The following is a 115,343-nucleotide window of genomic DNA, read 5'->3' on the forward strand; positions in this document are numbered from 1 at the left end:
ACTTCAACCGAATAACTCACTCTTGTCCTCATAGAAAAAACACCTCCAAGTCTAATTTCGGATAACAATCATCCGTTTTCAAACTTGAAGGTGTTTTTTATTTGTCTCATCTTATGGGGTCAGTCCCGGAGGACCTGCTTCTTTTTGATATTATTGTGCAGCTGCTTGTACGTTGATTAACCCTTTTCCATAGTAGAAAGAGTTTCCAAGGTATGTTGCAGTGCTTTCTAAACGATCCCGGACTTGCGCGTTTGTCCAAGTCGGGTGCTTAGAAAGAATTAACGCTGCTGCTCCGGCAACGTGAGGAGTCGCCATGGACGTTCCGTTGTAAGCGCCGTAAGTGCCTCCAGGAAGTGTGCTTTGGATGGATACGCCAGGAGCCATCACATCAAGCTCAGAACCTGCGCTTGAGAATGAAGCTCTTTGGTTGCTGCTGTTTACCGCACCTACCGCAATGGTAGAAGGATATTTTGCAGGGTAGCCGACTGTGCTTGTGCTTCCGGACGAACCTTCGTTTCCGGCAGCGGCGGCAACAACGATGCCGCTGGAGACGGCTTTGTCAACGACTGTTTTCAGCGCTGTAGAACCAGTAGGTCCGCCAAGGCTCAAGTTGATGACATCCATATTGTTGGAAATGGCCCACTCAATGCCGTTAATAATCCAGCTGTATTGGCCGCTTCCTGATGAATCAAGAACTTTTACCGCATATAACGATGCGTTAGGCGCTACGCCCAGTACACCGATTGTGTTATTAAGTGCGGCAATTGTACCGGCTACATGCGTGCCGTGAGAGCTGCCGTCCTGGTATGGGTTTGTTTCAGAAGGTACGAAGCTTGCTCCGCCTTTAACGTTTAAGTCAGGATGAGAAGAATCAATTCCGCTGTCGATAACAGCTACTTTTACGTTAGAGCCTGTGTAGCCTTGAGAGTGAAGAGCCGGCGCTTTAATTTGAGAAATGCCATAAGGAACAGATTGCGCATATTCATGTGCAATATGATCTTCTTCCACATATGCAACGCTCGGATCTTGTTTTAATTCTTTTACAGCTTTTTCATTCAACGTTGCTGCGGCTGCGTTAACATACTTAAACTGCTTTTGAACCTTTCCGCCTTTCTCAGAAATAACATCCTTTTTCTTAGCGGAACTCATCGCACTCATTGTCTGTTTAAATCCGACAATATACTTCTTGTCTGTACTGCTTTTTCCGGCAGCCTGCGCAGACATGTTGCTGAACGCCATCGTAAAGATTAACGTTAACGCAAACAACAAGCTGATCCACAATTTTTTGCTTCTCACTCTTTACCCTCTCCCTTTTAAAAAACTCAGAGTAGACTTATTTAAAGACTATTCTGTTAATTAATTGTAATAGATGGAATAATATATTAGTAGACCCATTTTTTCGCGATGATTTCATCTCTATTTAGGTATATCATCTCTCGCTATTTCTGTAATAACTCCAAGTCACTAATTTTATACAGAAAAGAACGAAAATAGACATGAGTAAATGTTCATTATGCTGAAAAGTCATGGTTTTTCAGGTCAAATGCTCCTGAGTCCCGGCAAATTCCTGTCGAAAAAAATCCTTCAAATGACCTGCGTTTATTTTGGAGAGAACGATGGATATTATCGTGATATTTTTTCTATGCATGCTGATAAAAGTATTCTGTAAAAGGGACTATAAAAGTTAGAATATAATGACTATAGAGAGGAAGGAAGAAATGAGATGAACATTCGCCAAGCAAAGCTATCAGATGCAACAGCTATTGCGCCGCTGTTTAACCAGTATCGGGAATTTTATAAGCAGGCGTCCGATCTGAAAGGGGCAGAGGCTTTTTTGAAAGCGCGTCTGGAAAATGACGAGTCTATGATTTTGATAGCAGAAGAAAATGGAGAATTCATAGGCTTTACCCAGCTCTATCCCACGTTTTCTTCTGTGTCTATGAAAAGAATTTACATATTAAATGACTTATTCGTCGCTCCTCATGCGCGGACAAAGGGAGCCGGCGGGCAGCTGCTGTCTGCCGCAAAGGATTTTGCTGCGGAAAACGGGGCAAAACCGTTTATTGCTTCAGACGGAACACCACAACCGGACGGCAAGGAGCTTATATGAGCAAAACGGCTATGAAGAGGAAACTGCATTTGTCCATTATCGTCTCAATGTGCCGGCGAAGTAAAATTGAAGCTTGATGATTTGGTTTTTTGAACATTCTTCGGTTACGATAGAAACGAAAAGGAGTGTGACGAATGTCAACGTTATTTCAAGCATTGCTGGCAGAGAAACATGCCGATGATGTTTCAGTCCATGTGAAAACCATGTCAACAGAGGATTTGCCGAAAGACGGTGTCCTGATTAAAATCGCTTATTCCGGCATCAATTATAAAGATGGTCTGGCCGGAAAAGCAGACGGCAATATCGTCAGAGAGTATCCGCTTATTTTGGGTATTGATGCTGCGGGTACGGTTGTCTCTTCGAATGATTCGCGCTTTGCCGAGGGGGATGAGGTAATTGCGACAAGCTATGAGCTTGGTGTCTCCCGCGATGGCGGATTAAGTCAATATGCTTCAGTGCCTGGTGACTGGCTGGTGCCTCTGCCAGCGAATCTTACACTAAAAGAAGCGATGGCGTACGGAACGGCTGGATTTACTGCGGCGTTATCGGTGCATCGTCTTGAACAGAACGGCCTGTCTCCAGAAAAAGGGAGCGTGCTAGTCACAGGAGCAACCGGCGGTGTCGGCGGAATTGCGGTATCGATGCTGAACAAGCGGGGCTATGATGTGATGGCAAGCACCGGAAACCGGGATGCGGCTGATTTTTTGAAGCAGCTCGGTGCAAGCAAAGTGATCAGCAGGGAAGAGGTTTATGACGGATCGCTTAAGGCGCTGTCCAAGCAGCATTGGCAGGGAGCGGTTGATCCTGTCGGCGGAAAACAGCTTGCCTCGCTTTTAAGCAAAATACAATATGGCGGAGCTGTCGCGGTGAGCGGCTTAACGGGCGGGGGAGAAGTTCCTGCAACAGTTTATCCATTTATCCTTCGCGGGGTCAGCCTGCTCGGAATCGATTCAGTGTACTGTCCGATGGATGTCAGAGCCGCTGTTTGGGAGCGCATGTCTTCTGATCTCAAGCCCGATCAGCTGCTGACTATCGTGGACAGGGAAGTACCATTGGCAGAAGCGCCGGCTGCGTTAAACGATATTTTGCAAAATCGCATTCAAGGAAGAGTCATTGTGAAGCTTTAACAGGATCTGCTTGCAGAGAAAGCTATGTTTTTCTGCAAGCTTTTTTGTGTACATGATGTGAAGCTGCTGTACCGCTGTGTCCTGAAACAATTTGCCATTCTAATGTTGAGTAAACTCACCTTCAAATGGGGTGATTTAAGATTCTGATGTGCTGATCCAATACACATAAAGATAATGTCATCAGCCAGGAGTTTATCCAATGATTCCGTGTCACTTGAAAGTATGGCTGTTATGAACCGTTCCCGTATATTGAACATTCTCTTCTCATTTTAATCATAATTAGTGATAATGATTCTCATTCTGTGTTATACTATCTTTTGGACACCTTAATCTTAGAAACTACCTACATACAGGAGAGACTGGAACATATGAAGAAAACACTGATTATTCTTACAGTTTTGCTTCTTTCTGTTTTAACGGCTTGCTCGTCTTCAAGCGGCAATCAAAACAGCAAAGAAAATAAAGTGGCGGTAACACATGATGTAGGGAAGACCAATGTGCCTAAGCATCCTAAGCGGGTTGTTGTTCTTGAGCTTGGTTTTATCGACACACTGCTTGATCTCGGCATTACGCCTGTCGGGGTTGCCGATGATAATAAAGCGAAGCAGCTGATCAACAAGGATGTGCTGAAGAAAATTGACGGCTACACATCTGTCGGCACTCGCTCACAGCCAAGCATGGAAAAAATCGCTTCATTAAAACCCGATTTAATTATTGCTGACACGACCCGTCATAAGAAAGTATACGATCAGCTGAAAAAAATTGCGCCGACGATTGCGCTAAATAATTTAAATGCTGATTATCAGGATACAATTGACGCTTCACTTACGATTGCAAAAGCAGTCGGCAAGGAGAAGGAAATGGAGAAAAAGCTGACGGCACATGAAGAAAAACTTAGCGAGACAAAGCAGAAAATCAGCGCTAACACCCAGTCCGTCCTTCTGATTGGAAATACAAATGATACGATTATGGCAAGAGATGAAAATTTCTTTACATCAAGACTTTTAACACAGGCCGGCTATCGATATGCGATCAGCACGACAGAAAACAGTGAATCAAGCAATGGCGGCGACTCAGTGAACATGAAAATGACACTTGAGCAGCTGCTGAAAACAGATCCGGATGTGATTATCCTGATGACAGGAAAAACAGATGACATCGATGCGGACGGTAAACGCCCAATCGAAAAGAATATACTTTGGAAGAAGCTGAAGGCAGTGAAAAACGGACATGTGTACCACGTGGACCGTACGGTGTGGTCTCTGCGCCGCAGTGTGGACGGAGCGAATGCCATTTTGGATGAGCTTCAGAAAGAGATGCCGGCTAAGAAGAAATAAAAGAAAAGACAGGCGAACGCCTGTCTTCAGCTTGTAGAGAAAACGATGTTTTTCTACAAGCTTTTTTTGTTTTACGCTGTTTTTTTGGATATTCGGCTGATTTCAAAAACAGAAAAAGAGCTCCCACATACCTAGCCCTGCTTGGCTAGGTATGTGGCAATCTTCTTCATGTTCTGGCATGCGGCTGTGAGGAGAACTTGTTCGCTCACATTCCGTTTTCCCCTCAACCTGCAATAGCGAAGCCCATGCAGCTGTTTTGAATCTGCAAAGCTTCGCTCTATTTTTTCTTTTCTTTTTTTATAGAGGGTTTTTCCTGAAACAGATAAGCGATTTTGTCTGACCTTTTCTTTGTGGTCCTCCCATACATGCCGGGTGATGACTTTCTGGCGGTTCTTTGATCTTGTGCATTGCGCAAGCAATGGACATGCGGAACAGGTTTCAGGATTTAATTTATATGACCGGTAGCCTTTTCGGTCAGTTGTTGAGTATGTAAGTACCTGCTGGTTCGGGCAAATGTAACGGTCTTGTTCACTGTCATAATACCATAGAGGTATCCGATAAACATCATTTTGAATAAAATCAGCGGATCAAGTGAGGGGCGTCCTTTGTTTTCACTATAATAAGGTTTAACCTTTTCAATGATGAAAGAGAAGTCTATGTATTTATCAATTTTTCGAAGTAGGTGATCCTATTCGACAAGTTGGTCGAGAAGAACAAATTCGGCTGCGTTTTGAGAAGAATTTCTTGTGTGGAACATAAGAAAGACACCGTCCTTTTGAAGTCTTTCTTTTATTTTATTACAGGAGAATGGATATTTTAAGGGAAAATAAAAGCTGTCGAGATTTTCTCGACAGCCTGAAGACAGGCGAACGCCTGTCTTTTTCTTATTTGATAAAGCTGGATAAGTGGCTGTTGATATTATAGTCTTTAATTCGCCATTTCTCTTCTGCGAATTCTATGTTGCTTAGGCAGGCGTTGACGAGGCGCGTGCTTTGCAGCTCTGGGTCACCCCCGGAAATTTCCGTCAACAGTGCGTGAATCGCTGCGCCGTGAGCGACGATCAGCACCTTTTTGTTTGGATACGCCTGATTCACTTTTACCAAACCGCCCATCAGCCTGTCAGTGAGTTCTTCCAGCGTTTCCATATTCGGATAGTTTTTATCCGGGTAGTGCTTTGTCCGTTCTTCCAGCAGCATGCCCTCCGCATCGCCATAATCGCGTTCCCTGAAATCATCCATCTCGACAATGGGAAGATGCAGGTATTCATTTATGATTTCCGCGGTTCTTTTCGCTCTTTTCAGCGGACTCGTCACAATAATATCCCAAGAGAAATCCTTTACATATTCTCCGGTTTCTCTTGCTTGGCGTTCACCTGTGGCGTTCAGCGGGATATCGGTTTTGCCTTGGCATTTTTGCTGCAGATTCCAATCGGTTTCTCCATGTCTTACTAAGCAAACGGCTGTCATAAAATCCCCTTCCTGACTTTGGTCATATCGCTATTATACTAAATCAACAGCACGCATCCTATGAAAAAGCCTATGCAAGAACTTCAAATAATAAAGCCAGTCCGATTCCGCCGCCGCTTCCGATGGCCGCAACGGCATATTGACAGTCTGTCCGTCTTTGCGCTTCATAAAACAATCTGGTTACCAGAGCTGCACCCGATGCGCCGTACGGATGGCCTAGAGTTAATGCGCCGCCGCGCACATTGATTTTTGAAAAGGGGATGCCAAGTTCTTGCGAGCAGACACAAATTTTGACGGCAAAGGGTTCATTGATCTCAAATAAGCCGATATCATCAGGTGTTACATCATGTGCGGCTAAGACCTTACGGATCGCATCAACCGGTGCCGCGGGCGGATAGTTCGGATGAATCCCGCTGACAGCGCTGCCGATAAACCGGAGCACTGGCTTATAGCCGAGAGATGCCGCTTTTTTCTCTTCTAATACCAGGAGAGCGGCCGCTCCGTCTGATATGCCGCTGCTGTTGGCTGCTGTAACCGTTCCGGAACTGGTGTCGAAAACCGGCTTTGCACGGGAAATAATCGCTTCTATCGGCCGCTTTTTCAAAAATGCTTCGTCCATCACCAATTCTCCGAGGGGAACAATTTCTTCACGGTAAAATCCACTATCATGCGCGTTTCTGCTGCGTTGATAGCTGAGAATCGCGTATTCATCCTGCATGCTTCTGCTGATGGAATAGCGTGCAGCCGTATATTCGGCTGCGATGCCCATGTCGGGATCACCTATCACATCTGGAGAAAAACGGGCGCGTTCTGAAAAAGGCGATCGGCTGCTGCTTTCTGAGCCGCCCGCTATGTACATCGTGCCGGCTCCGGCTTGAATGAGACTGCAGGCATAGCGCACAGCTTCAAGGCCGGAGCCGCACTGTCTGTCAATTGTCATTCCGGGAACCGTTAAAGGCAGTCCGGCTTGCAGAGCTGACAGCCTGGCGAGGTTGCCGCCTCTGCCGGTCGCGTTTCCGAGAATCACCTCATCAATTTGATTCCCTAGCTTTCGGGTGAGACAGCTTATGATGGAAGCCGCCAAATCCTCCGGCAGAAAGGGCTTCAGCAGCCCATTTTGTTTTCCAAAGATCGTTCGCTTTGCATCAACAATAACCGCATTCAAGTTATACTTCACCTTCTTCTAGCCATTTCCTCACACTCGAACGGGCAATTTTTCCGCTGCTCGTTTCTGGCAAGGAGTCAGTAAATACCCATTTTTTCGGGATTTTGTAGGATGCCAGCTTCTGTTTGCACCAGGCTTTCAGCTTTCTGGCATCAGTGTTTCCATGAATGACAGCCACGGCAATTTCTCCCCAATACTCGTTTGGGATTCCGACGACAGCCGCGTTTTCAATCTCTGGACAGGAGAGAAGCACACGTTCAACCTCTTCTGGGAAAATATTTAATCCTCCGTATACGATCATCCCGTTTTCTCTTCCTGATAGGTATAAGAAGCCATCCTCATCGACACAGCCCATATCGTCCACTGTTATCCACCCTGATTCATCTGGTACGCTGCCGTTGACATAGCCGGAAAACCTCATTGGGCTTTTGACAAATATTTTTCCAATTTCCCCAGGCTGACAGCGTTCCCCGGCAGCATTACGGATTTCAATCTGGACGTTGTGAAACGGGCGGCCGGCTGAATGCGGCTTTCGTTTGCTGTCTTCCGGAGTGGAATATGTCACAAAGCTAAGCTCTGACGTGCCGTAAAAATCGTATAGCTTGAGATGAGGCCATATAGCGGCGAGCTTCTGTTTAGATTCTGCCGGCCAGTCTGCACCCGATGAAATGATTTTGACAGGATTGTCGGGAAAGGCTTTTATACGGGTGAGGGCTTCTGTCATCGTAGGTACGGTATAGAGAACGCTGACAGATTGACGGCTCAGCCATTCCTTCGTTTGAACAGGTGAAAACTTCTTCAACAGACAAACGGTTCCTCCGAGAAACAAGGTGCTGACAGCCCCATATAGGAAGTGAGAGGACATTAATGCCCCGGGAATCAGAACCTTATCATCTGATGAAATTGAAAAATCTGTTTTCGTACAGGTAAAGCTCTCCATCCAAGAGCGGTGAGATCGTGTGAAGGCCTTCGGTTTTCCTGTCGAGCCTGACGTAAACCCCATATAAAAAGGGTGCTCCGAATTAATGGTAGGCAAGGGAGCGGCGGATGCTTCAGAAATATCTGACATACAGTGATCCAACAATACAACAGGTGTCCTACTATCTGTCCCCGGTACGTAATTTGCTCCGATTCAGTTTGGATCGCCACACGACCGGGTGATGTTTCGGCGGTAGATGAATAGGTATGAGTAATTGTCATGTAGTGTCAGCCTCCTTTCGTAAACATCGTATCCGAAAGCGACAAGGCTTGGGTGACTTTTATCGCCAGGAACGCAGATACAGCCGCTTTTAATAAATCACCAGGCACATACGCAAGGCTCATGAACGCGGCCTGTGACAAATCAATATGCATCATAAAAGCTTGTACGGGTATACCGAGCAGATAAATTAAGATGATGCCGAATATGATATGAGTGAAAAAGAGACGCAATACAGACACCTTTCGCAGTCTGGAAGCGGCTAAACTGATCATCCATGAGGCGAGGGGATAAGCGATTAAAAAGCCAGCGCTCGGTCCGAAAAAAACGCCAATCCCGCCTCGTCCTCCTGGCAAAAGCGGCGCTCCAAAGGCGACGAGCAGCAAAAAGACAAGCTGGCTTAAGAAAGCAGACTTAGGCCTGAGGATGCTGCCTGCCAGCATGACACCAAGCGTTTGTAATGTAATCGGAACGGGTGTAAAGGATAAGAAGAGAGGGGGCATAAAACCCAACACGGCCATCAGCGCGGTGAAAATGGCAATATGCATCATGTCTATTAATCTCAGCATGTGAAATCCTCCAAACAGTAATAAAATATGGTTATACAATAAATCCAGTCTTTTATTATGTAAACTTATTTTTAATTTGAGTTAACATAATGGCGTGAAAAAACCGGCTGCTTGGCAGACCGGCTTTTAATATTTATTCTTCTGTCAGGATGACAAGTGAATCAACAGATGCGGCCACATGAGAAACAGCGCGGCTGACTTCCTGAAGCCCTCCAAGGAAGGCCTGCAAATCAACGTCGATTTTGCCTGATTGCTCTTTGCTGACTTTCATGCTGTGGACAATTTCATCGAATAAGCGGTTAATTTGCGTCATTTTTTCTTTACTCTCGCTGACTAGCCCATTCACGTCTTTGATATGCTTGGATACGATGTTGATTTGTGTATTCGTATTGTTCACAAGCTCAGACACGGTAGAGACGGTTTTTTTCGTGTCTTCAGAAAGCTTCCGTACTTCATTTGCCACTACGGCGAAGCCCTTTCCGTGTTCGCCGGCGCGGGCAGATTCAATCGAAGCATTGAGCGAGAGAAGGTTTGTTTGTTCAGCAATGCCTGTGACGATGCCGAAGATTTTTTCAATTTGCTGTGCGATTTCATCCAACTTGACCATTTCTTTTTCGATTTGGACAAGGCTTGTGTCAATTTTATTCATCTGTTTTTGCTGATTTTCAAGCTCCTTTTTCCCGCCGATCGACTTTTCTTCAACAGTGCTGGATGTCACTGTGCCAGCTTTGGATGCTTCGGAAATGCCTTCAGATTTGTCCACAAGCTCTTGAACAGATCTGCTCGTTTCTGAAAATAGATTGGCAATCGATCCAGAGGTTTCTTGAATTTTCTGATGAAGAAGGTTTTTCTTTTCCTCTTGTTCATCACGGGTCTGGTTGTACTCGCTTTGAAACGCTTCAAGGACCAGCTGTTGTTCTAGGTTCAAGATTTTAGTTGTCGCTTTGATGGCTTTCAGCAGTTCTTGGTGATTTGTAATAGATGTTTCATAAATATGAATCATTGACAGTAGCAATTCTTGAAACGCGCCCATATACCATTTTGGCAGAAGGCCGATTCTTAAATGAATGGAGGCGATCCTGTTTCGCCTTTCAATGAATTCGTCATCGATAACGCCTGCAAACATTTCCTGAATATGCCGTTTTAACGTTTGTTTTAAGCGGTCAACTGAGCTGTGATCATGAATGATATCCATCAATGAGCTTTCATGGTCAAGGTTTTTATAAAACGCATCGACGATGTATACGATATTTTCTTGGATTAATGGCTGAAGCTGCTCTAAAACGTAAAGCTCGGCATCTCCTAGTCTGACCATTTTGAGCTGTTTTTTGACATCTGCATATTGGTTTGTGAGCTGAATACGGTTTTTTTGTTGTCCGTTTGAATCAGAAAAGTAAGCTGTTTCTTGTTTTCTATCTTTTTTAAATAACAATACAATGATCCCCCTTGGGAAAAATATAATTTTCATTTTTTGGCTTTTTAAGCCTTTTTCTTTTTTATCGGCCAAGAGAAGCATGAATGAAGATGCAGATGAAAAATAATCAAAAAACCGTTCATTAAAATGAACGGTTTAATCGAGGTCTATTTGTTTTAATGGTTTGATGGCCGGTCCCTCCACAACTTCGCCGGTTGGCTTAAACCGTGATCCGTGGCAAGGACAGTCCCACGTATGCTCGCCGTCGTTCCACTCGACCTCACAGCCTAAATGGGTGCACGTCGTATCGACGAGATGGAGACAGCCTTTTTCATCCCGAAAAGCCCCCGCGCGTTTGCCGTTTACGGTGACTGCTTTCCCTTCTCCCGGCGCAATGTCTTCAAACTGAACGTCAGGCTTTTCAAGTTTTCCTTTAATAAAATGTTTGGCGACATCGGCATTGTAAGAAATCACTTTCTGCAGTCCTGGGTTCAGATGGAAACGGGACGGCGTAAATATGCTTTCGTATGGATTATCTTTTCTCTCTACAAGGTCTGATAATAGTGTGGCGGCAACCCCTGATGACGTCATGCCCCATTTTTTGAACCCGGTCGCTACTAGAATATTGTCCTCATTTTCCGACATCGGCCCGATAAATGGGATTTTGTCGATTGTGACGAGATCCTGGGTAGACCAGTAATATGGGATGCTTTCGATGCCGATGGTGCTTTCGGCCAGCTGTCTCAGTGTTTCATAATGTGTAGACATGTCTTCTCCCTGGCCTGTTTTATGGCTTACTCCGCTGAAGAGAATCAGCTTTTCACCGTTTACAACCGTATAGCGGAGCGCCACTGACGGCTGATCGATACTTACATACATGCCCTCGGGATATTCGATCTTCGGCTTGATGGCGAGGACATAAGATCTGTCAGAGTACATTCTCGTAGCATATAATCCGCCTCCGTCGTAAAAAGGGAAGTGGGAGCAGCATATGATAAAGCGGCTCTTAATGGCGTGCCGGCTTTTTGTTACCACTTCTGGCCTTTCTCCTTTTTTGATATCAAGCGCAACGGTCTCTTCATAAATCCGTCCGCCTTTTTGAACAATCTGCTCCAGAAGCGCCTTTAAGTATTGCAGCGGATGAAATTGGGCTTGATTTTTCATGACAAGCGCCAGCTTAGAACCTACGGGAATCGCAAGATCCTTGATAAGGTCTCTTTCAATGCCAAGCTTTGTGTATGCCTCATGTTCAGTGCGGATTTTTTGTACAGCGTTTTCTTTTGCTGTGTATAGATAAGCGTCTTGTTCGATCCATTCACAATCAATTTGATGCTCATCCACAATTCCTTTTATGTAATCAATTGCGTTTTGATTGGCTTCATAATAAAGCCTCGCGTGATTCAAACCAAAATTGCGGATAAATTCATCGTATATCATGTCATGCTGGGCGGTTATTTTAGCTGTTGTATGGGCAGTGGTGCCGTTGAGAACCTGATTTGCTTCAATCAATACGACACGGAAGCCTCTTTTCGTGAGTTCATACGCCGTTGTGATTCCCGTAATCCCGCCTCCGATAATGGTGACGTCACATTCAGTATCCTCTTGAAGCGCCGGAAAAGAAGGCAGGTCAGTTGATGTTTTCCAGTATGTTTCAGGTGCTTCCTTTGCAAAATATGGATTAGCCAAGCCATGATACCTCCAATCAGATTTATTCTTTAATTTTTCCATATTTTTTCTTTTCATACATAGGAGGCAGGGATTGTTCATAACATAATAGGGTTGAAAAGGAGTGATTTCATTGGCGAATCAAAAAAAGAAAACATTGCCGCCTCAGCATCAGAACCAGCAGCCAGGTTTTGAATATCTTATGGATCCCCGTCCGGTTTTTGATAAGCCGAAGATAGCGAAAAAATTAGAGGGCAAAACCGCTATCATTACTGGAGGAGACAGCGGAATCGGACGCGCTGTATCGGTGTTATTCGCAAAAGAAGGGGCTAATGTGGTCATTGTGTATTTGAATGAGCATCAGGACGCTGAGGAGACTAAGCAGTATGTAGAAAAGGAAGGAGTAAAATGCCTGCTGATTGCAGGAGATATCGGAGATGAAGCGTTTTGTAACGATGTGGTCATGCAGGCAAGCCAAGCGTTTCCGTCGATTGATATATTGGTCAACAATGCAGCTGAGCAGCATGTCCAGCCCAGCATTGAAAAAATTACAAGCCACCAGCTGATCAGAACCTTCCAAACGAACATTTTCTCCATGTTTTACTTAACAAAGGCTGTGCTGCCTCATTTAAAAAAGGGAAGCTCTATCATTAATACTGCATCAATTACCGCCTATAAAGGCCATAAAACGCTGATCGATTATTCAGCGACAAAAGGCGCGATCGTTACGTTTACAAGGTCGCTTTCCCAGTCGCTTGTTCAGCAGGGCATACGTGTTAATGCAGTGGCGCCAGGCCCCATTTGGACACCGCTTATCCCGGCCAGCTTTGCGGCAGAGGATGTGGAAGTGTTTGGTTCAGACGTGCCGATGGAACGCCCGGGACAGCCGGTAGAAGTGGCGCCAAGCTATTTATACCTTGCCAGTGACGATTCTACTTATGTCACAGGACAGACGATTCACGTCAATGGCGGAACAATTGTGAATGGGTAATAAAAAGCCAATCCTTGAGGATTGGCTTATTCGCTCTGTTTGAGCGTTGCATATTCTTTAGAGAGCGTAAGAAACGCAGCTTTATCTTTTTCGTCCAAGGCTTTGTTGATTTGGTCCGTCAGCATGGCCAGCCGACGCTTATACAAGGATTCATCGAGCACCATTTGAATGTAGACATCCGTCATTGTGACATCAAATTCTTTTGTTTTTTGCGTGTTGCGGGACTTCATGAGCTCAGTGTAAGATTTTTTCTCTTTCATAAAGAATCCCCCCAATGCCTTTTTTATAGTATATGGATAACGGTCGAAAAAATCAATTAATTTTTATAATTTTTAGACAACTAATGCTTGGCAATCTATCGACATATCCTGCAAAATGCCGTCAACCGGAAGATTATACGAGTGTAAAACCGGGTTATTACTAGTAATTTAGTACCGTTAAATATCATTAAAAGATGATTTTAACTTATTTGTTAAAAAAAACTGTCGTTTTATAAAAACAGATGATAGATTATTAGTATAAATTTTGCAGAAAAAGGATGGAGGCCCTAACATGAGTCAGAAAACAGACGTACCATTAGAATCGTATGAAGTGAACAGCGCAACAATTGCCGTGCTGCCTGAAGAAATCAACGGCAAATTTTGTTCCAAAATTATCGAAAAAGACTGCGAGTTTTACGTCAGCATGAAACCGCTGCAAATTGTCGACAGAAGCTGCCGGTTTTTCGGATCAAGCTATGCGGGAAGAAAAGCTGGAACTTATGAAGTAACAAAAATTTCACACAAACCGCCGATCATGGTGGACCCTTCGAATCAAATCTTTTTATTCCCTACACTTTCTTCGACAAGACCCCAATGCGGCTGGATTTCCCATGTGCATGTGAAAGAATTCAAACCGACTGAATTCGACGATACGGAAGTGACGTTTTCGAATGGGAAAACGATGGAGTTGCCGATCTCCTATAATTCGTTCGAGAACCAGGTATACCGGACAGCATGGCTAAGAACTAAATTCCAAGATAGAATCGAACACCGCGTGCCGAAACGGCAAGAATTTATGCTGTATCCGAAGGAAGAGCGTACGAAGATGATTTATGATTTTATTTTGCGTGAGCTCGGGGAGCGGTATTAGAAAGAGAAAGGAGCTGACCAAACAGGGCAGCTCCTTCTCCTGCTTTAGGCCGTCGGAATTCCGCCGGTGATGCCATATACCTGAGATGTCACATAGCTTGAATTCTCTGAAGCTAAGAATACATAAACATCTGCCAATTCTACTGGCTGCCCAGCGCGGTTTAATGGAGCGGGCGGGGTGCCTTGGCCGAATTTCGGGATGTTTTCCGTCGGCTGTCCACCGGAAATTTGCAGTGGTGTCCAAATTGGCCCAGGTGCAACTGAATTCACTCTGATGCCTTTGGAAGCTAGCTGTTTTCCCAGTCCTACGGTAAAGCCGATAATGGCGTTTTTCGTCGCTGCGTAATCCAACAGCATCGGACTTGGATTATAGCCTTCAACTGAGGTAGTAGTGATGATTGAGGCGCCCTCCGGCAAATACGGAAGTGCCGCTTTTACAACCCAGTAAAGGGAAAAGACGTTCACTTCAAATGTTTTATAGATTTGTTCAGTCGGCAGGTCTTCGATGTTTTCGACCGCTTGCTGTTTACCTGCAACCAGCGCTAACACATCAAGTCCGCCGAGTTCCTGATGCGCCTGTTTGACTAGATCTTGGCAAAAGGATTCGTCGCTCAAGTCTCCGGGGAGCAGCACTGCTTTTCGCCCTTCTGCTTCTATCAGTTCTTTCACCTCTTCAGCATCAGGCTGCTCCTCAGGCAAGTAGTTAATAGCCACGTCGGCGCCTTCCCTGGCGTAAGCAATCGCGGCAGCGCGGCCAATACCGGAATCGCCGCCTGTGACAAGCGCTTTACGGCCGATTAATTTATCTGATCCTTTGTAGCTTTTTTCTCCGCAATCAGGGACAGGCTTCATATTCTTTTGCAGGCCTGGCGGTTCTTGATATTGTTCGGGAAATTCATCATGAAAAAATGCTGTTACAGGATTCGTAAGGTTTGAATCAGACATCATCAACGCTCCTTTTTGGTTTGGTTTACATTCGTATGTGTACCCCTGAGCATATGGAGAAAAACATGTTTTGGCAGATTGAACGATGAAAGAAAGAATAACTAACTCTTCTTCCATATTTATCTTGTAAAATAAGGTTGTATGATTTATGATAATATCCAGCTATAAAACAACTAAATATTGGATATGAGGGGAGTGTAATGTCATGAAAAAAGCGCCTGCGGTTTTGCTGTCACTCGGTCTCGTTTTCGGTTTTTCATACGGAGCTGACCATGTAGCGGAAGCCAAAACAAAGGTGAAGGTCTATAAGAATTGCAAGGAGTTAAACAAAGTATACAAAGGCGGGGTGGCCCGCACGTCGAAGGTCAAAAACAAAGGCGGAAAAACGAAGTATAAGCCTTATGTCTCTAAGGCGCTTTATGATGCCAATAAAAAGAAAGACCGCGACAAAGATTATATCGCCTGCGAACGTTAAATAAGAAAAAGCAATCTGATGTCCAGATTGCTTTTTTATGATTTTATGCCGCCTGAGCCGCAACACTTTTCGCTTTTCTTGTCGCAAAGCTTACAGCTACCATGACCGTAATATTCAAAAGCAGGGCGACTATGCCGACATTTAAGTCTTTTGCGGCTTGAGGCAGCACGGGAAATAAACTGCCGATCGTCGTTTCCGTCAATGTAATATAAGAAACTGCTCCGACACCTGAAATGATGCCTGCGAACGCTCCCTGCTTCGTCACCATATTATGCTTGAACAGGCTGAACAGCAGGGCCGGAAATAATTGTGTGACAAGGCTGTAGCCCATCAATAACAGCGTAACGATGGTATTCCCGCCTTTAAAGGTAAAGTACACCGAAATCAGCGCGATCACCGGCACTAAAAACTTGGCAAGCACAGATACTTGCTGTTCTGTCGTGCGGGGTGCGAACACTTTGTACACATTTTTCGCAAACAGTGTGGAGGCGGACATTAAGATCATAGAACCCGGCACAAGTGCTGTCAGCAGTCCGGCGGCGCCGATAACTCCGACAAACCAAGGGTCAAATGTTTGCAGAGACAGTCTCAAAAGCGATAGGTCTCCGTCTGCGCCTTTCAGACCAGGAACTTGCAGGATAGCCGCAAAGCCGACGAAAAGGACGAAGAGCAGGATCAGCTGGTATAAAGGCATGATAATGGCATTTTTGCGAAAGACTTTTGGGTTTTCGGCTGAATACGAAGCGGAAAACGTATGAGGCCACATGTAAAACCCAAGTGCTGTCAAGAGCACGGTTGAACTGAACCAGGCCGCACTTTGCCCCGATTCAGGAAGCGTAAGAAAGCCCGGCTTTGCCGTTTCAATCTGCTGAAACATGTCTTGAAATCCGCCGTAGTAATGAATTGGCAAATACACACCTAAAAACAGAACGACAACCAAAATCATGATGTCTTTCACAACCGATATCCAGGCAGACCCGTGAATGCCGGATACCATAACGTAAACCGTGATCGAAATGGCGCCGATCCAGATGGCAGCAGTCGGAGAGATTTTGCCGTACGATGTTTCCGATACAATCAGCCCGAGACCTTTCAGCTGCAGTACAAGATACGGAATGAGCGCGGCAATGCCAACCAGTGAAACGAGCACGCCAAGCAGCGGACTGTTATATTTTTTGGTGAAAAAATCAGACTGTGACATCAGCTTATGCTGTTTCGCGTACGTCCAAACCGCCGGCAGGAGCCAATAAGAAAGAATGTAAGCCAAGCATCCGTAGGCGATGATGTAAAAGGCCGGTCCGCCTTTCCCGTAGGCCCAGCCGCTTCCGCCGAGAAACGTAAATGTGGTATAAATTTCGCCTGCCATCAATAAGAACACGAATACGGTTCCGAAGCCGCGGCCTCCGACCGTCCACTGCTCAAGGTTCATGTCTTTTCCTTTTTGGGCGCGTATGCCGAGAAAAATACTCAAAAGCAGGACGCCGAAAATAATGATGAGAGCTGTGTTCATTCTGCTTCCTCCTTTTTATTTTCGTTATCGAGGACATACACAATCGCCATTATCGCAGAGGTCAAAAGAGCCCACATTACGATATAGGCAAGAATAAACGGCATTCCGAACACATAGGGAGTCACTTTATTTGCAAAAGGGGTCCCGAGTAAGATTCCGATAAAGGGCAAAGCGGCGAGAACGTGAATCAGCTTCATAGTATCCTCCTTCTCTTTTATGATTGGGGTGTGCAAGCTTAAGCGAACTGAAAATGATGTCGCAGATATGGTGGCACATGTCACTATTTGGGGTGAAAGGTTGTGGTTCGAATTATAAATAAATTTATTTTGTTTGTATAGTGTGAATTGTCTGAAATTTATTGTTAAAATCGCCCGAAGTGGGAGCGGGCAGTATTGGGAGAGTTCAGAATGATTCAAAAGACTCATGGCCTGTCCGGTGCAAATAAATAGAATGTTAATAATTCGCTGACCTGCTCCCGGATGCGCGGGTTAAAATAGCGGTGCTTTTCTTCATAACCATCAAACACAAATACATAAAGCGTAAAAGCCTCATCGCGTTCCGCCTCGTGGATCGCAATTTTTCTTTTTCTCAGCTCTTTTCTGACCTCCATCAAATCCTTTTGTGCTATTTTTAATGATTCGCTGATAAGCTGTTTATAAGGATGCTTCAATTTTAATGGGCTTTGTTCAATTACGGCAAGATCACGATTGAAAATCGTAATGGCCATGGGCAAAAAGAGAGCCCGTTCAATTAAATCGTATATTTCCTCCTGCAGATTCGGCATGTTGACTCCTTCTTTCTCATAGGAACGTTTGTTCTATGTTTATTCTATATCGGCTGGTGAAATGTTTCAAGACAGAAAAAATCGCCAAAACTTTTTAGTTTTCTGCTGATAATGTGTAGAATAAGGATAGACAAACCCGGTAAGGAGTATAAATGTTGGAGCATTTTTTATCCTATTTTACACAAGAACATGTAACTGAATTCTTTCAAAGCTATAGGGCTTTCGGTCCGCTCATTGCTGTGCTGCTGCCTTTAGTTGAAGCATTTCTGCCGTTTTTGCCGCTGGTCGTATTTGTGGTGGCGAATACCAACTCATTTGGCCTGTGGGAAGGATTTATCTTGTCTTGGGCGGGATCAACTGCTGGATCTATTCTCGTGTTTTTGATTGTCCGTCAATACGGACAGAGAAGATTGCTTGGTTTTATCCGCAGTCACCCTTCGGTCAGAAAGCTGATGTTATGGGTGGAGAGGCACGGCTTTGGTCCTGTGTTTCTTCTGCTTTGTTTTCCGTTTACACCGTCAGCCGCGGTGAATGTTGTTGCCGGTTTGTCGAGGATCGGAACGCGGCCGTTTATTTTGGCGGCTGCCTCGGGGAAGCTTGTCATGATTTTTATGATCAGCTTCATCGGGTATGATCTGCACGCACTGATTACACAGCCGATTCGAACGGTCATTGCTGCATTGGTGATCATTATCCTATGGTATGTCGGCAAAAAGGTAGAGCGGTACCTGCATGTGAGAGCCAGTCAGCGTGAGCATGATGGAGGGAGGCAGTAACATGAAAAAACGGTTTTGGTTTCTTGCCGGTGTAGTGTCCGTCGTTCTCGCCATCCAGGTGAAAAATGCCGTCTTTATTGATTACAAGGTAGAGGGCGTCAGTATGAACCCGACCTTTCAGGAAGGAAACGAACTGCTGGTCAATAAATACTCACATCGATTTAAAACCATCCATCGTTTTGATATTGTCCTTTTTAAAGGCCCTGATCAAAAAGTGCTGATTAAGCGGGTAATCGGATTGCCCGGTGAATCGATCAAATATAAAGATGATCAGCTGTATGTGAACGGAAAGCAGGTTGCTGAACCATTTTTAAAGCATTTGAAATCTGTTTCTGCCGGAAGCCATGTAACGGGTGATTTTAGCTTGAAAGATGTGACGGGAACAAGCAAGGTGCCGAAAGGACAATATTTTGTCGTTGGAGATAATCGCATATACAGCTTCGACAGCCGGCACTTTGGTCCGATTAGAGAAAAAAAGATTGTCGGTGTAATTTCTGATGGTGAATAAAAAGACGTCAATTGAAACGGCGTCTTTTTTGTGCTGTTTGGAAACATGTGTTGAAGAAAATTTGTAAGCGACTATAATCATTATTGTTACACTTGTACAATAAATAGTTTGATTTTTGGTTTATTTGTTTTTCCTTATCCTGGTGTAGCTCAATTCGATTTATTCACCCGTAACAAAACGATATGACAATGAAAAAGGATGGTAAAACCGATAAACACAGACCATACGAAACGCAATCTTTTTGATTGAATGGTATGCGGAGCTTATTCATCAGCAGGAGAAATGGGAGGGACTTATAAAAGCCTTTTTATCTAATGATTGAAGAAGCTGGATGACGAGCACGGGAGTAAATCCCAATTGTATCGCGCATCAGCACAAAATTGCTCAGTGCAGGCTTCTTCATAGGACACAGCTCAGCGATAATAAAAAGGAGGTCTACTTCCGTTTGACGCAGGCCGGGAAAAAACTGCATGGGCTGCACAAATATTATCATCAGAAAGTCGAGCAGCGTTTTCTGTCATTTTATGACCGGTATACTGAAGAGGAAATTCTGTTTGCGGACCGGCTGTTTCGGGATTTGGTGGCAAAATGGTATCCGTCCTAAGAAGAAATGGAAGAGGGGTTTCACAACGTTTTTAAATAAAAAAACGCACTGAGGTTGCGTGTTTTTTTCACGTTTCTTCTTTCTTTTTCAAGATTGCCAGGTAAATCAAATTTCCTCCGGCTAAAATGATAAGCGGCAGTCCGGGGGAGCCGGATGTCACCACATTATAAACCAGCCAGATAGATTTCACAAAGCTTTCCGCATTTAGTTGATTTATGTCCTACACTCCTGCTAACGCTGCATTTTTAATTGTAGATATAGCAGTTGCGTGTGCTCTTGCAATTCCACCTGCACCTATAATACGGATCTTCTTCATACTCTATTTCCTCCTCATGATCCAATTAATTTTTTTAAGGTATTCATAATTCCTTTTGAGTACTCACTATCAGTGATCAGGTGGTGCAAGTTTTTGGCTTCTTCTGTTGCATTTTTTAGTAGAAATCCATTTCCTACTGCCTGTAACATACGAACATCATTTCCGCTATCTCCAAATGCGATAGCTTTTTCGGTATCTAGGTTGTATTTCTCTAGCATAAACTTTACAATTTCATTCTTTCCTGTTCCCATGGGTATAAAATCTACATCATAGCTGTCTTCTGGATCACCTGCTAAGGGATTGCAACGATTTATATTAACTGAAACTCCGTATTCCTCGCAGATCTTTTCGATTGCTAATAAATTTTTCTTGTCGTTTATTTCATCTTGTTCCTGATAATAAAAATTATGCTTATACCGTGACTTTCCTAATTGAGTTTGGGGATTCAAAAGAATGTTATGATTTTCATGTAACTGTTTCACAAGTATCTCAATCTTTTCTTTACTAAACTCTTCATTTATACGACTGTTCCACTCATTATCTTGCTGCCCGAAGTTATGCTCTGAAAAGTACGTAATTTCAGTTCCAAGATCACTAGCTATAAAATGCGGGAAATATCTAAATTTTCCTCGTCCCATTTTATCGAGAATAGATTCTATACTACTCCCAGTAACCCATCCGATTAGTAGTTTCCCATCTTTACTTTTTTGCTCTAGATAGTATTCGAGTTCATATATGTCTTGTTGTTTTTGTTCATCGATTGTATGCGGAAAATACGTTTCATCAAAATCACAAAAAACAATATATTTAGGATGTTCAACCTTGGGTAACGTTTTATACTCTGACTTCTTGCTTAATAACATGAAACAGTCCCTCCATTACTCTGTCTTGTTCTTCTAAAGTAAATGACGGATATAAAGGCAAATGCAGTACCTGGCTATGAGCCTTTTCTGTATGAACCATTACACCAAAATTCTGATGGATTAAAACTTAATGTAGTGATGTCTGCATGATTTCCTAAGTCTGTCAGTCCAATTCCTTGGCAAGCATTCTCAATGACTTTCAATTTGAAACGATTTGCTATTTGACGGATATGCTTCATATCTGAATGTTTTCCGTATAAATGCACAGGTAGAATAAACTTTGTATCAGGAGTTATTGCTTCCTCAATGTTGTTAGAATCGATGCAGAATGTTTGTGGGTTAATATCTACATAGATAGGTAGGATAGGAACGCCTCCCGAAGCTAACACAGCATTTTCAGTAGCTGAAAAGCTATTAGCTGGCATGATTACTTCATCCCCTCGGTTTGACTCTAAAGCCAATAATCTTATCATCATAGCATCCGTTCCATGATTGCAATAACATACCTTTTATGTAAATATGTAGATAAAACCTTTTCAAATTGCTTTAAATATCCTTAAATTTTCCATCCAGTTGGCAAAACTGTAGTTAATGTATGTAAGATATCATCCACTTCATCATTGGTTATTAATCTGTCTACAGGCATAAAAGGGACTTTACTGATTTCACAATGAAAAGGTCGTTTTCAATATCTGTATTTTCTTTTAATACTTGTCTCCATCGCTCGTTTACAATACTGTCTTCAATAACAAGTTCTTTTCCTTGTACGTCACCTTTTAAGTGTTTGAGGAGTAACATGTTTTCTTTACTTTTACCTGAAACCTTAACTTGTTTTTGCATGAACAGTACCTCCAATGATTTTATAATCTGGAAAATTTGATACAAATTTATCCTAATTTCTGAAACCGATAACATGTCAATCACTTTTTTTGAGGAAGGGAAAATATGCCTACAATTGATGAAATAGCAAAATTGTGCAATGTGTCTAAAACCACAGTCTCAAGAGTATTAAATAATCATCCTTATGTGTCGAAAGAAAAAAGAGATATGATCTTAGAGGCTATTAACGAACTTGACTACACTCCCAATTATTTAGCTCGGAATTTTAGGAGAAATAAGACACAAACGATCGCTTTATCGGTTCCGAGTATCGACCATCCGTTTTTTGCTCAATTAATAAAAGGGGTCTCTCATGAAGCGCTGTTTAAGAATTACAAGGTCATTGTATGTCAAACCTTTTATGACCAACAGACAGAGCTGGAACTATTAGAGTTATTGAAACACAAAGAAGTTGATGGCATTATTCTTGGAACTTTAGAAAATGAATGGGATAAGATATCCCCTTTCTTAAAGTATGGTCCTATCTTATTATGTAATGAATATCATCACTCGGCGGACATTACGATAATTGGGTATGATGAATTTGAAGCCGCATACATGGGGGTCGTACATTTAATTGAAAGAGGGCATAAAAAAATTGGATTTTGTTTTGATACTCCATATAGCGAAGCTCAATGTCAGAGGAAAGAGGGTTACTTGAAAGCTTTACAAGATTACAATTTACATCATAGAAACGAATGGATATTTGGAGAATTGTTTAATATCGAGGATGGCTTTCGTGTTTTTCATAAGATAAAGGATCTAAAGGACAGACCTTCAGCAATATTTACAGGAAATGATCAAGTCGCCGCAGGGATTATTAAACAGGCGATAAAAAATGGCTTTAAAGTTCCAGAAGACTTGGCTGTAATTGGTTTTGACAACCAATCGATTTGCCAAGTCGTTACTCCGACTATAACAACAATTGATACTCCCATAATAGAATTAGGTCAACAGGCTGTGTTGAAAATAATCGAGTCTATTTTGGATAACACTTCTTTAAATAGAAGAATTATTAAACTGCCAACAAAGCTTATTATAAGAGAATCAACGTAATTAAGATTTTCCCTGTAGTATTTTATATCTTTATATAAGAAAAAGAGGTTATTATATTTAACCTCTTTTTCAATCAGGAAGCTTGATTTTCTCATAAATGCTCCTATACCATAAACGTTAATTATTTCTTCTTCCTACTTAAATCTACCAGATTCTTCAATGCTCGTTGCCTAATGCTGTATCCGTTTTTACTTGTAATTCATTTGTGTCAGTAATCTCAATCAACACATCTCATACTTTCGAATAATCTTTTGTTGATCCAGTACTGTCTCGATTAACAACAAAAATTTTCTTTTGTGATTTAAAAGTTCTTGAACCCTTTTATTTATCTTGCCTGCCCCATTTTGAACTCTTCCATACTCTACAGAATAGTTTCATTCCTTCCCTTTTCTGCTTAAGTCCACAATGTGGGGTTGTTTGTTTTTCCAACTAGCCATTGCTGCCGCTTATCGAACTCTCTTTGCCTTTTTTTTCACCATGGAGATGGTGAAGTAAACGATAAAACGGCGGCAATAAGGCAATGACAAGGATGACGCGAATAACCTGAACCGCAACGACAAAGGTGGAGTCGGCATGCAAGGTAACGGACGTCGTCGCCATTTCTGCAATGCCGCCGGGCGCAAATGCCAGAACAGAAGTGATGAGCGAGATTCCTGTCAGCTTGGAAACGATCACGGCGCTCAAGAACATAGCCGCGATTAAACCGACGGACGAGACAAACCCGACAATGATAATGCGGCTGACGCCGGAAAACATGCTTTTGTACATCTTAGAGCCGATCGTGGCCCCGAGAAATACTTGCGATACATGGTTAGCCTGTGACGGCCACCAAGCCGTCATGTCGTGTCCCGTCACCGCAGCTCCGCCAACATGCACAAGTGCCACACCGAGCATACTGCCGAGCAGCCATGGAGCCGGAAATCTTAAATATTTTGCAGCTTTGCAAGCTCCCCAGGCAGCAAGAATAAGGACGGCGGTCCACAGAACGGGAGCGAGCCTAAAATCCGCCGTTGCTGAGGAAAGTGTTTCTGCTTCGGCACTAACAGAACGATCTTGTTTTGTATAGATCAGAATGACTAAAAACGGAATGGAAAGCACCACGAGCAGCACCCGCATCATTTGAACAAGGCTGACAATGGCAGTATTGGCGCCGACCTCCTGCGCGATGCTCGGCATAGCGGACAGCCCGCCGGGAGCCGTGCCGACAAAGCTTGTCATCATATCCGTTTTGCTGAAACGCCAGAGCACATATCCTGACAGCATGGCCAGCAGTATAGACAATATCAGCATAACGCCGACTGAAAACCAATGGTCTTTGAGGACAGAAAGAACGGATAAGTTCAGCTTTTGGCCCAATTCGATGCCGAGGATCATCTGCCCGAGGGCGAGCCAACGGCGGTTAATCCCTTTTTGGTCTGGCGCCATCATCAGCCATGCCGGCCGTATCATAGCGAGACAGCAGGCGGCAATCAGCGTTCCGATCATCCATCCAATCGATATTCCGGTTAATGAAAGAATAAACCCCCCGGCTGCACTGATTGTGATAAACCATAGATCTTTGAGGAGATTTTCGTCTTTCTTCAATACAAACCCTTCTTCCTTTTCAAGTAACGCTCCAATTGTTCACGTAGTGAATGTATGATTACTATAGTATATTTTCGTTGATAAAGAAATGATGAATTATTTTCTGTTAGCCATTCACTTTTCTTATGACTTTGTGTTCGAGCTTCTCTATTGTGTAAGTCAGGCATACACCTGCTGCCAGCAAACACACGGCAAGGACGTAAAAAATCACTTCCCCGCCAAACGATGTCAGGATTAGCCCTCCCGCCAGTGGTCCGATTGAGCGGGATATATCCCAATGCAGGCCGTATACCGCATAAAAACGGCCGAGCAAGTGAGGCGGTGCCAATTTCGAAATGAAAGTCTGGATGTGAGTTAGTCCGATGCTTTCACCAACTGTCATCACCGCTGCCGTCACTAAAAGCATTGTCAGGGAGGTTGAGCATGCAAAGCCTGCAGCCGCAAGTGAGTAGCAGATATAAGTAATGAAAAGGATTGTTTTCATTGAAAGCTTTTCGGTCCCTTTTACCAGAGGAACTTGGAGAACAAAGCTGAATAAAGCTTTTGCGGCCGAGTAGATGGTCAGCATGGATAGATAATCAGAAAACATGTTTTTGCTGAACAGCCTGTATGTTGTTTCTGTTTGCGCGTATAACATGCTGATGGGGAGAGAAAGCAGCAATAGAAGCAGTACAGGCCTGTATATCGTAAAGCTCTCGGACATTTCCGATGTTACAGCTGTCTTTAGCGGCTTTGTTTCTGGCAGTTTCAGTGCAGCGATCAGAAAGTAGATGAACAATGCCGCAGCATCTAAAGCAAATATCCACACGGGGTTGTGATTGTACAGCAGCATCCCCGCTAGCGGCCCTGCCGTCAGGCCCGCCGAATAGATCGCATTGATAACCGCAAACACTTCCGAACGTCTGCTTTCCGGCGTGCTTTCAGCGATCTGGGCGCGGGAAGCAGGTATGTACAACGATCTCCCGATGCCATTCATGACGTAGAGAATGGCAAAAACATACGCATGATTGGCAAATACAAATCCCGTCATAGCCGCTGATTGCAATAGCAATGCGATCAGAATCGCTGTGCGCCGCCCGAGCTGGTCCGTTACCCGTCCTGCAACGAGTGTCAGGCAAATATCAGCAAATGGCTGAAGGCTGATAATAAGCATCGGAATCATGACACTGCCGTTTAATTGTTCATGCAGGTACAGCACCATAAAAGGACCCATCATTGCACCTGTCAGGCTTGTCAGCATTTCGCCGATAAAGCGGAGCCAAACTGGAGCGGTATATCTCGATTTTATAGCTTGAAAAATGGCCAACATGTGATCGCCGCCTTTCGGTGTTTGATATAGTAGTAGTGTATAGAAGGGGCGGCGGCCCAAAAAGTGAAGACAATAAGAGAAAAAGATTCCCCTTTTGTTGGGAGGTGCGTAAATTGAAGCTGATTGAGCACTACGTGGCACTAGTAAAAACAGGACGTTTTGTATATGGACAAATGAACGAAATGGCGCTCACTGAAGTTGCTGACTGTTTATTTTGCACAGAAAGAAATGCAAAGCTTATATTACATAAGCTGGAGAACAAGAATTGGATCATACGGAAAAGCGGGGCAGGGCGCGGCCACAAATCCAAAATTGCGTTTCTCCGCCAGCCTGAGGAACTGCTTCTTCAAACTGCCAAGGAATATACAATGGCTGGAAAGCTTAAAAAGGCAAAGGAGCTGCTTCAGCAGTATCAGTCCGCGTTTCCGGGGCTTCAAACCGAATATGGTATGTGGTTTTCTGAGGTATTCGGTTTTGTGACAGAAACCGGCCGGGATGGAGAAAAGGATGTTCTCCGGCTGTTCATCACCCCTGAATCTGTCAGCAGTTTGGACCCGTGCCAAATATTTTTGCGGTCTGAGGGGCATTTCGTCAAGCAGATATTTGATACATTGCTCACGTTTGATCCGGCTGTGCAGGAGCCGAAGCCTCAATTGATTCATGGCTGGGAAGAGGACGGGAAAAAACGATGGAGATTTTATCTCCGAAAGGGTGTGTCTTTTCATAATGGACAGCCGCTGACAGCGCGGGATGTTGCGTTTACCTTTCAGCGCTTTTTGACACAAGCTGACAACCCTTATAAATGGCTGTTACACGGAGTGAAACAAGTCTTAGAAAATGGGCCTTATTGTGTGGAGATCATACTTGATAAGCCGAATGAGCTTTTGCCGTATGTTCTTTGTGATGAACGGCTGTCCATTCTGCCGGCGGAACAGGGAAGCGGGATCAATGGAACAGGGCCTTTTCGGGTGAATCAGCATTGCGGGCAGATGCTTGTGCTTGAAGCCAATGAGCGCTACTTCAAGGGACGGCCCTTTTTGGATCGCGTTGAGTTTGTCTTTTCTGAACAAGCCGGAGAGATGAACGGTTTTACCATTCAAGAAAAACAAACATTTTCTGAGCAGCAAACTGTTTTTGATGAGCGGCATGTTCAATATTTGTCACTCAATCTGAAAAAGAAGGGGCCTCTTCAGCACCGAAGCTTTAGAAAAGCGCTCCGCCTGCTGATTTCCTCTGAACGGCTCGTTCGTGAAGCGGGAGGGCACCGCAAAACCCCGGTTACGTCTTTTGTGCATCCGGGCCCTTTTGAGTGGGGAGGCGTTTCACCTTCTGAATTGCTGAAGCAGAGCGGCTATGAGGGAGAAACACTGGTGCTGTATACCTTTTCGGAAACGGATCATCGTGAGGATGCCGAGTGGATTCAAAATGTTTGCGCCCAACATGGCATCAGGCTTACACTTCAGTTCTGTGATTCTGCTGATCTGCGCCGGCACGAAACCGTGCAGATGGCGGATATTATTCATGACAGTGCGACGTTTTATCAAGACAGTGAGTTTGGTTTTTTGCATTTGCTGCTGTCGGAGAACAGTTTTTTGTGTCAGCATCTATCTGAAAAGCTGGAACAGATATGTTCAGGAATGACAGAACGCATATTTTCAATGTCTGACCGCTGTTCGAGAATCCATATGCTGCGGGACATTGACCGTCAGCTTATACAGGAGTTCAATGCGATTCCGCTGTATCAAAATGTGCTGCAGGTGACATCAAGTGAGAATGTGAAAGGCCTGATGCTTGATGAAGAGGGGTGGATTGATTTGTACTCCGTGTGGCTGTCCAAATAAAAAAAGAGGGTTCTATTATGGAACCCTCTCCGTCTTTTAAGACGCTGCCATGCTGCGGCATTGTTCAGCGCAGGCAAAGCAGGACTTCGCACATGCTTGGCAATGATCGTGATCATGCTTTTCACATTCAGTGCCGCACGCTTCACAAATATCGGCGCAAAGTGCGCAAATTTCTTTCATGAACGGGCTGTCCGTTTGCATGGCTTTGACTGCCAGCGTGCAAATATCTGCGCATTCCCTGTCAAGCCGGATGCAGCCGCTGAGATCGTGATGCGCGCTTTCCAGACATTTTGTAAAACAATAATTGCAAGCTTCCATACACTCGATGCAAGCCTCAATACAAGCTTCTAAATTTTGCTCCATGGTGGATTCCTCCTGTATGGCAGTGTATGGTTTTATGTTTCCCAGCTGCATTTGAAAAAAACAGGGAAGTGTGTTTTTGGGTAATGGATATGTACATTTATCCCTGAACGCTGAACGGGTATATTAACGTTCCATCAGATAGTATAGAAACCAGACGGCGTGATGCTGTTCATCCCGTGCGGCGCGCGTAAAGATGCCTTTTGCTTTTAAGTTTGAGGTTTCCTCGGCCGCACGCAAGTAAAAGTCGACTGTTTGTTGTTCATCTTTAAAAGCGGTATTCAGCCCTTTTGTGAAAGTGTCCGGGCATTCCTCCATCTGTTTCGGCATGATGTGTTTGCCGGTAATGGCACCGTACAATGTGGAAAATTCTCGGAGGTGGCGCATTTCATCACGCCTGATTTCTTCAATCTGCTTTCTGACTTCATCGCGGTGGGTAAGTACGGCAAGCTTGCGATAGCATTGAATTGCGCTGAATTCTGCGTTAATGGCCTTTTTCAGATTCAGAATTAAAACAGAATCTTTCCGGTATGGCGCTGGAAAAGGATAGTAGCTGTTCTGCAAAACGGTTCAACTCCATTCTTAGGAATTGGGCTTCTATAGAAGTATATGGAGGGCAGGAAGACATGTGCGGAGAAATTCAGCTTTTTATATGTGAAAAGGCCGTAATTACCAATAGATCATATTGGTCATTTTCGTCAACATTCGATAAAATATAGTGAGATAAAAAGAGAGGGGTCTTCTAAATTGGGAGCAGAGTTTTTAGTAGGCAGATCCGGGAGTGGAAAAACGAAGCTGATCATCGACAGCATTCAGGATGAACTGCGCCGGGCTCCATTCGGGAAACCGATCATTTTTCTAGTCCCGGATCAAATGACGTTTTTAATGGAATACGAGCTTGCTAAAACGCCTGATATGGGCGGAATGATACGTGCTCAAGTGTTCAGCTTTTCACGTTTGGCCTGGCGCGTCCTTCAGCATACGGGAGGAATGAGCAGGCCGTTTCTTACGAGCACAGGTGTTCAGATGCTCCTGCGGAAGCTCATTGAGGAGCATAAACAGGAGTTTAAAGTCTATCAAAAAGCAAGTGATAAAAGCGGATTTACCGCACAGGTTGAGCGGATGCTGACAGAGTTTAAGCGGTATTGTCTGGAACCGGAGGATATCCGCTGGATGGCGGAAAGCGGAACGGCTTCCGAGTATCGCGGAGAACGTGTTTTATCTGAAAAGCTCCATGACTTATCGATTCTGTATCAGCAATTGGAAAAAAGCCTTGCCGATCAATATCTTCACTCTGAGGATTATTTGACATTGCTGGCAGAGCATCTTCCGCTCGCGGACGATATAAAAGGCGCGCATATCTATGTGGACGGCTTTTATCAGTTTACGCCGCAGGAATTCAGGGTGTTGGAGCAGCTTATGGTTCATGCAGAACACATCACGTTTTCGCTGACAGCGGACAAGCCGTTTTATGAGCGGGAGCCGCATGAACTGGAATTGTTCAGAATGACGGGAAAAACGTATTACCGTCTGCATCAGAAGGCGAAGGAACTGAATTTAGACATTACCTATAAAGAGCTAAGCGGGACTGAACGGCATACGCAGACGCCGGAATTGGCACATCTAGAGGCACAGTATGAAGCACGCCCGGCCATCCCGTACGCAGAAAAACAAGAGGCCTTTACTGTGATGCAGGCCGCAAACAGACGAGCCGAACTGGAAGGCATTGCCCGGGAAATTCACACTCTTGTCAGAGAGAAGGGCTATCGCTATAAAGATGTAGCGATTCTTGCGCGCCAGCCGGAAGACTACAAGGATATGGTGAAGGAAGTTTTCGCAGATTACGAGATTCCTTATTTCATTGACGGAAAAGCATCTATGCTGAACCATCCGTTAATCGAATTTATCCGGTCGAGTATAGATGTTCTGAAAGGGAATTGGCGTTATGAAGCGGTGTTTCGCTGTGTGAAAACCGAACTGCTATTCCCGCTTAACGAGCCGAAGATTAAGGTAAGAGAACAGGTCGATCAGCTTGAAAATTACTGCATCGCCTACGGGATCAAAGGCGATCGCTGGACAAAGGGCGACCGTTTTCATTACAGACGTTTTGTCTCATTGGATGATGATTTTGTGCAGACCGATCAGGAAATCGAAATGGAAAACATGCTGAATGACACACGCGACTGGATTGTTCCGCCGCTTTTTCAGCTGCAAAAACGAATGAAAAAAGCAAAGACGGTTCAGGAGAAGGCGGAGGCGCTCTACCGCTATCTAGAAGAGACGGATGTACCGCTGAAGCTGGATCAGGAAAGACAGCGTGCTGAGGAAGACGGCAGAATCATTGAAGCGCAGCAGCATCAGCAGGCGTGGGATGCAGTCATTCAGCTTCTTGAGGAGTTTGTTGAAATGATGGGGGATGATGAGATTTCTCTTGACTTGTTTCAGCAAATGATGGAAGCCGGCGCGGAGTCGCTTTCATTTTCTCTAATTCCGCCTGCGCTTGATCAGGTGTTTGTCGGCAATATGGATTTATCCAGAATGTACGGCACCTCTTGCACCTTTGTGCTGGGGGCAAACGATGGCGTTCTGCCGGCACGCCCTGATGAAAATGGGGTGCTGTCGGACGATGACAGGGAATGGCTGAAAGCAATTGGAATTGAGCTTTCCTCAGGCGGACGGGAGCGTTTGCTTGATGAGCATTTCCTCATCTATATGGCGTTTTCCAGTCCGTCTGACCGGCTTTACGTATCGTATCCGATTGCCGATGCGGAAGGAAAAACGCTTTTGCCATCGATTGTCATTAAACGGCTGGAAGAACTGTTTCCTCAGCATAAGGAGCGGCTGTTGACAAATGAACCTGAACAGGTCAGCGATGAGGAACAGCTGATGTATGTCGTCAATAAGAGCGTGGCACAGTCCTTTACCGCGAGCCAGCTCAGATTATGGACTCGGGAATACGATATCAGCGACGTCTGGTGGAGCACGTACAATGTGCTGATGAGTGAGCCGGACAAGCTGCAATCGAAAAAGCTGTTCTCAAGCCTGTTTTTCCGGAATGAAGTGAAGCAGCTTGAACGCAGCGTATCGAGACAGCTCTACGGTGAACGCATTCAAGGCAGTGTATCGAGAATGGAAACCTTTAACGCATGCCCGTTCTCCCATTTCGCATCACATGGGCTGCATCTAAAGGAACGGCAATTTTTCAAGCTGGAAGCACCGGATATCGGCCAGTTGTTTCATTCCAGCTTAAAGCTGATTTCAGACCGGCTGCGCGAGCAAAAAATGGATTGGCGCGATTTAACGAAAGAGCAGTGCGAACTGTTTTCCTATGATGCGGTAGAGCGGCTGGCGCCGAAACTGCAAAAGGAAATTTTACTCAGCTCAAACCGGCATTATTATGTGAAGGAAAAACTGCAAAAAATTGTGACACGTGTGTCTGGTATTTTAAGCGAACATGCGAAAGCGAGCGGGTTTGTGCCTATCGGGCTTGAACTGGGATTTGGAGGAAAAGGGCCGCTTCCGCCGCTGACCTTTAAGCTGAAAAACGGCTGCACGATGGAACTTGTCGGGCGAATTGACCGTGTTGATAAAGCAGAAAGCTCAAAAGGCCTGCTTCTAAGGATTGTCGATTATAAATCTAGCGACAAAGGCCTTGACTTAGCGGAAGTTTATTACGGACTGGCGCTGCAAATGCTGACGTACCTTGATTTATCGATTACTCATTCAGCCGACTGGCTCGGAATGAGGGCGACGCCGGCAGGAGTGCTGTATTTCCATATTCATGACCCGATGATTCAATCTAATCTCCCACTTGGGCTTGACGAGATTGAACAGGAGATCTTTAAGAAATTTAAAATGAAGGGCCTGCTCCTCGGTGATCAGGAAGCGGTTCGCCTTATGGATACAACCCTCCAAGAGGGACGGTCAAATATTATCAATGCGGGTTTGAAAAAAGATGGCTCTCTAAGATCGGACTCAGCAGCAGTCGGCGAAAAGGAATTTGAGTTGTTGACGAAACATGTGCGCCGCACCTTCCGAGAAGCAGGCGAACAAATCACCGACGGACGCGTATCGATTGAGCCCTATAAAATGAAGAACAAGACGCCGTGCACATATTGTGCGTTCAAATCAGTATGCCAATTTGATGAATCATTAGAAGAGAACGAGTATCGCCCGTTAAAGGCTGAAAAGGATAAGACGATACTTGAGTGGATAAAAAAGGAGGCGGATGGCAATGAACATTCCTAAACCGGCAGACAGCACATGGACAGATGACCAATGGAATGCCATTGTCTCAACCGGCCAGGATATTCTCGTAGCAGCGGCGGCGGGCTCCGGAAAAACCGCTGTGCTTGTTGAACGAATGATCCGGAAAATCACCGCGGAAGACAACCCGATTGATGTAGACCGGCTTCTCGTTGTGACATTTACAAACGCCTCAGCGGCAGAGATGAAACACCGGATCGCTGATGCCCTGGAAAAAGAGCTTGTAAAACGTCCTGGCTCGCTGCATATCAGACGCCAGCTGTCTCTTTTAAACCGGGCCAGTATTTCGACACTCCACTCCTTTTGCCTGCAGGTGCTGAAGAAATATTACTACTTGATTGATCTTGATCCGGGCTTTCGGATTGCTGATCAGACAGAAGGCGAGTTACTTGGGGATGAGGTGCTGGACGAGCTGTTTGAAGACGAATATGCAAAGGGCGAAAAGGCGTTTTTTGAGCTTGTTGACCGCTACACGACAGATCGGCACGATCTGGATCTGCAATTTCTCGTCAAACAGGTGTACGAGTATTCCCGTTCCCACCCAAACCCGGAGGCATGGCTGGAAAGCTTTGTTCATTTGTATGATGTTTCGGAAAAGAGCGCCATAGAGGAGCTTCCGTTTTATCAATATGTCAAAGAGGATATTGCGATGGTGCTTAACGGAGCGAAGGAAAAGCTTCAGCGCGCGCTTGAATTGACGAAAGTGCCGGGCGGTCCCGCTCCGCGCGCTGACAATTTTCTTGATGATCTTGCGCAGATTGATGAACTGATTCAGCATCAGGGTGATTTCAGCGAGCTTTATAAGCGGGTGCCCGCAGTCTCTTTTAAGCGCGCGAAAGCAGTAAAAGGGGACGAGTTTGATCCTGCACTCCTTGAAGAAGTGACAGATTTGAGAAACGGTGCAAAAAAACTGCTTGAAAAGCTTAAAGCCGACTACTTCACGAGAAGTCCTGAACAGCATTTGAAAAGCTTGGCCGACATAAAACCTGTCATTGAAACGCTCATACAGCTTGTCATCAGCTATGGAAAACGGTTCGAAGCCGCGAAGCAGGAAAAATCAATCATTGATTTTTCTGATTTGGAGCATTACTGTTTATCCATTTTGACAGCCGAGAATGAAACAGGTGATCGCGAGCCGAGCGAGGCAGCAAGATTTTATCAAGAGCAGTTTCATGAGGTGCTCGTTGACGAATATCAGGATACCAACCTAGTGCAGGAATCGATCCTGCAGCTCGTCACAAGCGGACCGGAGGAAACAGGCAACCTGTTTATGGTAGGAGATGTCAAACAGTCAATTTATCGATTTAGGCTTGCGGAGCCGCTTCTTTTCCTTTCCAAATACAAACGGTTTACAGAGAGCGGAGAAGGCACGGGACGGAAAATTGACTTGAATAAAAATTTCCGGAGCCGGGCTGATATTTTAGATAGCACAAACTTTTTATTTAAACAGCTGATGGGCGGCAAGATTGGTGAGGTTGATTATGACGAACAAGCTGAGCTAAAACTTGGTGCGGCGTATCCGGACAATGCTGAGACAAAAACGGAGCTGCTGCTGATCGACAACGCAGAAGAGACGGATGCAGGCGATGAAGCAGAAGAGCTGGAAACGGTGCAGTTCGAGGCGAAAGCGATCGCTAGGGAAATTCGCAAGCTGATTTCATCGCCATTTAAGGTGTATGACGGAAAAACAAAAACACACCGCAATATTCAATATCGCGATATCGTGATTTTGCTCCGCTCCATGCCGTGGGCGCCGCAAATCATGGAGGAGCTGAGGGCTCAGGGCATACCGGTTTACGCCAATTTAACGTCAGGCTATTTTGAAGCGGTCGAAGTTGCCGTCGCGCTTTCTGTGCTGAAGGTAATCGATAACCCGTATCAGGATATACCGCTTGCCTCTGTTCTCCGCTCACCGATTGTCGGAGCAGATGAAAACGAGCTGTCTTTGATCCGGCTTGAAAATAAAAAAGCGCCGTACTATGAAGCAATGAAGGACTATTTGGCTGCCGGCGACCGCAACGACGAGCTTTATCAAAAGCTGGAAACGTTCTACGGACATCTTCAAAAATGGCGCGCGTTTTCAAAAAACCACTCAGTATCTGAGCTGATTTGGGAAGTGTACCGCGACACGAAATACATGGATTATGTCGGCGGGATGCCGGGCGGAAAACAGCGCCAGGCCAATTTGCGTGTTTTCTATGATCGGGCGCGCCAATATGAATCGACGGCATTTCGCGGCCTGTTCCGTTTCCTGCGGTTTATCGAACGCATGCAGGAGCGGGGCGATGATCTTGGAACGGCGCGAGCGCTCAGCGAGCAGGAGGATGTTGTCCGCTTAATGACGATCCACAGCAGTAAAGGGCTCGAATTTCCCGTCGTGTTTGCAGCAGGTCTCGGCCGGAATTTTAACATGATGGACTTGAACAAATCGTACCTGCTGGACAAGGAGCTTGGGTTCGGCACGAAGTATATTCATCCGCAATGGCGCATCAGCTACCCGACGCTGCCGCTCATTGCGATGAAGAAAAAAATGCGCAGGGAGCTGCTGTCAGAGGAATTGCGTGTCCTCTATGTTGCATTAACGAGAGCGAAAGAAAAACTGTTTCTGATTGGCTCGTGCAAGGATCATCAAAAACAGCTCGCAAAATGGCAGGCATCCGCGCCCCAAACTGACTGGCTTCTTCCGGAATTTGGCCGTTATCAGGCAAAAACGTATTTAGATTTCATCGGACCGGCTCTTGCCAGACACAGAGATATGGAGGTTTTGGCTGAAAACGGTGCGGCAACGCATGCTGATATATCAGGACATCCAGCTCGTTTTGCCGTTCGAATGATTCATTCTTATGATTTGCTGGATGATGATTTGGAAGAAAGAACGGAAGAAAAAAGTGAGCGCTTAGAAGCAATCCGCAAAGGTGAACCAGTTCCCGGATCGTTTGCATTTGATGAAAAAGCCCGCGAGCAGCTGAGCTGGACATATCCGCATCATGAGGTCACGCAAATTCGGACAAAGCAGTCGGTTTCCGAGATCAAGAGAAAAAGAGAGTACGAGGATGAATACAGCGGCCGGGCCCCCGTTAAACCTTCTGACGGAAGCATCCTGTACAGGCGTCCCGCTTTCATGATGAAAAAAGGCCTGACTGCGGCGGAGAAAGGGACGGCCATGCATACGGTTATGCAGCATATCCCGCTTACACATATCCCAACGATAGAAGAAGCGGAGCAAACGGTTCACAAGCTTTATGAAAAAGAACTGCTCACTGAAGAACAAAAAACCGCTATTGATATTGAAGAAATCGTGCGATTTTTCCATACTGAAATCGGCGGACAGCTGATCGCCGCTACATGGAAGGATCGGGAAGTGCCATTTAGTTTAGCGCTTCCGGCCAAGGAGATCTATGCTGATGCAAAGGAGGCGGATGAACCGCTTTTGGTGCAGGGAATCATCGACTGTCTCTATGAAACTGAGGACGGCTTATATCTCTTGGACTATAAATCAGACCGGATTGAGGGCAAATTCCAACACGGATTTGAAGGAGCGGCCCCGATCTTGAAGAAACGATATGAAACGCAAATTCAGCTGTACACAAAGGCAGTTGAGCAAATTGCAAAAACAAAGATAAAGGGATGTGCGCTTTATTTCTTTGACGGAGGGCACATTCTGACATTATAGCGAGATCCGTAAGCTCCGGGAATTCAGACGGAGCGGATCTCGTTTTCTATACAAAAAAGAGGTGAAAGCATTTGCGGATTTTACATACGGCTGACTGGCATCTTGGAAAAACGCTAGAAGGAAGAAGCAGGCTGAGTGAACAGGCCGATGTGCTTGATGAATTGAATACGATTGTAAAGGAAGAGCAGATCGATGCCATTGTAATGGCAGGGGACGCGTTTGACACTGTGAACCCGCCGGCTTTAGCCGAGCAGCTGTTTTATGAGAGCTTGTCTGCGCTTAGTGACAGAGGAAAGCGCCCAATTGTTGTCATTGCCGGAAACCATGATAACCCTGACCGTTTGTCCGCTGCTTCACCGCTGACACATGAAAACGGCATTTATTTAATTGGCTATCCGACAACAGAACCGCTTCATATTGAAGTGCCTTCAGCAGGGGAGCTTTTGGCTGTCGGAGCGCTGGCGTACCCATCTGAAGCGCGGTTAAATGAAGTGCTCTCCGATACATTTGATGAAAAGCTGCTCCGTGATCATTATGACGTGAAAATCAGGCAGGCGTTTGAGCATATGACAAGCCGGTTCCGCAAGGATGCAGTGAAGGTTGCCGCCAGCCATATCTATGTGGCAGGCGGCAACCAAACGGATTCTGAGCGGCCGATTGAAGTCGGCGGCGCTTATACGGTAGCTGCTGAAAGCCTGCCGCCGGATGCAGCTTATGTGGCGCTCGGCCATTTGCATCGTCCGCAAACGATCAAGCGGGCGCGGACGCTTGCGCGTTATTCGGGCTCTCCGCTCGCCTATAGCTTTTCTGAATCGGGCTACGCCAAATCAGTGACGATCGTGGATGCTAAGCCGGGGGAAGAGGCCTCTTGGCGTGAGGTATTATTATCAAGCGGCAAGCCACTTGTGAAGTGGAAAGCCGCAAATGGCTTAAGCGAGGTGTACAGCTGGCTGGATGAAGGCAGGGATCAGAATGCCTGGATTGATCTAGAAATCCGTGTCTCGGACCAGCTGTCACTTGAAGAAATTCACAGGCTGCGAAAGGCGCACCCGGGCTTTATCCATATCAGGCCGGTTTTCGAAGAACAGCATAACGACCGGGAACGGATCGAGGTCAAGCATGTGTCGATCGAAAACCGCTTTAAGAAGTTTTATGAAAAACAAACGGGCGGCGCGGTGCCGGATGAAGAAATGGTGAAGCTGTTTTTAGAGCTTGCATCAGGCGTTGAAGAGGAGGATGCGAAATGAAGCCGATCGCCTTAAGCATTAAGGGGCTCCACAGCTTTAGAGAGGAGCAGACGATAGATTTTGAAGGGCTTTCCGGTGCCGGTGTTTTCGGCATTTTCGGCCCGACAGGAAGCGGTAAATCCTCTATCCTCGACGCAATGACGCTTGCTTTATACGGAAAGGTGGAGCGGGCGGCGAATAATACGCACGGGATTTTAAACCATGCGGAAGATACGCTGTCTGTTTCCTTTACCTTTGCGCTTCAGACAAATCATCAAATCTCTTATAAAGTAGAGCGCGTCTTTAAGCGAACGGATGAAATGAAGGTGAAAACGGCACTTTGCCGTTTCATCGAAATCAGGGACGAGCAGACAGTGCTGGCGGATAAAGCCAGCGAAGTGAATAAAAGAGTGGAGGAGCTCTTGGGGCTGACGATCGACGACTTTACGAGAGCGGTGGTCCTGCCGCAAGGAAAATTTGCTGAATTTCTGTCTTTAAAAGGGGCGGAGCGCAGGCATATGCTTCAGCGTTTATTTCATTTGGAGCAGTATGGAGACCGGCTTGTGAAAAAGCTGAGACGGCAGGCGCAGGAAGCCTATGCGAGAAAAAATGAAATGCTTGCTGAACAATCCGGTCTCGGTGAGGCGAGTTCAGAAGCGGTTGAGCAGGCGGAAAAAGCTCTCGAACAAGCTGAAGCCCGGCTGGAAACGATGAAGAAGAATCGTGATCAGGCAAAAGAGCGGTTTACGGAGCACCAGGAGATTTGGAATGTCCAGAAGGAAAAAGCCGCTTATCAGGAAGAGAAAAAACGTCTCGAAGAAAAACAGCCGCACGTAGACAGCATGCAAAGGCGTCTGCTGGAAGCCGAAACAGCCGCCGCTCTTAAGCCTTATGCTGATCGGTACGCTGAAGCGATACTGCATACGGAAAAAGCTGAAAAGGAACATACGCTTGCCCAAAAGGATTTAGCAGACCGGACCGCTTTCTTTCAACAAAAACATGAAGAGTATGAAGCGTGGCGCCGGCATAAAAGCGAGAAAGAGCCTGAGCTCTTAACAGAGCAGGAACAGCTTTCCCGCTTGCAGCAGATCGAAATCAAACTGAGAGAGGCCAAGCAAGAGGAAGAGCGCAAAAAAGCTGAACTCCAGCAGAAAGAAGAGGCTCTTCAATCTGTAATGAATGAATTGGAGACGGTAACAGACCGTCTGACACGAGGGCAAAACAGACAGACGGAATTGAAGGAGCAGCTCAAATCCCTGCAAGTGACATCCGATGAGCGAAAAAGCTGCCAGCAGGCCGCAGAAATGGCATTGCGCATCAGACAGATTGAAGAGCAAATTATAAAAGAGAAAAAACGAAGTGACGCATTGAACCTCGTGCTTCAGAAGATGAATGAGGAGAAGGGTACACTCGTTCAAAAGACGGAAGCGGAAAAAAGCAACATTATTCAGGCATATGAGGCTGTACAAACCGTGTACCATATGGTGTGTGAGACGGAACGTTCATTAACACGTATGACTGAGCAGGTTAAAAAGAGACAGCAAACGCTTCACTCGCAGCGTGAAAAAGCAAGAATGGCGCTGCTCACAAAAGAGTTAGCCGAAAAGCTGACCGCCGGAAAGCCCTGCCCGGTCTGCGGTTCAACCCATCATGATTCGTCTGCCTCAGTACATGAAACATATGAGCTCGACAGCAATCTTGAAGAGAATATCAAACAGACAGATGTGTTATTGACGGAAGCGGCAGTTCTCAGCCAGGAGATTTTTTCAGCCAAAATCACGCTTGAAGAACAGTCCGCGCGCTTTATTGAACAGTGTCCGTTTTTGCAAGCAATTCAAGCACCGAATCTTGAAGCGGCAGCTTCCTACGAGAACCAGCCAATGCATGAGGCATTCGATACAGCCACAATTGAATGGAAGCGAGTCAGACAGGATATTCTTTCTGTTAAAACACGAATGACACAAGTGATCAGCGCCTACCAGGAGTCTTTAAAAAAAGCCGATCAGCTTAATGAAAAAATCGGTTTTGAAAAAAGAGAGGCTGACCGGATTGACAGCAACATCGCCGAGCTTCAGTCCTCGATGGACAGCCGCCTGGAAATGTTTAAAGAAGCGTTTCGGGATCAGTCTGTGGATGAAGCGGAAAAATGGCAGCAAGCCATTGAAGAAAAGGACCGGGCTGCAGAAGAATGTGAAAAACGGATTGAGAAGAGCATCGCGTTTCTTGCTGAGCATGAAGCACAAAAGGAAAAGCTGCGGGAATCGGGACACCAGCTCGAACGGGAAAAGCTGGAGCTTCATTATGCGGCTGAACGCATGAAGAGCGTGATGGCTGATTATGAGCAAGAGCTCGGAGATTACGCAAAAGGAGATTCGATCCAAATCAAACTCCGCTCTGTCCTTCAGGATTTAAAGCTGTTAAAGGAAAAAGAGCAGTCTCTGTATGATGAACTGCAAAGCGCCCAATCGATGCTCAATCAGGCGAAAAGCCGCGCTTCAGCAAGTGAGTTCACGCTTAAAGAGGCGAAGGACAGATTGGAAAAAGCGGAAGTTGCTTGGCTTGAGCATGCGAAAGGCACCCGTTTTACCCGGACTGAAGAGGTGGAACGAAGTCTTGTCCCAGCTGATAAACTTGAAAAGATGAAAGAGGATATAGATCAGTTTAAGGATAAACTGAAGCAAAATGCTGCAAACTTAGAACGAGTTGCAGAAATACTTGCCGGCAGAGCCTTATCAGAGAGCGAATGGAGAGCAACCGTTACGGCATTACAAGAAGCTGAGGATGCATTTGGCGCTGCTATAGAGGAAAAAGGCGCAGCAGCGAAAGCGCTGGCCGTCATCCGCGATCAGCATAAACGGTTTAACGAAATTGAAGCCGAACTGAAGAAATGGCAGACGCATATCGACAGGCTGGACAAGCTGCAAGCTGTGTTTAAAGGCAATACCTTCGTGGAATTTTTAGCAGAAGAGCAGCTTGAAAGCGTTGCGCGGGACGCATCAGCAAGACTCGGCATGCTGACGAGACAGCGCTATGCCATTGAAGTGGATTCAGAAGGCGGATTCGTGATGCGGGATGACGCGAATGGAGGCGTCAAACGTCCGGTTTCCAGCTTATCTGGGGGAGAGACCTTCCTCACCTCACTTTCGCTTGCTCTAGCGCTGTCTGCGCAGATCCAGCTTCGCGGAGAATACCCGCTCCAGTTCTTTTTCTTAGATGAAGGGTTCGGTACCCTGGATCAAGATCTGCTTGATACGGTTGTGACAGCCTTGGAAAAACTGCAGTCAGACAATCTGTCTGTCGGTGTCATCAGCCATGTGCAGGAACTGCGGGCCCGGCTTCCGAAAAAGCTGATCGTCCATCCGGCTGAACCGAGCGGCCGCGGAACACGGATATCACTTGAGTTGATGTAAGGGAGGAGAGGATATGGCAAAGCAGATCGCCGGGATATGTGAGCTGTGCGGCCGGAGCGATGTCCAGCTGACAGAGCACCATCTCACACCGAAAGAGGAAGGCGGAACGTTTCTGCCGACAGCGATGCTCTGTATTCCTTGCCATAAACAGATTCATGCCTTATATACCAATCAAGAGCTTGCCGTCCGCTTAAACGGAATAGATGAACTCCGAAGCGATCCACAGCTTGCCCGGTTTGTCAAATGGATCAGAAAACAGCCGCCTGAGAAGCTGATCAAAACAAAGAAATCAAATGAACGAAAAAAGAAAAAATGACTAAAAAGCAGCCCTCTCTTTGCAGAGTGGCTGCTTTTATCCGTTTCCAACCATATCCTGATCACTGACATCGGGGTCTATATAATTTGTCGCGTTGACTGCGTTGTTTAATAGAAGGAAATCTCCCGTGTTGCCTGCTCCCGAACCGAGCGCAGATTTTGAAGAGCTTTTCGGAGAAAGGTAAAAGGAATCACCAAAGTTTACGACTCCGCCCGATATGGAATTGATAGCTATAGGCCCGACAATTGCTGGCATAAACGACACCCTTTATCGAAGTCTCTGTTTATTATATGCTCTTGTCTGGCGATTGTGAGCGCGGAGACTGAATCTGCCGGATATGTTTAATGCGCGCGTCGCCGCGTACGGCCGAAGCTGAGCCCGCATGAAAAACTGAAGAGGATGAGACCCCTTGAATTTTGATATTGCGTACATGAATAACCGGCACTTCGTGGCAAAATGCGCTTTGTACACCTGTTTCGGGAAGCGGCTTCACTGCCTGCTGCTGAAAGATCTGGTATTCCTTTCTGTTAAATGAGCCTTCATTATGGTAAAACGTGGACAGTGAGCGCTGAACAGAAAATACTTTTACACTCATATCGATTTCGTTTGTGTCGCCAACTTGAAACACACTTGCTATTCCCAGTGAGTTAATGTTAAGCAATCTGATCCGGGATATACGCTTAAACATTATTCTGACGGCAGAGGAGCGAACGGCCCGATAATAAGAGATTCTGGCGGAGTATCAAAAATAGAAGACAGATAGATAGATTCAGTGTCTCCGATGTGGAAAACAGAAGAGCTGGAAACACCATTCATCCGGATATCCCCGACTTCCAGGTTGCGGTTGATGACTGTAAAGATCATGCTTGCTCATCTCCTTTCATTTCGGATGGGATATGTTCCAGAAAATGTTCTACAGCACGGATCACGTCACGTTTCACATGCTCAGCGATATGTTCCGCATATTGTTTAGGCGGTGTATGTTCTTCTTTTTTGATATGGGACATATAATAGTGAATTCGGCTGTCCATTTGTTTTCTGATGTCTTCAATGACATGATGCTTGTTTGTAACGTCAAGCCTGCTGTTATATTGGTTTTCAAGCTGCTCCAAAACTTCTGGGATTTCCTCAGTTAAGTACATGTCAACATTCTGGCGGATCTGCTGCATGAGCTGAGCGCTCTCTTCCTGCTGCATCATCCCGATTTCAGGTGCTGTTTGGCTGACGTCAAAATTTTGGACGCTGTTTGGGTCTGTCGGATTTAAGCCGATATTCAAAGTCCCGTCCAGCCTTTCGATTTTCAGCTGATCAAATTTATACTCCACACGCTCAATGGTAGTGGCCGGCCGCTGTTTCATCGTATTCATTTCAGTTTGAATCTCTTTCAGCTGACGTTCGAGCTGCTGTATATGAAGCGCCTGCTGCTGAACGAAGGAATTCAAGTTTTGCAAGTAAGAGGAAACAGATTGATCATACATGTCTTTCACCTCTTTCATATGATTAACGGCCAGGAGGCTGGAGCGGAACCAATGAACCTGTATCGGGCTCCTGTAATTCGACTGGCTGCCCCTGAGCGGAAACATCGGGAGCCGCTTCTACATAGCTGCCTGTATTGTACAGGTTAGAAAGCGATTTAATGGACCCGGCGCTTCCGATTTGCAGAATGGAGGAGTTGCTGATTGATTCCAGCCGGAGATAATTAATCTGAATGGTTTGATTAATATAAAAGTTCATGAAGCACACTCCTTTTACGCATTCCCTGCGATCGGCTGATCAACTGCATCGTTGTCATACACATTCGTCGCGTTTTTGTAATTCATCACCTTGAGGCTGTCGCCGGTATTAAAACTGCCTGCACCGGCAAACGTTCTGACCTCGGCCTGAGGAGAAATCGTAATACAGTCCCCGATGTGAATGACTCCGCTCGTACCAATCGCATTAATTTTAAACGCTCCGACAATGGCCGGCATACGAGCACATCCTTTATTGAAAAATTGAAAAAAGGCAGGTAAAGTAAAAATGAATTTAATTTTAATTGGGCTATTCACGATAGCTTATGACAATCGCACATATGTGTGAGAGAAATTTAAAGGTGGGTATATCGAGTTTGAATGTAAGCGCTCTCGTTAAAGCCGGTATTGTATCAATTGAGCGGAAATGCGGCAATCGTGCCGCTATCCGCCTGCGTGATTTTTTTTCAGTTTCTTTGGTGTTTTTGCGTGAAGAAATGCGTTTGGAGTATGTCATGCTGCGGTATTCCGATATTTGGGCGGACATATTCTCGACCCAAGGTATATCCAGAAGTGCTGAGTAAAAAGCGGAGTTACATGTGGTGTATTCAAATTGTTATAGATAATGATTTACATACGGGAGTTTTCGGGATATCCCCCAAAAATCATTTTCTCTTTAAGTCGGGTGTTCAGCAGGCTATCCAGCTTTTGGCTGCATTGAATCGTTTCCTTGGAATTCATGCCGTATTTTTGTGCTGTTTCTATTAGTGTGATCCTCATTTCTTCAATTTTACTGTTCATTACGCTATCTCCAATTCTAGATTTTATTTTTATATAAACACAGGATATCGTTAGTATAACCTATTTTGGCTGAAAAAGTTGCCTTTCGTCAATTTGACTAAAAAAGCGACAATTTTTGCTGCGGCCTTATTAATAGAAGAAAGGACTATAGTCTTGCTAAGTGTACTTGCAAAAAGTCCTGCCGCTCCTCAATTTCTCTAAGTATATTTGTCTGCTCCTTTTCGAATTGCAAGGGGCTTTTTTTTATGAAAGGATCATCATCAGCTTTTTGACAAATGTCAAGGTGCCATTCGTTGATGAAAGGTGACAATCGTTCAATGGTAAATGATCGGTTCAGCACGTTTTTCATTAACGTGTAATATTGAGACCTGAAGGCGGGAATGGCAAGAAGCCTTGACGAAAGCGTCCGTCCTTTTGTCAGCAGAGGGTCTTCGTCAGATATTCCGTGTGCGGCAAGTGATCTGGTCTCTATCGGGGAAACGTGAAGCCGGCCCGATTCGTTTAAACAAAACGTGTAATAAAAGCTTTGATTGGTGCAGGCGCTGCCGATCAGCCATAAAAAAAACAGTTTGACATCCAGATACATTTTAATGCGTTCAGCCAATTCATCATCTTCAGCTGTGCGAATCAGCGTCAGAAATTCGTATAAGAACGGCGAAGATTCATTTCTAAAAACGGACAGCGGAACTCTCGGATCGGCTGTCTTCATTCGGTAACTTGTTCTATCGGCTAGCTGATGGTTCTTGATGCTCAAATAAATGCCTTCTGGCTCGCCATTGATGGTCAGAAAGCTGTACGAGGCAGCGGGAGCAGGAACGCCGATCTGGTTAAAAAAACAATAAGCGAGCCTGCGCCGCATCATGGACGGATCATCCTGTTCCGCATTCAAAAAAAGTGTGCTTTCACCATACAGAGACTTTTCCCAGTTGATTTCATAGGATACCTTTTCCGCCTTGTCACGCTGTGTGAGAAGAATGGGAGAAACTAATCGGTTTGTCACCAAAAGCCCTTTGGCAGTACCTTTACAATGCAGCTGCTGCCGATGAAAAAATAAATGTACGCTCTCCATATTCTTGCCTCCTCCTCAAAACGACATTTGTATGATATGTGCAGCAAGCCCGTCCTGAAACGAAATGAAAACGGATATGGGAAAAAGGGATTTCGGCATTCGACAGAGAATACATGAAGGAGCATTCTGATTTAAAAGATGATGGAGGAATAACATGAAATTTGCGACAGGGGAACTTTACAACCGAATGTTTGTCGGCCTAATCATTGATGATGAGAAAATTATGGATTTGCAAAAGGCTGAAAAAAAACTGTTTGAACTTGAAACGATTCCGGGATCGCTGATTGAATGTATTGCAGTAGGGGATAAATTTGTTGCGCATGCAAGGCAACTGGCCGAGTGGGCAAAGAAACCGAATGATGAGCTGGGATCATTTATGTATTCATTATCAGAGGTGAAGCTTCATGCACCCATTCCTAAGCCGTCAAAAAATATCATCTGCATTGGCAAAAACTACAGGGATCATGCGATTGAAATGGGAAGCGAAGCTGACATTCCGGAGCATCCGATGGTGTTTACAAAATCGCCGGTCACGGTTACAGGGCATGGTGATATCGTAAACGGCCATGAAGGGGTAACCTCTCAGCTTGATTATGAAGGTGAGCTTGCTGTCGTCATCGGAAAAAGCGGCACCCGCATATCAAAAGAAGACGCATATGACCATATTTTCGGATATACGATTGTGAATGATATCACGGCGCGTGATCTGCAAAAAAGGCATAAGCAGTTTTTTATCGGAAAAAGCCTGGATACAACATGTCCGATGGGACCCGTGCTTGTACATAAATCATCCATTCAGGAGCCTGAGCGTCTCAAGGTTGAAACAAGAGTCAACGGCGAGCTGCGCCAATCCGGATCGGCAAGCGATATGATCTTTTCCATTCCGGAATTAATTGAAACCCTCTCCAAGGGGATGACGCTTGAAGCGGGAGACATCATTGCCACCGGTACGCCGTCTGGAGTCGGAAAGGGATTTAAGCCGCCAAAATTCTTGCGGCCAGGTGACAAAATCGACATTACGATTGACCCGATCGGAACGCTGTCAAACCAAATCGGCTGAATCAAACCGGAGGGCGGACTCGAAGCCCGTTTTTTCTGAGATTCATCTTTGTGGCAGAGGACAAGTTCATGGTACTATAAGTGGGGTAATTTATCTGATAGGGGGAACCTGTATGACACACCTACATATTACGACATGGGTGGTAGCGCTGATTCTGCTTTTCGTCAGCTACTCGCTTTATTCGTCAAGAAGTGCGAAAGGCGCCAAAATCACTCATATGATTTTGCGGCTATTCTATATCCTTATTATTTGGACAGGAGCTGAGCTGTTTGTCCGCTTCGCCAACTGGAACGGAGAATACGCCGGCAAAATGATTCTTGGCATTATCACCATCGGTCTGATGGAAATGCTCCTCATTCGCAAGAAAAAAGAAAAATCAACCGGCGGCCTTTGGATCGGTTTCGTCATTGTCCTTGTCCTGACAGTGCTGCTCGGTCTGCATTTGCCAATCGGTTTTCAATTGTTTTAAAATTCGGCCCGGATCATGATCCGGGCTTTTTTCATTCACTCTAAAAGTTTAGAAAAAATTTATCATTTCTTTATTGGCAGGTTATACCTTTCTTTTATACTCAGCATTACCATTATGCTGAAAGGTTGGTGCTGTCAAATGAGAAATGCGATGAAAACATGGGGGCGGATTGTTGTTAAGATCCGCTGGGTGATTGTGGTATTGTGGGTTGTTCTGGCTGTTATCGGCGGAATGAATATGTCTAAACTGTCGCCGCTTTTGACAGGAGGCGGGTGGGAAGCGCCGGACTCCGATTCTGAAAAAGCCTCAAACTTAATTGAAAAACATTATGATAGGAAGGGGCAGACATCGCTTTCCATCATCTTAAAGGATGCCCGCCATAAAGTAGGTTCAACCCAGTATACAGAGAATTTGAATGAGATGAAAAAAGTACTTGAAGATGACAAAGACATTAAAAAAGTATTTTTATGGAGTGATGCTTCGACACAAACCAAGAACCAATTCGTCGGAGATGACGATCATACGACACTCGGCGTGATTGATATGGATATGGACGAAGGATTTGCGCAAAAGGTGTTGCCTAATATCCAAGAGAAGGTTAAGAAAAAAGCTGAAGAGCTTCATATCAACGCTGTTATCTTGGGGAGTCCGGCGTTATGGGGAGAAGTGAATGTCATTAGCCAAGAAGGCCTTCACAAAGCCCATCTTTACGCGTTGCCGATTATTCTTATTGTGCTTTTGTTTGTATTCAGATCAGTGATTTCCGCGCTGACGCCGCTAATTGTTGCACTGACATCAATCGGTGTATCTATGGAAGTTCTGTATTTTTTCGCGCAGAAAACCGAGCTCTCTACGTTTGTGCTTGATTCAGCGATGATGATCGGGCTTGGCGTTGGAATTGATTTTTCACTCATCTATGTTATGCGTTTTAAAGAGGAGCTGACAACAGCCGAGGGGCGTGTGACAGAAGCGATTGAGACGACGATGGCAACAGCTGGTCGGCCTATCCTATTTTCCGGGCTCACAATACTCGGTGCAATCTCATCTATTCTATTTGTTGACATCCCGGCTGTCCGCTCCATTGCTATAGGTGTGCTTACGGTTGTTTTTCTCTTATTAATGACCAGTCTAAGCCTGCTCCCAGCCGTTTTGTCTCTGCTTGGAAAACGGGTACATTCACTCAAAATTTCATTTGCGAAGGACAAAAAGCACAAAAGAGCATGGTACAATTTTACACATAAAGTGATGAAAAAGCCTATAATTGGTCTTGTGACGGGAGTCTGTGTTCTCCTTGCGCTCGCTTGGCCAGCAATTCAGCTGACAACCTCCACGCCGGATGTCCGGATGCTGCCAGAATCATCAACAGTGCGAAAAGGTGTGGAAATGGTTGAGCATCAGTTTGGAAAAGGAGCAACCTCCCCAATCCAAATTGTTATCTATAGTAAAGATAAAGACCTCCTAGCTGAGGAAAATATAAAGGAAATCAAGGCGCTAGAACAGCAATTAAAAAAGAAAAAGCATGTTGATAGTGTATCTTCTGTCTTTTCGTTCTTTGATGGCATGGATAATGCCATGATTGCTTCAATTTTAAAAGACGGACGAAAACAGATTCCTGACGGCACGGCCCAAGTGTTGGATGATTATATAAATAAACAAAACAATACAGTTGCGATAAAAGTTATGTCAGACAGCTATGCATCAAGCGGAGCGACAAAGCAATTAGTTGAGGATATCCGAACAGATATTATTCCGTCAACCAAACTTTCCAAAGATAAAAAAATTGAGATTGCAACAGGCGGAGAAACGGCGGCGGGGCTTGATACAAGTGATTCCTTAAAAAACAGTTTAATACACGTGACACTGATTACGCTAGGGTTCATCTTTATTATTCTTGTTATTACTTTCAGAAGTCTTCTTCTCCCTCTTAAGGCAATTTGCTTTAACTTGCTGTCTCTTGGGGCCACATATGGTGTTTTAATCATTGTGTTCCAGTGGGGGCTTGGATCGGACATTTTTGGATTTGGCGATTTCGGTTATATCCAAAACTTTGTTCCAATTCTGTTGCTTGGCTTATTATTCAGCCTCAGTACCGATTATGAAGTCTTTCTGATCGAACGTATGAAGGAAGAGTTTGAAAAAGGGCATTCGAATGAAGAGAGCGTTGCACTTGGATTGGAAAAAACAGCACCCATGATTTCCGGCGCAGCACTTATTATGGTCGCTGTTTTTACATCCTTTGCGTTTGCTGGCATACTGCCGATGCAACAGCTTGGGCTAGGTATGGCTGTTGCCATTGCACTTGACGCGACTTTAATCAGGTTAATTCTTGTACCTGCTGCAATGAAACTGCTTGGCAAATGGACATGGTGGCTGCCTGGTGCAAAACAAATGAAACATGGACCGCATGAAAGACAATTAAGGCCGTAATGGAGGTATGACAAATGTCTATTCGGACAAAAATGATGATTTCTCAGGTGATGATGGTAATTGCCCCGCTCATTGTCTTTGCCATATTGGCATATCTGATTTTAGACTTTTCCGGCGGAAGCCTTTCTAAAATAAAAAATTTTTACCATCTGTCAGATCATCAACAAGCCGAGGATATTGTCAATCATGAAGCTGCAGCCTTTATCGGTCTGCAAAACAATGCGGAATCACATCCTGACCGTTTATTAAACAGCAAGTATACTGCTTCTTACGAAAAGGACTTAGAAAAACGAAGAATAGGGATTGCAGTTGTTAAAAACGACGATATCGTACGCCATTCAGCTTTATTTTCAGAAAGGCTGGCCGGAAAGCTGCAAAATGAAGCAGGAGCTTCTCAAAAAGGCTATCGTTCGGGATATGTGACAAACGCCGGGAACCACTTTATGTTTCTTTCTCGAAGCCTGTCTTTTTCTGACGGCTCAAAGGGAATGCTGATTCTGGCTGCCGACATCACACCACTGCAAACTTTCGTACAGACTGTAATTCCGGCCCTTTGCACAGCACTATTTGTCTCATTTGCTGCCGTTAATATCACGATCAGCCACTTGACATCAAAACGAATGATCGATGATATTGTCAGACTGAAAAAATCGGCTGATCTCATTAAAGAAGGAGATTTGGAAACGCCTATACAGATTCATAACAGAAAAGACGAGCTTAGTATGCTGGGTATGGCATTTGATGACATGAGGAAGCGTCTGAGAAAATCGATTGAGAGCCAGCAAGCGGCAGAGAAAAACCGTAAAGAACAGATAGCGAATGTATCCCATGATTTAAAAACGCCGATTACATCCATAAAAGGATATATAGAAGGCATTTTAGACGGAGTTGTTAAAGATGAACAAATGATGCAAAAGTACTTGAGGACCATTCATGAAAAAGCCGTCCGCATGGATGAATTAATTGATGAGCTGTTTCTCTATTCAAAGCTTGATTTAGAAAAAGAACAGTTTAATATGATCAAACTGGACCTCTCGGGATTTCTTAAACCATTATTTTTCAAATATGGTGAGAATCCTGCTTATCACAATATACGGTTCAGTTTTCAAAATAAGCTGGATACACCGCTGTTTATTGTCGGTGACTATAAAAAATTAACGAGAGTCATTGATAATATCATTGAAAACAGTGTAAAGCATATGGATACAGATAAAGCGCAAATCAGCTGTCTTCTTTATGAAAAAGAAGGAAATGCAGTCATTGAAATAGAAGATAACGGAATCGGAATGGATCAAGCCGAACTTGAACACATCTTTGATCAATTTTACAGAATTGACAGTTCAAGATCATCACACACAGGCGGCGGCGGACTCGGACTGACCATTGCTAAAAAGATGATTGAAGCACATCAGGGAACAATACGCGCAGAAAGTGAACCGGACAAAGGGACAGTAGTCATTATTAGCTTGCCAAAAATCTAGTGTCGCTGTTGAGCGGGAGGAAGATTGATTTGGGATTGCCAGTATTAATTATTGAAGATGAAATCAGTATTGCGGAGCTTGAGCGAGATTATTTGGAGGTCAACGGCATAGAAGCAGAAATTGAGGTATCCGGAGACAAGGGGCTAGAAAAGGCGCTTCAAAAAGACTACAGCCTTGTTATTTTAGATGTAATGCTTCCCGGTAAAAACGGTTTTGACATTTGCCGGGAACTGAGATCACAAAGAGACACGCCAATTCTCATTGTATCCGCTAAAACGGAAGATATCGATGTTATTCGCGGACTTGGGCTAGGTGCGGATGACTTTATTAAGAAACCATTTAGTCCGAGTGAGCTTACCGCGAGAGTGAAGGCCCATATTGGAAGGTATGAACGGCTCACAAACCGACAGGGAAAGGCAGATTTTCAGGGTGTAAATCTAAAAATCGACAGAAACTCAAGACGAGTCTATGTAAAGGGGCAGGAAGTTATCTTAACAACAAAGGAATTTGATGTTTTATCCTGTCTTGCAGGAAATCCAAATCGGGTCTACAGCAAAGAAGAGCTATTTGAGCAAATTTGGGGACTCGAATCTCATGGAGATCATGCCACTGTCACTGTTCATGTCGGAAAAATAAGAGATAAAATTTGCGCTGTTGATCCGGAAGGTCATTATATTAAGACAGTCTGGGGTGTCGGTTACCGCTTTGAAGATTGTTAGTTTATTATAAGTTCATGTTAGAAAAACTGCCTACCATGCAGTTTTTTTTTTGAATATCACAAAATTTTCTTCGTATATAAAAAATAAATATATAATGAAACAAGGCACTAGCAAACAGTCCTTATAATTTAGACCAATTGGCAGAGGCCGAACCAGAATTTATGCAATTTATTTGCATGGTTTCCTTACTCCACCTGTTTGTCGATTTGGGTATTAAGGCCGAAACTGTAAAAGGAGTGGGGATTGGAGCTGCGGCCGGAGCATACACCAAAGGCATTCTGTCGTTTGAGAAAGCCGCTCAGCTTCTTCTTAAAAAGCAGGATGGCTGGTCATTGACAGAATGTTATCCTGAATGTGATTTAGGATCTAGGTTGGTTATACCGGATGGTATAAATGATGCAGCAAGCGAAGAGATTTGGCAGAACGCATTAGCTCTAACGGAAGAAACATTACCTATGAAAGAGGAGTGGGAACGTGTCTGTCGTCAGGATGATGCAGTCATTTGCTTCAGGGGTTGTCAAAGTAAAGCAGCAATTCATATTCAATTGGCACATTCGCCTACGAAGGCACTATTAAAAGCACTAGGTGAACTTTTTACAAGAGGCGGCCACATTTTACATGAGAAGTTATACCCTGAGCCTATTCAAAAGCTTCCTCTTCCGCCATATCCGTTTGATAAAAAGACGTACCGCGTTTCTCCGCCCGAGGAACATGAAAGGCGGGATTCAGTTACAGCATTAAAACGTATAGGTAAGATCAGCATTTCTCAAACTCTAAGCCAAACGGAAAAACAAGATATAGCAAAAGCACTGAGTATTGATTTCATCTAAGTTAACACGAACCCCTTAAAAACTATTAAGGGGTTTTCATTTATGGATAAGAGATGAAAACCTCCCATCGCTCGATTTCCAATTATTTTAACATAATCTTAAATTTACCTTAATTGGGTACATGTTTTTTCTGAATTATGCTAATCTTCAAGGGATGAAAAGGATAGGGGGATTTATATGAAACGCAGAAAATTCAGCTCGTTTGTGGCGGCAGTGCTTATTGTTGCACTGATCTTCAGCCTTTTTTCTCCGGGAACCAAAGCGGCAGCGGCCGGTGCGATCGATCAGGCGGCTGCTCTGGAAAACAGCAAAGAACAGACAGGCACCATGAAGGAACCGGAACAGGTGAAATGGTACAAAGTGACTCCGGATAAAGCGGATATTCAGAAAAACTCACATATGGCCTTAACCGTAAAGAGTGATTCAGTACTGAATGTATCTGTATATCCAAGCAAGGAAAAAGCGCTAAAAGATGAAACGTTTGAGATGTACCGTTCATACACGGCGGAGGATGGAAAAAGCGAAATTATTTTTCCGTACGCATGGAGCGGCCCTTACTATGTAAAAGTTGAATACCTCGGAGAAGAAGAACCAGAGGACGGCGGAACGGCAGAAGCAGCTGCGGAAGCCAAGTATTCGATTGGGTATAAAGGCACGAATAAGCAGCCGTCAGATTTAGAACAGGAAGAAGCTTGTCCTGTGGAAATGAGTGTTGATCAGAAAAAATCGGGAAAAAGCATCCTAGACAAGCTGAGAGCGATTCGTGATGAGCAGCTTAGCCAAACAGCAGAAGGCAAAGAGCTGACTAGCCTTTACTACAAAGCGGCGCCGTTTATCGTGGCAAAGCTCGCACTCAATAAAACTGCGAGAAATGAATTCTATCAAGATCTTGTGACATTAAAGCCGTTGTTTGATAATGTGTCAGAAAACGGTGCGTCTTCTTCATATAAGATAACTGAAAAGGATCAAGCAGCAATCAACCGGCTATATGATACAGCTTTACAATCGATCCCGTCTTTCCTTAAAGAGGAGATAAAGAAACAGGCTGAACGGTTAAATATCAAGAAGCTGCAAGGCAAAACAGCAGGAACTATTTTAACAGAAAACAGTATTGCGGCTAAAAGTGAAGTTCAGACAACAAAAGTCATTTTCAAGGTGAAGAACAATAAAAGCCTCTCATCCGTACATAATGAAATGAAGGGCTTTTCTGCAAGTGCGCAATCGAAAAAAGACATTTCAAATGTGAAAAAGGCAAAGAAACTGTTCGACAATCTGTATTCCTTCGAACTTCCGAAAGATGAAAAGCAAAACGGTGTATACACAGCAAGCGCAAAACGGGTCAAAAGCGCTGCTGCGACATTATCCAAGATGTCTAACGTAGAGTTTGCTGAACCTGTGCAGGAGTATAAAAGCCTGTCAAACGATATTCAATACCCTTACCAATGGCCGCTTAAAAACACCGGTGAAAACGGCGGTGTCAAAAATGCGGATGTGAAATTCGAACCTGCCAGCACCTTGCTGTCCAAACGCAAGCTGAACGATACATTGATTGCAGTAGTAGACACAGGTGTGGACAGTACGCTTGCTGATTTAAAAGGCAAAGTAAGAACCGATCTCGGACGCAATTTTGTCGGACGGAATAACAATGCAATGGATGATCAGGGGCATGGGACACATGTCGCAGGCATTATTGCCGCCCAAAGCGATAACGGCTTTTCTATGACTGGATTGAATGCCAAAGCGAAAATTATCCCGGTAAAAGTGCTTGATTCCACAGGTTACGGAGATACTGAACAAATTGCCCTCGGCATCAAATATGCTGCTGACAAAGGAGCCAAGGTGATTAATTTAAGTTTAGGCGGAGGCTACAGCCGCGTACTAGAATTTGCTTTGAAATACGCAGCAGACAAAAATGTCTTGATTGCCGCTGCCAGCGGGAATGACGGAGCCAATTCCTTATCGTATCCTGCCTCTTCTAAATATGTGATGTCAGTCGGGGCAACGAACCGCATGGATATGACTGCTGACTTCTCTAACTATGGAAATGGTCTGGATATCTCTGCTCCAGGGTCTGATATTCCGAGCTTAGTGCCGAACGGAAATGTCACGTACATGAGCGGAACATCTATGGCGACGCCATATGCTGCCGCTGCTGCAGGATTGCTGTTCGCTCAAAACCCTAAGCTGAAAAGAACAGAGGCTGAGGATATTTTGAAAAAGACGGCAGATGACATTTCCTTTGAGAGCGTGGATGGCGAGGAAGAAGAAATGTATGACGATAATGGCGATCCGATTGACATTCCAAAAACGCCTGGATTAGACTGGTACTCAGGCTACGGGCGGCTGAATGTCATGAAGGCTGTCAGCGCAGCTGATATACAGCTCAAGGTCAACAAGCTGGAAAGCACACAAACAGCCGTCAGAGGAAGCGCAAAGGAAGGCACGCTGATCGAGGTCATGAACGGCAAGAAAAAACTTGGCAGTGCCAAAGCCGGCAAAGACAATGCGTTCAAGGTCAATATCCCATCTCAAAAACAAGATCAAGTACTGTATGTGAAAGCGACAAAAGGCGATGCAAAAACATCGTATAAAGTGGTCGTCGTCAAAGGAAAACCTTCCGGCACACCGAAGGTAAATGCGGTGAAAACGAAGGATACGGCAGTGAAAGGAAAGGCGAACAGCAAGGCAATGATCAGAGTGAAAAACAAATCAAAGAAAGTCATTGCTTCTGCCAAAGCTGACGCGAAAGGAACGTTCACGGTGAAAATCAAAAAACAAAAAGCCGGAACGGTATTGTATGTCACGGCTGCTGATACAGATAAAAAAGAAAGCAAGGATGTAAAAGTTGTTGTTGAGAAGTAATCTAAAAGCGGTGCTCGCTGCACCGCTTTTTTTATTTGCGTCCCCGCTGGACTGCTGAATACATAATGGATCGCTTTCCATTGGAAGCCGTCCATTCGAATCGGTCTCCTGTCCCGTCATGGCTGTAGTGATGCTGCATCGCGCATTGGGCGGTGTCGTTTGAAAAGTGATAAAAAGAAACACCCTGCTCCTCCGATGTATTCGAAAAGACGCCTTTATTATAAGAAAAGACGCAATCGAATACCGATAAGCCAAAGCTGTGCAAGTGTTGTAAAAATGCGAGAAAGGTTTCGTCATCAAGCGAATCCAAAAGCGCCATGAGCGGCCGCTTGACTGATTTTTCATAGCGGATACGTTCTCCGCCTGAAAGGGAGATGTTTTCTTCACCGCATGCCAGAATCAATTGATCATGGAAGCCGGCCTGCTTCCACTTTCCTTTATGATGGATCCAGATTGGGCTGTGATGGAGACTGTCCGCCAGCAGTATATCCCCTTCCTCGTTTTCGATTAAACAGATGCCATCTTCGATGAGGATGGTGCCGTATTCCCATTTTCGTTCCTCTTTATATAATAATTGTTTCCGTTTCATACCATGCTGTCTCCTTTTTAATCTTTCCTCTCCGTTCTTTCCAATTCAAGCCTGTCCCATACAACTCTTTTGTGGACAAATCAACTATCTGCCTATAGATGCATAAACTTACTAAGGTGCTGAAAGGAAACGAAATTGTTACGAAAGAAACGGGATTGGAGCTGATATCACATGTGTGGAATTACGGGTTGGGTCGATTTTAAAAAGCAGCTCGTCCAGGAAAAGCAAACGATCAACAGAATGACAGACACTCTTTCCAAACGGGGGCCTGATGATTCTAACGTTTGGGGAGAGCACCATGTTTTATTCGGACATAAAAGGCTTGCGGTTGTCGATATCGAAGGCGGACGCCAGCCGATGGCATGCACCTATAAAGGGGATACGTACACCATTACTTACAATGGTGAGCTGTATAACACGGAGGACCTGCGCAAAGAATTACGGGCGCGGGGCCATCAATTCGAGCGTACGTCAGATACGGAGGTGCTGCTGCATAGCTACATTGAATGGCAGGAAGACTGTGTAGACCATCTCAATGGCATATTCGCTTTTGCTGTGTGGGATGAAAAGCGCGATCTGCTGTTCGCCGCGAGAGACCGTCTCGGTGTGAAGCCGTTTTTTTACACGAAGCAAGGATCTTCTTTTCTCTTCGGGTCCGAAATCAAAGCGATCCTCGCACACCCTGATATAAAAGCGCAAGTGGACAGGACAGGACTTTCTGAAATTTTCGGGCTTGGACCGTCCAGAACCCCGGGAACTGGTGTGTTTAAAGGCATAAAAGAAGTCCGGCCGGCTCACGCGCTGACGTTTTCTAAAGATGGGCTGAATATTTGGCGTTATTGGAATGTTAATAGCGAAAAACATACGGACAGTTTTGATGACACAGTTGCCAATGTCAGATCATTGTTTCAGGATGCGGTGACGCGACAGCTTGTGTCGGATGTGCCGGTTTGTACGTTTCTATCAGGCGGTCTGGACTCAAGCGCCATTACAGCGATTGCAGCAGGCCATTTTGAAAAGGGAGGAAAAGCGCCACTTCATACTTATTCGATTGATTACGAAGAGAACGATAAATTTTTTCAAGCGAGCGCTTTTCAGCCGAATGATGACGGGCCTTGGATTGAAAAAATGACAGAGGCCTTCGGCACAACACACCACAAATGCGTCATCAGCCAAAAGAATCTCGTCAATCATCTGGAGGAAGCCGTGCTGGTCAAAGACTTGCCGGGAATGGCTGATGTCGACTCGTCTCTGCTGTGGTTTTGCAGGGAAATCAAAAAGGACTTTGTCGTCAGCCTGTCGGGAGAGTGCGCGGATGAGATTTTCGGCGGGTACCCGTGGTTCCATATGGCAGACGTTGAATCGGGCTTTCCATGGATGAGATCGACAGAAGAGCGGATCAAACTGCTTTCTGATTCATGGCAGAAAAAATTGAATCTCAAAGAATACGTAAATGCCAAATACGAAGAAACCTTGGCGGAAACGCCATTATTAGACGGAGAAACGGGTGTGGACAAAGCAAGAAGACAGCTGTTCTATTTAAATATGCTTTGGTTTATGACGAACCTTTTGGATCGGAAGGACCGCATGAGCATGGGTGCGAGCCTTGAAGTGCGGGTGCCGTTCGCAGATCACCGGCTCGTGGAATATGTTTGGAATATCCCATGGGAAATGAAAATGCATGACAACCGGGAAAAAGGCATTTTGCGAAAAGCGCTTGAGGGCATTTTGCCTGATGACATTCTGTATCGCAAAAAAAGCCCATATCCGAAAACACACCACCCGGAATATACAAAAGGGGTCAGCGAATGGCTGAAAACGATCAGAAGCCAAAAAGACTCCGTGCTCCATACCCTGCTTGACAGAAAGCAATTGGATCAGCTTTTAGAAACGGAAGGCTCCTCCTTCAAGGTTCCGTGGTTCGGGCAGCTCATGAAGGGGCCACAGCTGATCGCCCACCTTGCTCAAATTCATACATGGTTTGAAGCGTATCGCATTGATATTGATGAGGGATAAAGAAAAAAGCCGATTCTGCGCAAATGGAATCGGCTTTTTCTTCATATACAATTGGGAAAAAACATAATAGACTTGAAGAAGCAGTGATACATAGGAGTGAAAGAAATGAAAGAGATAAAAGAAGCCTATCAGCAGTGCGGGCAGATCGTCAGCGCCCGCGAACCTGCCTGTTACAAAGCATTCTCGCTTCTTCCGCTGAAGCAAAGACAGGCAGCTTGGGCGGTTATGGCATTTTGCCATACGGCAGCCAATACGGATGAGAACGCGTTGTCTGCCATTGAAGCAGAGGCAGAACATGTTTTTTCCGGGACATATAACGGGAATCATTTTTTATGGAAGGCTTTCAGCCATGCGTATCAGACCTTTACATTGGACAGCGAGCCATTCCGTGAGTTCATTGCCGCACAGAAGGCGGAGGATAAACCGTTTGAAAGCCTTGATGAACTGCTCATGTACGCATACCAGACGGGTGGTGCGGCCGGATTGATGCTTCTCCCAATTATGGCGCGCCGGCAACGAGAACAGCTTACACATGCAGCCGGTTCTCTCGGTTTAGCGATTCAGCTAATTCGGCTTCTGAGAGATATCGGCACGGACCAAAAGCAAAAAAGCCGCATCCCTCGGCAGGTGATGCAGCAATTTGGATATACAGAGGACGACCTTCAGGAGGGTGTCGTGAATAAGGCATTCACAATGACGTGGGAGTATATCGCTTTTGAAGGGGAAGCCTACCTTGAGGAGAGTCAGGATGCCTTGCCGCTATTCCCGCTGTATTCGCAAAAAACGGTGAAAGCCGCTCTTCGTTTGTACGGGGCTGTTTTAGAAAAAATCCGGGCGGAGCAGTACGATGTATTTCAGCAGCAATACGACGTTACAGAGAATGAAGCGAAGCAGATTCTGTCTGACATATAAAAAACACCCGGCCTTGAGCCGGGTGTTACGCCATACCTTTTTGAATCCAGATACGTGAGCGCCATCTTCTATACATTAAGATTCCTCGGACCCATTCGTCCGCGATAAAGGAAATCCAAATCCCGGCAAGACCGAAACCGAGGTGGATGCCGAATAGATAAGCAAGCGGGAGACCGATGCCCCACATCGAAATCATTGCCATGTAAACCGGGAATTTCGCATCCCCCGCGGCACGCAGGGAGTTAATGATAATGACATTAAACGAGCGGCCCGGTTCAAGGATAATCGTCATGGCAATCAAAAGGCTCGCAGTCGCAATAATGTCAGGGCTTTGTGTAAAGATGCCGATCAGGTCTTTTGAAAAAATGGTCATCAAAACCGATGTAGCCGCAGCAATCCCCAGAGCCCAATATAAGCTCTTCATGCAGCGCTCATACGCGGCGTCAAACTGTTTGCCGCCGATATAGCGGCCGATTAAAATTTGCGTGCCCTGGCTGATCGCAGTGCCGAACAGCAAAATAAACATCGTAATATTTTGCGTATACACTTTTGTAGTCAAAGCCTGCGCGCCCATGATGGCGATAAAATACGTGACAATCATTTGCGACAGGTTGTATGAAAGCTGTTCTCCCGCAGAAGGGATGCCGATTTTCAGCAGCTTGCGCAAATGCTCTTTATGCATATGAAAGACTTTTTTCAGCGACATTTTCAGCTGGATACGTTTGTTGACAATGACAATCATCGCGATTAATCCGATGACGCGGGCGATAGATGTAGACATGGCCACACCGGCAACGCCGAGAACAGGAAAACCGAACAGACCAAAAATCACAACAAAGTTTCCGGCAATGTTTAATACGTTCATGCCGATTGTGACAAACATTGTATCCTTTGTGTAGCCGTAGCTTTTTAAGATCGCGCTGAATGTCATGATTAAAGCCTGAATAAAGGATAGACCTCCGACAACTTGTAAAAAGACTTTTGCATCAGGCATCAGGTCGCTTGATAATCCCATCATATGAAGCAGAGGGGCAGCCGCAAAAAAGACGATAGCGCTGATGGCAAGGCTGATGAAGAAGTTGGCGCCGATTGATACATAAGCGACTTCCATGGCTTCTTTCTTTTGCCGTGACCCTAAAAATTGTGAAATGATAACGGTCGTTCCTGTTGCGATAAAGCTGAACATCACGATAATTAAATTCAAAATCTGGTTGCTGACGCCGACAGCTGCCACGCTGTTATCTGAGTATTGGCTGAGCATCAGTGTATCGGCATTACCCATAAACATATATAATGAGACCTCAATAAAGATTGGCCAAGTAAGTGAAAATAATGAGAACGATTTGTCAGCGGGTTTTTTCAAAGCAGTTGATTTGAAGACGGCTTGTTTCATTGTCTCTAACCCCTTTCGTAAATAAAATCAACGTTTTAAAGTGTACCTCCATTTCCTTATAATAAAAAGGGAGAGAAACGATACTTCTTGCAAAAATCCGACTTAAAAAGGAGGATGATCAAAATGCCCCGCATCCTGTTTACAGTCCCGCCTTTTCCGGTATTTATCGCAGCCGGAGAAGGGGTTTTTAAAAGGGGAGAAACCCATGTGAAACGTGTATTCTCCGTGTTTGATCTGATATACGTCAAACAGGGGACGTTATATATAACAGAAAATGAAACATCGTACTCTGTTGAAGGCGGCGAGTACATCTTGCTTTCTCCCGGCCTTGAACACTACGGGACGAAGGGCAGTGATGAAGCAACTTCCTATTATTGGCTTCACTTTAATGAACATCGGTATGAATTTACGGCAAAGGGAGGCAGCAATTGGTCTGAGCTTCAGCGGGAAAAAGGGAGCTTCGAGGAGCCGGCCCGCTACGGACTGGCTTTGCCGAGAAAAGGCAAGGTGCAGCGCCCGCAGTTTATGGCGCAGCAGTTTGAAAGGCTGATCGATTACTCCGCGGAAAACTCCGATTTGCCGCTTAGAAAGCAAATCTTATTTGAGGAGCTGATGCTGCATCTTCAAAAAGAGGCGTTTCAAATTCCGTCTGCAAAAGAGCGGGTAGCCTGGGAGGCGGCCCGGTACTTACAGGAGCATTATAGGGAAAAGAGGACAATCAAGGATCTCTCGCTCGCCCTTCACTATCATCAGGATTATGTGAGCCGCTGCATGCAGCAGGTGCTAGGCGTCACGCCGGCACAATACACGAACCGGGTGAGAATGACGGAAGCGAAGCGCCTATTATCCTCTACAAATGATAAAATGGGCGTCATTGCAGAAACGGTGGGAATGGAAGATCCGACATACTTTTCAAAACTCTTTAAGCAGATAGAAGGCATTTCACCAATTGAATACCGGAAAATTGTCAGCCGGAAAGTTCAATAACCAGACGAGGGATGAACATGAAAACAACCATTTACGATGTAGCAAAGGCAGCGGGTGTCTCGATCACAACTGTGTCGCGTGTCATTAACAAGACGGGCAGAATCAGCGGCAAAACGCGGCAGAGGGTGATGAATGTCATGAAGGAAATGGCGTAAACGCCCAATGTCCACGCTGCGGCGTTAACGGGAAAACGAACGAAAAAGATCGCCCTCGTGGCGCCTGATATTTCAAACCCGTTTTACGGCGAACTCGCCAAAAGCATTGAGGAAAGGGCGGATGAGCTCGGTTTTCAAATGATGATTTGCAGCACCGATTACGATCCGAAAAAAGAAACGAAATATTTTTCTGTATTGAAGCAGAAAAAGGTGGACGGGATTATTTTTGCGACAGGGATTGAGAATCGTGACAGCATGTCTGCTTTGGAGGAAATCGCCAGTGAACAAATTCCGCTCGCCATCATTTCTCAGGATAAGCCGCTGCTTCCGATGGATATTATCGTGGTGTATGACGTTCGTGGCGGGTACGAGGCGGCCAAGCATCTTCTGTCGCTCGGCCATACGAACATCGCTTGCATTGTTGGAGACGGGTCAACAACGGGTGAAAAAAACAGAATCAAAGGCTTCCGTCAGGCGATGGAGGAAGCAGGCGTGCCTGTCGATGAATCGCTTATCATTATGAAGCCATCTTTTGGGAAAGCGCTTGCGCAACATGTGAAAGCGGATTGAACCACTTTTTTTAGCTGGTGAGAGAAAGCGCTTTCTCGAACGAGCATAAAATGACATAAAGGAGAGGATGGGACGTGGAACATCAAGTAAGGTGCGCTGTATTAGGATTAGGAAGGCTCGGTTATGATCATGCGAAAAATCTCGTCTCCAGTGTGCCAGGGGCAAAGCTGGTCAGTGTCGGTGATCCGTTGAAAGGGAGAGCGGAGCAGGGTTGCTAGAGAATTCGGTATCGAAAAATGGTCAGAGGACCCGTATGAGATGTTAGAAGATCCCGGGATTGACGCAGTCATTATTGTAACGCCGACAAGCACACATGGTGATATGATCATCAAAGCAGCCGACAACGGGAAGCGGATATTCGTTGAAAAACCGCTGACATTGAGCCTTGAGGAATCAAAGGCAGTTTCTGAAAAAGTGAAAGAGACGGGAATCATTTGCCAAGTCGGCTTTATGAGACGATTTGATCCCGCATACGCAGATGCCAAACGGCGGATCGACGCTGGGGAAATCGGCAAACCCATCTATTATAAAGGCTTTACGCGTGACCAGGGAGCGCCTCCCGCAGAGTTTATCAAACACAGTGGCGGGATCTTTATTGACTGCTCTATCCATGACTATGATATGGCCCGTTATTTGCTAGGAGCGGAGATTACTTCTGTTTCGGGACACGGCAGGATCCTGAAGAACCCGTTTATGGAGCAGTATGGCGATGTGGATCAGGCGCTGACGTATTTAGAATTTGACTCCGGTGCTGCGGGGGATGTCGAGGCAAGCAGAACCTCTCCATACGGACATGACATCCGAGCGGAGGTTATCGGGACAGAGGGCAGTATTTTCATAGGGACATTGAGAAATCAACATGTGACCATCCTGTCGGCGAAAGGGAGCAGCTATGATATTATTCCAGACTTTCAAACTCGTTTTCATGAAGCCTACTGCTTAGAGCTGCAGCATTTTGCCGAGTGTGTCCGGAATGGAACAACGCCGATTGTGACGGATGTCGATGCGACGATCAATTTAGAAGTCGGCATCGCCGCGACCGATTCGTATCGAAGCGGCAAACCTGTACGGTTGGATGAGAAGTGCTTACACTACTTTGTGAACGTTATCATTATACCTATATTTCGTATTATTCCCGCAAATCGTTCCTATCAAAAAAGCAAGGAAAATTTAGCCCTTGCTTTCTTTCTTTTCATATAGATAATAGACATAATCAGTAGGTACACCTGTATGTCCAAGCTGCCTCAGTATTGCGGTCACGTTCCCTCTGTGATACGTGCCATGGTTGACGACATGCAGGATGACGTCTGCATAAGTTGTCTCTAGTGTTCCATGTGTCGGATGCTGAAATGAGACTTGCTGTTCAAAGTCCGTCTGGCGGCTGAAGAAATCATGATACTGTGCCTGCAGTTCAGCTACATGCTCTTTAATCGCTGCCATATTACGATGTGCAGCCTCGAATTTGCCGACACTGTCTATCACCTCTTTGTAGGTTGCTCCTGAAAGAGTTTTTATCCACATGTAGTCAGCCCTGCACATATGAAGCAGCACGTCACTGACAGAAGGAAATACGCTCTTTACTTCTTGATAAGCAGTTTCCTCCGGCAGATGTTCCATATGGTTCAAGATTCGCTTGTTCGCCCAGGAATGGTAGTCATAAAACTGTTTAGCATCAGTCATCAGCATTGCCTCCTTTTCTAAGAAATTCGCTGTTTCAATTGTAATTCCTTCAATTGCTGAAAAAAGCTACCCCGAAATACCCTGCTGCTGCCCACATCACCACTGCAGAGCATTTGTTTACCATTAGCATAAGCCTGCCGCTCGTATCTATCGTCTGAAACAGCCGGCCCGCTATCGCAAGACTGATAAACCAAATCCAAGAGACAGCGATGCAGGCGGCCATAAAGAGCCATTTCTCAAGCCCAGAATATTGGAGCGAGCTCGTGCCGATGACACCGATCGTGTCCAGAATAGCGTGTGGGTTTAAAAGAGAAACGGCTGCCGCAAACACAGCTTGCTGTTTAGCTGTGAACGTATGTTTCTCATTTTGGTTTGTTTTCGGATGGCTGGTCCAAGTTACCCAGCCCATATAGAGGAGAAACAAAAATCCGCAGCCCATCATGGCTGTCTCAAACACCGGCAGCTGCTTGACGATGACAGATACGCCTGCAACAGCTAAAACAATTAACAGAGTATCGCAGACAGAAGCGCTGATGATGGCAGGGAGTGCCCGCCAAATATGCCTTTGCCACGCTCCTTGCTGAAAAATAAACACATTCTGCGCTCCCAGCGGCAAAATTAAGCCAAAAGCAAGCACAACGCCGTGAATGATTGCATTCATGCTGAAAAAACTCCCTTCACATCTGTTTTTTTCATCATAAGAGAGATTTTCCCCCATGTCTCCGGCCATTTGGTTGGGTGTAAAACCAGCCAAATGTATAATGTGATAAAAGGGGGCATGACTATGTCGCAATGGCAGCCAAGCCGAGATTCGGATATACCGCTGCATCGGCAAATTGAACAATACATGAAAGACAAAATTCTTCACGGAGAGTGGAGTGTGGGGACGAAAATCCCTTCACAGAGAACACTGGCCGACATGTTTCAAGTCAACCGCAGTACAGTGACAGCTGCCGTTGATGAACTCACGTCTCAAGGCCTATTAGAGGGGAGAAGAGGTGGCGGCACGAAGGTTGTAAACAGTACGTGGAGCGTGCTGGCGGCTGAGCCTCCACTCGATTGGAACGATTACGTCCGTTCAGGCATTCATCACGCTAATTCTTCTATCATTCAGGATATTAATCAAAACGAACCAAGAGCGGATATTATCAGATTAGGCACAGGAGAGCTTTCACCGGATCTGCTTCCAGTTGACACAATGCGCCGGATGTTTCAGCAGATCAATCCGCTTGCCCTGTCTTTAGGATACGAGCAGCCGAAAGGAAATCCTAAGCTGCGGGAGGCGGTAGCGGACCATTTAAGAGGCAAGCAGATCCATGTATCACCGTCATCCATTTTAATTGTGTCTGGCGCACTTCAGGCGCTTCAGCTCATCTCGATCGGGCTTTTAAAACGAGGTTCTGTTATTTTGACGGAAAAGCCTTCCTACCTTCAATCTTTGCATGTGTTTCAATCAGCGGGGATGCGGCTTCGCGGCTTGCCGATGGATGAAGAAGGAATCAAAGCGGGGCTTGTTTCTTCTTATCGAAAACAATACGGAGGACAGCTGCTTTACACCATTCCGTCGTTTCATAATCCGACAGGCACTGTTATGTCAGAGCAGCGAAGGAAAGAGATCATCGGCCTGTCAAAAAAAGAGCAGCTGCCGATCATTGAGGATGATGCGTACGGTGATTTATGGTTTGAAGAGAAACCGCCGCAGCCGTTAAAAGCAATGGACCATGAAGGCGATATTCTGTATTTGGGCACTTTTTCAAAAACGGTTAGCCCAGGCCTTCGAATCGGCTGGCTTGCCGGACCGGAGCCGGTCATTGAAAGGCTGGCGGATATTAAAATGCAGACAGACTACGGATCGAGCGGACTGTCCCAGTGGGCGGCTGCTGAATGGCTGTCACAGGGGTATTATGAAGAGCATCTGACATGGATACGAAGGGCACTAAAACAAAGAAGAGACGCGGCAGTTCATTTTCAATTGGTATGCCGGAGACATCGCGACGTGGCGGATTCCCGCCGGCGGCTTTTATATGTGGGTGACATTTCACAAAGCCTTGCCTATCAGCCGGTTCTTTCATGAACTGCTGAAACAGCAGGTGCTGGTGAATCCCGGTTCCATTTATGACGGTGAAGACCGAAACAGCATCAGGCTGTCATATGCCTATGCCTCTCTTGCGGATTTGAAAACAGGCATTAAAGCGGCAGCCGATACAGCCCGCCGCATGATGTCCTAACGTTTGTTACACAATGACAGCTCCGAGCGCTCTGGCGAAAGCAATCGCATGCTCAGGCGCGATTTTGCAGCCTTTCAATTTGTCGAGGGAGACATGAAGCTGGTCAAAACGGCACGTGCTGATGTCCATGGTTTGAAGGGATGTGCCGGTAAAGCTGGCGCCTTCCAGTTCGCACCCGTCAAAGTGTGTCTGCTGAAGCGCCATATTGCTGCACTCACTTTGCATAAGGGCGCAGTGCGCAAAACGAACCTGTTTCATATTTGAGTATGAGAATGAACTGAAATGTCCGTGGCACTCCTCGAATGAGACATTCCGCAGCGTTGATTCTGCCACATTCATTCCAACCATTTTGGATTGCTTAACAGATGTTCTGTGAATGACAGCCCCGCTGAAATCAGCGTTTGATAAATCACATTTCTCAAAGATGACATCGGTCAGTTCAATATGCCGGAAAGACACATCGATAAACACGACATTTCTGAATATCGTTTTTTCCACACAAAGTCTTTCTATATCTTCGCCACAGATTGTACAATCTGCAAACAAATGCATGCTGACCATATCATCCTGCGTCGCGGTTTCATGAAAATCTGCGGTTTGCAGGTTTTCCGGTATGTGCGGTTTTTGAATCACTACTTTATTCATGAGATGACATCCTTTACTGCCCGAAAACCAGAGGCCTCCGGGATCAATTTAATAGATTGTTATGGAAGTTGATACATATAGTAAAACGTGAAGAGCCTTTTCTTGGTCAGCAGCCCGCTTGTTTTGTAAGCATAAATGGAAAGCTTCCTGTGCGTCAAGGCGTTTACAGGCCGGGAAAGAAAAGGGAACAGGAGGAATGCGGAATGGGGCATTACGTCAAAACCGAGGAGCATGTGACACTGTTTGTAGAGGATATCGGACATGGAAGGCCAATCATCTTTTTGCACGGGTGGCCGTTGAATCATAAGATGTTTGAATATCAAATGAATGAGCTTCCGAAAAGAGGATTTCGTTTTATCGGCATTGATTTACGGGGATATGGGCAATCGGACCGCCCGTGGGAAGGCTACGATTATGACACAATGGCCGATGATGTGAAGGCAGTCATTTATACGCTGCAGCTTGAGAACGCGGTTCTTGCCGGTTTTTCGATGGGCGGCGCAATTGCAATCCGTTATTTAGCAAGGCATGACGGAGCCGATATTGATAAGCTGATTTTATTGTCTGCAGCAGCGCCCGCATTCACAAAACGCCCGGGTTATCCGTACGGCATGAGGAAGCAGGATATTGACGATATGATTGAACAATTCAAAACCGATCGGCCAAAAACACTGGCTGATTTAGGAGAACAGTTTTTTGAGGAAAAAGTGTCTCCGGAGTTCAGGCAGTGGTTTCTCAATCTGATGCTGGAAGCTTCCTCCTACGGGACGATCCACTCAGGCATTGCATTAAGAGACGAGGATCTCAGAAAGGATCTTGCCTTGATTAAGGTGCCGGCGCTGATCCTGCACGGGAGAAAGGATAAAATTGCGCCATTTGATTTTGCGAAAGAATTGAAGCGCGGCATCAAACAGTCGGAATTGGTTCCGTTTGTAAATAGCGGGCACGGAGCTTTCTATGAAGAAAAAGAGAAGATCAACCATTTGATTGCGCAGTTTGCCAAATTATAAGAAAAACCCGATATTAATCGGGTTTCTTTATGATTCCTTTGCTTTGCAGTTCAGTAATGATCAAATCAGCTCCGTCGGAAATAGATATCTGGTCTGATTCAATGATGAAATCAGGTGAAAGCGGCGCTTCATACGGAGAATCGATCCCGGTGAAATGTTTGATCTCTCCGTTTCGCGCTTTTTGATAAAGTCCCTTAGGATCGCGCTGTTCACAGACATGCAGCGGGCACTTCACATATATTTCATAGAATTCCCCTTCAGGAAAGAGCGCTCTGACCATATCCCGGTCCTCTCGGAATGGAGAAATAAAAGCCGTTAAAATCACTTGCCCGCTGTCGACAAACAGCTTCGCCACTTCTCCGATTCGGCGGATGTTTTCTATCCTGTCTTCAGTCCGAAAACCGAGATCTTTGTTTAAGCCGTGGCGGATATTATCGCCGTCGAGCACATAGCTCTGAATCCCCATGCGGTAAAGCTTTTCATCAACCGCATTGGCCAGCACTGATTTTCCTGAGCCGGACAGCCCGGTAAACCAGAGGGCGCAGCTTTTGTGTCCGTTTAAGGACTGTCTGTCAGACTTTGAGATTGCAGCGGGGTGCCAAATGATGTTCGGATTGTGTGTCATTCCAATCCCCCGCTGTTTTGCTGAATGGCAACGGGCTGTTGCTGAAGACCCTTGATCAGCACGTTTGCGACCTCAGGCCGGCTGAATTCTTTAGGAGGCTTTTTGCCTTGGCGGAGAAGCTCTCTCACCTTTGTGCCGGATAAGTGGATATGCTCTCTTTGGCTGTGCGGACATGTTTTCGAGGTGCCCATGTTTCCGCATTTCCGGCAGTAAAAGCTGTGCTCGAAAAACAGCGGCTTAATGCCCAGTTCCTCCTCAGTGAATGATTGAAAAATGTTTTGCGCGTCGTACGTTCCGTAATAGCTGCCGACACCCGCGTGATCACGGCCTACAATAAAATGGGTGCAGCCGTAATTTTTGCGGACGAGCGCATGGAAAATCGCTTCCCGCGGACCTGCATACCGCATGGCGGCAGGGAAAACCGACAACATGACACGATCCTTTGGATAATAGTGATCAAGCAAAACCTGGTAGCTTTCCATTCTAATATCACTCGGGATATCGTCTGGCTTCGTTTCTCCAACAAGCGGGTGAAGCAGCAGACCGTCGACCGTTTCTAACGCTGTTTTTTGAATGTATTCATGCGCTCTGTGAACAGGGTTCCTGGTCTGAAAGCCGACAATCGTTTTCCAGCCGAGTTTTTTAAAGGCTGCTCTTGTTTCTGCGGGCGCTGCGTAAAACTGTTCGAAGGATTTGTCGGGAAGGCGGCTGACAACGATTGGCCCTCCGATGCAGTAATCCGGCCGCGCCAGCATTTTTTTTACGCCTGGGTGGGCAGGATCGTTTGTTTTAAAAACAGACAGTGCTTCTTGTGTTTTATCAGGCTGGTATATATCAGTAACTGTGATCATGCCGTAGGTGATGCCGTCTTTCACAAGCTTGACGTGATCTCCGGCAGACAGTTTGTTTGCGGTTTCTTCTCCGACAGGCAGCGTAATCGGCAGGCTCCAAGGCAAGCCGTTTGCCAGCCTCATCTCTTTCACAACAGTATGATAATCTTTTTCTCCCAAAAAACCAGTTAACGGGCTGTAGCCGCCGATCGCGATAAGCTCCAGGTCGCTCAGTGCAAGCTGATCCAGCTCCGCTTCGCACGTGAACCCTTCAAAATGGCATGCGGGATCGCAGCGGTTGATTAACACCCCTCCATGGGGCTCGCTTCCATTCAACGTGTTCAACCTCCATTTTTACGTTTCCTTTGTTTTTCTTTTCTGCGCTGGTTGATAACTTCAAAAGCAGCGCCTCAACATCATTTCATTCCCATAGATGCGTTTGTCAGACATTATTCTTGATGCAGGCCGCATTCTGTTTTCTCCCGTCCGGCCCATCTGCCAGCTCTTTCATCGTTCGGGTCCGAGGAAGGCGCTGTACACATTTCACAGCCTATGCTCGGGTAATGTTGATCGTGCAGTTTGTTATAAGGCAAATTGTGCAGGCGGATGTATGTCCAAATGTCATCCCATGTCCAGTGGATGAGCGGGCAAATTTTGATGAGCTTAAACTTCTGATCAAGATTCACGTATTGAATATGCTTTCTCGTAGGCGACTGCTCCCGGCGCAGGCCTGAAATCCAAGCTGACATGCCGGACAGGTGTTTTTTAAGCGGCTCGATTTTCCGCAATTGACAGCATAGATTCGGGTTATGCTTCCACAGCTCTCCGCCGTATTGCGTCTCCTGTTCTTTTAAGCTCAGCTCGGGTTCGAGCAGCTGGATTTTCAAGCTCGGATATCGCTCTTTGACGGTCTCGATCAGCTCATATGTTTCCTGAAAATGCAGCCCTGTATCCAAAAAGATGATGTGCGCGTTTTTGTTGATTTTTGATATCAGGTCAAGAAGCACCATCCCTTCTGCGCCAAAGCTGCACGCGTACACAATCTTTTCCCCATATATTCGGTAAGCCCATTTCAACACATCGAGCTCATCGATCAATTGATCGGTTATCTGTTTGGACAGCGTGTCGTTCCATGTATCATGAGTGATGATTTGTTCGTTCAACATTTTCCCCCCCGTTTGCATCTGTTTGTTTTCTTATCTAGTGATCGAGTTATAGGCAGACTATTCATTTTTCACATAAACGTTCAGGGTTTTTAGGTGCGGCGGCGCCTAAAATGAAGGGGCGGAACCATTAAGAGACCGGCTGAATATGCTTTAAGCAAAATGGTTTTTATGCCCAAGGAGAGGTAGTATGCCGATTACCATTTATCAGGGGCATCATCATTCGCTTGCCCCGGCGGATATTAATATCGTCATTGATGTCATCAGAGCCTTTACGGTCACCCATTATGCGTTTATCGGCGGAGCGAAAGAGATTTTATTGGTGGGGACAGCGGAGGAAGCCTTTGCGCTAAAAGACAGGTTTCCGGATTACGTATTGACGGGAGAGGAAAAGGGGGTGGGTATCACCGGATTTGATTTAGATAATTCTCCAAAACGCATGGCAATGCAGGATATGGCGGATAAGCGTTTGATCCAGAAAACAACAAACGGCGTTACAGCGGCGTTAGGGGCGCTGAACACCAAGCATCTGTTCGTAACCGGATTTTCCAACGCCAAAACAACGGCAGAGCATGTAAAAACACTCGCCGTAAAGGATTGTGTCATCAACATTGTTGCTTCCCACCCGTCAGGTGATGACGACATGGCGTGTGCGGAGTATATCAAAGGCATTATTGAAGAGACAAATGCAGTAACGGCTGCGGGGGTAATTGATAGAATAAAACGCTCTTCTGTTGCAGAGAAATTTTTTGATCCCAGCCAGCCATTGTTTGATCCGGAAGACATATCATACTGTACAAAAGAACTGACAGGCGATTTCGTGATGAAAGTAAAACAAGAAAGAGAAGTTCCAACGATAGAGAGGGTCATAATATGAATGATTTTTCACTAGAATTGCCAGTGAGAACAAGCAAGCCGAGAGAAACGGGGCAGACGATTTTAATTGATAACGGCTACCCCTTGCAATTTTTCAAAGATGTAATAGCTGGGGCGTCCGACTATATTGATTTTGTGAAATTCGGCTGGGGCACATCATTACTTACGAAAGACCTTGAAGAAAAAATCAGCTCGCTGAACGAGCATGATATTAAATTTTTCTTTGGCGGCACATTGTTTGAGAAATATGTAAGCCAGAAAAAAGTGAATGAATTTCATCGGTACTGCACCTATTTCGGCTGTAAATATATTGAGATTTCAAACGGTACGCTTCCAATGACAAATAAAGAGAAAGCGGCTTACATTGCCGATTTTTCTGATGAATTTCTTGTGCTCAGTGAGGTGGGCAGCAAGGATGCGGAATTATCAAGCCGGCAAAGCTCTGGGGAATGGCTTGAGTATATCATTGAGGATATGGAAGCGGGCGCGGAAAAAGTGATTACAGAGGCAAGGGAAAGCGGGACAGGCGGGATCTGTTCCAGCAGCGGCGATATCCGGTTTCAAATTGTTGATGACATCATTTCCTCAAAGATTGATATCACCAGGCTGATTTTTGAAGCGCCAAACAAAACGCTTCAGCAAGGATTTATTCAAAGGATTGGGCCGAATGTGAATCTGGCCAATATCCCCTTTCCTGATGCCATCGCGTTAGAGACACTGCGCTTAGGGCTAAGATCCGATACCTTTTATTTGTAAAACAGCGGCTGCGGGGCTCTCGCCATGAAGAGAGCCTCTTCCTATTATTTTTTATGGCGGTACATAGGCGTGAGATAGGGAAGTGAAGTCAGGCGGATGTTATAGATGAAGTCGATGACTCTTGTCGATATGACTTGGCATATCAGGGCTTGAATGACGATGCCCCAGTCAATAATAGACGCGGTGACCATAAAAATGATGCCATTCATGATAAGGAGGATCGTCCCGGGATTCCCGCCGCGATAGATGGAAATCATCAGAGCAAGGGCTCCGAATCCTCCGTTCGAAATTTTGTATTTGTATAAAAGTCCGATGCCAAGTCCCAATAACACAGCGCCGCTTGCCAAATCAAGCCACAGGTTGGATGTGATATCCGTAAAAACAAAATCGAATATCAGTACCGAGACAGAGGTAACGGTAATCGAAGCAAGGGTGCCGGTAAATGTTCTCATCTCCAGCCATTTTAAAGCAGTAAAAAGCATCGAAACATTCACTGCCCACACTGAAAAGCCATGTGGGATTTGAAACAGATAATGCAGCAGCACCGCAATACCTGCTGCCCCGCCTGTCGGAATATCATGTGGAAATAAAAACAAGGACATGCCGAGTCCCTGTAATACGCCGCCTACGACAATCATAAACGTGAGTTTTGCTTTCATCAGCAGTTCAGCCATTAAGTCATTTGCTCCTTTATGAAAAGACTTGTCCGCTGTTTCCATTTTATGAGGCTGTCCATCATTTATGTATGCAAATATAGAAATGGCCCAGCTTAATATGCTGAACCATCCCACTCGTAGCGATGAATGATCTCCATATTGATTTCTGTTCCAATGCCTTTTCCTTTCGGGATGTGGACCATTCCTTTTGAAGGCTGAAGGCTGACGAGATTTGTAAAAGGATTCTCCATGACGTCCCACTCAATCGGTTCAATTTGATCATTTTCCATTTTAGACCATGGAGGCAGGCAGGCTTGCGAAAATAAAGCATAGAGCCGTGAAAGCGATCCGTCATATGCATGTGCGGACGCTCTGACGCCGAAATAACGCGCGAGCTGGAGGCAGTCCCGAAACTCATCGATCCCGTTGATATGCATAACATCTGGCTGAATGATATCCAAGCAGCGCTGTGAAAGGAGCGAAGCAAATTTCGCCGCGCTTTTCATATTTTCTCCACCGGCAACAGGAACAGATAAACGGCTGCGCAGCAAAGCGTAATCCTGCGTCTGATTAAAGGGCAAAGGCTCCTCGAACCATCCGATATTCGTCCATGTTGAGAAATAGCGTTCCCATTTCATAGCTGTTGCTGCATCGTAGCTTTGATTTGCGTCCAGAATCAACGCAATGGAGTTGCCTGCCGTATGCTGCAGCGCACTGATGTGCCGGACATCTTCCTCGAATGAAGCCCCGCCGATTTTGACTTTGACTTGCTTAAAGCCCTTTTTTAACTGGGTTTCAACGTTAGAGACCGAACGGCTGATCCATTGCGGCAGGTCTGAATACGATTGGAATGAGGCGTATACAGGGATCTCTTCTCTGTACCGCCCGCCCCATAGTTCGCAAATAGAACAATCCGCAGCTTTAGCCGCAATTTCTGTCAGGGCCATGCTTACAGCGGAGGCCGCGCGCTGATGCCATTTTTGAATCGTGCGCACTAGTGGCAGGCGGCTATCGGCCTGTTTTCCTAAAAGAAAGGGAATGATTCGTTTGGTGAAACCGATATGGAGAGCCGGAAGCCAATCAACGCATTCTCCCCAGCCGTCAATCCCGCTTTCTGTGACAATTCTGATGAGATAGCAAGTTCGATATTGTTTAAACCCGTTTGCGTCACCGTACGGCTCTTCTAACCGATGCAAAAGCGGAAAAGTCTCAACCCGTTCGATTTTCAAATTTGATGCTACCTTTCCTCAGTCGTCTGAAGCCGATTGCCTGCCATTTTAGGATCTTCTTTTTCTTTTGATTCTTCTTTGTTTTGATTCACATGGATCAGCAAAATTACGAGAATGCCGACAACAAGCGTCAATCCCGCAATGCTTAAAAACATGCCGGGTCTTGACCATTCCATCAGGCGGCCGAAAATCGGTGGCCCGATGGCCACCCCTAAGAAACGAACCGATCCGTAGAGCGAGGTCACAAATCCTCGTCTTTCTTTCCCGACAGCTCCGGTAATAAAGCTGTTCACACAAGGAAGAACAAGGCCTGAACCGATACTGCTCAGCACGAGAACACTGATAAAAAAGACCAGGTTCTCAATGAATGACAGTGTTGCGTAAGACACGGTCATGAACGCTAATCCGAGTACGATCAGCTTTTTCATTAACGATTGCTTTTGGCCTATTTTGCTTCCGGTTGTATAAGACGTTACACACATGACCAAAAGAGGAATCGCCAAAATCAAGCCTTTTTTGACGCCGTCGGTATCATATGTTTTTTCCAAGACATCTGATAGATAAAACAGGATGCCGAATAAAGTAAACAGGCAGGTTGCCCCGGCTAAATAAGCGGTAAACAGCCATCTGCCTTCATGCTTAAAAACACTTAACAGCCCTTTCGCATATTTTCCGATCGGGGGCGGTTCTTTTTCCTTTTTCTTTTCTTTAATAAAAATCCAAGTCAGCACGATCGAAATGATACAAAATACCGGGAAGGCAAAAAACGCGCCGTACCAGACAAGCAGGGCGATAAGCGAGCCGATGATTGGCGAAAGCACTTTCCCCATGCCGTTTGAAGCTTCAACGAGGCCGAGCACCTTGCTTTCCTGGGCGCCTTTAAACAGATCCCCTGACAGTGCCATGGCGATCGGGCCGGTCCCGGCTGCCCCGATTCCCTGAAGCGCCCGTCCTGCCATGATCCAAGGGTACGCATTGTCAAAAAAACCTGCCGCAAACCCGGCTAACAACCCGCCGGCTCCATACAAAAATAAGCAAGGGATAATGATGACTTTTCTTGAGAATCTGTCAGCGAGATAACCGACAATCGGAATGGCAAACGCCGCAATTAAGGAAAATACTGTGATCACGAGACTGACTTGAAATTGTGATAAATGAAGTTCAGATTTCATTTTTGGCAATATCGGAATAAGCATTGAGTTTCCAAGTGTTAATATTAAAGGGATTGAACCAATTGCAACAATCGTCATTCCGTTATTTTGTTTTGAAGATTCCATCTCAGAGCACACTCCTTTTCTTCTGCTTAGAATGTCCCTGATAGCTTCGTTTATTCAACGTTTAGACAGCAAAAAACCGAACAGAAAATACCTGTTCGGGAAAAAAGAGGATTAACCGAGAGCCTGTGAAATCAACGCATATAAGTGTCCATTTTTGATAGAAAGCTTCTTTTTCCGATAAAGCATAAGCGGAGGCTCATCGTCTGCATGAAATCCCATCTCCATCAGCCTCTCATGCAAAGATGTGTGTTCACCCGGGATATCGATGCGCATCGGACCTTGTTTGCCGGCGGCCAGCCTATTGATGAATTGTGCAGCCACGTCTGGTGATGGGGCGATGATGGGGCCGAATTTCAGATTGGCAGGTGTCTGTACAGATAGGCCGTAGCCAATCAGGTGTCCCTCATTGTTTCGGGCGATGACGCATTCCTCTGAAGTGTAAATAAGCTGCTGCAAAAGGTTTGTTCGATCTCCGCCAAAGGCAGCGAGATCGGCCGCGGCTAATTCTTGAAAGTCTTGTTCTCTAAAGGCTGTCAGTTCAGCCACAAGATGATCTCGCTTTTCAATCGGTTGAAAACCGTGACAACTGTATTTTCGGACTGAACCTGCTTGATGATAACCAGCTTTTTCATAAAGCGGCAAACCTTCTTTTGTGGCGCAAAGCCTGATGGCGGTGCTTTCATCCGTTTTGCTGATACACGCGTTTACCATCCGCCGTCCGAGACCGAGCCGTTTGTAGTCCTTGTCGACGATGACGAAGCCGATAGAAGCAAGACGGCCAAACAAAAATAAGCCGATACAGGAGATGATCTCACCGCGGATGTTTTGATAACCGAAAAAGCGCCCTTGCTGGACAAGCAGTGCCAGCTCTTGTTCGCCATAATCAGGCCACCCGGCTTGCCTGCAAAGCCGCAATAGTCCGGGGGTATGTTGTTCATGAAGCTCAATTAGCTCATCTATTACCTTCAAACACGTCATCTGCTTGTTCCGAATGTTTTGTACATGACAACATGAGTGCCAATGCCGGGAATCTCGAACGGTTCGCCAAGTTCCTCCCAGCCAAGCTTTGCATAGTAGCCTTTGACATGTTGTCTTGCATTGCACCAGACCGCCTGTACGTTTCTGTCTGCCAGTTTTTGCTCCGCATATTTGATCAGTGTGCTTCCGGCTTTTTGCTCGCGATATCCTTCAAGCGTCGCCATGCCTCTCAGCCGATATGCAGGGGATTCCGTTAATAATTGCTGATTTTGAGGGGAAAAAGAAGCGATGCTGATCAGGATTCCTTCATAAAACACGCCGAGATGAAAGGCGCCTTCCGCATGATCCTGTTCATATTTGCATTGTTCGATGGATTGATGGGGACGCAGGATGCGGTGCCGGATGTCGTATGTATCTTCCGCAGAAATGGTTTTAACTTCGAGCATGATGTTCCTCCTCATAATCTCATTTTCTTTATCGTAACACGAATTACGTTGGAAAAGACCGCCCATTTGGCTTAGGCAGTCTTCTAAGTATTAATGCAAATAGATATTTTGGCGCTGCTCATCTTTTTGCTGAATGTACGAAGTGAGCTCGGCGGTTAAGTCAGATCTGAGAAAAGGCGTAATCAGGTAGATGCCGTTAAACAGCTCGCATGCCGTATCCAGCAGGGAGCGCGCAATCGCAAGGCCTTCCGCTTTTTGTTTCTCTTTATCCTCGCCGGCGAGGGCCATTTTTTCACGAATAGAGTCAGATAGTTTAATCCCCGGAATTTCATTGTGGATGAATTCAGCATTTCGGCTGCTTGTGAGTGGCATAATGCCGATATAGATCGGCGTCTTCAGATGCTTTGTTTCGTTATGGATATCGACAAGCTGCTGCTCAGAATAGACAGGCTGTGAAACAAAATAATCTGCGCCGCAATCTATTTTTTTCTCCAGCCGTTGTACCGCTTTATCTAGATGGCGGACGTTAGGATTAAATGCGGCGGCGACCGAGAAATTCGTTTTCTTGCCAAGCGGTTTTCCAGACAGGGACAGTCCTTCATTAAACTGTTTGATCAGCCTGATTAAATCAAAGGATGTTAAATCATACACAGACGTTGCACCCGGAAAATCCCCGATCTTAGAAGGGTCGCCCGTAATGGCCAGCACGTCATTCAGCCCTAACGTATCAAGGCCCATTAAATGTGACTGCAAGCCGATAATGTTTCGGTCACGGCACGTAATATGGACAAGGGAGCGCATATCGAGCTGTTGCTTCACAAGGGTGCCGCAGGCAACATTGCTGATCCGCGGAGTAGCCAGGGAATTGTCGGCAAGGGTCAGGGCGTCGATTCCCGCTTCTTTTAATTCAGCAGCGGCGGACAGAAATTTGTCAAAGCTCAATTTTTTCGGCGGATCCAGCTCTACGATAATGGAGCGTTTTACCGCTGCGATCTCATTCAGGCCCGGTTCTGTGCGCTCATCCTGAACAGAAATGAATTCCTTAGGCCTGGTTTTGACTTCTTTTTCTGTAATCGGAGCAAGCCCGCCAATCGCTTCCGCCATCGCCCGGATGTGATTCGGCGTGGTGCCGCAGCAGCCGCCGATAATCCGTGCGCCTTGCTTGCGGAATTCTGACGCGCTGTTTTGAAAATACGTGTCATCTGTTTCATAGACGAGCCGGCCTTCTTCAAGTGAGGGGAGACTGCTGTTCGGATAAACTGATAAGAACACATCATCAAAAATCGGCACTTCGCTAAGCGCTTCAATCATGTGATAAGGGCCGAGCCGGCAGTTAATGCCGGCGATATCAGCCCCGAGATCCGCAATCGATCGCAATGCTTCAGAAAGCGGTGTTCCGTCCTGCAGTACACCTTGCTCATGCATGGAGACATTAAGCATAATCGGAAGGTCAGTCTCTTTGCGCGCGATTTTCAGCACTTCACGGGCTTCTTCCAAATCATAATACGTTTCTAACAGCAGCCCATCCGGCTCCTCATGCAGCAGCAGGTACAGCTGCTCGCGAAAGCTGCGTTTGATTTCGTCAAGGCTGTACGCATTTTTATTAAAGGTGCGGATGCCGCCCATCGTCCCCAGCACGTACGCATCGCCTGCTGAAGCCCGCGCGATTTTTACCGCCTCCTGATTCATTTTTTTGATGTCATCCTCAAGCCCGTGTCTGGATAATTTAATATAATTGGCCCCGTACGTATTCGTTTGAATGATGTTGGCTCCAGCCTCAACGTACGCTTTATGTATGCGCTGAATTTCCTCCGGCTTTGAAATGTTGAGCTCCTCAAAGCATCTGTCAATGCCGTAGGAGTAGAGGAGCGTCCCCATGGCGCCGTCGCCGATTAACACCTGTTTTTGCAAATCTTCTAAAAGTCCCATTGTCTGCCTCCTTTATTCACATTCAGCAAGGAAAAAAGAGAAATAAAAAAAGTCCTCTTAAGAAGAAGACTTTGTCGGTGATTTTGTCTCTTCTTATCTTCCAAGCTGTTCGAGCTTGCTGGATTTAGCACCTTGGTCATGGCTGATCGCCATTACACCGGTTGCTGAAGCTTCGTCGGGCCAGTCCCTCTGCTTCTCTTGATAAGAACGGATATGAAATTTTACATGTTCAGGAGCTGCCAAAAGATGCCTGGCGTTTTCCCTTTCTCCAAATTTACCGAAAATAAAGACAATAATCAATAGGATTCAGAAAATTTATCTGAAATTTATAAATTGAACATCAATTGGCAGATCTGCGCCCCGTACTGCTGTGATAATCTGCTGCAGGTCATCCTTGTTTTTTCCGGTGACACGCACTTGATCATCCTGCACTTGAGACTTTACTTTCAGTCCGGAGTTTTTGATGATGGTATTGATTTTTTTGGCGTTGTCCTTGTCAATGCCTTGTACAAGCTTTGCACGCTGGCGCACCGTTCCGCCTGACGCGCTTTCAACCTTGCCGTAATCAATATTTTTTGTCGGCACGTTTCGTTTAATCAATTTACTGACCAGCACATCTTTGAGCTGGCTTAATTTAAATTCGTCATCAGAAACGAGAACAAGCTCCTCTTTATCTAACGAAATGTCGCTTTTGCTTCCTTTAAAGTCATAGCGTGTGCTGATTTCTTTCAGCGCAATTTGAATCGCATTTTGCACTTCTGGCAATTCCACCTGGGATACAATATCGAATGAACTTTCTTTTGCCATATGAAAACCTCCATAACATTTAACTTATGTGTCGATTATAGTAGAATAAAGAGAAACTTCCAACAGAACAAAGAATCAATTTGTGATGATTGGAAAAAATGTTAACAGAATCCGCATAAAAATAAGCGGAACAGGAAGGACGATAGCATGAGACCAGGGCAGCAATTAACCTTGAGTATAGATCACCAAACTGACTTCGGTTACTTTTTAACCGACGGAGAAGATACGATTCTCTTACATAACAGTGAAATAACTGAGGATATCGAAGACAGGGATGAGGTAGAGGTCTTTATATATGTCGACCAGCAGGAAAGACTTGCGGCCACGATGAAAATTCCGGTCATCAGCGCTGATGAGTACGGCTGGGTCGAAGTGGTGGATAAAGTGGAAGATATGGGCGTTTTCGTTGATGTCGGCTTATCCAAGGATGCGCTTGTTGCAACTGAGCATTTGCCGCCATACGAGGATGTCTGGCCGCAAAAAGGCGACAAGCTCTACTGTATGCTGAAAGTGACGAATCGGGGGCGCATGTTTGCCAAACCAGCACCGGAGGATATTATAAGCGAACTGTTTACCGACGCTTCAGAAGATCTGATGAATAAAGAGCTGACAGGTACGGTGTACAGATTAATCGCAACGGGTTCATTTATCATCACAGACGATGGTATCCGCGGTTTTATCCATCCGTCAGAAAGAAAAGAGGAACCAAGACTCGGCTCAAGAATCACGGGACGGGTGATTCAAGTAAAAGAAGACGGCTCAGTCAACATGTCGCTGCTCCCGAGAAAACAGGATGCATTGTCTGTGGATGCCGAGTACATTTTAACGTATATGAGAACAAGAAACGGCGCTATGCCGTACAGCGACAAAAGCCAGCCTGACGATATCAGAGAACGTTTTAACATGAGCAAAGCCGCCTTTAAGCGCGCGCTTGGCCATTTGATGAAAAACGGAAAAGTGTATCAGGAAGACGGATGGACATACGAGAAAAAATAGAGGGCCGTACAGGCCCTCAGGCCCTCTATTTTTTTATATAAGAACTTCACAAATAAATTTCTGTTACGTATCATTAGGAGACAGATTGTTTTGTTAGTGAAAAGACAGGGGGAGATGTCGTGTACATTCGCATCGATTTTTTATTGATCTTGATTGCGATGCTTTTCTTTTGGATTGCTTATATGGCAGGAATTAAAAAGCAAACATGGATATTGTCCGGTTTCCGTGAGTCCCGGATACGTGACAAAGACCGTCTGGCTAGAATTGCGGGAAACTTTTTTCTGAATTCAGGGATATTTATTCTTTTAAACGGTTTTATTTCATTCCAAGGACAAGATCAGCTGATTCCGCCAATGATTTTGGCATATGGAGCTGGAGTCATCATTTATGTAAACAAAAAATTAATATAAAACCTCCAGCATATATCAAATATCTGGAGGTTTTTGTTTGCTCATTTTCTTAAAAAGAATACGGCTAATGTGCCGGGTCCGGCGTGTGAGCCGATCGTGGAACCGATTGAATGCATGATAATCTCTTTTGGCTTGAACGTATCTTCAATCAAATTTTTCATGTCATTGGCTGTTCCTTCGTTAGCGGCATAGCTGATTCCGACGGTTTGATCGCTCCAATTGTCTCCTCGCTCTTTCATTAATTCAATAATCCGTTTGAACAGCTTTTTCTGTCCGCGGATTTTTTCAAGAGGCACAAGCTTGCCGTCCTCCATATGAAGAAGCGGTTTAATATTGAGCAGACCGCCGACAAAAGCGGACGTTTTTGAAATTCGGCCGCCCCGGGCGAGGTACGTTAAATCATCGACGGTAAAAATGTGCTCAAGCTGTTCGCAAAAGTTCTTTACAGACGTTTCAATTTCTTGTATTGTATTTCCGTTGATACAGAGATCGGCAGCATGCCGGACAGCCAGCCCGTATCCTAATGAAGCACATTTGGAATCAATGACCCGTAAATCGAAATCGGGGAATTCCTCCTTTACTTCATTGGCCATCATCACAGCTGTCTGATACGTGCCGGAGAGGCCTGAGGAAAAGGCAATGTAAAGAGCGGGATCAACTGTTTCGGCATATTGCAAAAACACATTTTTAATCGTTTGCGGTGAGGCTTGGGACGTCTTAGGCGTTTCTCCATTTTGCATCGCTTCAAATATTTGTTCCGCATCAATCGTGACTGCATCTTCGAATTCTTTATCACTGAGAGAGACTCTGAGCGGAATAAAGCCAATGCCGTTTTCTTCAAAATAAGAACGGGGCAAATCAGCGGCGCTGTCAGCGATGAGATGAACTGTCATATTGCTTCCCTTCTTTCCGTTATCGCTCGTTATCATAAGAGTTAAGCCAACTATATCATATTAATTTGCCAAAATTGTGTTCAAATATTTGTTTTAAGGGAAAACATATTAAGAAGAAAGAGCGGAGGAACATGCCATGGTACTAGATCAAACAAAAAAATTACTCATCGTCATCATCGGCGCTTTACTCAATGCGGCCGGGCTGAACTTATTTTTGATTCCGGCAGATGTATATGCCAGCGGATTTACAGGTGTGGCCCAGCTTTTATCAAGCGTCATTGTTCAATATGCCCCCTTTTACATATCGACGGGAACGCTCTTGTTCCTCTTAAACATTCCGGTCGGTATTTTAGGGTGGCTGAAGGTCGGCAAATCGTTTACGGTGTACAGTATCTTAAGTGTCGCACTCACCACTGTGTTTATGGGAATTCTGCCGGAAACAAGCCTGTCACATGACATTTTGCTGAACGCAGTGTTCGGCGGCGTCATTTCCGCAGTCGGTATCGGCCTAACATTAAAATACGGCGCTTCAACAGGCGGGCTCGATATCGTCGCCATGGTGCTAGCTAAGTGGAAGGATAAACCCGTCGGCACATATTTCTTTATTCTCAACGGGATTATCATCTTGACGGCAGGATTATTGCAGGGTTGGGAGAAAGCATTATATACCCTGGTAACACTGTATGTGACAACGAGGGTGATCGACGCCATTCATACCCGCCACATGAAGCTCACGGCAATGATCGTGACGAAAAAAGCGGACGAAATCAAAGAAGCCATTTACGGAAGAATAGTGCGCGGCATCACAACTGTTCCGGCCAAAGGAGCCTTTACGAACGAACAGAAAGAAATGATGATTATCGTCATCACAAGGTATGAATTGTACGATTTAGAGAAAATTGTTAAAGAAGTTGATCCGAAAGCTTTTACGAACATTGTTCAAACAACAGGGATTTTTGGTTTCTTTAGAAAAGACTGACGAAAGCAGGTGGAAGTCGTGAAACGGCTGCTTGTGATGCTCCTTCCTGTGCTGCTTTTGATAGGCTGCGGGAAAGATGAGCAGACAGAACCCGATAAGGAGGTATCAGGCGGAATGGAGAATCAAAGGGTTGTTTTATCTGTTGACGCAATTCAGGAGCCTGAACAAATCAAATTTAACATGTCGCTGAAGAACCAAAGCGAACGTGCTGTCGAGTTTCAATTCAGCACAGGACAAAAATTTGAACTTGTCGTGTATGATTCTGACAACAAAGAAAGATACCGTTATTCGAAAGACAAAATGTTTACGCAGGCTTTTCAAAACCTGACATTGGAACCTGGAGAAACATATGATTTCTCTGATGTGTGGAAGGAAGTCCCTGAGCCCGGAACTTACGAGGTAAAGGTAACATTTAAGGGGAGAGCGGAAAATCTCAAGCAGGTTCAGGCCGTTCAGCAATTTGAAGTCAAATAGAGGCTATGGCGAATCGCCATAGCCTTTTTTTATTGCAGTTTGTCTAGCTGATCCTGAAATTGGTGAAGCTGTTGACGTTCCGCATCTGTCGAATTGGCATACGCAGAAGACACAGCATTTTTGGCTCTCAGAATGGCTTGCTCCTGATCGCCTTCCTCAAAGCCGTTTGTCACCATGACAGCCTGTTGAACAAATGATTTTGCCTGCTGAAACAGTTCATTTCTCATTAATATTCATACTGCCTTTCAGCCGAGTCTCGTGCCGCGGCATGCTGGTGAGCTTCTTCTAAAGTAGACCGATATGGAAATCTTGCGGCGTGTTGCCCGATGGAGTCTTTACCCTGGTGAATAAACCTTCTGGATTTGCTTCGTTTACCCATTGTGAGACTGCCCCCTTCCATACTTTGACGAGATGAGTCGTCTTCAATAGTATGGTGGGGCGAAGTAACGTTTATGAGTGGGAAAAATTATTATGGACGGTCTTTAAAGTGAGAAATATTCTTTTAAAAATTTTGCCACGCCGTCCTCTTCATTTGTAGTCGTTGTCCGGTTGGCAATTTGCTTGACCTCGTCAATTCCATTTCCCATCGCAACGCTGCAGCCGGCGAATTCAAGCATTTCCAAATCGTTATCCTCATCCCCGAAAGCAATGATCCGCTCCCTCGGCACGTTGTAATAATCGCTTATTTTCTGAAGGCCGACCGCTTTATTCATGCCGCTTTTAATAATTTCTATCACATGCCACGGCGCGGCCCATCTTCTGTGATCGATCACCTCGGCGTGCACATCCGATAAATAGGAGCGTATGGCCGGCACATCTTCTTCTTTTGCGTGGATGAGTACGGATGTAACATCCTCACTGAGATTTTTCCGCAAGTCTCCGATCGTCACATTTGTTGTATTCATATTAAAGGCATCAATCAAGTGCTCATCATGGTAATGAAAGTACACGTCATCAATGACTTCGGCAAGCACATTATGTACGTTGTACCTCTCACTGATCTCGACTAGTTGTTTGACAACATCAAGCGGCAGCGAGGTATGATATCGTCCCCAGCTGTCGTCCTGCGGGTGATGGACAAACGCTCCGTTAAAATTGACAATCGGCGTTGTCAGCTCCATCTGCTGATAGTACATGGAACTTGAACGGTATGGACGGCCCGTTGAGATGCAGACATAATGCCCGTCATCTTTTAGGCGCTGTATCGTCCGAAGGGTGTATTCTGATATGGTTTTGTCATCCTTTAATAACGTTCCATCTAAATCTAATGCGATTAAATAGGGTTTTGTCTCCATGAAAAGCTCCTTTAACCTTAGAATTTGCTTGTTTTGCCTTACTTACAGTGTAGCTTTTTACCATCTTTATTGTCTACATGTTACACTTATGATTATGGTTATCCTAAGGAGGGGCACATTGTGATTCAAATTGAAAATCAAACTGTTTCCGGTATTCCGTTTTTACATATTGTAAAGGAAGAGAACAGGCGCCGCGCTGTTCCTCTCGTCATCTTTATACATGGTTTTACGAGCGCGAAGGAACACAACCTTCATATTGCTTACCTGCTTGCGGAGAAGGGCTTCAGGGCCGTTCTGCCGGAGGCTCTGCACCATGGTGAACGGGGAGAAGAAATGGCTGTTGAAGAGCTGGCCGGCCATTTTTGGGATATCGTCCTCAATGAGATTGAAGAGATCGGCGTACTCAAAACGCATTTTGAAAAAGAGGGCCTGATAGACAGCGGTCGTATCGGCCTCGCAGGCACCTCAATGGGAGGTATCACAACGCTTGGCGCGTTAACTGCTTATGATTGGATAAAAGCCAGCGTAAGCCTGATGGGAAGCCCGAATTACGTAGAACTGTTTCAGCAGCAAATTGACCATATTCAATCTCAGGGTATTGATATCGATGTGCCGGAAGAAAAGGTAGAGGAGCTGATGAAGCGTCTCGAATTGCGGGATCTTAGCCTTCAGCCGGAAAAACTGCGACAGCGCCCGCTATTATTTTGGCACGGCGCAAAAGATAAAGTCGTGCCTTACGCGCCGACCCGGACATTTTATGACAAGGTCAAATCTCATTACAGCGAGCAGCCGGAACGCCTCCAATTTATCGGAGATGAACATGCTGACCATAAAGTCCCGCGGACAGCAGTGTTAAAAACGATTGAATGGTTTGATACGTACTTATAAAGCACAATGGTGTGAAGAAGGGCTTGATTTACGTTATACTGTAGAAAAAAGGAGTGAGGGAACGTGGAAGAAGCATTAAAAGAGAACATCATGGGCGCTCTGGAACAGGTTGTTGATCCTGAGCTTGGTGTTGATATCGTGAATCTTGGTTTGGTATATGATGTTGATATGGATGAAGATGGCTTAACGCACGTTACGATGACACTGACATCAATGGGCTGCCCGTTAGCGCCGATTATCGTTGATGAAGTGAAAAAAGCATTAGCGGACATTCCGGAAGTGAAAGAGACGGAGGTTCACATTGTATGGAATCCGCCTTGGACAAGAGACAAAATGTCCAGATACGCGAAAATCGCGCTTGGCATTCAATAAAACAAAACAAAAAAGGACAGCCTTACTGTGAGGCTGTCCTTTTTACAACTGAAAGGAGTGAGGGAAAATGATGTACCTGCTTGCTGTCCTATGCCCGCCGCTTGCTGTTTTGTTTTCGGGAAAACCGTTTCAGGCATTGCTGAATCTTATATTGACCTGTATCTTTTGGCTGCCGGGCGCGATTCACGCCTGCTTTATCGTGGCTGACCGCCGTGCCGAAAAACGGGCAAGATAATCTGGAAATATGAGGGCGCAGACCTGGTATAATGGTATAAAAAAACAGCAGGGAGAGCGCCATGAAAAAGAAAATGCTTGCATTCGCGCTTTGTATAGGCGCGTATGCGGCCCTGTTTGCATACTCTGTGCATTCAGATCAAAAAACAGACACAAGCGAAATGACGTATGTCAGCCGCCTAATGCCTGTGAAAATTAAGCAGACAGTGAAAGGGCAGGAAGAGGAAACGCTCATTGACACGATCAAAGAGGCAAATCGAAAAAACATAAAGATCTCAATCGCCGGGGCCCAGCATTCCATGGGCGGCCATACATATTATGAGGACGGGATCGTTCTCGACATGACAGGCTACAATAAAATTCTGTCGCTTGATCAAGAGAAGAAAACCATCAGAGTGCAAAGCGGCGCGACATGGAATGACATCCAGAATGACGTGAATCCATACGGACTCGCGGTAAAAGTCATGCAGTCACAAAACATTTTTACAATTGGAGGATCTCTCAGCGCCAATGCCCACGGACGTGATATCCGCTATGGCTCGCTGATTGATACAGTCAAATCATTTCGGCTTTTAAAAGCGGACGGATCAATTGTCACCGTCACTCCAAAAGATGATTTGTTTACGGCAGTCATCGGAGGGTACGGTCTTTTTGGCGTGATTCTTGATGTAACGCTTCAGCTGACGGATGATGAGCTGTATGTCATGCAGACTGAAACAATGAATTACAGTGCATACGCGGACTATTTTACAAAGCACGTAAAAGGAAATCCGGATGTCCGAATGCATCTGGCGCGAATTTCAACAGCGAAAAAAGGATTTCTGAAAGACATGTATGTTACAAATTATGAATTGGCTGATCATCAGGATCAGCTGCCATCATACAGCGATCTCAAAGCAGAAGAGTATACGGGGATCACAAAGTTTGCACTCGGCTTGTCAAGAAGATATGAATGGGGAAGGAATTGGCTTTGGAACACGCAGCAGTCCTATTTTCTGAGTCAAAACGGCACAAAGATCACACGTAATAATGTTATGCGGTCCGAATCAAAATTTCTCGAATATGAAAACAATGACAACACAGATGTTCTGCAAGAATACTTTGTGCCGGTGAAGGAGTATTCGTCCTATATTGACGACCTGAGACAAACTCTGTCGGACGAGGATTTAAACATGTTGAACATTACGATTCGTTATGTGCAGAAAAATGAAAAAGCCGATCTTTCCTATGCGAAGGATGATATGTTTTCGCTTGTGCTTTTAATAAATGAGGGCTTTTCAAAAGAAGGCCAGGCAGATACTGCCCGGATCATCAGGCGCATGACAGACGTTGCCATCAAGCACGGCGGGAGCTATTACTTGCCGTATATGACTTACCAGACAAAAGCGCAAATGAGACAGGCATACCCGAAAAGCGAAGCGTTTTTTCAGAAAAAACGAACGTATGACCCGGATGAGCGCTTTATGAATTACTTTTATCAGAGGTATAAATAATGGGGAAAAACAAATTAAAATGGCTGACACTATCACAAAGCAGCGTGTTTTTTGCAAGCAGCTTAATCTTTCCGTTTTATATTCTGTTTGTGAAAAATATTGGCTCCAGCTACACGCAGTTCGGTTTTTCCTACGGATTGTTCGGGCTAAGCGGAGCGCTCATTTATCCGTTGCTCGGACGGCTGTCTGAAAGGTTCGACAGCCGTTATTTTCTGCTTGCAAACTCTTGGGGCATGGCTGTTCTGCTTTTATATGTCCCGCATATTGGAAACGTCGTTCAAGTGTATATCGTTCAAGTTCTTTTAGGGCTCTTTGGTGCGTTGCAAAAGCACGGAGAAAAAGTGCTGATCGCCGATTTTACAGACAGCGGAGAGCGCGGAAAGAAGATTGGGAATTACCATTTTTGGACAGCTGTTTTTTCAGCGGCAGCCATTATGCTCGGCGGCTTTCTCGCTGACTTTTTTACAGTAGAAATGATTTTTTATGCAAGCTCTATTCTATATTTTTTGAGTGGATTGATGATGATGAAAACAGGCTGATGCGATCAGTCTGTTTTTTTATGCGGCTGAAATAAGGCGCCAGATCAACGTTTTCTGGTGAATCACTGCCATTTTTTTCGAACAGATTTTTTATTGAACAGAAAATTTATAAATGAATAAAAATATTAAATATACGATTGAATTTATTTTTATTCATGTTATAATGTTAAATAATTTCACAAAGACCAAGAAGGTGAACTTGATTTGAAAATAGGAATTGTAGGCGCTACAGGATATGGAGGCACCGAACTTGTCAGGATTCTCTCACATCACCCTCATGCAGAGGAATGTATACTCTATTCATCCAGCGGAGAAGGGAATGTCTACAGCGAGGTTTATCCTCATCTTGCTGGCTTAGCGAATCAAAAGCTGAAGCCGATTGATATGAATACGATCAAACACGAAATAGATATCATGTTTCTTGCTGCGCCGCCCGGGGTATCAAGTGAATTGACTCCCCAGCTGGCAGATGCAGGGATTCCGGTTATTGATCTGTCAGGTGATCTGAGGATACAAGAGCCGGCTGAATATGAAAAATGGTATAAACGGACAGCTGCACCGAAGGAAGTGATTCATGAGGCGGTATACGGTCTGGCAGAACTCAATCAAAAGCAAATTCAACAGGCGAAACTCATTGCCAATCCTGGTTGTTTTCCAACTGCTGTTTTACTTGGCCTCGCGCCATTGGCTCAAAAGAAACTGCTCAATGAATCTTTCGTTATCGTTGATGCAAAGACCGGTGTTTCCGGAGCGGGAAGAAAAGCATCCATGGGAACTCATTTTTCTGAGCTGAACGACAATTTTAAAATTTATAAAGTCAATGAACATCAGCATACGCCGGAAATTGAACAGGCGCTGCAAGAATGGCAGCCGGGGCTCGGGCCTATTACATTTTCGTCTCATTTGGTGCCGATGACAAGAGGGATCATGGCAACGATGTACACACAATTAACCACTGAACTATCGGCAGATGACCTTCATCATTTATATTCGGAATTTTACCAAAATTCATATTTTGTGAGAGTAAGGCCAAAAGGGCAGTATCCGCAAACGAAGGAAGTGTACGGCAGCAATTTCTGTGATATCGCTGTTACCTTCGACGAGAGAACGAACAGAGTCACAATCGTTTCGGTAATCGATAATTTAATGAAGGGTGCCGCCGGTCAGGCTGTGCAAAACTTTAATTTGATGAATGGCTGGAATGAAGAGACTGGACTCACCATGACGCCAATATATCCATAGAACGGGAGAGAATCGAATCATGATTCAGTTAAGTGAAGATCAAATTGTAAAAGTAACAGGGGATGTATCCTCGCCAAAAGGGTTTCAGGCAAAGGGCGTGCATTGCGGGCTGCGCTACTCGAAAAAAGATCTCGGCGTCATTATCAGCGAGACACCGGCCGTAAGTGCAGCCGTTTATACCCAGAGCCACTTTCAGGCCGCCCCGATCAAAGTCACACAAGACAGCTTAAAGCAGGGGGCAGCGTTGAAAGCCGTTATCGTCAACAGCGCGATTGCCAATGCCTGCACGGGAGAACAGGGCATAAAGGACGCATACACAATGCGGGAGAGTCTTGCTTCACAGCTTGGCATTGAGCCGGAGCTTGTCGCCGTTTCATCTACAGGCGTCATTGGCGAACATTTAGACATGGAAAAAATTCAGGCAGGCATCGAGCTGCTGAAACAAACACCTGCGGGTTCAGGAGATTTTGAGGAAGCGATATTAACAACCGATACAGTGATCAAGCAGACGTGCTATGAGCTGACAATCGGCGGCAAAACAGTCACGATCGGCGGAGCGGCTAAAGGCTCGGGAATGATTCATCCGAACATGGCCACGATGCTGGGGTTTGTCACAACAGATGCAGCAATCGAAGAAAAAGCGCTGCAAAAGGCGCTGCGTGACATCACTGACGTTTCATTTAACCAAATCACAGTTGACGGTGAAACATCCACGAACGATATGGTTTTGGTCATGGCAAACGGCTGCGCGGAAAACGAGTGCCTGACGGAAGATCATCCAGAATGGCCGGTCTTTAAAAAAGCGCTCTTGCTTACTTGCGAGGATTTGGCTAAAGAGATTGCCAGAGACGGAGAAGGCGCGACAAAACTAATTGAAGCCCAAGTGCAGGGTGCGAAAAACAATCTTGATGCAAACGTGATTGCCAAAAAAATTGTCGGGTCGAATCTCGTAAAAACGGCAGTCTACGGAACAGATGCCAACTGGGGACGCATCATCGGAGCCATCGGGCACAGCGCAGCTCAGGTGACGGCAGAAGAAGTTGAGGTATATCTTGGGGGCCAATGCCTGTTCAAACATAACGAACCTCAGCCATTCTCTGAATCTCTTGCCAAGGAATATCTTAAAGGAGATGAAATCACCATTGTCATCAAGATGGATGAAGGTGAGGGGAACGGAAGAGCGTGGGGCTGCGACCTGACCTATGACTATATCAAAATTAACGCGAGCTATCGCACGTAATAAAGGGGAGCACAATGAAGAAAACAATCGTTTTTAAATGCGGGGGAAGTGTCATTCATGAGCTGTCTGAGGAATTTTTTGATAATCTGAAAGATTTAATGGCGTCGGGATGGAAACTGGCAATCGTTCACGGCGGCGGCCCGGAAATCACAAATATGCTGAAACGGTTAAATATCAAAACAGAGTTTTCGGGAGGACAGCGGAAAACAACGAAGCCAGTGTTAGAAGTGGCGGAGATGGTTTTATCGGGTTCTGTGAATAAATTTTTCGTTGCTGAGCTTGCCAAACACGGACTGTGTGCTGCTGGCATCTCTGGTAAGGATGGCGGTCTTTTGGAGGCAGATTATCTCGATTCGGAAACATACGGGGAAGTCGGAGAAATCAAAAAGGTTGATGCATCCATGGTAAACGCGTTGATGGAAAAGGGCATCATTCCTGTTATCGCGCCGCTGTCTATGACGAGAGACTGCAAGACGCTGAATGTGAATGCTGATCTGGCTGCTTCCGCAGTCGCCGGAGCGCTTGAAGCTGATAAGCTGATGTTTGTCACTGATGTCGATGGGATCATGTTAGAAAAGCAGCGTCTTGACGTCCTGACCCCTGAGGAGGTTCAAATGCTGATCAAGCAGGAAGTGATCACAGGGGGGATGATTCCGAAGGTCAATTCAGCCTTGTCAGCTTTATCGGATCAGGTGTCTGAAGTCATGATCGTAAACGGTAAAGGATCATTCTTCACAGAACAAACCTTTCAAGGAACAAAAATTGTTAAAGCAAAGGAGGCTGTTTCATGAGCAGCTTGTTTCAAACCTACGGCCGCTGGGATATTGACATCAAAAAAGCAAAGGGAACGTACGTTGAGGATCAAAACGGCAAAACCTACCTGGACTTTATTCAGGGGATTGCGGTATCTAACCTAGGCCACTGCCATGAAACGGTTACAGAAGCAATCAAAAAACAGCTCGACAGCGTATGGCACGTATCCAACTTGTTTCAAAACAGTCTCCAGGAGCAAGCGGCACAAAAACTGGCGGCGCACAGTGCGGGGGATCTTGTCTTTTTCTGCAACAGCGGTGCGGAAGCAAATGAAGGCGCGATAAAGCTCGCCCGAAAAGCAACTGGGAAAACGAAAATCATCACTTTCCTACAGTCATTCCATGGCCGCACGTATGCAGGGATGGCTGCGACCGGACAGGAAAAAATCAAAACAGGCTTTGGCCCGATGCTGGAAGGTTTTCACTACCTGCCATACAACGAACCTTCCGCTTTTGAGGCTCTTGGGGAGGAAGACGGCATTGCCGCGGTGATGCTTGAGACAGTGCAGGGAGAAGGCGGAGTCAATCCGGCAAGCGCTGAATTTTTAACAGCTGTACAGTCGTTTTGTAAGGAAAAGCAAGCTCTTCTGATCGTTGATGAAATCCAGACCGGCATCGGACGGACGGGAAAGGGCTTCGCATACGAGCATTTCGGACTTTCACCGGATATTATCACAGTCGCAAAAGGATTGGGAAATGGTTTTCCAGTTGGCGCTGTCATCGGAAAGAAACAGCTCGGAGAAGCGTTTACCCCTGGTTCTCACGGAACGACTTTCGGAGGAAATATGCTGGCGATGGCTGCTGTAAATGCCACATTACAAATTGTATTCGAGCCTGACTTTTTGCAAGAGGCTGCTGGCAAAGGGGCGTTTTTAAAGGGACAGCTCGAGGCTGAGCTAAAGAGCCCGTTTATCAAACAAATCCGCGGTCAAGGATTAATGCTTGGAATTGAGTGTGATGGGCCTGTTGCTGACATCATTACTGAATTGCAGACATTAGGCTTGCTTGTGTTGCCGGCCGGCCCGAACGTCATTCGGCTGCTGCCGCCGCTCACCGTAACAAAGGATGAAATAGCAGAAGCTGTCAGCAAGCTGAAACAGGCAATCACTCATCATTCTGCTGTAAACCAGTAATTTTTTTTCGGTTTAAAAGTATAAAAATTCATTTTTATAATTAATTATTCATCAAGAGGTGGGCTGTGAGATGGAAGGTTATTTAGTGTTAGAAGATGGAACAGTGTTCAGCGGCGAGCTGGACAGTCATGAAAACTGCAGGGGAGAAGCTGTTTTTTTTACAGGAATGACAGGCTACCAGGAAGTGCTGACAGATCCATCATATAAAGGGCAGATTATCGTATTTACCTATCCGCTGATTGGCAACTACGGCATTAATGAAAAGGATTTTGAAAGCAAGAAACCGCAAGTAAAAGCCGCGGTTGTCTACGAGGCGTGTGATCATTTTTCTCATCATGAAGCGGTATACAGCCTCAAGGAGTATTTACAGAAATGGAATATTCCATTGTTGACCCATGTTGATACGAGGGCAGTCGTGAAAAAAATCCGTGCAAACGGAACGATGGGTGCGACTGTCACAGCCTCTAAAGAAGCAGCTGAAATCTCCCTTCAGCCAGAGAACGTGGCAGAACTGGCTTCCGCACAGGAAATCAGCACATTCGGCGCCGGAAATAAACATATCGCACTCATCGATTTCGGCTATAAAAAATCCATCGCGTCATCACTTGTCAAACGAGGATGCAAGGTCACCGTGGTGCCGTATCAGCAAATGGAAGCTGTCTACGATATAAAGCCGGACGGCATTGTGTTATCGAACGGACCTGGAGACCCAAAAGCCATTAAGCCGTATTTAGGGAAGATCAAAAGCATTGTCAGCCGTTATCCGACTCTCGGCATCTGTCTTGGCCATCAGCTGATCGCGCTCGCGTTTGGAGGGAATACATTCAAGCTGCCATTCGGACACAGGGGTGCAAATCATCCGGTCATCGACCGTGAAACAAAACGCGTCTTCATGACAAGCCAAAATCACAGCTATGTGGTTGATGAACAGTCCATTAATAAAGAAGAGCTCACTATCAGGTTTCATCATGTCAATGATACGTCAGTTGAAGGGCTTTCCCATAAAAAACTGCCTGTCATGAGTGTTCAATTCCATCCGGAAGCCCATCCCGGACCGGCGGAAAGCGAATGGATTTTTGATGATTATGTAAAGAATGTGATACAAGCAAGGAGAGAAATCGCACATGCCTAAAGACACCAGTATTTCAAGCATATTAGTAATCGGCTCAGGCCCGATCATCATCGGGCAGGCGGCAGAATTTGATTATTCAGGCACTCAAGGGTGCATCGCACTGAAGGAGGAGGGCTATCGGGTGATCCTCGTCAACAACAATCCGGCGACAATTATGACCGATGAAGCCTTCGCTGATGAAATTTATTTTGAGCCGCTGACAGCAGAAAGCCTGACAGCCATCATTAAGAAAGAACAGCCGGATGGCCTTCTTGCCAATTTAGGCGGGCAGACCGCGTTAAATTTAGCGGTGGAGCTTGAAGAAACGGGTGTTTTAAAAGAGCACGGCGTCAAATTGCTCGGCACATCCGTCGAAACGATACAAAAAGGTGAAGACCGGGAAAGATTCCGTTCGTTAATGAACGAATTGAATCAGCCCGTGCCGGAGAGTGAAATTGTTGATAACGAGACCGACGCCCTCCGTTTTGCGGAATCCATCGGTTTTCCTGTTATTATCAGACCTGCTTACACATTAGGCGGAAAGGGTGGAGGAATCGCTCCTAATAAAGAAGCCTTTACCGCCATGATCAAGCAGGCGCTATTAGCAAGCCCGATCAATCAATGCCTTGTAGAAAAAAGCATTGCCGGCTTTAAAGAAATTGAATACGAAGTCATGCGTGACAGCAATAACACATGCATCACCGTATGTAACATGGAAAATATCGATCCGGTCGGTGTGCATACAGGGGACTCTATCGTTGTGGCGCCGTCACAAACATTGACAGATGAAGACTATCAAATGCTGCGGACGGCTAGTCTGACGATCATCTCAGCACTTGATGTTGTAGGCGGCTGCAACATTCAATTCGCGCTTGATCCATTCAGCAAACAATATTATGTCATTGAAGTCAATCCGCGCGTAAGCCGGTCATCGGCTCTCGCGTCTAAAGCAACAGGCTACCCGATTGCGAAGATGGCTGCAAAACTGGCAGTCGGATATACCCTTGATGAACTGAAAAATCCGCTCACAGGCTCGACTTACGCAAGCTTTGAACCTGCACTGGACTATGTCATCGTCAAATTTCCGCGCTGGCCGTTTGATAAATTTAAAAACGCAGACCGCAAGCTCGGCACAAAAATGAAAGCCACCGGTGAAGTAATGGCGATTGAACGGAATTTAGAAGCGGCGATACAAAAGGCCGCCGCGTCCCTCGAACTGAAAAATATCGGTACGCACCTTCCAGAGCTCAGCGGGTTGTCGATTGAAGCGCTATGGGAGTTGGCGGTCACTCCGGACGACCGCAGATTTTTCGTTGTCATGGAGCTATTAAGCCGCAGCGTGCGGATTGATGACATTCATGAAAAAACAAAAATTGATCCGTTTTTCCTGCACACCTTTGACAACATCATCAAACTGGAAAACCGCATGATGGAAGCGGGAAGCGATCTCTCTTTTGAATTATTGATAAAAGCCAAGGAAAAGGGATTATCAGACGCAACGATTGCCTCACTGATCGGCAAAACAGAAGAAGAGGTGCGTACGCTTCGCAAGGAGATGGGCATTACGCCTTCTTTCAAAATTGTAGATACGTGCGCGGCTGAGTTTGATGCGAAAACAAACTACTTTTACTCCACATATTTTGGAGAGACCGATGGGGACATCAGCCGTAAAGAGAAAAAACGAGCGCTGATTATCGGGTCAGGCCCGATTCGGATCGGCCAAGGCGTTGAATTTGATTACAGTGCTGTTCACGGCGTGCTGACACTGCAAGAGCTTGGATTCGAAACCATCATGATCAACAATAACCCGGAAACGGTCAGCACCGATTATGAAATTGCGGACCGCCTATATTTTGAACCGATGACAACGGAGCACATTTTAAACGTGGCGGAGCAGGAAGATATTGATTTTGCAATCGTGCAATTTGGCGGCCAAACCGCGATCAATGCTGCAAAAATGCTTGAAAAAGCCGGCATTACCCTTCTCGGCACCTCATTTGAAACGCTCGACGTGTTAGAGGATCGGGATCAATTCTATCAGCTTCTAGATGAGCTTGAATTGAGCCACGCAAAAGGAGAAATCGCATATACAAAAGAAGAGGCTGTTGAAAAGGCAGATGAGATCGGCTATCCGGTGCTCATCCGTCCATCTTACGTCATCGGCGGAATGGGCATGATCATTGTTGACTCGCAAGCCCAGCTTTCTCAGCTGCTGAACGGTGAGGACAGCATGCCGTACCCGATTTTAATTGATCAGTATGTGTTGGGAAAGGAAGTCGAAATTGATTTGATTTCCGATGGTAAGGATGTCTTTATCCCAACATATACCGAGCATATTGAACGGGCAGGTGTCCACTCGGGAGACAGCTTTGCCATCCTTCCCGGACCGTCCATCACAAGCGAGCTGCAGCAGGGCATAAAAGATGCCGCGAAAAAAATTGCCCGAAAGCTTTCATTTAAAGGCATCATGAACATCCAATTTGTGATCGACAATGGAAACATTCTTGTTCTTGAAGTGAACCCGAGAGCGAGCCGCACGGTTCCTGTTGTCAGCAAAGTAATGGGCGTTCCGATGATCCCGCTCGCCACACGTCTGCTGGCAGGTGCGTCATTAAAAGATCTAAAACCGGCAGTTCAGAATCATCATGGGGTTGCCGTGAAGTTCCCTGTTTTTTCTTCTCATGCGATTCAGGATGTGGATGTCAAGCTTGGACCGGAAATGAAATCAACGGGAGAAGGCATGTGTGTTGCATATGATGCCGACAGCGCCTTGAAAAAAATCTATACACGTGTGTGGAATCAAAAAGGAAGCATTTATTTGCAAAACGGGCCGGACGATGTGAAGGAGTTAGCAGAAAACGCCGGTTTTACGGTTCATGAAGGGACATTTGCCTCATGGATGGAACAGGAAGGAAAAGCGCTCCACGTCAATTTAAGCGGCTCTGAAGAAGCGCGTAAAGAACGTTTGGAAGCTATGACGCATGGCATCAACGTCTTTACTGAAGAAGAAACCGTGCGGGCGTTTTTACAAAGCGGTTCAGGCCATCCGCAGCCTGTATCTCTCAAAGATCTCTATAAAAAGGAAGTGGCATCATGCACACAGTGACGCAAACCAGTTTATACGGAAAAGACTTATTAACGTTAAAGGATCTTAGTGAACAGGATATAAACGCCCTGCTTACAGAAGCCGGTGAGCTGAAACAAAACAAAATCCAGCCTATTTTCCAAGGCAAAACCTTGGCGATGATCTTTGAAAAATCATCCACGCGGACCCGTGTTTCATTTGAAGCCGGCATGGCGCAGCTGGGCGGGAGCGCCCTCTTCTTAAGCCAAAAAGATCTGCAACTGGGGCGCGGTGAGACTGTCGCTGATACGGCAAAAGTGCTGTCTGGCTATGTGGACGCCATCATGATTCGGACCTTTGAGCATGAAAAGGTCGAGGAACTTGCCAAAGAAGCTGACATTCCGGTCATCAACGGACTAACTGATAAATACCATCCATGCCAGGCGCTGGCGGATCTTTTGACGATTAAGGAAGTGAAAGGGAAGCTTAAAGGCGTGAAAGTCGCGTATATCGGTGACGGTAATAACGTGGCGCACTCATTAATGATCGGATGCGCAAAAATGGGCTGTGATATCTCGATCGCTTCTCCAAAGGGATACGAAGTGTTAGACGAAGCAGTTGAAGCGGCAAAAACATTTGCACTTCAATCGGGCGCTTCTATCACGCTTACAGCTGACCCGGTTGAAGCTGTAAAAGAGGCGGACGTGATTTATTCTGATGTATTTACAAGCATGGGACAGGAAGCGGAAGAGCAAGAGCGTCTCGCTGTCTTCGCACCTTATCAGGTGAATGCGGCGCTTGTCAGCCATGCCAAGCCTGACTATACATTTTTACATTGCCTCCCTGCGCACCGTGAGGAAGAAGTGACTGCGGAGATTATTGACGGGCCAAATTCTGCAGTATTCCAGCAGGCGGAAAACCGTCTCCATGTGCAAAAAGCATTGCTGAAGGCCATTTTATACAAAGGGGAATAATCAAAAAACTGCTGAGCCTGACTCAGCAGTTTTTTTGATGGCAACATATTCACAGCTGCTTAGGCGCATACTAAAGCAAAAAGGATAAGGAGGAAAAATAGTGGGACAGCAGCATCAATTCCGGCCCGGGCAGAAAGCGCCTAATAACGGTGTCTATGTAGAAATCGGCGAGACGGGAAGCATGGTTAAAAATCCTCAAAAGATCCATCTGTCAGCAGGAGAAATGTTCCCCGAAACATCAAATCACAATCGGCTGTGGACATATAAAAGAAAGCCGTGATCAAGAAAAAACCCAAAACATTTATAGTTTTGGGTTTTTGGCTATTTAATGCTGGCTTGCTTTTTTGTTCATAGGCATGATTTCGGCTAAAACCATGATTAAGACATACAGCACAACAGCAATGACAGATGATGTTGTGAAGTTATACGCAGCACTGTTCATGCTGGCAATCAAGTAGCATGCCATATGTGATAAAAGGAACGTCCAAATAAAGGCAATAATATATCGCACGTTTCCACCTCGTCCTTCTCATTCTATTCTAAAAGTTATCATACCATACAAAAAGCGAAGGGGGAATCAAATTTTAGCAGAAAGTGAGGTGACAAAAAAGTCTAATTCGTCACACTTTAATGGTAAAATATAAAAACATCAATCAGTATATTAGCCAAAACTGTAAAAGGCTAGGACTTTACCTTATTCGTTTCTTTTCTTTTTACATAAGATAGCGTGAGATGAAGTGTGAAAGGAGGCGGGCAAGCGATGGGAATAACGGAAAGGTACTTTCAATTGGGAACGGAGCATAATGTCATTCATCTGCCCTATCGCCCGAACGGCTTCGGCATCTTTATCTTGGGAGACAGAACCCACTTTGTCGGGAATCATTCAAGCTTTTGGCTTCAACATTACGGCAGAAATCAGCTTCTAAACATGCTGAGGAATGAAGGATATACTCTTTTTAACAGCAATCTGTTCGGAAGGCATTGGGGTGCGGAAAAAGCGGTCGCCTATGCCAAACAGCTGATACATTCCGTGCTGAAGCAGGAAATTCTCAATCCGAAGATTCATATTTTAGCAGAAGGCATGGGTGCTCTCGTGGCCGATGAACTGCTTCGTTTTTCCCCGGATCATATCCGCTCAGCCGCCATGTTGAATCCTTGTCTCGATCTTCAGGCACATTATGAATCAGAGAAAGAAAATAAATTTTTCTATAAGCAATTTTTAAAAGAAGTATCAGAAAGCTACGGAATTTCTGAAAAAGAAGCGGAAGTGCTTCGTTACAAAACCATTGAAAGCTATCCGAGCGGCGTGCCGGTTCATATATGGCAGCGAATGACCGGAGCTCCCTATCCATACAGCGTACATGCCGAAGTATTCAAGGGAAAACAGCAAAAGCAAGGGTCACCGGTTGACATAACATTTCACTTATTTGAGCATCCAAGCAGAATTTATGCATCAATTTGCAAATTCTTTCACAGTCATGAAAAAGAGTTATAAAGAATACAATAACAACAGCCTTCCCTTTTGTGGAGGCTGTTTTTTGCTTTGGGTAAAGAAAAACCGGAAGGGATGCAGATGCAATGGAGTCAACGCTGATTGTAGGTGCGGACGAATTTTTCGGCCTTTCATTATGCGAGCGAATGATCAATGAAGGCATACATGTTGACGTCGTTCTGGCGGAAACAAAAGATGAAATGAGACAAATGTACTTAGAAGAAAGACTCATGTGGCTTGGGAGAAATGGACTCTTTCGCCAGCTTGAACACATTGGAGAGCGAAAATATGATACAATTTGTATCCAGTTCGGCGGCTTTTTGCCTTTAGACCAATTTGATTCCCCTTATATATTAATATATGAACAAGACCGAAAAAAATGGGAGAAGTGTGAAAAGAAGGGTTCAGAAAAAACGGTGATTCTGCCGAAAATGTATGGGCCCTGGAAAGAAGAAATTGAGGTAGACGGCTATTACACAGACGATGTGGCTGACGAGCTGCTGAGATTTCTGCTTAAATCAAGCCGCGACAGCAAAGATCAGTTTTTTGATTTGCAAGTCACAGAAAAAACCTCAAAAGAAGCAGCAAAAGCAAAAATTTCCGAGTGGAAAAGACAATTTCCATCAATTTTCGACAAATATTAAGAAACACCTTCCATGTTTTGAGTTTTCTAGATACAATAAACGTATAAAATTGATACATGTTATAGCTTGTCAAAAGGAGTTGAACATGACTTGATCACAAGGCTTGTCATGATCTTTTCTGTCCTCCTTTTATTAAGCGGTTGTGGACAAACTCCGTTTAAAGGAAAAATTGAGAAGGTCGGCATGCTCTTTCCTGATACGATTAATGACCTCGTATGGGGCACAAAAGGGTATAAAGGATTACTGAATATACAATCAAAATACAATGTGGATGTCTACTATAAAGAAGGCATTAAAACAGATGAAGATATTATAAATGCGATTGAGGATTTTCATAAGCGGGGCGTTAATCTTCTCTATGGCCATGGGAGTGAATACGGAGAGGTGTTTAACTTGGTCAGCGAAGATTATCCTGATATGGAATTCGTCATTTCTAATGCTAAAGCAAAAGCTGATAATGTGACGAGTGTCCATTTTAGTGGCGAAGCAATGGGTTTCTTTGGAGGAATGACAGCTGCCCATATGTCGAAAACGAATCAAGTCGGCGTGATTGCTTCTTTTACGTGGCAGCCCGAGGTTGACGGTTTTATCAAAGGGGCCAAATATGAAAATCCGGATATAGAAGTAAACACAAAATATACGGATCATTGGGATGATGATACGACAGCAGTAAAGCTTTATCAAAAAATGAAGAACGAAGGCGCAGATGTTGTGTATCCCGCCGGAGATGGGTATAATGTTCCTGTCATTCAGCAAATCAAAAAAGACGGCCTTTATGCCATCGGTTACGTCACAGATCAATCGGATCTCGGCGAGAATACCGTTTTAACCAGCACGGTGCAAAATGTGGACAAGGCTTATGAAATCATCGCTGAGCAATTCAATAAAGGCACCCTCGAAGGCGGCGATCATTACTACGACCTCAAAACGGGGGTTGTTGAAATGGGAACATTCAGCCCGCTTGTCGATAAAGACTTTCAGCAAAGAATCGCCAAGCTGATCAAAACGTACAACAAAACAGGCGAACTGCCAAAAAACGAGTAATGGAGTGACGTTACATGCAGCATGAAAAATCACTTGAGTTCTTGCAAATTGCCATGAAGTATCTGCCTGAAGCGAAAGAACAGCTTGAAAAATCAGGCATTGAGCTGTCGATGGAGGCCTTACAGCCGTTTATGAATTTATTTACAACGGTAATGGCGGAAGCTTATGAGCTTGGCAAGTCTGACGCAAAATCTGAAACCGAATAAAAAGAAGCCACTTTTTCGAAAGTGGCTTTTCACTTGATTTTCTTTTTAATAGCGGTAACCATAGGCGCGAGCTCTTTGAGAGCGGGCTTAATTTGATCGATAGAGTTCATAATCGAACCGATTTGGTTCATAATATACATGTAATCAATCGTCTCTTCTTTGTTTGTACGGGAAACCTCCTCCTCCACTTCTTCCTTCTCTGGGTTTTGTTTTGCGTTATCGCCGAACATCATCTTTGAAAATATATCCACTGTATACGCCTCCTTTTCCATATACCATACTGTATGAGTAAGATGAACTGATAGTTTAGACGAATATATTGCCATGTGAAAAAAAATAGGATAGAATTAGTACCTGATACTAATAATTGATCACAACCTGATTGATCTTCTAAATTTACTATATAAAGGAGTCTTCCCTTATGAAAGCTGGAATACTTGGAGTGGGACGTTATATCCCTGAGAAGGTTTTAACAAATCATGATCTTGAAAAAATGGTTGAAACTTCTGACGAGTGGATTCGTACTAGAACAGGAATAGAAGAAAGAAGAATTGCCGCAGACGACGTCTTTTCATCACATATGGCTGTTGCAGCCGCAAAACAAGCGCTCGAACAAGCCGAGGTGGCTGCTGAGGATCTGGATATGATCCTGGTTGCAACTGTTACACCTGATCAGTCATTTCCTACGGTCTCTTGTATGATTCAAGAACAGCTCGGCGCGAAGAAAGCGTGCGCTATGGATATCAGCGCGGCTTGTGCGGGCTTTATGTACGGGGTTGTCACCGGTAAACAATTTATTGAAGCCGGAACGTACAAACATGTCCTTGTTGTCGGTGTAGAAAAGCTCTCGAGCATTACAGACTGGGAAGACCGCAACACAGCCGTTCTGTTTGGTGACGGAGCCGGCGCTGCGGTAGTCGGACCAGTCAGTGATGACAGAGGGATCCTATCATTTGAACTTGGAGCAGACGGCACAGGCGGTCAGCACTTGTATCTCGATGAAAAACGACATACAATCATGAATGGACGAGAAGTTTTTAAATTTGCAGTCCGCCAAATGGGAGAATCATGTGTTAATGTCATCGAAAAAGCCGGACTCTCAAAAGAAGACGTCGACTTTTTGATTCCGCATCAGGCGAACATCCGCATCATGGAAGCTGCACGTGAGCGTTTGGAGCTTCCTGTCGAAAAGATGTCTAAAACCGTTCATAAATATGGAAATACTTCTGCCGCATCCATTCCGATTTCTCTCGTAGAAGAATTGGAAGCCGGTAAAATTAAAGATGGCGATGTGGTCGTCATGGTAGGATTCGGCGGAGGATTAACTTGGGGCGCCATTGCAATACGCTGGGGCCGATAAAAAAAGGTGAGAGGTGCACACAAGATGAGTAAAAAAAGAGTAGTTGTTACAGGGCTCGGAGCATTGTCTCCGCTTGGCAACGATGTCGATACAAGCTGGAATAACGCAATCAACGGTGTATCCGGAATCGGTCCGATTACTCGTGTTGATGCTGAAGAATATCCGGCAAAAGTTGCCGCTGAATTGAAAGACTTCAATGTTGAAGATTATATGGATAAAAAAGAAGCCAGAAAAATGGACCGTTTTACACAATATGCGGTTGTAGCTGCAAAAATGGCGGTTGAAGACGCTAATCTTCACATTACCGATGAGATTGCGCCAAGAGTCGGTGTGTGGGTAGGCTCCGGTATCGGAGGACTCGAAACACTAGAGTCTCAATTTGAAATCTTCTTAACAAAAGGACCAAGACGTGTTAGCCCGTTTTTCGTGCCAATGATGATTCCTGATATGGCGACAGGCCAGATTTCGATTGCATTAGGAGCAAAAGGGGTTAACTCTTGTACGGTTACAGCATGTGCAACAGGAACGAATTCTATCGGTGACGCGTTTAAAGTCATTCAGCGCGGGGATGCAGACGCTATGATCACAGGTGGAACAGAAGCGCCGCTGACAAGAATGTCATTCGCGGGCTTCAGTGCCAACAAAGCGCTGTCTACTAATCCAGACCCGAAAACAGCAAGCCGCCCGTTCGATAAAAACCGTGATGGCTTTGTCATGGGTGAAGGAGCAGGTATTATCGTTCTTGAAGAACTTGAGCATGCACTTGCACGCGGGGCCAAAATTTATGGAGAGATCGTTGGTTACGGCTCAACGGGAGACGCTTATCATATCACAGCACCTGCCCAAGACGGTGAAGGCGGAGCGAGAGCGATGCAAGAAGCCATTAAAGATGCGGGAATTGTGCCTGAAGAAATTGATTATATCAATGCTCACGGCACAAGCACGTATTACAACGACAAATACGAAACTATGGCGATTAAAACCGTATTCGGCGAGCATGCGCATAAACTTGCGGTAAGCTCTACAAAATCGATGACAGGCCACCTCTTAGGAGCAGCTGGCGGTATTGAAGCGATTTTCTCTATCCTTGCTATTAAAGAAGGTGTGATTCCGCCGACAATCAATATTCAAACACCAGACGAAGAATGCGATTTAGATTATGTGCCAGATGAAGCCCGCAGACAGGACCTCAATTATGTTCTCAGCAACTCATTGGGATTCGGCGGACACAATGCAACATTAATCTTTAAGAAATACCAAGCATAATCACGCCAAACCGGCTGCCCCTAAAGGGTAGCCGGTTTTTTTTGTGCGCATAGGATAAAAAGAGGAGGCGATTACATGAGTGTGGAACAAACATATAGCTGGCTCGGGAAGGCTGCTTCAATAGATGATCTGGCCCATTACATCGTCCCGCTTTTTTCAGGTGCGGAGAAAAAGAACTGGAAAGGCATTCTGGGGCATCTCCAGCATCACGGGATGTTTAAAAACATAAAAGAGGGCATTCAGTCTGCTGCCAAGCTGAAAGATAAAGGTTTTTACGAGCATATTCAAAAGGAAGAACAGTACCTCAAAAACAAATGGCATGGTCCTGATGTGCCAATTGTCACACTGCCGGTTGATGAACAAAACAAGAGAATTCGTTTAGAATTCGGATCAAAATCAGGACTCGCCTTTCAAGACAAAGTGTTTCTCTTTCTCTCGTCAAATTTAGATCTCGCATCGGTGTCTGCTCTGATGACGCATGAATATCATCACGTTTGCCGGTTAGATCATCTGACAAAAGAGGAAAAGGATGTCACATTACTTGATACAATCATCATGGAAGGGCTGGCAGAATATGCTGTTTATGAGAGGTTCGGCCGAAGTCAAACGGCTGAATGGACGTCTTGGTATACCCCGGAGCAGCTGCAGGCTTTATATGAAAAAAAGATTGCGCCCCATCAGGATATCAAACGGGACAATCGATTATTCTCACAGCTGTTATTCGGTAAAGGATATCAGCCCAAAATGCTTGGATACGCCGTCGGATTCAATATTGTGAAAAAGTATTTAACGGTCAACAAAGCAAACACGGCAGACGGGCTGCCCATTCCTGCCGAAACCTTTTTGAATGCAACGCTTTAAAAGAATAAAATAATGGAATTTCGTTAATAATATTACATTTATCCTAAAAAATTCTTGATTTTGCAAAATGATTGTAATAATATACAACTATAAAATTTTTCGATAATTCAATATTATTTATTATTTCTGAATAAAGGAATTGCTTTCTCTTGAAAATGTTTGACAACAAGAGGGGGAAGGGGAGCTAGCATGAGCACACTTTTAGAAGTGAATAATTTAAAGACTTATTTTTTCAGGAAAAAGGAGCCGATCCCTGCCGTTGACGGAGTCGATTTTCACATCAGCAAAGGCGAAACCGTCGCGCTTGTAGGTGAATCAGGCTCGGGAAAAAGCATTACTTCTTTATCAATTATGGGCCTTGTCCAAAGCTCAGGCGGAAAAATCATGGACGGCTCTATTAAACTTGAAGACAAGGACCTCACCTCATTCACTGAAAATGACTATTGCAAAATCCGCGGAAACGAAGTATCCATGATCTTTCAAGAACCAATGACCTCCCTTAATCCGGTGTTAACGATCGGAGAACAAATTACTGAAGTGCTGATTTACCATAAAAACATGAAGAAAAAAGAAGCTCGCCAAAAAGCTGTTGAACTCTTGCAGATGGTCGGTTTCTCCCGGGCCGAGCAAATAATGAAAGAGTACCCGCACCGGCTGTCCGGCGGAATGAGACAGAGGGTGATGATTGCCATCGCACTCAGCTGTAATCCTAAACTGCTCATTGCCGATGAACCGACGACAGCGCTGGATGTGACAATACAAGCCCAGGTGCTGGAGCTCATGAAAGATCTCTGCCAGAAGTTCAACACGTCGATTCTTCTCATCACACACGACTTAGGTGTCGTGTCGGAAGCAGCCGATAGAGTGATTGTCATGTACTGCGGACAAGTCGTAGAAAACGCCACCGTTGACGACTTATTTTTAGAGCCGCTTCATCCTTACACAGAAGGACTGCTTACGTCGATTCCCGTCATAGATGGAGAGATTGATAAATTAAATGCGATTAAAGGCAGCGTGCCGACACCAGATAATCTGCCGCCGGGGTGCCGGTTTGCCCCAAGGTGCCCGAAAGCCATGGATAAATGCTGGACAAATCGGCCTGCGCTTTTGACGCACAAAAGCGGAAGAACGGTCAGATGCTTTTTATATGAGGAAGAGGGTGCCGAACAATCATGACAGCAGCTAATCAAGAAACAATCTTAGAGCTTCGTGACGTAAAAAAATACTTCCCGATCCGCTCAGGCCTTTTTCAAAGAAAAGTAGGCGATGTGAAAGCGGTGGACGGTGTTTCATTTTCATTAAAAAAAGGAGAAACACTCGGAATTGTTGGAGAGTCAGGCTGCGGGAAATCGACTGCCGGCAGGACGATGATCAGGCTGTACAAACCGACAGAAGGCCAAATCCTTTTTAAAGGGCAGGATATATCCAATCTGTCAGAGGAGAAGCTGCGGAAAAGTGTCCGCAAAAATATTCAAATGGTTTTCCAAGATCCATTTGCCTCTTTGAATCCAAGAAAGACGCTGCGTTCCATCATAAAGGAGCCGTTTCATACGCACCACATGTATACGATGCGTGAACGAAACGAGAAAGTCGAAGAATTGCTTGCGAGAGTAGGCCTTCACCCGTCGTTTGCCAGCCGTTATCCCCATGAATTTTCCGGCGGCCAGCGTCAGCGGATCGGCATCGCCAGAGCGCTTACATTGAATCCGGAGCTGATCATCGCAGATGAGCCGGTTTCCGCACTTGATGTATCCATTCAGGCCCAAGTGATTAACTTAATGGAGGAATTACAGGAAGAATTTAATCTGACGTATCTATTTATCTCTCATGATCTAAGTGTCGTCCGCCATATCAGCGACAGAGTCGGAGTGATGTATCTCGGCAAAATGATGGAACTGACCGGAAAGCATGAGCTTTACGACAATCCGCTACACCCATACACCCAAGCACTTTTATCATCCGTTCCGGTTACAAGAAAAAAAGGATCTGTCAAACGTGAACGCATCGTCCTGAAGGGAGAACTGCCGAGTCCGGCCAATCCGCCAAAAGGCTGTGTTTTCCACACAAGATGTCCTGTTGCAAAACCGATATGCAAGGAACAAATACCAGAATTTAAAGAAGCTGCTCCCAGCCATTTTGTGGCTTGTCACCTTTATAGCTAATGTTGCCCGCACAGCTTTGAGAGGGGGTATGCACACTACATAAACAACAGCTGAGAAGCACGAACATTTCAAGAGGGGGAATATTGAATGAAAAGACGTAAAACCGCACTGATGATGCTAAGTGTATTGATGGTTCTGGCCATCTTTTTATCAGCCTGCTCCGGATCAAAATCGAGCAGCAGCAGTGAGAAAAAATCAAACGGAAAACCTCAGCAAGGCGGGGATTTGGTTGTTGGTTCAACTGGGGAGCCAACTTTGTTTAATCCACTTTATTCAACAGATGTCTCCAGTTCAGATATTGAAGGGATGATCTATAGCACATTATTAGAAACAGATGAAAAATTAAATGTAAAGCCTGCGCTAGCCGAGAAAGTGACGGAATCCAAGGATGGGCTGACTTATAATGTCAAGATTAGAAAAGGTGTAAAATTTCACGATGGAAAAGAACTTACAGCGGATGACGTTGTTTTCACTTATAGCATACCTTTAAATAAGGACTATAATGGTGAACGCGGCTCTGGTTTTGAATCACTAAAATCTGTTACAAAAAAAGGTGATTATGAAGTCGAATTTAAATTAAAGAAAAAGGATGCGTATTTTTACAATGTTGTTTTAGATAGTTACGGTATTCTGCCTAAACATATTTTGGGGAAAGTACCAGTCGCTGAATTAGGTGAAAATGAATTCAACAGAAAAAATCCAATTGGTTCGGGTCCATTTAAGTTTGCTGAGTGGAAAAAAGGAGATTATGTAAAACTTGAAGCTAATGAAGATTATTACGGCGGAAGGCCATATTTAGATACAGTTACAGTAAAAACAATCCCGGATTCAAATGCAGCTGTTGCCCAGTTAAAGGCTGGAGATATTGATTTCTTTGTTGTTCCAGGTACTGATTTCGAGACAGTCAAGACATTTGATAATGTAGAAGTTAAATCAGATCTTGGTTTGAACTACAGTTATATTGGTTGGAATGAGAAAAATGAATTATTTAAAGACAAAAAAGTCCGCCAAGCTCTTACGCATGCACTTGATCGAAAAGCAATGGTAGATCAGGTGTTAAACGGTGATGGTGAAGTTGCAAACGTTCCTGAAAGTCCGCTATCTTGGAATTACCCGAAAAGTGATGTGCCTACATTTGATTACAATCCTAAAAAAGCTAAGAAACTATTGAAAGAAGCGGGATGGAAAGATACAGACGGAGACGGTTACCTTGATAAGGATGGAAAGAAATTTTCGTTTACCATTAAGACAAATCAAGGCAATAAAATGCGGGAAGATTTAGCGGTTGTTGTTCAGCAGCAACTTAAAGAAGTAGGAATTGAAGCAAAACCGCAAATAGTAGAATTTAGTGCTCTTATTGAACAGACAAATCCGCCAAATTGGGATTATGATGCGTTGTTGCTCGGATGGAGTCTAGCTACGTTCCCTGACCAATACTCGATCTTCCATTCAAGTCAGTCTGAAAAGGGCTTGAACAATATGTGGTATAAAAACCCTAAAGTAGATAAACTTTTAGTTGAAGCGAAGTCAATCACAGACAGAAAAGAATATCAGAAAAAATACGAAGAAATTTATAAATTGATTGCAGAGGATCAGCCTTATTCATTCTTATTTTATTACAATTACCATAGGGCAATCCCGACAAACATGCATGGCTATGTATTCCATCCAAAGAATGACTTATATCATATTGAAAAATGGTGGCTTGAACAATAATAAAGAAATCCCTAGAGAGGTAAGGATCAAGCATCCTTTCCTCTTTATCCTATTTTAGAAAAGGGGACAAGAATATGGTTACATATATTGTTCGTCGAACATTAATGTCTCTGCCAATTCTTTTAGGCATTACAATATTATCATTTGCGATAATGAAAGCGGCACCAGGTGACCCGATGTCACTAATGATGGATCCAACAATCAGTCAGGCTGACAGAGCGAAATTTATTGAAAAGTATGGACTCAATGACCCGGAACCTGTTCAATACTTAAAATGGCTAGGAAATATGCTCCAAGGTGACTTTGGGACATCTATTGTGAAAAAGGGTACACCAGTTTCTGATCTAATCCTTTCACGTTTACCGAATACTTTGGTGCTTATGGTGTTTTCAACTTTTCTTGCTCTTCTGATTTCAATTCCTTTCGGAGTTCTTTCCGCGAAACGCCCTTATTCTAAACTTGATTATGGTATTACTGTTACATCATTTTTAGGGCTGGCAATACCAAATTTCTGGTTCGGATTAATTCTTATTATGGTTCTTTCTGTAAATCTCGGCTGGTTTCCTACAGGGGGTGTCAGCACATTAAACGCTGACTTTAGCATTTTTGATAGGCTCCATCATTTAATTTTGCCTGCATTTGTTTTAGCAACTGCTGATATGGCCGGTATTACTCGATATACACGATCAAGTATGCTCGATGTATTAAAGCAAGATTATATAAGAACAGCTCGGTCAAAAGGGTTTAAAGAAAATAAAGTCATTTTCAAACATGGCTTGAGAAATGGCCTACTACCTGTTATTACAATTTTCGGATTAATGATTCCATCATTTATTGGTGGTGCTGTCGTGGTTGAGCAAATTTTTACTTGGCCGGGATTAGGGAAGTTATTTATTGATTCGGCATTCTCGCGAGATTATCCGGTTATTATGGCTATGACTGTTATTTCTGCTGTTTTGGTTGTACTGGGGAACTTGATTGCGGATATTTTGTATGCTTTAGTTGATCCGAGAATTGAATATTAAAAGGGGGAGACACATATGGCATATCCAAACACTGCAGCTCCCTCAAATGAGGTAAAGCTAAAAGAAAATATTGGAAAAAAACCAGAAACAATGACTAGGATCTTTTTTGAGAAGTTTTTCAAAAATAAGCTTGCTGTTGTCGGTGGCATCATTTTAACAGTTATCATTTTAATGGCGGTCTTTGCACCTTTTATTGCGCCATACTCGCCTGAGAGTCAATCTCTTTTAAATAAACTAAAACCGCCAAGCTCTCAAAATCTCATGGGGACAGATAAGTTTGGGCGCGATATATTTACAAGGGTGTTATACGGGGCTCGTGTGTCTTTGTTGGTCGGTTTTGTTTCAGTGATTGGTGCCATTACTATAGGTACCGTTGTGGGCGCATTAGCGGGGTACTTTAAAGGGATAGTAGATGCTGTATTGATGAGGATAGTCGATGTAGTCCTATCTATTCCGGATATTTTTCTTCTTATTACCTTGGTGACAATTTTTCAACCGGGGATGGATAAATTAATTTTAATTTTTTCTCTGACGGGTTGGACTACAACGGCTAGGCTTGTCAGAAGTGAGTTCTTATCTCTAAGGTCAAGAGAATTTGTATTGGCCGCTAAAACAATCGGCTCCAAAAATTATAAAATTATTTTTTCGCATATTTTGCCCAATTGTATCGGGCCGATTATTGTTTCCGCTACTTTAAAAGTAGGCAGTGTCATATTAGCTGAATCAACCTTAAGCTATTTGGGTTTCGGTATCCAGCCGCCAATCGCAAGCTGGGGAAATATGCTTCAGGATGCTCAAAACTTTACATTAATGATTCAAGCATGGTGGTACCCGTTATTTCCCGGGCTATTAATTTTAACGACTGTTTTATGCTTCAACTTTGTCGGTGATGGTCTGCGGGATGCATTGGATCCCAAAAATATTAAATGACAATGAGAATAATATCTGTTATAAAACATAACGAAATCAGAAGAAAAGCAGATCTCTTTTTGTTAGAAAATATACAAAGAGATCTGCTTTTTTGATTTTTACATAAACCCAGTAATTCCAGATTTCCTCAATCTCTTTGGAATAATTTCTCTATGCCTTGCCTATACTGTGGACAACAGTTTTTATAAAAGTGAGGGGTTAGAGATGTTATTTCTTCATGATGTGTGGGTCAATTGGTTTGAAGGGGAAGAAAATGGCTACAATGTATGCCACTTTCACGAATGGCGCAAGGAAGATACGGTTGAGCTTTTGGATCAGGTGCCGCTGTTAAGGGTGCCGTCGATACTGTTTCATTACATAGAAAACGATTTGTCTGAGCTTCCGAAAGGTTTGCTTGACGACGTACACCAGAAATCGTACATTCGGAAAAATCATGAGCGGACAAAGCTTGAGTATTGTTTTGTTGTAACAGACGGAATCGGCATTTTGGCTGTCGACACGATCGGCTACACAATCCCTGTCAGAAAAAGCCGTCTGATCCCAAGGCAGGAGCAGCTCGTTTATGAAATGGTAAAAGATGTAGAGCCTGTTACATATGAATTTGAGGCAAAGAAGCTGGAATCCTCTAAAGAATATCACATTTTATCATTAGCACCAGAGCATGTCAGAGGGCTGACAAGAAAAGAACGGCAAATCAAGCAGCTGATGTTTATGGCGCTGGATCAATTAAAAGGGTTGAAAAACCGCGCTGAAATCGGCTACTGGTACACAGAGTGGAACCCACATATGTATGAACAAATCAAACTGATGAGCTTTGAAGAGATTTGGGACATGCTGTATAACGAAACCATTGAGGGCTGGTCGGACAAGCATCTGGCATTTTGTGAAAACCTGATAAAAGGACAGCCTTTTTTCGAAAAGCTATGGGAAATGGAAAATGAATCAAAGGTAAACTGAAAAAAACCGCTCTTTATAAAGAGCGGTTTTTGTTTAGCGTCTTTTTCGGCCAAGACCCATGGCGTTCTCCATTTTTTTCAGCATTTTGTTCGCTGTCCGGTTCGCACGTTCCGCACCTTCATCAAGAATGCGATCTAATTCATCAGATTCAATCAATTCATGATAGCGGTCCTGGATCGGTTTTAATGCGTTAACCACGACTTCTGCCAAATCACCTTTAAACTCGCCGTAGCCTTTCCCTTCGTACTTTGCTTCAAGCTCTTCAATTGTCGTATTGCCGAGGATTGAATAAATCGTAAGAAGGTTGGAAACGCCTGGTTTGTTTTCTTTATCAAATTTTACAATGCCTTCAGAATCTGTCACAGCGCTTTTGATTTTCTTTTCAAGAAGCTTTGGCTCATCCAGCAAGGTAATATAAGATTTCTGGTTCGGATCGGATTTACTCATTTTCTTCAGCGGATCGTTTAGAGACATGATGCGTGCGCCGACTTTTGGAATTTTCACTTCCGGAACCGTAAAGATATCATTATATTTTTTGTTGAAGCGTTCTGCGAGATTTCGCGTCAGCTCAAGGTGCTGCTTTTGGTCCTCGCCGACAGGCACAAGGTCCGTTCCATACAAGAGAATATCAGCGGCCATCAGTGGCGGGTATGTTAATAAGCCGGAGACAACAGCTTCATTGCCTTTGGATTTGTCTTTAAATTGGGTCATCCGTTCAAGCTCGCCGATATATGCGACACACTGCATCATCCATCCGGCCTGAGCATGCGCGGGAACCTCTGACTGAATAAACAATGTTGCTTTTTCTGGATCAAGTCCGACAGCTAAGTAAAGTGCCGCCAGACTGCGGATATTCTTCCTTAGCTGAAGACGGTCTTGAGGCACGGTTATCGCATGCTGATCCACGATGCAAAAATAGCTGTTATAATCATGCTGCAGTTCGACAAACTGCTTCATTGCACCGATATAGTTGCCGAGCGTAACGGAGCCGCTTGGCTGAATGCCTGAAAAAATTGTTTGTTTCATGAAAACATCAACCTCATTTCTTAAAACATAATAAAAAAGGCTCATTCTTCCCCAAGAAAAAAGGGACGAATGAACCGTGGTACCACCCTGATTATTCCATTAAAATGGAATCACTCTGACGTTTTTAACGGAGACTGCTCCGGCTGAGCCTACTTTTTCGGTTTCGGTCAGCTGCTCCAAAGTCCATTCCACATTGCCTGTTATCTGCTCCCAGCACCGCAGACTCTCTTTAAACAGGTGAAATGTGTACTACTCTTTTTCATAGCACGCTTTTCTTTTGATTGCTTCATTATAAATCAATTATAACCAATTGTCATCAAGAAAAAACATTCTTTTATCCAGTAACATTGTAAAGATATAAATACCATAAGTGCTGTAAAACCCCTAAATGATAACTGCTATCAGCGTGAAAACAGCTAGATATTATATGTAAAAAGCAATATGGACAGAAAACTCATAAAATAGTTTTTAATCAATTTATGCTTTAAATGGTAGAAGGATATTATGTTGGTGGAAGAAAAACTAACGAAGTTCTAATATTTTAAATTGATAAAATAATATTGCAATAAATTATTTGTTTCATTATAATGAACTTGTTCACTCTATTGTTACAGCTTTTTTACAAAAATAATCAGAAAAGACGGAACAGAATAAAAGTTACGGAAACTCAGGTTCATTTGTCTGATATTTCTGAGGATTTAGCCGTAAGGAGCTGAAAAATTATTATTAGGGGGTTTGCGATAATGAATAAGCGTTGGTCGATTGTCACGTTGATGCTCATTTTCACTCTCGTGTTGAGCGCATGCGGCTTTGGCGGCAGCGGATCAAACGGTGAAGGGAAAAAGGACAGTAAAGGAAAGACGACACTTAACATTAATATTAAAACTGAGCCGTTCTCCTTACATCCGGGATTGGCAAATGATTCAGTATCAGGCGGTGTCATCCGTCAGACTTTTGAAGGATTGACACGCATCAATGCAGATGGTGAGCCTGAAGAAGGCATGGCTTCTAAAATTGAAACGAGCAAAGATGGAAAGACATATACATTTACCATTCGTGATGGTGTGAAATGGTCTAATGGTGACCCTGTAACAGCACAAGATTTTGAATATGCCTGGAAATGGGTGCTTGATCCTAATAACGAATCACAATACGCTTACCAGCTTTACTACATAAAAGGTGCTGAAGCGGCGAACAAAGGAAAAGGCAGCCTTGATGATGTGGCTGTAAAGGCTGTAAATGACAAAACGCTAAAGGTTGAATTAAATAACCCGACTCCATATTTCACTGAATTAACAGCGTTCTATACGTATATGCCAATCAACAAGAAAATTGCAGAGAAAAACAAAAAATGGAACACAAATGCCGGAGATGATTATGTATCGAACGGACCGTTCAAAATGACGGCATGGAAACACAGCGGTTCTATCACTCTTGAAAAAAATGACCAGTACTGGGATAAAGACAAAGTCAAGCTGAAGAAAATCGATATGGTGATGATCAACAATAACAATACTGAGCTAAAAAAATTCCAAGCTGGCGAACTTGATTGGGCCGGTATGCCGCTCGGACAGCTACCGACTGAATCTCTGCCTACCCTGAAAAAAGACGGTTCTTTACATGTTGAGCCGATCGCTGGTGTGTATTGGTACAAATTCAACATTGAAGCTAAGCCGTTAGACAATATAAATATCCGTAAGGCTTTAACATATTCTCTTGACCGTCAATCGATTGTTAAAAACGTTACACAAGGAGAGCAAATCCCGGCAATGGCTGCGGTGCCGCCGACAATGAAGGGATTTGAGGATAACAAAGAAGGCTACTTCAAAGACAACGATATCAAAACGGCAAAAAAATACCTTGAAAAAGGCCTGAAAGAAATGGGCCTAAGCAAGGCATCCGACCTGCCGAAAATCAAATTATCTTATAACACTGATGATGCACATGCGAAAATCGCTCAAGCCGTACAAGAAATGTGGAAGAAAAATTTAGGCGTGAATGTTGAGCTGGATAACTCAGAATGGAATGTATATATTGATAAGCTTCACAGCCAAGACTATCAAATCGGCCGTATGGGCTGGCTGGCCGACTTCAATGATCCTATTAGTTTCCTTGAATTGTTCCGTGACAAAGACGGAGGAAATAACGATACCGGCTGGGAAAATCCAGAATTCAAAAAGCTTCTGAACCAGTCACAAACAGAAACAGATCCAACAAAGCGTGCAGAGCTGCTGAAAAAAGCAGAAGGTATTTTCATTGATGAAATGCCAGTTGCCCCAATCTATTTCTATACTGATACTTGGGTACAGGATGAAAATTTAAAAGGTGTTATCATGCCAGGTACTGGTGAGGTTTATTTCAGAAACGCATATTTTGAATAAGGTTTCGTCTGAAAATAAAAGACCTCAAGGTATATGGGGAAAAAAGCCCCATATACCTTTCTTACTGAAAGAGTATAAAAATGTAAAAAACATGGAGGTGTTCCCCCTTGCTAAAATATATCGGAAGACGCTTAGTCTATATGGTTATCACATTATTTGTGATTGTTACAGTGACATTCTTCTTAATGCAGGCAGCACCGGGCGGGCCATTTTCAGGTGAGAAAAAGCTACCGCCTGAAATTGAAGCAAACTTAAATGCACATTACGGCTTGGACAAGCCGCTGTTTGTACAATACGTCAGTTATGTAAAATCAGTTGCAATGTGGGATTTCGGACCGTCATTTAAATATAAGGGTCAGAGTGTTAACGACCTGATCAGTTCAGGTTTCCCCGTTTCATTCACTCTTGGAGCAGAAGCTATTCTCCTCGCTTTAGCGTTAGGTGTATTGTTTGGGGTTATAGCAGCCCTTTACCATAATAAGTGGCAGGATTATACCGTTGCGATTTTAACAATCTTCGGCATTTCAGTTCCAAGCTTTATCATGGCGGCTGTTCTGCAATATGTGTTCTCCATGAAGCTGGGGCTGTTTCCAGTCGCGGGGTGGGAGTCCTGGGCATACACCTTTTTGCCTTCAATCGCACTTGCTTCCATGCCGATGGCGTTTATTGCCAGACTTTCCCGTTCAAGCATGATCGAAGTGTTAAACAGTGATTATATTCGCACAGCGAAAGCAAAAGGGCTGTCCCGTCCAGCCGTTACAGTGCGGCACGCCATTCGAAACGCGCTTTTGCCAGTCGTTACATACATGGGCCCGATGGCCGCGCAGGTCTTAACGGGAAGCTTTATTATTGAAACGATTTTTGGTATCCCGGGGCTTGGTGCACACTTCGTAAACAGTATTACAAACCGTGATTATACAGTCATTATGGGTGTAACGGTGTTCTTCAGTGTCATCCTACTATTGTGTGTATTAATTGTAGACGTGCTATACGGCATTATTGATCCAAGAATTAAGCTTTCCAAAGCAAAGAAAGGAGCCTAGGCCATGCAGAACATTCCAAAAAACATGTTTGAGCCAGCCGCAGCGAATGCCGGCGATGCTGAGAAAATAAGTAAAAAGAGCCTTTCCCTCTGGAAAGATGCGATGCTTCGCTTCCGCAGCAATAAGCTTGCAATGGTCGGGCTTATCATTATTGTGTTCATTATCCTTATGGCCATTTTTGCGCCGATGTTCTCAAGATATGATTATTCAACGACTAATCTCTTAAATGCGGATAAGCCGCCTTCAAAAGATCACTGGTTCGGAACAGATGATCTTGGACGGGATATTTTCGTCCGCACTTGGATAGGTGCGCGAATTTCAATCTTTATCGGTGTTGCAGCCGCTGTTCTTGATTTGCTGATCGGCGTCATTTGGGGAAGCATTTCAGGATTCCGCGGAGGCAGAACAGATGAAATTATGATGCGTATTGCCGATATCCTTTGGGCTGTTCCTTCATTATTAATGGTTATCTTACTGATGGTTGTTCTTCCGAAAGGGCTATTTACGATTATTATTGCCATGACGATTACAGGCTGGATTAATATGGCCAGAATCGTACGCGGACAAGTGCTGCAGCTGAAAAATCAGGAATATGTGCTTGCTTCACAGACACTTGGCGCAAAAACATCCCGTCTCCTGTTTAAACATATCGTGCCAAACGCTATGGGTCCTATTTTGGTCACGATGACATTGACAGTTCCGACTGCGATTTTTACAGAAGCCTTTTTAAGCTATTTGGGACTTGGTGTGCCGGCTCCGCTGGCAAGCTGGGGAACGATGGCTTCTGACGGATTGCCTGCATTGACATATTATCCGTGGCGTTTATTCTTCCCTGCCGGTTTCATCTGCATTACGATGTTTGGCTTTAACGTTGTCGGCGATGGATTAAGAGACGCATTGGATCCTAAGTTACGTAAATAAGGGAGTGATACGGGTGACACGCCTATTAGAAGTAAAAGATTTAGCGATTTCATTTAAAACATATGGCGGAGAGGTTCAGGCG

106 protein-coding genes, 13 pseudogenes, 1 riboswitch and 1 other annotated feature (1 of these 121 running past the window's edge) are annotated in these 115,343 nt (G+C 44.9%); of the genes and pseudogenes, 67 read left to right on the forward strand and 52 right to left on the reverse strand.

Annotated features, from left to right (window positions below; genetic code table 11):
• Positions 1–150: 150 nt before the first annotated feature.
• Entirely contained in the window at positions 151–1,296 is a 1,146-nt protein-coding gene (aprE, locus tag Q3W56_RS03740) for a subtilisin AprE (RefSeq protein WP_302894553.1), read from the reverse strand.
• A gap of 427 nt (positions 1,297–1,723) precedes the next feature.
• Between aprE and Q3W56_RS03745 the strand changes: the two are divergent.
• The 3 genes and pseudogenes from Q3W56_RS03745 to Q3W56_RS03755 all read left to right on the forward strand — a co-directional run bounded on the left by Q3W56_RS03745 (position 1,724) and on the right by Q3W56_RS03755 (position 4,574).
• A pseudogene (locus tag Q3W56_RS03745) lies at positions 1,724–2,174 on the forward strand (GNAT family N-acetyltransferase).
• Between the two features lie 70 nt (positions 2,175–2,244).
• Positions 2,245–3,237 carry an NADPH:quinone oxidoreductase family protein gene (locus tag Q3W56_RS03750; RefSeq protein ID WP_302894554.1) on the forward strand — a complete coding sequence of 331 codons (993 nt, stop codon included), beginning with the start codon at positions 2,245–2,247 and terminating at the stop codon, positions 3,235–3,237.
• Positions 3,238–3,605: 368 nt separating this feature from the next.
• Positions 3,606–4,574: an ABC transporter substrate-binding protein gene (locus tag Q3W56_RS03755; RefSeq protein WP_302894555.1), complete on the forward strand. Its 969-nt coding sequence runs from the start codon at positions 3,606–3,608 to the stop codon at positions 4,572–4,574.
• Positions 4,575–4,705: 131 nt separating this feature from the next.
• On the opposite strand, the pseudogene Q3W56_RS21135 reads toward Q3W56_RS03755, so the two are convergent.
• The 9 genes and pseudogenes from Q3W56_RS21135 to Q3W56_RS03790 all read right to left on the reverse strand — a co-directional run.
• Positions 4,706–5,110, reverse strand: a pseudogene (locus Q3W56_RS21135) (transposase); the annotation flags it as partial.
• Complete coding sequence (locus Q3W56_RS21140) at positions 5,020–5,244, reverse strand: transposase (RefSeq protein WP_483298519.1); 225 nt, start codon at positions 5,242–5,244, stop codon at positions 5,020–5,022. The pseudogene Q3W56_RS21135 and the gene Q3W56_RS21140, both read right to left, overlap by 91 nt.
• A 214-nt stretch (positions 5,245–5,458) precedes the next feature.
• Positions 5,459–6,040, reverse strand: a complete 582-nt coding sequence (gene phoE, locus Q3W56_RS03765; RefSeq protein ID WP_302894556.1) for a phosphatase PhoE — start codon at positions 6,038–6,040, stop codon at positions 5,459–5,461.
• 70 nt (positions 6,041–6,110) lie between these two features.
• Positions 6,111–7,205: an acetyl-CoA C-acyltransferase gene (locus Q3W56_RS03770; protein ID WP_302894557.1), complete on the reverse strand. Its 1,095-nt coding sequence runs from the start codon at positions 7,203–7,205 to the stop codon at positions 6,111–6,113.
• 1 nt (position 7,206) lies between these two features.
• Positions 7,207–8,405: pseudogene (locus tag Q3W56_RS03775) on the reverse strand (AMP-binding protein).
• Between the two features lie 6 nt (positions 8,406–8,411).
• Positions 8,412–8,972: a biotin transporter BioY gene (locus tag Q3W56_RS03780; RefSeq protein WP_268398540.1), complete on the reverse strand. Its 561-nt coding sequence runs from the start codon at positions 8,970–8,972 to the stop codon at positions 8,412–8,414.
• 133 nt (positions 8,973–9,105) lie between these two features.
• Positions 9,106–9,621 (reverse strand): methyl-accepting chemotaxis protein, encoded by a 516-nt coding sequence (locus Q3W56_RS21145; protein WP_371864110.1) that lies wholly within the window; start codon positions 9,619–9,621, stop codon positions 9,106–9,108.
• Between the two features lie 240 nt (positions 9,622–9,861).
• Positions 9,862–10,488, reverse strand: a pseudogene (locus Q3W56_RS21150) (protoglobin domain-containing protein); the annotation flags it as partial.
• A gap of 54 nt (positions 10,489–10,542) precedes the next feature.
• Positions 10,543–12,072: an FAD-dependent oxidoreductase gene (locus Q3W56_RS03790; RefSeq protein ID WP_302894559.1), complete on the reverse strand. Its 1,530-nt coding sequence runs from the start codon at positions 12,070–12,072 to the stop codon at positions 10,543–10,545.
• A 112-nt stretch (positions 12,073–12,184) separates the two neighbouring features.
• Between Q3W56_RS03790 and Q3W56_RS03795 the strand changes: the two genes are divergently transcribed.
• Positions 12,185–13,042 carry an SDR family oxidoreductase gene (locus Q3W56_RS03795; RefSeq protein WP_019713867.1) on the forward strand — a complete coding sequence of 286 codons (858 nt, stop codon included), beginning with the start codon at positions 12,185–12,187 and terminating at the stop codon, positions 13,040–13,042.
• Between the two features lie 26 nt (positions 13,043–13,068).
• Here Q3W56_RS03795 and Q3W56_RS03800 read toward each other — a convergent pair whose 3' ends face one another.
• The gene (locus Q3W56_RS03800; protein WP_019713868.1) at positions 13,069–13,302 is read right to left on the reverse strand and encodes an IDEAL domain-containing protein; all 234 of its coding nucleotides are present in this window, start codon (positions 13,300–13,302) and stop codon (positions 13,069–13,071) included.
• A gap of 292 nt (positions 13,303–13,594) precedes the next feature.
• Between Q3W56_RS03800 and comK the strand changes: the two genes are divergently transcribed.
• On the forward strand, positions 13,595–14,173 hold the full coding sequence (gene comK, locus Q3W56_RS03805; protein ID WP_302894560.1) for a competence transcription factor ComK: 579 nt from the start codon (positions 13,595–13,597) through the stop codon (positions 14,171–14,173).
• Positions 14,174–14,217: 44 nt separating this feature from the next.
• Here the strand turns inward: comK and Q3W56_RS03810 are convergent, their stop codons facing one another.
• Positions 14,218–15,117, reverse strand: coding sequence for an SDR family oxidoreductase (locus Q3W56_RS03810; RefSeq protein WP_019713870.1), 900 nt, complete (start codon positions 15,115–15,117; stop codon positions 14,218–14,220).
• Between the two features lie 205 nt (positions 15,118–15,322).
• On the opposite strand from Q3W56_RS03810, the gene Q3W56_RS03815 reads away from it, so the two are divergent.
• Positions 15,323–15,592, forward strand: coding sequence for an excalibur calcium-binding domain-containing protein (locus Q3W56_RS03815; protein WP_302894561.1), 270 nt, complete (start codon positions 15,323–15,325; stop codon positions 15,590–15,592).
• 43 nt (positions 15,593–15,635) lie between these two features.
• On the opposite strand, the gene Q3W56_RS03820 is transcribed toward Q3W56_RS03815, so the two are convergent.
• The 3 genes from Q3W56_RS03820 to Q3W56_RS03830 all read right to left on the reverse strand — a co-directional run bounded on the left by Q3W56_RS03820 (position 15,636) and on the right by Q3W56_RS03830 (position 17,886).
• Positions 15,636–17,102, reverse strand: coding sequence for a sodium:solute symporter family protein (locus tag Q3W56_RS03820; protein ID WP_302894562.1), 1,467 nt, complete (start codon positions 17,100–17,102; stop codon positions 15,636–15,638).
• A complete protein-coding gene (locus Q3W56_RS03825) occupies positions 17,099–17,299 on the reverse strand; it encodes a DUF3311 domain-containing protein (RefSeq protein ID WP_302894563.1) in 201 nt (66 codons plus the stop codon). The genes Q3W56_RS03820 and Q3W56_RS03825 overlap by 4 nt, the downstream gene beginning before the upstream one ends.
• Positions 17,300–17,523: 224 nt before the next feature.
• A complete protein-coding gene (locus Q3W56_RS03830) occupies positions 17,524–17,886 on the reverse strand; it encodes a YhjD family protein (protein WP_302894564.1) in 363 nt (120 codons plus the stop codon).
• 152 nt (positions 17,887–18,038) lie between these two features.
• Here Q3W56_RS03830 and Q3W56_RS03835 point away from each other — a divergent pair, with 152 nt between their 5' ends.
• The 3 genes and pseudogenes from Q3W56_RS03835 to Q3W56_RS03845 all read left to right on the forward strand — a co-directional run bounded on the left by Q3W56_RS03835 (position 18,039) and on the right by Q3W56_RS03845 (position 19,774).
• Positions 18,039–18,662, forward strand: coding sequence for a TVP38/TMEM64 family protein (locus Q3W56_RS03835; protein ID WP_032728123.1), 624 nt, complete (start codon positions 18,039–18,041; stop codon positions 18,660–18,662).
• Position 18,663: 1 nt separating this feature from the next.
• On the forward strand, positions 18,664–19,170 hold the full coding sequence (gene lepB / locus Q3W56_RS03840; RefSeq protein WP_019713876.1) for a signal peptidase I: 507 nt from the start codon (positions 18,664–18,666) through the stop codon (positions 19,168–19,170).
• A gap of 210 nt (positions 19,171–19,380) precedes the next feature.
• A pseudogene (locus Q3W56_RS03845) lies at positions 19,381–19,774 on the forward strand (MarR family transcriptional regulator).
• A 223-nt stretch (positions 19,775–19,997) separates the two neighbouring features.
• On the opposite strand, the pseudogene Q3W56_RS03850 reads toward Q3W56_RS03845, so the two are convergent.
• The 3 genes and pseudogenes from Q3W56_RS03850 to Q3W56_RS03860 all read right to left on the reverse strand — a co-directional run.
• A pseudogene (locus tag Q3W56_RS03850) lies at positions 19,998–20,090 on the reverse strand (Gfo/Idh/MocA family protein); the annotation flags it as partial.
• A 14-nt stretch (positions 20,091–20,104) separates the two neighbouring features.
• Complete coding sequence (gene ntdB / locus Q3W56_RS03855; RefSeq protein WP_302894565.1) at positions 20,105–20,953, reverse strand: kanosamine-6-phosphate phosphatase; 849 nt, start codon at positions 20,951–20,953, stop codon at positions 20,105–20,107.
• A 116-nt stretch (positions 20,954–21,069) separates the two neighbouring features.
• Positions 21,070–21,793, reverse strand: a pseudogene (locus Q3W56_RS03860) (aminotransferase class I/II-fold pyridoxal phosphate-dependent enzyme); the annotation flags it as partial.
• 105 nt (positions 21,794–21,898) lie between these two features.
• Between Q3W56_RS03860 and ntdR the strand changes: the two are divergent.
• Positions 21,899–22,888: an NTD biosynthesis operon transcriptional regulator NtdR gene (gene ntdR / locus Q3W56_RS03865; protein ID WP_302894566.1), complete on the forward strand. Its 990-nt coding sequence runs from the start codon at positions 21,899–21,901 to the stop codon at positions 22,886–22,888.
• 429 nt (positions 22,889–23,317) lie between these two features.
• Here ntdR and Q3W56_RS03870 read toward each other — a convergent pair whose 3' ends face one another.
• Together Q3W56_RS03870 and Q3W56_RS03875 are read right to left on the reverse strand one after the other, a co-directional pair.
• Complete coding sequence (locus Q3W56_RS03870; protein ID WP_302894567.1) at positions 23,318–24,472, reverse strand: AbrB family transcriptional regulator; 1,155 nt, start codon at positions 24,470–24,472, stop codon at positions 23,318–23,320.
• 106 nt (positions 24,473–24,578) lie between these two features.
• Complete coding sequence (locus tag Q3W56_RS03875; protein WP_302894568.1) at positions 24,579–25,781, reverse strand: MDR family MFS transporter; 1,203 nt, start codon at positions 25,779–25,781, stop codon at positions 24,579–24,581.
• A 113-nt stretch (positions 25,782–25,894) separates the two neighbouring features.
• On the opposite strand from Q3W56_RS03875, the gene Q3W56_RS03880 reads away from it, so the two are divergent.
• A complete protein-coding gene (locus tag Q3W56_RS03880) occupies positions 25,895–27,622 on the forward strand; it encodes an SgrR family transcriptional regulator (RefSeq protein ID WP_302894569.1) in 1,728 nt (575 codons plus the stop codon).
• Positions 27,623–27,658: 36 nt separating this feature from the next.
• Here Q3W56_RS03880 and Q3W56_RS03885 read toward each other — a convergent pair whose 3' ends face one another.
• Positions 27,659–27,985 (reverse strand): four-helix bundle copper-binding protein, encoded by a 327-nt coding sequence (locus Q3W56_RS03885; protein WP_302894570.1) that lies wholly within the window; start codon positions 27,983–27,985, stop codon positions 27,659–27,661.
• Positions 27,986–28,108: 123 nt separating this feature from the next.
• The gene (locus tag Q3W56_RS03890; RefSeq protein ID WP_302894571.1) at positions 28,109–28,546 is read right to left on the reverse strand and encodes a ferritin family protein; all 438 of its coding nucleotides are present in this window, start codon (positions 28,544–28,546) and stop codon (positions 28,109–28,111) included.
• 183 nt (positions 28,547–28,729) lie between these two features.
• On the opposite strand from Q3W56_RS03890, the gene addB reads away from it, so the two are divergent.
• The 5 genes from addB (at position 28,730) to hlpB (ending at position 40,873) form a co-directional block, all read left to right on the forward strand.
• Positions 28,730–32,230: a helicase-exonuclease AddAB subunit AddB gene (addB, locus tag Q3W56_RS03895; protein ID WP_302894572.1), complete on the forward strand. Its 3,501-nt coding sequence runs from the start codon at positions 28,730–28,732 to the stop codon at positions 32,228–32,230.
• The gene (gene addA, locus Q3W56_RS03900) at positions 32,217–35,921 is read left to right on the forward strand and encodes a helicase-exonuclease AddAB subunit AddA (RefSeq protein WP_302894573.1); all 3,705 of its coding nucleotides are present in this window, start codon (positions 32,217–32,219) and stop codon (positions 35,919–35,921) included. The genes addB and addA overlap by 14 nt, the downstream gene beginning before the upstream one ends.
• Before the next feature lie 71 nt (positions 35,922–35,992).
• Positions 35,993–37,168 (forward strand): exonuclease subunit SbcD, encoded by a 1,176-nt coding sequence (gene sbcD / locus Q3W56_RS03905; RefSeq protein ID WP_302894574.1) that lies wholly within the window; start codon positions 35,993–35,995, stop codon positions 37,166–37,168.
• The gene (gene sbcC, locus Q3W56_RS03910; RefSeq protein ID WP_302894575.1) at positions 37,165–40,557 is read left to right on the forward strand and encodes an exonuclease subunit SbcC; all 3,393 of its coding nucleotides are present in this window, start codon (positions 37,165–37,167) and stop codon (positions 40,555–40,557) included. The genes sbcD and sbcC overlap by 4 nt, the downstream gene beginning before the upstream one ends.
• Before the next feature lie 13 nt (positions 40,558–40,570).
• Positions 40,571–40,873: an HNH nuclease-like protein HlpB gene (gene hlpB, locus Q3W56_RS03915; RefSeq protein ID WP_268398568.1), complete on the forward strand. Its 303-nt coding sequence runs from the start codon at positions 40,571–40,573 to the stop codon at positions 40,871–40,873.
• A 36-nt stretch (positions 40,874–40,909) separates the two neighbouring features.
• On the opposite strand, the gene Q3W56_RS03920 is transcribed toward hlpB, so the two are convergent.
• From Q3W56_RS03920 to Q3W56_RS03945, 6 genes are read right to left on the reverse strand one after another with little or no spacing between them, the layout of a single operon-like run.
• The gene (locus tag Q3W56_RS03920; protein ID WP_010333667.1) at positions 40,910–41,128 is read right to left on the reverse strand and encodes a spore germination protein; all 219 of its coding nucleotides are present in this window, start codon (positions 41,126–41,128) and stop codon (positions 40,910–40,912) included.
• Positions 41,129–41,159: 31 nt separating this feature from the next.
• On the reverse strand, positions 41,160–41,561 hold the full coding sequence (locus Q3W56_RS03925) for a spore germination protein GerPE (protein WP_032728126.1): 402 nt from the start codon (positions 41,559–41,561) through the stop codon (positions 41,160–41,162).
• The gene (gene gerPD, locus Q3W56_RS03930; RefSeq protein ID WP_014113307.1) at positions 41,561–41,737 is read right to left on the reverse strand and encodes a spore germination protein GerPD; all 177 of its coding nucleotides are present in this window, start codon (positions 41,735–41,737) and stop codon (positions 41,561–41,563) included. The genes Q3W56_RS03925 and gerPD overlap by 1 nt, the downstream gene beginning before the upstream one ends.
• The gene (gene gerPC, locus Q3W56_RS03935) at positions 41,734–42,351 is read right to left on the reverse strand and encodes a spore germination protein GerPC (RefSeq protein WP_302894576.1); all 618 of its coding nucleotides are present in this window, start codon (positions 42,349–42,351) and stop codon (positions 41,734–41,736) included. Before gerPC ends, gerPD begins: the two co-directional genes overlap by 4 nt.
• Positions 42,352–42,373: 22 nt before the next feature.
• A complete protein-coding gene (locus Q3W56_RS03940) occupies positions 42,374–42,607 on the reverse strand; it encodes a spore germination protein GerPB (RefSeq protein ID WP_019713894.1) in 234 nt (77 codons plus the stop codon).
• A 14-nt stretch (positions 42,608–42,621) separates the two neighbouring features.
• Positions 42,622–42,843: a spore germination protein gene (locus Q3W56_RS03945; protein ID WP_003224441.1), complete on the reverse strand. Its 222-nt coding sequence runs from the start codon at positions 42,841–42,843 to the stop codon at positions 42,622–42,624.
• A gap of 137 nt (positions 42,844–42,980) precedes the next feature.
• Between Q3W56_RS03945 and Q3W56_RS03950 the strand changes: the two genes are divergently transcribed.
• Positions 42,981–43,187: a hypothetical protein gene (locus Q3W56_RS03950; RefSeq protein WP_302894577.1), complete on the forward strand. Its 207-nt coding sequence runs from the start codon at positions 42,981–42,983 to the stop codon at positions 43,185–43,187.
• A gap of 46 nt (positions 43,188–43,233) precedes the next feature.
• On the opposite strand, the gene Q3W56_RS03955 is transcribed toward Q3W56_RS03950, so the two are convergent.
• Both Q3W56_RS03955 and Q3W56_RS03960 read right to left on the reverse strand, forming a co-directional pair.
• Complete coding sequence (locus tag Q3W56_RS03955; RefSeq protein WP_302894578.1) at positions 43,234–43,404, reverse strand: aspartyl-phosphate phosphatase Spo0E family protein; 171 nt, start codon at positions 43,402–43,404, stop codon at positions 43,234–43,236.
• A gap of 145 nt (positions 43,405–43,549) precedes the next feature.
• Positions 43,550–44,473, reverse strand: coding sequence for a CotH kinase family protein (locus Q3W56_RS03960; protein ID WP_302894579.1), 924 nt, complete (start codon positions 44,471–44,473; stop codon positions 43,550–43,552).
• A gap of 154 nt (positions 44,474–44,627) precedes the next feature.
• On the opposite strand from Q3W56_RS03960, the gene Q3W56_RS03965 reads away from it, so the two are divergent.
• The 7 genes from Q3W56_RS03965 to Q3W56_RS03995 all read left to right on the forward strand — a co-directional run bounded on the left by Q3W56_RS03965 (position 44,628) and on the right by Q3W56_RS03995 (position 54,321).
• Positions 44,628–45,533, forward strand: a complete 906-nt coding sequence (locus Q3W56_RS03965) for a fumarylacetoacetate hydrolase family protein (RefSeq protein ID WP_302894580.1) — start codon at positions 44,628–44,630, stop codon at positions 45,531–45,533.
• Between the two features lie 112 nt (positions 45,534–45,645).
• Positions 45,646–46,002, forward strand: coding sequence for a YisL family protein (locus Q3W56_RS03970; protein WP_302894581.1), 357 nt, complete (start codon positions 45,646–45,648; stop codon positions 46,000–46,002).
• A 138-nt stretch (positions 46,003–46,140) separates the two neighbouring features.
• A complete protein-coding gene (locus Q3W56_RS03975; RefSeq protein ID WP_302894582.1) occupies positions 46,141–48,429 on the forward strand; it encodes an MMPL family transporter in 2,289 nt (762 codons plus the stop codon).
• A gap of 14 nt (positions 48,430–48,443) precedes the next feature.
• On the forward strand, positions 48,444–49,910 hold the full coding sequence (locus Q3W56_RS03980; protein ID WP_302894583.1) for a sensor histidine kinase: 1,467 nt from the start codon (positions 48,444–48,446) through the stop codon (positions 49,908–49,910).
• A gap of 35 nt (positions 49,911–49,945) precedes the next feature.
• On the forward strand, positions 49,946–50,629 hold the full coding sequence (locus Q3W56_RS03985; protein ID WP_483298520.1) for a response regulator transcription factor: 684 nt from the start codon (positions 49,946–49,948) through the stop codon (positions 50,627–50,629).
• 137 nt (positions 50,630–50,766) lie between these two features.
• Positions 50,767–51,459 carry a hypothetical protein gene (locus Q3W56_RS03990; protein ID WP_302894585.1) on the forward strand — a complete coding sequence of 231 codons (693 nt, stop codon included), beginning with the start codon at positions 50,767–50,769 and terminating at the stop codon, positions 51,457–51,459.
• Between the two features lie 177 nt (positions 51,460–51,636).
• A complete protein-coding gene (locus tag Q3W56_RS03995; protein ID WP_302894586.1) occupies positions 51,637–54,321 on the forward strand; it encodes a S8 family serine peptidase in 2,685 nt (894 codons plus the stop codon).
• 31 nt (positions 54,322–54,352) lie between these two features.
• On the opposite strand, the pseudogene Q3W56_RS04000 reads toward Q3W56_RS03995, so the two are convergent.
• Positions 54,353–54,932: pseudogene (locus Q3W56_RS04000) on the reverse strand (DUF2777 domain-containing protein).
• A gap of 149 nt (positions 54,933–55,081) precedes the next feature.
• On the opposite strand from Q3W56_RS04000, the gene asnB reads away from it, so the two are divergent.
• Both asnB and Q3W56_RS04010 read left to right on the forward strand, forming a co-directional pair.
• Positions 55,082–56,926 (forward strand): asparagine synthase (glutamine-hydrolyzing), encoded by a 1,845-nt coding sequence (asnB, locus tag Q3W56_RS04005; protein WP_302894587.1) that lies wholly within the window; start codon positions 55,082–55,084, stop codon positions 56,924–56,926.
• Between the two features lie 83 nt (positions 56,927–57,009).
• Positions 57,010–57,838, forward strand: a pseudogene (locus Q3W56_RS04010) (phytoene/squalene synthase family protein).
• A 25-nt stretch (positions 57,839–57,863) separates the two neighbouring features.
• Here the strand turns inward: Q3W56_RS04010 and Q3W56_RS04015 are convergent.
• Positions 57,864–59,231 (reverse strand): MATE family efflux transporter, encoded by a 1,368-nt coding sequence (locus tag Q3W56_RS04015; protein WP_302894588.1) that lies wholly within the window; start codon positions 59,229–59,231, stop codon positions 57,864–57,866.
• A gap of 123 nt (positions 59,232–59,354) precedes the next feature.
• Here Q3W56_RS04015 and Q3W56_RS04020 point away from each other — a divergent pair, with 123 nt between their 5' ends.
• The 3 genes and pseudogenes from Q3W56_RS04020 to iolX form a co-directional block, all read left to right on the forward strand.
• Complete coding sequence (locus Q3W56_RS04020) at positions 59,355–60,218, forward strand: AraC family transcriptional regulator (protein WP_302894772.1); 864 nt, start codon at positions 59,355–59,357, stop codon at positions 60,216–60,218.
• Positions 60,219–60,235: 17 nt separating this feature from the next.
• Positions 60,236–60,943, forward strand: a pseudogene (locus Q3W56_RS04025) (LacI family DNA-binding transcriptional regulator).
• A 74-nt stretch (positions 60,944–61,017) separates the two neighbouring features.
• Positions 61,018–62,026 (forward strand): annotated as a pseudogene (gene iolX / locus Q3W56_RS04030) (scyllo-inositol 2-dehydrogenase); the annotation flags it as partial.
• Positions 62,027–62,113: 87 nt separating this feature from the next.
• Here the strand turns inward: iolX and Q3W56_RS04035 are convergent.
• Positions 62,114–62,623, reverse strand: coding sequence for a DinB family protein (locus Q3W56_RS04035; RefSeq protein WP_268398592.1), 510 nt, complete (start codon positions 62,621–62,623; stop codon positions 62,114–62,116).
• Positions 62,624–62,672: 49 nt separating this feature from the next.
• On the reverse strand, positions 62,673–63,341 hold the full coding sequence (locus Q3W56_RS04040) for a LysE/ArgO family amino acid transporter (protein WP_302894589.1): 669 nt from the start codon (positions 63,339–63,341) through the stop codon (positions 62,673–62,675).
• A gap of 60 nt (positions 63,342–63,401) precedes the next feature.
• Between Q3W56_RS04040 and Q3W56_RS04045 the strand changes: the two are divergent.
• Positions 63,402–64,851 (forward strand): annotated as a pseudogene (locus tag Q3W56_RS04045) (aminotransferase-like domain-containing protein).
• Positions 64,852–64,857: 6 nt separating this feature from the next.
• On the opposite strand, the gene Q3W56_RS04050 reads toward Q3W56_RS04045, so the two are convergent.
• Complete coding sequence (locus Q3W56_RS04050; RefSeq protein ID WP_302894590.1) at positions 64,858–65,496, reverse strand: pentapeptide repeat-containing protein; 639 nt, start codon at positions 65,494–65,496, stop codon at positions 64,858–64,860.
• A 203-nt stretch (positions 65,497–65,699) separates the two neighbouring features.
• On the opposite strand from Q3W56_RS04050, the gene Q3W56_RS04055 reads away from it, so the two are divergent.
• Entirely contained in the window at positions 65,700–66,506 is an 807-nt protein-coding gene (locus Q3W56_RS04055; RefSeq protein WP_302894591.1) for an alpha/beta fold hydrolase, read from the forward strand.
• Between the two features lie 13 nt (positions 66,507–66,519).
• Here Q3W56_RS04055 and cysC read toward each other — a convergent pair whose 3' ends face one another.
• The 3 genes from cysC to Q3W56_RS04070 form a co-directional block, all read right to left on the reverse strand.
• Entirely contained in the window at positions 66,520–67,131 is a 612-nt protein-coding gene (cysC, locus tag Q3W56_RS04060) for an adenylyl-sulfate kinase (RefSeq protein ID WP_302894592.1), read from the reverse strand.
• The gene (gene sat / locus Q3W56_RS04065; RefSeq protein ID WP_302894593.1) at positions 67,128–68,297 is read right to left on the reverse strand and encodes a sulfate adenylyltransferase; all 1,170 of its coding nucleotides are present in this window, start codon (positions 68,295–68,297) and stop codon (positions 67,128–67,130) included. Before sat ends, cysC begins: the two co-directional genes overlap by 4 nt.
• A 113-nt stretch (positions 68,298–68,410) precedes the next feature.
• Entirely contained in the window at positions 68,411–69,124 is a 714-nt protein-coding gene (locus Q3W56_RS04070; RefSeq protein ID WP_302894594.1) for a phosphoadenylyl-sulfate reductase, read from the reverse strand.
• A gap of 190 nt (positions 69,125–69,314) precedes the next feature.
• Between Q3W56_RS04070 and Q3W56_RS04075 the strand changes: the two genes are divergently transcribed.
• Complete coding sequence (locus Q3W56_RS04075; RefSeq protein WP_302894595.1) at positions 69,315–70,001, forward strand: 2-phosphosulfolactate phosphatase; 687 nt, start codon at positions 69,315–69,317, stop codon at positions 69,999–70,001.
• Positions 69,998–70,756, forward strand: a complete 759-nt coding sequence (locus tag Q3W56_RS04080; RefSeq protein WP_302894596.1) for a phosphosulfolactate synthase — start codon at positions 69,998–70,000, stop codon at positions 70,754–70,756. Before Q3W56_RS04075 ends, Q3W56_RS04080 begins: the two co-directional genes overlap by 4 nt.
• Before the next feature lie 44 nt (positions 70,757–70,800).
• Here the strand turns inward: Q3W56_RS04080 and Q3W56_RS04085 are convergent, their stop codons facing one another.
• The 7 genes from Q3W56_RS04085 to Q3W56_RS04115 form a co-directional block, all read right to left on the reverse strand.
• The gene (locus Q3W56_RS04085) at positions 70,801–71,430 is read right to left on the reverse strand and encodes a YitT family protein (protein WP_029317017.1); all 630 of its coding nucleotides are present in this window, start codon (positions 71,428–71,430) and stop codon (positions 70,801–70,803) included.
• A gap of 95 nt (positions 71,431–71,525) precedes the next feature.
• Positions 71,526–72,641 carry a mandelate racemase/muconate lactonizing enzyme family protein gene (locus Q3W56_RS04090; protein ID WP_302894597.1) on the reverse strand — a complete coding sequence of 372 codons (1,116 nt, stop codon included), beginning with the start codon at positions 72,639–72,641 and terminating at the stop codon, positions 71,526–71,528.
• An 8-nt stretch (positions 72,642–72,649) separates the two neighbouring features.
• Positions 72,650–73,918, reverse strand: a complete 1,269-nt coding sequence (locus Q3W56_RS04095) for an MFS transporter (RefSeq protein WP_302894598.1) — start codon at positions 73,916–73,918, stop codon at positions 72,650–72,652.
• Between the two features lie 111 nt (positions 73,919–74,029).
• Positions 74,030–74,887, reverse strand: a complete 858-nt coding sequence (locus Q3W56_RS04100; protein ID WP_302894599.1) for a GNAT family N-acetyltransferase — start codon at positions 74,885–74,887, stop codon at positions 74,030–74,032.
• A 5-nt stretch (positions 74,888–74,892) separates the two neighbouring features.
• Entirely contained in the window at positions 74,893–75,342 is a 450-nt protein-coding gene (locus tag Q3W56_RS04105) for a GNAT family N-acetyltransferase (RefSeq protein WP_302894600.1), read from the reverse strand.
• Positions 75,343–75,432: 90 nt separating this feature from the next.
• Positions 75,433–77,271, reverse strand: a complete 1,839-nt coding sequence (locus Q3W56_RS04110) for a bifunctional homocysteine S-methyltransferase/methylenetetrahydrofolate reductase (RefSeq protein WP_302894601.1) — start codon at positions 77,269–77,271, stop codon at positions 75,433–75,435.
• 90 nt (positions 77,272–77,361) lie between these two features.
• Positions 77,362–77,479: riboswitch (SAM riboswitch) on the reverse strand.
• A gap of 107 nt (positions 77,480–77,586) precedes the next feature.
• A complete protein-coding gene (locus Q3W56_RS04115) occupies positions 77,587–78,078 on the reverse strand; it encodes a YajQ family cyclic di-GMP-binding protein (RefSeq protein WP_019713929.1) in 492 nt (163 codons plus the stop codon).
• Between the two features lie 98 nt (positions 78,079–78,176).
• Between Q3W56_RS04115 and Q3W56_RS04120 the strand changes: the two are divergent.
• Both Q3W56_RS04120 and Q3W56_RS04125 read left to right on the forward strand, forming a co-directional pair.
• Positions 78,177–79,074: pseudogene (locus Q3W56_RS04120) on the forward strand (CvfB family protein).
• A gap of 158 nt (positions 79,075–79,232) precedes the next feature.
• Complete coding sequence (locus Q3W56_RS04125) at positions 79,233–79,484, forward strand: DUF3784 domain-containing protein (RefSeq protein WP_284439959.1); 252 nt, start codon at positions 79,233–79,235, stop codon at positions 79,482–79,484.
• Positions 79,485–79,525: 41 nt separating this feature from the next.
• On the opposite strand, the gene Q3W56_RS04130 is transcribed toward Q3W56_RS04125, so the two are convergent.
• Positions 79,526–80,377, reverse strand: coding sequence for a DegV family protein (locus Q3W56_RS04130; protein ID WP_302894602.1), 852 nt, complete (start codon positions 80,375–80,377; stop codon positions 79,526–79,528).
• Positions 80,378–80,513: 136 nt separating this feature from the next.
• Between Q3W56_RS04130 and Q3W56_RS04135 the strand changes: the two genes are divergently transcribed.
• On the forward strand, positions 80,514–81,356 hold the full coding sequence (locus tag Q3W56_RS04135) for a YitT family protein (RefSeq protein ID WP_302894603.1): 843 nt from the start codon (positions 80,514–80,516) through the stop codon (positions 81,354–81,356).
• Positions 81,357–81,374: 18 nt separating this feature from the next.
• The gene (locus tag Q3W56_RS04140; protein ID WP_368045747.1) at positions 81,375–81,830 is read left to right on the forward strand and encodes a BsuPI-related putative proteinase inhibitor; all 456 of its coding nucleotides are present in this window, start codon (positions 81,375–81,377) and stop codon (positions 81,828–81,830) included.
• 29 nt (positions 81,831–81,859) lie between these two features.
• On the opposite strand, the gene Q3W56_RS04145 is transcribed toward Q3W56_RS04140, so the two are convergent.
• The 3 genes from Q3W56_RS04145 to yitU form a co-directional block, all read right to left on the reverse strand.
• On the reverse strand, positions 81,860–82,057 hold the full coding sequence (locus Q3W56_RS04145) for a DUF3813 domain-containing protein (protein WP_003224518.1): 198 nt from the start codon (positions 82,055–82,057) through the stop codon (positions 81,860–81,862).
• Positions 82,057–82,209 carry a hypothetical protein gene (locus Q3W56_RS04150; protein ID WP_010329347.1) on the reverse strand — a complete coding sequence of 51 codons (153 nt, stop codon included), beginning with the start codon at positions 82,207–82,209 and terminating at the stop codon, positions 82,057–82,059. The genes Q3W56_RS04145 and Q3W56_RS04150 overlap by 1 nt, the downstream gene beginning before the upstream one ends.
• Before the next feature lie 103 nt (positions 82,210–82,312).
• A complete protein-coding gene (yitU, locus tag Q3W56_RS04155; protein ID WP_302894604.1) occupies positions 82,313–83,125 on the reverse strand; it encodes a 5-amino-6-(5-phospho-D-ribitylamino)uracil phosphatase YitU in 813 nt (270 codons plus the stop codon).
• Positions 83,126–83,245: 120 nt separating this feature from the next.
• Here yitU and Q3W56_RS04160 point away from each other — a divergent pair, with 120 nt between their 5' ends.
• The 13 genes from Q3W56_RS04160 (at position 83,246) to Q3W56_RS04220 (ending at position 96,507) form a co-directional block, all read left to right on the forward strand.
• On the forward strand, positions 83,246–84,013 hold the full coding sequence (locus Q3W56_RS04160) for a prolyl oligopeptidase family serine peptidase (protein WP_268398622.1): 768 nt from the start codon (positions 83,246–83,248) through the stop codon (positions 84,011–84,013).
• A gap of 63 nt (positions 84,014–84,076) precedes the next feature.
• The gene (locus Q3W56_RS04165) at positions 84,077–84,385 is read left to right on the forward strand and encodes a metal-sulfur cluster assembly factor (protein WP_003224525.1); all 309 of its coding nucleotides are present in this window, start codon (positions 84,077–84,079) and stop codon (positions 84,383–84,385) included.
• Between the two features lie 67 nt (positions 84,386–84,452).
• Entirely contained in the window at positions 84,453–84,620 is a 168-nt protein-coding gene (locus Q3W56_RS04170) for a YqaE/Pmp3 family membrane protein (RefSeq protein ID WP_268398624.1), read from the forward strand.
• A 61-nt stretch (positions 84,621–84,681) separates the two neighbouring features.
• Complete coding sequence (locus Q3W56_RS04175; protein ID WP_302894605.1) at positions 84,682–86,112, forward strand: FAD-binding oxidoreductase; 1,431 nt, start codon at positions 84,682–84,684, stop codon at positions 86,110–86,112.
• Positions 86,112–86,651, forward strand: a complete 540-nt coding sequence (locus Q3W56_RS04180; protein WP_019713942.1) for an MFS transporter — start codon at positions 86,112–86,114, stop codon at positions 86,649–86,651. The genes Q3W56_RS04175 and Q3W56_RS04180 overlap by 1 nt, the downstream gene beginning before the upstream one ends.
• A 204-nt stretch (positions 86,652–86,855) precedes the next feature.
• Positions 86,856–87,893, forward strand: a complete 1,038-nt coding sequence (gene argC / locus Q3W56_RS04185) for an N-acetyl-gamma-glutamyl-phosphate reductase (protein WP_302894606.1) — start codon at positions 86,856–86,858, stop codon at positions 87,891–87,893.
• 19 nt (positions 87,894–87,912) lie between these two features.
• Positions 87,913–89,133: a bifunctional ornithine acetyltransferase/N-acetylglutamate synthase gene (gene argJ, locus Q3W56_RS04190; RefSeq protein WP_302894607.1), complete on the forward strand. Its 1,221-nt coding sequence runs from the start codon at positions 87,913–87,915 to the stop codon at positions 89,131–89,133.
• A 14-nt stretch (positions 89,134–89,147) separates the two neighbouring features.
• On the forward strand, positions 89,148–89,924 hold the full coding sequence (gene argB, locus Q3W56_RS04195; RefSeq protein ID WP_302894608.1) for an acetylglutamate kinase: 777 nt from the start codon (positions 89,148–89,150) through the stop codon (positions 89,922–89,924).
• Positions 89,921–91,078, forward strand: a complete 1,158-nt coding sequence (locus tag Q3W56_RS04200; RefSeq protein WP_019713946.1) for an acetylornithine transaminase — start codon at positions 89,921–89,923, stop codon at positions 91,076–91,078. The genes argB and Q3W56_RS04200 overlap by 4 nt, the downstream gene beginning before the upstream one ends.
• 70 nt (positions 91,079–91,148) lie before the next feature.
• Positions 91,149–92,210, forward strand: coding sequence for a carbamoyl phosphate synthase small subunit (locus Q3W56_RS04205; RefSeq protein WP_302894609.1), 1,062 nt, complete (start codon positions 91,149–91,151; stop codon positions 92,208–92,210).
• On the forward strand, positions 92,203–95,295 hold the full coding sequence (locus Q3W56_RS04210) for a carbamoyl-phosphate synthase (glutamine-hydrolyzing) large subunit (protein WP_302894610.1): 3,093 nt from the start codon (positions 92,203–92,205) through the stop codon (positions 95,293–95,295). The genes Q3W56_RS04205 and Q3W56_RS04210 overlap by 8 nt, the downstream gene beginning before the upstream one ends.
• Positions 95,283–96,227, forward strand: coding sequence for an ornithine carbamoyltransferase (gene argF / locus Q3W56_RS04215; RefSeq protein WP_268398636.1), 945 nt, complete (start codon positions 95,283–95,285; stop codon positions 96,225–96,227). The genes Q3W56_RS04210 and argF overlap by 13 nt, the downstream gene beginning before the upstream one ends.
• Positions 96,228–96,327: 100 nt before the next feature.
• On the forward strand, positions 96,328–96,507 hold the full coding sequence (locus Q3W56_RS04220; RefSeq protein ID WP_003224549.1) for a YjzC family protein: 180 nt from the start codon (positions 96,328–96,330) through the stop codon (positions 96,505–96,507).
• 45 nt (positions 96,508–96,552) lie between these two features.
• Here the strand turns inward: Q3W56_RS04220 and Q3W56_RS04225 are convergent, their stop codons facing one another.
• Positions 96,553–96,738, reverse strand: coding sequence for a YjzD family protein (locus Q3W56_RS04225; RefSeq protein WP_302894611.1), 186 nt, complete (start codon positions 96,736–96,738; stop codon positions 96,553–96,555).
• A gap of 249 nt (positions 96,739–96,987) precedes the next feature.
• Between Q3W56_RS04225 and Q3W56_RS04230 the strand changes: the two genes are divergently transcribed.
• The 4 genes from Q3W56_RS04230 to comZ all read left to right on the forward strand — a co-directional run bounded on the left by Q3W56_RS04230 (position 96,988) and on the right by comZ (position 99,613).
• Positions 96,988–97,722: a hypothetical protein gene (locus Q3W56_RS04230; protein WP_019713950.1), complete on the forward strand. Its 735-nt coding sequence runs from the start codon at positions 96,988–96,990 to the stop codon at positions 97,720–97,722.
• Positions 97,723–97,805: 83 nt separating this feature from the next.
• Positions 97,806–98,363: a hypothetical protein gene (locus Q3W56_RS04235; RefSeq protein ID WP_302894612.1), complete on the forward strand. Its 558-nt coding sequence runs from the start codon at positions 97,806–97,808 to the stop codon at positions 98,361–98,363.
• 90 nt (positions 98,364–98,453) lie between these two features.
• Complete coding sequence (med, locus tag Q3W56_RS04240; protein ID WP_268398651.1) at positions 98,454–99,407, forward strand: transcriptional regulator Med; 954 nt, start codon at positions 98,454–98,456, stop codon at positions 99,405–99,407.
• Positions 99,408–99,421: 14 nt separating this feature from the next.
• Positions 99,422–99,613 carry a ComG operon transcriptional repressor ComZ gene (gene comZ, locus Q3W56_RS04245; RefSeq protein ID WP_019713953.1) on the forward strand — a complete coding sequence of 64 codons (192 nt, stop codon included), beginning with the start codon at positions 99,422–99,424 and terminating at the stop codon, positions 99,611–99,613.
• Between the two features lie 29 nt (positions 99,614–99,642).
• On the opposite strand, the gene yjzB is transcribed toward comZ, so the two are convergent.
• Positions 99,643–99,864: a spore coat protein YjzB gene (yjzB, locus tag Q3W56_RS04250; protein WP_019713954.1), complete on the reverse strand. Its 222-nt coding sequence runs from the start codon at positions 99,862–99,864 to the stop codon at positions 99,643–99,645.
• Between the two features lie 170 nt (positions 99,865–100,034).
• Here yjzB and fabH point away from each other — a divergent pair, with 170 nt between their 5' ends.
• The 9 genes from fabH (at position 100,035) to Q3W56_RS04295 (ending at position 109,890) form a co-directional block, all read left to right on the forward strand.
• Positions 100,035–100,973, forward strand: a complete 939-nt coding sequence (fabH, locus tag Q3W56_RS04255; RefSeq protein WP_019713955.1) for a beta-ketoacyl-ACP synthase III — start codon at positions 100,035–100,037, stop codon at positions 100,971–100,973.
• A 24-nt stretch (positions 100,974–100,997) separates the two neighbouring features.
• The gene (fabF, locus tag Q3W56_RS04260; RefSeq protein WP_302894613.1) at positions 100,998–102,239 is read left to right on the forward strand and encodes a beta-ketoacyl-ACP synthase II; all 1,242 of its coding nucleotides are present in this window, start codon (positions 100,998–101,000) and stop codon (positions 102,237–102,239) included.
• 75 nt (positions 102,240–102,314) lie between these two features.
• The gene (locus Q3W56_RS04265) at positions 102,315–103,100 is read left to right on the forward strand and encodes a DUF2268 domain-containing putative Zn-dependent protease (RefSeq protein WP_019713957.1); all 786 of its coding nucleotides are present in this window, start codon (positions 102,315–102,317) and stop codon (positions 103,098–103,100) included.
• Between the two features lie 189 nt (positions 103,101–103,289).
• On the forward strand, positions 103,290–104,276 hold the full coding sequence (gene appD / locus Q3W56_RS04270) for an oligopeptide ABC transporter ATP-binding protein AppD (RefSeq protein WP_302894614.1): 987 nt from the start codon (positions 103,290–103,292) through the stop codon (positions 104,274–104,276).
• Entirely contained in the window at positions 104,273–105,262 is a 990-nt protein-coding gene (gene appF / locus Q3W56_RS04275) for an oligopeptide ABC transporter ATP-binding protein AppF (protein WP_019713959.1), read from the forward strand. Before appD ends, appF begins: the two co-directional genes overlap by 4 nt.
• An 87-nt stretch (positions 105,263–105,349) precedes the next feature.
• Positions 105,350–106,978 carry a peptide-binding protein gene (locus Q3W56_RS04280; protein ID WP_302894615.1) on the forward strand — a complete coding sequence of 543 codons (1,629 nt, stop codon included), beginning with the start codon at positions 105,350–105,352 and terminating at the stop codon, positions 106,976–106,978.
• A 74-nt stretch (positions 106,979–107,052) separates the two neighbouring features.
• Positions 107,053–108,003 (forward strand): ABC transporter permease, encoded by a 951-nt coding sequence (locus Q3W56_RS04285; RefSeq protein WP_268398668.1) that lies wholly within the window; start codon positions 107,053–107,055, stop codon positions 108,001–108,003.
• Between the two features lie 15 nt (positions 108,004–108,018).
• Complete coding sequence (gene opp4C / locus Q3W56_RS04290; protein WP_302894616.1) at positions 108,019–108,933, forward strand: oligopeptide ABC transporter permease; 915 nt, start codon at positions 108,019–108,021, stop codon at positions 108,931–108,933.
• A 204-nt stretch (positions 108,934–109,137) separates the two neighbouring features.
• Positions 109,138–109,890 carry a YjbA family protein gene (locus tag Q3W56_RS04295; protein WP_302894617.1) on the forward strand — a complete coding sequence of 251 codons (753 nt, stop codon included), beginning with the start codon at positions 109,138–109,140 and terminating at the stop codon, positions 109,888–109,890.
• Positions 109,891–109,923: 33 nt separating this feature from the next.
• Here the strand turns inward: Q3W56_RS04295 and trpS are convergent, their stop codons facing one another.
• On the reverse strand, positions 109,924–110,916 hold the full coding sequence (gene trpS / locus Q3W56_RS04300) for a tryptophan--tRNA ligase (protein ID WP_029317020.1): 993 nt from the start codon (positions 110,914–110,916) through the stop codon (positions 109,924–109,926).
• 58 nt (positions 110,917–110,974) lie between these two features.
• Positions 110,975–111,188: a binding site (T-box leader), on the reverse strand.
• Between the two features lie 471 nt (positions 111,189–111,659).
• Between trpS and oppA the strand changes: the two genes are divergently transcribed.
• From oppA to oppD, 4 genes are all read left to right on the forward strand, one after another.
• A complete protein-coding gene (oppA, locus tag Q3W56_RS04305; protein ID WP_302894618.1) occupies positions 111,660–113,297 on the forward strand; it encodes an oligopeptide ABC transporter substrate-binding protein OppA in 1,638 nt (545 codons plus the stop codon).
• A gap of 107 nt (positions 113,298–113,404) precedes the next feature.
• Entirely contained in the window at positions 113,405–114,340 is a 936-nt protein-coding gene (gene oppB / locus Q3W56_RS04310; RefSeq protein WP_302894619.1) for an oligopeptide ABC transporter permease OppB, read from the forward strand.
• 3 nt (positions 114,341–114,343) lie between these two features.
• Positions 114,344–115,261, forward strand: coding sequence for an oligopeptide ABC transporter permease OppC (gene oppC, locus Q3W56_RS04315; RefSeq protein WP_019713967.1), 918 nt, complete (start codon positions 114,344–114,346; stop codon positions 115,259–115,261).
• A gap of 4 nt (positions 115,262–115,265) precedes the next feature.
• Positions 115,266–115,343 carry the 5' end (the start) of an oligopeptide ABC transporter ATP-binding protein OppD gene (gene oppD, locus Q3W56_RS04320; protein WP_302894620.1) on the forward strand. Its footprint extends 999 nt past the window's final position, so the window shows 78 of its 1,077 coding nt (coding positions 1–78); it begins with the start codon at positions 115,266–115,268; its stop codon lies beyond the right edge, outside the window.

It is taken from the genome of Bacillus sp. C28GYM-DRY-1, assembly GCF_030519405.1.
Classification (GTDB): domain Bacteria; phylum Bacillota; class Bacilli; order Bacillales; family Bacillaceae; genus Bacillus; species Bacillus spizizenii_A.

Bases quoted from the DNA above. Each gene is read 5' to 3' on its own strand.
- Q3W56_RS03750 (WP_302894554.1), top strand. From the start codon at position 2,245: ATGTCAACGTTATTTCAAGCATTGCTGGCAGAGAAACATGCCGATGAT.
- Q3W56_RS03755 (WP_302894555.1), top strand. From the start codon at position 3,606: ATGAAGAAAACACTGATTATTCTTACAGTTTTGCTTCTTTCTGTTTTA.
- phoE (WP_302894556.1), bottom strand. From the start codon at position 6,040: ATGACAGCCGTTTGCTTAGTAAGACATGGAGAAACCGATTGGAATCTG.
- Q3W56_RS03780 (WP_268398540.1), bottom strand. From the start codon at position 8,972: ATGCTGAGATTAATAGACATGATGCATATTGCCATTTTCACCGCGCTG.
- Q3W56_RS21145 (WP_371864110.1), bottom strand. From the start codon at position 9,621: ATGAATAAAATTGACACAAGCCTTGTCCAAATCGAAAAAGAAATGGTC.
- Q3W56_RS03800 (WP_019713868.1), bottom strand. From the start codon at position 13,302: ATGAAAGAGAAAAAATCTTACACTGAGCTCATGAAGTCCCGCAACACG.
- comK (WP_302894560.1), top strand. From the start codon at position 13,595: ATGAGTCAGAAAACAGACGTACCATTAGAATCGTATGAAGTGAACAGC.
- Q3W56_RS03810 (WP_019713870.1), bottom strand. From the start codon at position 15,117: ATGTCTGATTCAAACCTTACGAATCCTGTAACAGCATTTTTTCATGAT.
- Q3W56_RS03815 (WP_302894561.1), top strand. From the start codon at position 15,323: ATGAAAAAAGCGCCTGCGGTTTTGCTGTCACTCGGTCTCGTTTTCGGT.
- Q3W56_RS03820 (WP_302894562.1), bottom strand. From the start codon at position 17,102: ATGAACACAGCTCTCATCATTATTTTCGGCGTCCTGCTTTTGAGTATT.
- Q3W56_RS03825 (WP_302894563.1), bottom strand. From the start codon at position 17,299: ATGAAGCTGATTCACGTTCTCGCCGCTTTGCCCTTTATCGGAATCTTA.
- Q3W56_RS03830 (WP_302894564.1), bottom strand. From the start codon at position 17,886: ATGCCGAATCTGCAGGAGGAAATATACGATTTAATTGAACGGGCTCTC.
- Q3W56_RS03835 (WP_032728123.1), top strand. From the start codon at position 18,039: ATGTTGGAGCATTTTTTATCCTATTTTACACAAGAACATGTAACTGAA.
- lepB (WP_019713876.1), top strand. From the start codon at position 18,664: ATGAAAAAACGGTTTTGGTTTCTTGCCGGTGTAGTGTCCGTCGTTCTC.
- ntdB (WP_302894565.1), bottom strand. From the start codon at position 20,953: ATGTTATTAAGCAAGAAGTCAGAGTATAAAACGTTACCCAAGGTTGAA.
- ntdR (WP_302894566.1), top strand. From the start codon at position 21,899: ATGCCTACAATTGATGAAATAGCAAAATTGTGCAATGTGTCTAAAACC.
- Q3W56_RS03875 (WP_302894568.1), bottom strand. From the start codon at position 25,781: ATGTTGGCCATTTTTCAAGCTATAAAATCGAGATATACCGCTCCAGTT.
- Q3W56_RS03885 (WP_302894570.1), bottom strand. From the start codon at position 27,985: ATGGAGCAAAATTTAGAAGCTTGTATTGAGGCTTGCATCGAGTGTATG.
- addA (WP_302894573.1), top strand. From the start codon at position 32,217: ATGAACATTCCTAAACCGGCAGACAGCACATGGACAGATGACCAATGG.
- sbcC (WP_302894575.1), top strand. From the start codon at position 37,165: ATGAAGCCGATCGCCTTAAGCATTAAGGGGCTCCACAGCTTTAGAGAG.
- hlpB (WP_268398568.1), top strand. From the start codon at position 40,571: ATGGCAAAGCAGATCGCCGGGATATGTGAGCTGTGCGGCCGGAGCGAT.
- Q3W56_RS03920 (WP_010333667.1), bottom strand. From the start codon at position 41,128: ATGCCAGCAATTGTCGGGCCTATAGCTATCAATTCCATATCGGGCGGA.
- Q3W56_RS03925 (WP_032728126.1), bottom strand. From the start codon at position 41,561: ATGTTTAAGCGTATATCCCGGATCAGATTGCTTAACATTAACTCACTG.
- gerPD (WP_014113307.1), bottom strand. From the start codon at position 41,737: ATGATCTTTACAGTCATCAACCGCAACCTGGAAGTCGGGGATATCCGG.
- gerPC (WP_302894576.1), bottom strand. From the start codon at position 42,351: ATGTATGATCAATCTGTTTCCTCTTACTTGCAAAACTTGAATTCCTTC.
- Q3W56_RS03940 (WP_019713894.1), bottom strand. From the start codon at position 42,607: ATGAACTTTTATATTAATCAAACCATTCAGATTAATTATCTCCGGCTG.
- Q3W56_RS03945 (WP_003224441.1), bottom strand. From the start codon at position 42,843: ATGCCGGCCATTGTCGGAGCGTTTAAAATTAATGCGATTGGTACGAGC.
- Q3W56_RS03955 (WP_302894578.1), bottom strand. From the start codon at position 43,404: ATGAACAGTAAAATTGAAGAAATGAGGATCACACTAATAGAAACAGCA.
- Q3W56_RS03960 (WP_302894579.1), bottom strand. From the start codon at position 44,473: ATGGAGAGCGTACATTTATTTTTTCATCGGCAGCAGCTGCATTGTAAA.
- Q3W56_RS03965 (WP_302894580.1), top strand. From the start codon at position 44,628: ATGAAATTTGCGACAGGGGAACTTTACAACCGAATGTTTGTCGGCCTA.
- Q3W56_RS03970 (WP_302894581.1), top strand. From the start codon at position 45,646: ATGACACACCTACATATTACGACATGGGTGGTAGCGCTGATTCTGCTT.
- Q3W56_RS03975 (WP_302894582.1), top strand. From the start codon at position 46,141: ATGAGAAATGCGATGAAAACATGGGGGCGGATTGTTGTTAAGATCCGC.
- Q3W56_RS03980 (WP_302894583.1), top strand. From the start codon at position 48,444: ATGTCTATTCGGACAAAAATGATGATTTCTCAGGTGATGATGGTAATT.
- Q3W56_RS03995 (WP_302894586.1), top strand. From the start codon at position 51,637: ATGAAACGCAGAAAATTCAGCTCGTTTGTGGCGGCAGTGCTTATTGTT.
- asnB (WP_302894587.1), top strand. From the start codon at position 55,082: ATGTGTGGAATTACGGGTTGGGTCGATTTTAAAAAGCAGCTCGTCCAG.
- Q3W56_RS04015 (WP_302894588.1), bottom strand. From the start codon at position 59,231: ATGAAACAAGCCGTCTTCAAATCAACTGCTTTGAAAAAACCCGCTGAC.
- Q3W56_RS04020 (WP_302894772.1), top strand. From the start codon at position 59,355: ATGCCCCGCATCCTGTTTACAGTCCCGCCTTTTCCGGTATTTATCGCA.
- Q3W56_RS04035 (WP_268398592.1), bottom strand. From the start codon at position 62,623: ATGACTGATGCTAAACAGTTTTATGACTACCATTCCTGGGCGAACAAG.
- Q3W56_RS04040 (WP_302894589.1), bottom strand. From the start codon at position 63,341: ATGGGGGAAAATCTCTCTTATGATGAAAAAAACAGATGTGAAGGGAGT.
- Q3W56_RS04050 (WP_302894590.1), bottom strand. From the start codon at position 65,496: ATGAATAAAGTAGTGATTCAAAAACCGCACATACCGGAAAACCTGCAA.
- Q3W56_RS04055 (WP_302894591.1), top strand. From the start codon at position 65,700: ATGGGGCATTACGTCAAAACCGAGGAGCATGTGACACTGTTTGTAGAG.
- cysC (WP_302894592.1), bottom strand. From the start codon at position 67,131: ATGACACACAATCCGAACATCATTTGGCACCCCGCTGCAATCTCAAAG.
- Q3W56_RS04075 (WP_302894595.1), top strand. From the start codon at position 69,315: ATGCCGATTACCATTTATCAGGGGCATCATCATTCGCTTGCCCCGGCG.
- Q3W56_RS04080 (WP_302894596.1), top strand. From the start codon at position 69,998: ATGAATGATTTTTCACTAGAATTGCCAGTGAGAACAAGCAAGCCGAGA.
- Q3W56_RS04085 (WP_029317017.1), bottom strand. From the start codon at position 71,430: ATGGCTGAACTGCTGATGAAAGCAAAACTCACGTTTATGATTGTCGTA.
- Q3W56_RS04095 (WP_302894598.1), bottom strand. From the start codon at position 73,918: ATGGAATCTTCAAAACAAAATAACGGAATGACGATTGTTGCAATTGGT.
- Q3W56_RS04105 (WP_302894600.1), bottom strand. From the start codon at position 75,342: ATGCTCGAAGTTAAAACCATTTCTGCGGAAGATACATACGACATCCGG.
- Q3W56_RS04110 (WP_302894601.1), bottom strand. From the start codon at position 77,271: ATGGGACTTTTAGAAGATTTGCAAAAACAGGTGTTAATCGGCGACGGC.
- Q3W56_RS04115 (WP_019713929.1), bottom strand. From the start codon at position 78,078: ATGGCAAAAGAAAGTTCATTCGATATTGTATCCCAGGTGGAATTGCCA.
- Q3W56_RS04125 (WP_284439959.1), top strand. From the start codon at position 79,233: ATGCTTTTCTTTTGGATTGCTTATATGGCAGGAATTAAAAAGCAAACA.
- Q3W56_RS04130 (WP_302894602.1), bottom strand. From the start codon at position 80,377: ATGACAGTTCATCTCATCGCTGACAGCGCCGCTGATTTGCCCCGTTCT.
- Q3W56_RS04135 (WP_302894603.1), top strand. From the start codon at position 80,514: ATGGTACTAGATCAAACAAAAAAATTACTCATCGTCATCATCGGCGCT.
- Q3W56_RS04145 (WP_003224518.1), bottom strand. From the start codon at position 82,057: ATGAGAAATGAACTGTTTCAGCAGGCAAAATCATTTGTTCAACAGGCT.
- Q3W56_RS04150 (WP_010329347.1), bottom strand. From the start codon at position 82,209: ATGGGTAAACGAAGCAAATCCAGAAGGTTTATTCACCAGGGTAAAGAC.
- yitU (WP_302894604.1), bottom strand. From the start codon at position 83,125: ATGGAGACAAAACCCTATTTAATCGCATTAGATTTAGATGGAACGTTA.
- Q3W56_RS04170 (WP_268398624.1), top strand. From the start codon at position 84,453: ATGATGTACCTGCTTGCTGTCCTATGCCCGCCGCTTGCTGTTTTGTTT.
- Q3W56_RS04175 (WP_302894605.1), top strand. From the start codon at position 84,682: ATGAAAAAGAAAATGCTTGCATTCGCGCTTTGTATAGGCGCGTATGCG.
- Q3W56_RS04180 (WP_019713942.1), top strand. From the start codon at position 86,112: ATGGGGAAAAACAAATTAAAATGGCTGACACTATCACAAAGCAGCGTG.
- argJ (WP_302894607.1), top strand. From the start codon at position 87,913: ATGATTCAGTTAAGTGAAGATCAAATTGTAAAAGTAACAGGGGATGTA.
- argB (WP_302894608.1), top strand. From the start codon at position 89,148: ATGAAGAAAACAATCGTTTTTAAATGCGGGGGAAGTGTCATTCATGAG.
- Q3W56_RS04200 (WP_019713946.1), top strand. From the start codon at position 89,921: ATGAGCAGCTTGTTTCAAACCTACGGCCGCTGGGATATTGACATCAAA.
- Q3W56_RS04205 (WP_302894609.1), top strand. From the start codon at position 91,149: ATGGAAGGTTATTTAGTGTTAGAAGATGGAACAGTGTTCAGCGGCGAG.
- Q3W56_RS04210 (WP_302894610.1), top strand. From the start codon at position 92,203: ATGCCTAAAGACACCAGTATTTCAAGCATATTAGTAATCGGCTCAGGC.
- argF (WP_268398636.1), top strand. From the start codon at position 95,283: ATGCACACAGTGACGCAAACCAGTTTATACGGAAAAGACTTATTAACG.
- Q3W56_RS04230 (WP_019713950.1), top strand. From the start codon at position 96,988: ATGGGAATAACGGAAAGGTACTTTCAATTGGGAACGGAGCATAATGTC.
- Q3W56_RS04235 (WP_302894612.1), top strand. From the start codon at position 97,806: ATGGAGTCAACGCTGATTGTAGGTGCGGACGAATTTTTCGGCCTTTCA.
- comZ (WP_019713953.1), top strand. From the start codon at position 99,422: ATGCAGCATGAAAAATCACTTGAGTTCTTGCAAATTGCCATGAAGTAT.
- fabH (WP_019713955.1), top strand. From the start codon at position 100,035: ATGAAAGCTGGAATACTTGGAGTGGGACGTTATATCCCTGAGAAGGTT.
- fabF (WP_302894613.1), top strand. From the start codon at position 100,998: ATGAGTAAAAAAAGAGTAGTTGTTACAGGGCTCGGAGCATTGTCTCCG.
- Q3W56_RS04265 (WP_019713957.1), top strand. From the start codon at position 102,315: ATGAGTGTGGAACAAACATATAGCTGGCTCGGGAAGGCTGCTTCAATA.
- appD (WP_302894614.1), top strand. From the start codon at position 103,290: ATGAGCACACTTTTAGAAGTGAATAATTTAAAGACTTATTTTTTCAGG.
- appF (WP_019713959.1), top strand. From the start codon at position 104,273: ATGACAGCAGCTAATCAAGAAACAATCTTAGAGCTTCGTGACGTAAAA.
- Q3W56_RS04280 (WP_302894615.1), top strand. From the start codon at position 105,350: ATGAAAAGACGTAAAACCGCACTGATGATGCTAAGTGTATTGATGGTT.
- Q3W56_RS04285 (WP_268398668.1), top strand. From the start codon at position 107,053: ATGGTTACATATATTGTTCGTCGAACATTAATGTCTCTGCCAATTCTT.
- opp4C (WP_302894616.1), top strand. From the start codon at position 108,019: ATGGCATATCCAAACACTGCAGCTCCCTCAAATGAGGTAAAGCTAAAA.
- Q3W56_RS04295 (WP_302894617.1), top strand. From the start codon at position 109,138: ATGTTATTTCTTCATGATGTGTGGGTCAATTGGTTTGAAGGGGAAGAA.
- trpS (WP_029317020.1), bottom strand. From the start codon at position 110,916: ATGAAACAAACAATTTTTTCAGGCATTCAGCCAAGCGGCTCCGTTACG.
- oppA (WP_302894618.1), top strand. From the start codon at position 111,660: ATGAATAAGCGTTGGTCGATTGTCACGTTGATGCTCATTTTCACTCTC.
- oppC (WP_019713967.1), top strand. From the start codon at position 114,344: ATGCAGAACATTCCAAAAAACATGTTTGAGCCAGCCGCAGCGAATGCC.